Genomic DNA, 110,673 nt, shown 5'->3' with positions numbered 1-110,673 from the left:
GGTCGTCAACCCCGGCGGCCCGGGCGGGTCCGGTTACGACTACGCGGCGGCGGCCGACCAGATCGTCAGTGGCGCGGTGCGCAGCCAGTTCGACGTCGTCGGTTTCGACCCGCGCGGGGTGGGCCGCTCGGCGCCGATCACCTGCGTCGACGACACCAAGATGGATAACTGGCTCGGTGCAGACCCGACGCCTAACGGAACCGACGGCGCACAGGAATTGCTCACGCAGTCAAAGGAATTCGCAGATAGCTGTAAGGCCAAGGCGGGTCCGTTGCTCGCGCACGTCTCGACCATCGACGTGGCCAAGGACATGGACATCCTGCGGGCCGCACTGGGCGAGGAGAAGCTGGACTACCTGGGCAAGTCCTACGGCACGCTGATCGGTTCGGTCTATGCCGGGATGTTCCCCAGTAAGGTCGGTCGCTTCGTGCTGGACGGTGTCGTGCCACCGGACATCACCAGTGAGCAGATGAACCTGGGTCAGGCCAAGGGCTTCGAGCAGGCGACCCGCGCTTATGTGAGCAACTGCGTGGCCGGCGGCTCGTGCCCGTTGGGTTCGGACGTCGACTCCGGGATGGCCAAGATCCGCAGCTTCCTCAGTGGTCTGGACGCCAACCCTCTGCCGGTGTCCGGCAACGCTGACGTCACGCAGCTGACGGAGGGCTGGGCCACCTATGGCATCGCGGAGGCGATGTACTCCAAGGACCTGTGGCCCGTGCTGACCGACGCGTTCAAGTCCGCCTTCGAGGGCGACGGCAACCCGTTGATGGACCTGGCCAACCAGTATGCCCAGCGCAACGCGGACGGCAGCTACAGCGGCAACCTGATGCAGGTCATCAACCCGGTGTCCTGTCTGGACCGGGGTGGCTCGGCGGATCTGGCCGCCACGGAGAAGGAAGCCGCCGAGTTCGCCAAGCAGGCACCCACCTGGGGTCCGATGCTCGCCTGGGGCTCGCTGGTCTGCGGCGTGTGGCCCTACCAGCCGAGCAAGCCGCTGGGAAAGATCACCGCCGAAGGTTCGGGTCCGATCCTGGTGGTGGGTACGACGCGTGACCCGGCCACGCCGTACGCCTGGTCCCAGCAACTCGCTGCCGAGCTCGCCGACGGTCACTTGCTGACCTACGACGGAGACGGCCACACGGCGTACTTCTCCCAGGGGTCGTCGTGCGTGGACAACACGGTGGACGCCTACCTGATCAACGGCACGGTGCCGCCGGAGGGCAAGGCCTGCTGACGCTGCTTCCTCCGTCCCGGGTTTGGTCACCGTTGGCCGGTTCGAACGCTTCAGACTGGCCATCCATGACCGAACCCGTCGGTGGCACACCATCTCGATTCGGTCGCCCGGCGTGCGTCCGCTTATACTCGTCGGGCCCGTCCGGCTGTGATCCAGCAGGCGGGTATGCCGCCTTAGCTCAGTTGGCCAGAGCGATTCACTCGTAATGAATAGGTCATCGGTTCGATTCCGATAGGCGGCTCTGCAGAAGGGCGCTGACCAGCAGAAATGCCGGTCAGCGCTTCTTGCGTTATGAGCCCGATGTAGCCAGGTGCTGGCCGGTCGTCGACCTGCCACGGACTAGGGCAATCACCGACCCCACGACAGCGATGGATTCGGAGATGATCGAGACGACGCCCAGTGGTTCGAGCCAGTTACCCACGTCGTCGGAAAGCATCGGGAACGCGACGAGCCGGGTCGCGGCGTACCCGATGACTGCCAGCCCGCAAGTCAGCACCGTCAGGCCGTAGACCACCGGCCCGTCGTGCACGATCAGGGTGACGGCGAGCGCCGCACAGGCGAGCGTGAGGATGATGAAGAGCACGCCCATGTACGGCGCTTCGTCCAGGTGGGGTGCGATGACCGGGATGTGGGCCACGGCGGCGACGAGGGCGGCCACGATTACCACCCAGCGCCACGGCACGTTCAGCGATTGACCAAAGATCCGGTTCATCACGGCACCTTCCTGCCTGCAGCGCCAGCGGCGCTGATCGGGAAGTGGTTCGGCACCGGCACCGGATTCGGATGGCCGCACGGCAGATTGGTGTCGCGCGTTCCGGGCATCGCGCGCAGCGTGATGCGAAGCTGTGGGCTACGCCTTTGGCCCATCGGAAAGGGTCCCCCATGTCGTTGACTGATCAGGTCAGCACCCTCATGCGCAGGACGAGCCCGTGAGGAATGGCGGAAGTTGTTGAGTTCTGAAAGCCAGGGCGAGTTATGCGCGCTGGAAGATCAGATGGAGCCCGCCTTGGGGCCGTCTGCCGGCGCCGCGTTGGCGACGGTCCGCGAGCACTGGGATGCGACCGGGCTTGGGCCAGAGTTCCGAGCACTTGGTGATGACCTGGCCTACGACGAGTTCGCCAGACACGTCTTGGATATCGCCGCAGAAAGGGCCCGTTCGGTGCAGGTCGGAGATCTGCCGTACCAGCCGGATGCTGCCTTCACCGCCGACGAGGCGCGGGTTGTCCATCGAGCATTGGCAACCGGGTTATGGATGGACCGACCATGGGCTCATTCTGCGACGGTGGCTGGGTTGCTCGCGGATAGCGCAGTCGCACCAACGGCAGCCAAGACGGTCCCCTCGCAATCCATATGTTTCGCGATCTCCCGTGCAGTCCGGGACGCGCCTACTCCCGAGTCGATCGCCCTGTTACAGGAAGCCGTGCCTGCCATCCGCCACGCGGGGGTACGCAAGAAGCTGCAGAAGGACATCCAAACGGCGCGGCGCACTTTGTCGGCCAGGCCCGAGGTCGCATTGCGCACGCCGATCGACGGTGAGTTGAGCAAAACCCAACTGAATGCCTGGATCCGTGCACTGGAGGCCTGCTGGATGACCAGGCCTGAGTGGTCCGTGGCCACCTGGCAGAGGTTGATGTTCTCGACGGATCAGACAGCACGCGTGGCCTCGCGCCTGATCTGGATCCTCGACGACGGCAGGACCTTTATTGGCGCCCCGGACGCGTTCTCCGATGTCGATGGAACCTCCGTATTCCCTGGCGACGACGGGACGGTGCGGCTATGGCATCCCGTAACGGCAACCAGCGATGAGCGTGCCGCCTGGCGTGCGCACCTTTGGGCACACAAGATCGATCAGCCCTTTCGCCAGGCTTTTCGCGAACACTACTCGCCAGCCGACCACGGATTTGCTCCGATGATCGTCGAGGTCAAACAGTTCATGGGCGTGGCCCGGTCTCAGGGCTGGAGCACGGGTCCGGACGGTTTGGCCCGTGATGTGGAGGGCCTTCGCTGCGAAGTGCGCACGGACAACCCTTTGTATCCAGGGCTCTACGGGGACATCGGAGTCCGGGAGGTCGTCCTCGGTCGAGCGGAGCCGGTTCTCGGGGATCGCGATGCGGTCATCGACACGCGGCTGGTCGACTCTGACGAACTGCCTCCTGTGCCAGCGTCAGAGATGCTGCGCTCAGTGGATCTGATCCTCAGTACATCGGGCGTCGCGCTTGAATCGACGACGGATAGTCGGGCAAGTGTGACTATGACCGCACACGGCGTGCTCGCCCTACGAGCGGAGATCCTGAGTCACGTTGTGGGAGAGATCAATTCCGGGTCCGGGCCACAGCCACGAGTCGAGGGCCGGTTTATCGAGGTCGGTGATACCCGCGTGCACCTAGCCACAGCTCGAGTGACGCGCAACGGCGATCCGGTCGAGATCGAAGCCCGCCAGAGGACCCGGATGTGGATGCCCGTTGAGGACCCACTCATCGCGAGAATCGTTGGGTTGGTCGCGACTCTGACTAGCTCACAATGACCGCCGGTATCTCCCCGCTCGGCGGCTGGGACACTGAGGGCTGCGCTTCCGCCCGATCAGAAGGACCCCTTATGTCGTTACCCGAAATCCTCTCGTCCCCGTTGTCGGTGCCGGTGGTGGCCTCTCCCATGTTCATCGCATCCGGTCCTGACCTGGTGGTGGCCGAGTGCACGGCCGGGGTTATCGGGGCCTTTCCGGCGCTGAACGCCCGCCCGGCGAGCCTGTTGGGCGACTGGCTGGATGAGATCACCGAGCGCTGCGCGTCGTACGCCGATGCGCACCCTGGCGCGATCGTCGCCCCGTTCGCGGTGAACCAGATCGTTCATCGCTCCAACGACCGCCTGGAAGCCGATATGGCCACGATCGTGGAGCACAAGGTTCCGATCGTGATCACCTCGCTCGGGGCGCGGCCGGAGATCAACGAGGCGGTGCATTCCTACGGCGGCATCGTCCTGCACGACGTCATCAACAACACGTTCGCGCACAAGGCAATTGAGAAGGGCGCGGACGGTTTGATCGCCGTCGCAGCCGGTGCCGGTGGTCACGCGGGCACGTTGTCCCCGTTCGCCTTGTTGTCCGAGATCCGTGCCTGGTTCGACGGTCCGCTGCTGCTGTCGGGAGCGATCGCGCACGGCCGGTCGGTGCTGGCGGCCCAAGCAGCAGGTGCCGACTTCGCCTACGTCGGCTCGGCCTTCTTGTCGACGGTCGAGGCCAACGTCGCGGACGACTACCGGCAGATGGTGGTCAAGTCCGGGGCCAGCGACATCGTCTACAGCAACCTGTTCACCGGGGTGCACGGCAACTATCTGCGCGGCAGCATCGAGGCGGCCGGCCTGGACCCGGACAACCTGCCCACGTCGGACCCCTCGGCGATGAGCTTCGGATCGAGCAGTGGCGATGCGAAGGCCTGGCGGGACATCTGGGGTTCGGGTCAGGGAATCGGCGCGATCGAGGCAGCCGGCACTGTCGCGGAATTGGTCGCTCGCCTGCGCAGCGAATACCTCACAGCCCGAGAAGAACTCACCGCTCGCTGGTCCGAAGAACGCGTCGGCTGACCCGGTCTATCCCGCCGGATTGATGACGTCCAGCTGCGGGTAGCGGGCGGCGACCTTCGTATCGAGGGTCGCCAATGAATGGCCCCCGGCAAGAGCCACCGCTGCTAGGTAGTCATCTGTCCACAGATCGGGGCGCGCGGCGAAAGAAGCAAACCAGTCGTTGACACCGGAGTTCTCCTCGACCCACGCGAAGCGTGCATCGGTGAGCACAGCCGCGATGAAGTCCCACGCCTCTGCTCTGGTCATCGCATCCTCGCCAAGGACGGCCGGATTGCTCAGGTGGTGCAGCCACCCTAGGTGCACCACCCGGCACAGACCCAACGAATCGTTGGCTGCGCGCTCGATCCATTTGCGCGTCCGGGCATGCAACTCGTGCGCGGGCCAGAAGCCAACGAGGCAGGTGCTCACATCGAGCAAGGTCACGAAAGCGGTAGTTGGTCGACGTCGTCCTGCAGGAGGGAGTCGGAGAGTTGCTCCGGACTGATGGTCACAGTCGCCACGCGACGCGATCTGATCAACGGGAGTTCGCCCCGTTTTTTGCTAGGACCGCCGAGTTCCCGGGTCAAGACACGCGTGAACAGGTCTTTCAGCGTCTCGTCGCTCTCCGCGGCGCGCACGCGAGCGGCCCGCACAAGGTCGTCCGGAAGATCCACCGTGGTTCGCATAAACGCATATTGACATCGTGTTGCTGGGCTCACACTGACCCCGACGCCTTGGTGAGACCGATCGACCGACACGGTGAAAAACTGTCGCCATGCAGATCACGGCCGAGAAGGTCAGCGTCAACGGGCCGCACGGCGTACTCCTGGAGCCAACCAGTCTGACTCTGGAGTCCGGGGAGGTGACGGTGGTCGCGGGGCCGCCCGGCGCCGGGCACACGGCGCTCTCGCTGGTGCTGTCGGGCCGGATGGCCCCCGACCAGGGCAGGGTGCTCGTCAACGGCCAGTCGAACACCAAACGCCTGCGCCGGGTCACCGCACTGGTCGATGTCCCGGAGGTCTGCGACCCGGACGAGGTGCTTCCTCTCAAGACCGTCGTGGGGGAGGAGCTGGCCATCGCCCAGTTGCCCGCCGGACGCAACGGTGTGACGCATTGGCTGGAGGAACACGAGGCCGAGGACCTACGAAATACCCGCATCGAGAATCTGTCGGGAGAGTTCCGGATCGAGATGCTGACTGAGATGGCGGCCAGCCGACCGGGGATCGGGGCGTTGGTGGTGTGTTGCCCGGATCGGTACGGCACGACGTACGACCAAGCAGTGGCAGTGGCCCAGGCCGCTGCCGCTGAGGGGATGGCGGTCTGTTTGCAACTGATGAGTCCCACCGTTCGCTCCCATGAAGGCCTGACCTGGATCGGTGGGGTGTCGGCATGAAGGCTTTCCGTATGGCGATCAGCGAATGGCGCCGCCTCACCTCAGGTAAGTGGCCCACGTTGGCCGTGATCGCCATCATGCTGATCCCGACGCTGTACGCCGGGTTGTACCTGTGGGCCAACCGCGACCCCTATGGCGCCCTCAGCCAGGTCAAGGCCGCGATCGTCGTACAGGATCAGCCGGCAAAGTCACAGAACAGCGGCACGATCCACGTCGGTCCGCAGATCGCGCAGAACCTCAAGGATGACGGGTCCTTCGACTGGCAGGAGGTGGACGCCGACACCGCAGCGCGAGGGGTCAGCGACGGCTCCTACGTGTTCTCGCTGACCATTCCGAAGAACTTCTCCGCTGCCCTGGCCTCCACCGCGGACTTCAACCCGACCAGGGCGCCGTTGATCCTCACGACGAACGAAGCCAACAACTATCTGTCCTCGACGATCGCCGGCCAGGTGCTGAGCAAGGTCACCCGATCCATCGAGCAGAACGTCAGCGAGCAGGCGGCCAGCAGCTTCCTGCTCGGGTTCTCCACCATCCACCAGCAGGTCAAGAAGGCCGGCGAGGGTGCGGAGCAACTCCATACCGGCCTCGTCAAAGCCCAGGACGGCGCGGGGAAGCTCGCCTCCGGCGCCGATCAACTCAAGACCGGCGCCGACACCCTCGTCGACGGCACCGGCAAGCTTGTGACGGGCGCCGGCCAACTGGTCACCGGGACCGGCCAATTGGTCACGGGCAGCGGTGAACTGGCCGACGGCACCAGCAGCTTGTCCGCCGGTGCGACCCGACTGGCGACGGCAGAGGACCAGTTGCTCAGCGGTCAGAAGACGCTCAACGCCGGCATCGGCACCGCCCGGACCGGTGCTACGGATTTGCACACGGGCGCGGTGAAGCTGGCCGACGGAGCCGACCAGGTGGCAGCGGGCAACCAGAAGATCGCCGACCTGGGTGACAAGATCGCCGACGCATCCCAGACCGCCAACGGTCAGCTGGACACGATTCGCGCCGACCTCGTCGAGAAGCTGAAGCAGTCCGGTCTGCCGGCCGCGACGCAGCAGGAGATCCTGGCGAAACTGGACGAAGTACGCGCACCGCTGGATGACCTGAACACCAAGGTCCAGCAGGATCGCGGGCAACTGGACACCCTGGCCAGCGGCTCCAAGCAGGTGGCGACCGGTGCGCACCAACTGGTCGACGGCTCCCAGAAGCTGGCCGACGGGCTGGGGACTGCACAAAGCGGCAGCAACCAACTGGTCTCCGGTCAGCAACAGGCCCGGGACGGTGCCTATCAACTCAAAGACGGTGCCGCCAAGGCGAATGCCGGTGCGCAGCAACTGCATTCGGGCGCGCAGCAGGTCGACACCGGCGCTCGCCAGTTGCAGACCGGCATCGGTCAGGCCGACGCGGGCGCTCGCAAACTGGACACCGGGGCCGGGCAGCTGGCCAAGGGCGCCCATGATCTGAAGAACGGCCTCGGTTCGGCCGTGACCGGTTCGAAACAGCTGGCCGACGGACTGAAGGAGGGTCTGGGGTCGATCCCCGACCTGGACCAGGACGATCGCGATGCGACGGCGAGCACGATCGCCTCACCGATCAAGACCCAGGACGTGGCCGACGCCAAAGCCGGCTCGTACGGCGCTGGGCTGGCTCCGTTCTTCTGCTGCATCGGCGCCTGGGTGGGCGCCTATGTGATGTTCCTGCTGGTCCGGCCGCTCTCGCGGCGCGCGATCGCCGCCCGGCAGGGGCCGGGCCGCACCGCCCTGGCCGGGTGGCTGACCCCGGCCGCGATCGCCGTGGCGCAGGTGCTGATCATGCTGACCGTCGTCGTCTGGGTAGTGGGTATCACCGTGCTCGAAAGCATTCCGGTGCTGCTGTTCCTGGCGCTGATTGCGGTGACGTTCGTGGCCATCGTGCACACCCTGAACGCGTGGCTCGGACCCGTGGGTCAGTTGATCGGGCTGGTGTTGCTGGTGCTGCAACTGGCATCGGCCGGCGGCACCTTCCCGTGGCAGACGCTGCCGGGAGCATTGCAGGCGGTCCACCACGTGCTGCCGATGAGTTATGCCGTCGACGGGCTCCGGCACCTGATGTACGGCTCGCCCGTCAGTGACGTGTCGATGGATGCGCTGGTGCTGGGCGTCTATCTCATCGCCAGTCTGGCCCTCACCGCTGCCGCGGCGTATCGCCGCCGGATCTGGAAGGTCGCGGACATCAAGCCGGAGATCGCGCTGTAGCCGAGGCGGGCAGTTCCCCCGTAGGGACGTAGTCTGGCCCGGGCCGAGCGCATAGATTCACAATCCGGTACGGCTGTGCCGCTCACCGACAGAGGGGATCAGCACGTGTACGAAGCGGGTGACAGCGCAGCACAGGTGCTGCTGGGCCGCGAGGAAATCTTCGACGCCATCCTCGGTCTGGATGCGGAAACCATGCGCCAACTCATCCTGGGTTTCCAGGAGACCGGTGGCACCGATCTGGTCGTGGCCGACGTGCTGATCCCCGTGCTGCGCCGCGTCGGCGACATGTGGGCCAGCGGGCAGTTGAGCGTCCTGCACGAACACCACGCCTCGCGCATCATCCGCTCCGTCGCGGCAGAGTTCCGCCGTCCGGCGGCCCAGGTGCCGGTGCGGTTGTCCGTCGTGATGTCCTGCCCGCCCGGCGAACTGCACGACCTGCCCAGCCATCTGTTCTCCTTGATGCTCCTGGAGCGCGGGCTGACGCCGGTGGTCCTGGGTGCGGACACTTCGTGGAAGGCCACCGCCGCTGCGGTGCGGTCGTGCTCGGCGAAGGCGTGCGTCCTGTCCGGGATGAAACCGGCGGGGCTGCGGCACCGGTCGGCCGTCGTGAAACTGCTGGCCCAATCGGCGCCGGTGCTGGTGGCCGGCCCGCTCGGAGAACGTACGTCGATCCCGGGCGTGACGCCCCTGTCTCCCGATTGGCGGGTGGCCGCCGATCAGGTCTTGAGCGCAGCAACTCCGGTCACGACGCCCGTTGGCGCGGACGTGTCCTAACCCGCGAGGAAGCGGTCGGCGGTCCGCAGCGCCAGCGCCATGGTGATCAGTCCTGGATTGGCACTGAGCGCGCTGGGGAACACCGAGTTGTCGCAGATCCACAGGTTCGGCACGTCGTGGCTGCGTAGGTCGTCATCCACGACCCCGAGCGATGGGTCGGTGCTCATCCGGCAGGTGCCGAGCGTGTGCGCCGTGCGCGCAAGAACGCGCAGATGGGTGCCGCCGGCCGCCTGCATGATCCGCGTCAGCGTGGCGGTGGCGTGATCGTCGAGCGCCTTCTCGTTGGATCCGGCGGTGAACGTGATCCGGGCGCGAGGAATGCCGAACTCGTCTGTCTCGTCGGCTAGTTCGAGTTTGTTCTGGTCCGCTGGCAGACACTCGGCGTTGATCCCGATGCCGGCCGTGAACTGGCTCTGGTCCAACGCTGACATCAACTCCGTGCCCCACAGGCCGCCGCCGCGGACCAACGACGTCGCGTACGTCGCGGGCATGACTCCCAGCGACTGGATCAGATAGCCGCCGGCGAAGTCGGCGTCGTCGGGTCGCACGAAGTCCTCGGTGATCAGCGCCGACGGGTAGCCGCGGTGACTGCGGATGCGCGCGTCGAACTGCGCCCACACCTGCGTCCCGCCGTGCGCCATGAAGTTGCGGCCGACCATGCCGCTGTTGTTGGCCAGGCCGGTGTGCAGGAGCAGCCGCGGGGTTTCGATCCCACCGGCACACAGGAACAGGGCGCGGCAACGCTGCCGCTCGGTGCGGCCGTCGCGGCGGTAGATCACCGAGACCACCTGACCGCGTCCATCGACCTCAATGCCCGTAACCATCGAATCGGCCCGGATCTCAGCACCGTTCGCGACGGCGGCCGGTAGGTAGGTGGTGTCCATCGTGCCCTTGGCGGTGAACCGGCAGCCCTGGTGGCACTGGCCGCAGTTCACGCAGGCGCGTCGCTGCCCGAAACCGGGCTGGGCACGCGCGGCGGAGAGCACCGCCGCCGGTGCATCGGTCGCGGTGATCCCCAACGCCTCACAGCCGGCCGCGACCAACCGGGCCGGTGCATTGCGGGGCACGGGCGCCTGGTCATAGACGCGGTCCGGATCCCACGGGTAGGGGCTCGGGCCACTGACACCGATATCGCGTTCGGCCTGCCGCAGATAGCCGGTCAGCTCCTGCGGGTCCACCGGCCAGTCGAACCCTGCGCCGGTCGTCTCGTGCAGCCGTAGGTCGCGCGGATCGGGTCGCGGGGTGAAGGCACCCCAGTGCAACGTGGAGCCACCGACCCCGCGCCCGCTGTTGTTGGGTCCGAACGCCGTCGGGTCGTCGCCTCCCGACAGCCGCTCGGACATCCAGTTGATCTTCGCGGCGTCGGCCTCGTCCGCACTGAAGTCGGTGACCTCGAAGTTCGGACCTGCCTCCAGCGCAACGACATTCAGTCCCTTGGCGGCGAGGGTCGCCAGGATCGGAGCACCGCCCGCACCTGTCCCGACGACCACCGCGTCGACTTCGTCGCCCGGGGCGAAGAGTCGCATCCCGTCCAGGTTCACAGCGACATCCCCAATTCGTCGGGCTCCCACGCGTCACGTTCGCCGGGACCGAGCAGGTGGTAGCCACGACCGATCGTCGTGATCGAGCCGGCCGCGAATCCGTCGTAACCGATCCGGGCCATCGAGGCCGGGTGGCCGAGCCACTGGCGGACCAGGTCGACCTTTGCATCCTCGAACCATGGGTCGTCGACCAGTGCCTCGACGGTTCGCTCGTCAATATCCTTCTCGCCCAGCGCATCGAGCGCCGCGCGGTAAGCCGCTGGATCCGGCGGCTGACCGTCGGGTCGCCATCCGTCGCCCTCACCCCGCGACAGCTGGGCGTCGACCCGTGCCGCGAGGTCGATCTTCGAGTAACCCTGTGGCACAACGACATCCGCCAGCCCGCGCAGCGTGGTCAATTGCTGGGGTGACAGGACGGTCGGCGCGTACGCCGGGTCGTCCGGGATCGCACGCAACGCTAGCGATCGGCGTACGTCGGGGATGGTCCGCTCGGAGGCGATCAGCGCGCACCAGTCGTCCGGCACCAACGGCGCCGTCAGGATGTGCGCGTCCAGGAAGTCGGTGACAGCGGAAGCGAGGAAGGACGGTTGCTCCAGCGCGATTAGGTGCCCGCAGTCGGGGACGCTCACGTACGACGCCCGCGGGTAGGTGCCCGCGTGCAACTCCGGTTGGGCGCCAGCCCCGAGGTCGTCATCCTGGTCCCCGCCGAGGATCAGCGCCGGCAGCGGCAGCGCTCCGACCTGTTCGGAGACATCCTGTTTCGAGCCCGTGGTCAGCCATTGCCGCCAGACGGCAGGGGAGCAGCCGGTCACCGAGGAGAGGACGGTGACCTGATCATCGGCCGGCAGTGCAGAAGCGACATTCTGCTCGATGAACTCGGCCGCATCCGTGGCACTGATCGGGCCGGGCGTTGCCCAGCGCAGCATGGTGTCCCGGCGGTCCTCGTCCATCGGCTCCGGGGTCGGCGGCGATGGCGCCAACAGGATCACGCCCAGCAGCCCGAAGAGCCCGATGTCGCCGGAAAGAGTCCGCGCCGCAACGAAACTGGCGATCTTGCCACCCATGCTGTGGCCGAGGAGCAGCCACGGCCCCCAGACCTGCGCGGCGATGCGATGGATCACCGACGAGGCGAGTTCACCGACCATGTCCTCACCCAGCGCCTGCGTCGCGGCCAGCGAGCCGAAACCGGGCAGGTCCAACGCCAGCACCTCGATGTCCTGCTCGCGCAGCGCCTTCCTGAGGTGGTCGTAGTAGTGCGCGTCCAGTCCGAGGCCGTGCAGCGCCACGACCGTCAACCGGCTCAGGGCGTCACCATCCCGCCGTTGACGTTCAGCGTTTCGCCGGACACGTAGCTGGACTCGGCAGAGGCGAGGAAGACGAAGGCCGGAGCGATCTCTGCCGGCTGCCCGGCACGTTCGTAGGTGCTCTCGTCGTCGAAGTGGACCATCTGCTCGTCCGAGACCCCGTCGGATACCTGCAGCGCCGTCCACGTGGGCCCGGGCGCGACGACGTTGACCCGGATCCCCTGGGGCGCCAGTTGCTGCGCGAGTCCCTTGGCCAAGTTGTTGATGGCCGCCTTCGATGCTGCGTAGTCCAACCGGTCCGGTGCCGGTTTGTAAGCCTCGAGAGAGGCGGTGGCGATGATGCTGGCCCCTGCCGGCAGGTGCGGCAGCGCTGCTTTGACCAGCCGGAAGAAGGCGAACAGGTTGGTCTGGAAGGTCAGTTCGAACTGTTCGTCGGACAGGTCGAGCACCGAGGCGACCGCGGTCTGTTTACCGGCGTTGCTGACCAGGATGTCCAGGCCACCCAACGCCTCCAACGCCTCGGCGACGACCCGCTCGCAGTCCGCCGCCTGCGAGAGGTCCGCGACCACCGCGTGCCCGGCCCGGCCGGCCGCCGCGATCTGCGCCACCACGTGGTCGGCGTCGTCTTCCTCACCGGCCCGGTGCACGATGACGACATCGGCTCCCTCCCGCGCGAACGCGATCGCGGTCGCACCACCGATACCCGAGTCACCGCCGGTGATCAGGGCCTTGCGCCCGGTCAACCGGCCGGTGCCGCGGTAGCTGTCCTCGCCCAGATCCGGCACCGGGTCCATGGCGCCTTGGATCGCCGGCTCGTCCTGGTGCTGTAGCGGCGGCTCAACGCGGGCGTAGCGACGTACCGGGTCATCGAAAGTCAGCTGGTCCTCGGGCACGTCCCCACGCTAGAGCGCACAGACCCCCACACCCGTGCTGGTGTAGCCCATCGGGTGGGAGTTGTTACCGTCGAAGCATGGCCACTATCGAAAAGACGAACAACCGCAAGGCCCCCGGTGGGGTGGGCGCGAAGCGGACCAAGGAAGAGAACGCCGAGTCCGGTTTCACCGCGTCGGCATCCTTGACCAAGAACATGCAGAAGGTCCTGGTGGACCTGATCGAGTTGTCGCTGCAGGGCAAGCAGGCGCACTGGAACGTCGTCGGAACCAACTTCCGTGACACCCACCTCCAGCTCGACGAGATCATCGACGCCGCAAGGGAGTTCGGTGACACCGTCGCCGAGCGGATGCGCGCACTGCACGCGCTGCCCGACGGTCGCAGCGACGTGGTGGCCCAGTCCACGACGTTGCCCGAGTTCCCGCAGGGTGAGGTGCTGACCAAGGACGTCATCGACCTGATGACCGAGCGCATCGACGACGTGGTGCACACCTGCCGTGAGGTGCACGACGAGGTCGATGACGAGGACCCGACGACCGCGGACATCCTGCACTCCATCCTGGAGCGACTGGAGCAGCTGTCCTGGATGGTCTCGGCAGAGAACCGCATGCCCAAGAGCTGAACCAGCCCGCACGAAACGCCCGCCCGGTCCGTGGACCGGGCGGGCGTCGTACGTTGAGCAGGAAATCAGGGAGTCGGCATCCCACCGTTCACGTTCAGCGTCTCGCCGGCCACGTAGCTGGACTCGGGGGAGGCCAGGAACACGTACGCCGGCGCCAACTCCGCGGGCTGCCCGGCGCGGCCGATCGGCGACTCGTCGCCGAAGTCCTTCAGCTTCTCCTGCGGCTGGCCACCGGCCGGCTGCAACGGCGTCCACACCGGGCCCGGCGCGACCGCGTTCACCCGGATGCCCTTGGGCGCCAGCTGCTGGGCCAACGCCTTGGTGAAGGTGTTGATTGTCGCCTTTGTGGACGCGTAGTCGACCAGGATCGCGGCCGGCGAATAGGCCTGCACCGAGGTCGAATTGATGATCGTCGACCCGGGCTTGAGGTGCGGCAGCGCCGCCTTGGTGATGTAGAACAGCGCGTAGACGTTCGTCTTGAACGTGGCGTCGAACTGCTCGTCGGTCAGCGTGGTCAGGTCCTCGTTGAACTGCTGCTTGCCGGCATTGTTGACCAGAATGTCCAGCCCGCCCAGCGCCTCGACGGCGTCGGCGACCAACGACTTGCAGAACGCGGCGTCGGTCAGGTCGCCGGGGAAGGTGTACGCCGAGACGCCGGCGTCCGTGATGAGGCCGGCGATCCGCTGGGCGTCCTCCTCTTCCTCGGGTAGGTAGCTGATCGCGACGTCGGCGCCTTCGCGGGCGAAGGCGATGGCCGTGGCCGCGCCGATCCCGGAGTCACCACCGGTGATCAGCGCCTTGCGCCCCTTGAGCCGGCCGGTGCCGCGGTAGGTCTCCTCACCCAGGTCGGCCGCCGGGGTCATCTCGGCGTCGGTACCGGGACCATCCAGCTTCTGCGCCTCCGGCTCGTTGGCTTCGTAGAGGGTGGTCGGGTCGGTGAGGGTGTACTGATCGCGGGGCATGAGTTTCCTTCCGGGGTGAGTGGTTCAGCGGCTGCCGAGGATCTCGTCGGGGACGAGTTCGGCGATGGTGAGTACGGCGTTGATCAAGCCCAGATGACTGAGCGCCTGGGGCGTGTTCCCCCAGGCCGATCCGTCGTCGGGGTCGATCATCTCGGCGTAGATGCCCACGTCGTTCGCCGCCGTGACGAGCCGGTCGATCTGGTCGACGGCCTCCTGGTGGCGACCGACGCAGGCCAGTGCTTGTGCCCGCCAGAACGCGCAGGCCACGAAGGTCTTCTCCTCCTGTTGCATGCCGGAGTAGCGGTAGATCAACCCGTTAGAGCCGAGGTGCTTGGTCACGGCGTCGATGGTGCGCGACATCCGCTCACCACGGTCGAAGCCGGTCGGAGCGTGCAGAAGGACCGACGCGTCCAGATCGGTGCCATCGGCGAATGCCACGTATGACCCGAGTTCATCCGACCAGCAATGCTTTTCGACCCAGTCGCGGATACGATCCCGCTCGGTCTGCCAGCGCGCACCGTGCCCGGGGATGGCTCCGGCCGCGGACAACGCCGCAGCATCCTCCAACGCCTTCCAGCAGCTCATCTTCGAGCAGGTGTAGTGCCGCAGCTCCGGCAACTCCCAGATCCCCGAGTCCGGTCGCCGCCACAGGTCCGCCACGGTGTCGGCGATCTTGGCCAGCAGCCGACCGGTCTTCAGGTCCAACAGGTTTCCCGCCTCGACGTACGTGCGGCAGATCGCGAACAGGTCGCCGTACGCGCCCAGTTGCAGCTGGTCCTGCGCGGGGTTGCCGTGCACGACCGGGCCGATGCCCCGCCACCCGGGTACGTCGAACTCGCGTGGTTGCGGGACCGGTCCGCCGTCCAGGGTGTACATGACGTGCATCCGGTCACCGCCCTCCCGGATGGTGCGCAGCAGCCAGGACAACGCGGCGTGCGTCTCCTCGCGCAACCCGAACCGGGTCAGGGCGTGGGCGGTGTAGGCCAGGTCGCGCACCCAGGCGAACCGGTAGTCCCAGTTCTTCTCTCCTGCAGGGCTTTCCGGCAGCGACGAGGTCGCGGCGGCAGCGATCGCACCGGTCGGGCTGTAGATCAGCAGCTTCAGGGCGAGGGCACTGCGCTGCACCTGATCGGCCCACGGTCCGTCGTAGCTGAAGACCTTGGACCAATCCTGCCAGTTGGCGATGGTCCGATCGATCCCGTCGCTGATCAGCCTCGGGTCGGGCAGGTGCACCGGTTCGGCCTCGGTCGCGACCAGGGCGAGCCCATGGCGGCTGCCTGCCTCGGTGACGAATTCACCGTGCAGGATCGGCCCGTCAGGCGCGTCATAGATCGGGTCGGCCGGTCCGTGCTCGTCGCCGACCACCGCGAGGGTCACGTCGGCACACCGCATCACCTGATGACCGTCGGTGTGTTCGATCCAGGGGGAGGCGGTCCCCCACGACGTGCCGGGCTGCACCGTCCAGCGCATCGCCACCTGTCCCGTGTCACCCTCGATACGGCGCGACAACTGCGCCCACGGCAACCGCCCGGCGATCCCGGAGACCATGGCGTCGGTGACGCGCACGGAACCGGACGGCGTACGAAAGGTGGTCTCCAGGACGTTGGTGCCCTCCAGGTAGCGCCGGGTGCTCTCGAAGTCCTCCACCGGTCGTAACTCGAGGCAACCACCGGTGTCGGGATCGAGCAGCCGGGAGAAGATCGGCCGGGCGGCCAATCCCGGCAACGGGAGCCAGTCGATCTGGCCGTCAGTGCCGATGAGGGCGACTGTGCGTCCATCCCCGATGGGGGCGTAGGACTCGATCGGCCGGTAGGCGCTCAGCGGATCCTGCCGATCAGGTCGTCGCGGGAGAGGGTGTCGGCGTTGGCGAGCACCTCGCGGGCGGCATCGGTGGAGTCCCAGACGTTCCAGAGAAGGACGCCGACGGGTTTGCCGTCGTCCAGGTAGTACACGACGCCGGTGTCGAACGGTTCCTGCCAGTCCTCCACGACCTCCAGGGAACCATCGAGCCGGCCGACCGCTTCGTAGCTGGCGGTGAAGACATCGGAGTAGTAGGACGGCGTGTGCGCGTAGGGCTGACCGGCGCCGGCCAGGTTGCGACCGGCCGCTGTGCCCATCTGCTCGGCGTTGTCCACGTGCTCGACGCGTCGCTGTCCCAGGATCCGGTCCGGATAGTTGGCCACATCGCCGCAGGCCCATACGTCCTCGGCGGAGGTCCGCAGTTGTTCGTCGACCACGATCCCGTCATCGACGGTGATCCCGGCGGTCTCGACCAGCGCCACCACGGGGGTGATGCCCAGGCCGCTCACGACGGCGTCGACCGTCACCGGATCTCCGTCCGCCAGATCGAGGCGCACCCCGTCGTCGGTCACCTCACCACCGGCAACCCTTGTGCCGCTGACGATTTCGACCCCTGCGTCGATGAACAGCTGCTCGAAGTGCTTAGCGAGGTCGGGCGGGAAGACGTTGCCACCGACGACCGAACCGTCGTGGATGAGGACGGTCTCGACGCCGTTCTGCACCAGTGCCGCCGCCAGCTCCGTCCCGATGAATCCACCGCCGACCACGGCGATCCTGCCGTGCTCATCGGCCAGCGACCGCAGATCGCGGTAGTCCTGTGCCGATCGGAACGGCAACACCTTCGGCCCGGCGGCCACGGGCAGCAACCGGGGTGCGCCACCGGTCGCGATCAGCAACTTGCCATAGCCGATGGTCTCGCCGGTCGTCGTGTCGACCTCGTGCTCCGCGGGGCGGATGGCACTCACCGAGCACTGCAGCCGGATCTGTGCCCCGGTCGCGTCAGCGGTGCCGAGCGGCACCTGGTCCCAGGTGAATTCGGGGTCGGTCCACAGCTTCTTGCTCAGCGCGGGTCGGGTGTACGGCTCGTCGACGTCCTCGCTGAGGATGCCGATCGTCCCGTTCTCGTCGAGTTCGCGGATACCGCGGGCGGCGGTGTCTGCCGACATCCCGCCACCGATGATCAGATAGTCGAAGTGCGTCAGATCGGCCATGGTCCAACGCAAACACGTCGCCGCGCCCTCCACAACGGCTCTCGGAACGTATCCGAGGGGGTGTTGCTGTGACTAACCCAACAAGGCGCGCAGTACGCGTACGACGCCGTCGTCGGTGTTGGCGGGCGCCTGGTAACGCGCGACCGCCGTGATGTCCGGATGCGCGTTGGCCATCGCGAACGACATCCCCGCGGCCTCCAACAGTTCCTTGTCGTTGAGGTAGTCCCCGAAGGCGACCGTCTGCTCCCGGGTCACCCCCAGCGCCTGCTGCAGCCGCTGCAGTGCGGTGCCTTTATCGACCCCACGGTTCATCACGTCCACCCAGTGGTGCCCGGAGACGACCACCTGGTGGGTCTGCGCGAACCCTTCCAGCGCCGGCCCGGCGCCGGTCGCGGACGACTCGAAGTCGTAGACCGCGACCTTCAACACCTCGTCGTCGTAGTCCAGGACGTCCGGCAGCACCTGCAGGCGTGCGTAGTACTTGTCCGCTTCGGCGCGGAACACCGGATCGTCCCGCTCGACGTACGCCGATCGCTTGCCGCACACGACCACGCCCACGTCCAGGTCGGTGCGGGTTCGCATTGTTTCGACGATGGACGCGACGACGCCCGGCTCGAGCGTGTCGGAACTGATCTCGGCGCCGTCGCGCACGACGTACGTGCCGTTCTCGGCGATGAACACCATGCCCTGCGCGTGGTCGGCAAAGGTGCGTTCGAGCGTGGCGTACTGCCGGCCGCTCGCGGGAGCGAACACGATTCCGCGAGAGCGCATTTCGTCCAGGAGCGGCCACAACCCGGAGGGCACGGCGCCGTCACCGTCGAGCAGGGTGCCGTCCATGTCGGCGGCCACCAGCCGCACGTCGGCGTGCTCGGGCAGGTCAAGGGCGGTCACGAAGGCTCAGGCAGGTCGTTGTCGTAGAGGCAGAACGGGTGACCGGCCGGGTCGAGCATGACGCGCACGTTGTGCTGCGGCTGGAACTCTGCCTCGCGGGCACCCAGGGCAAGAGCGTCCTCGACCGCGCCGGCCAGGTCGTCCACCTCCAGATCCAGATGCAACTGCATCTGCTGGTGGGTGGCCTCCGACGGCCAGGTCGGCACGACGTACGCCTTCTCGGTCTGGAAGGCGAGGTTGACCGGCAGATCCGGCATCTGGATGGTGCACCAGTCCGGTTCGTCGTCAGCCAGTGGCCAGCCGAGCAGATCGGAGTAGAAGTGCGCCAGGGACCGGGCGTCGGGCGCATCGAGCACGACGCCCAGCCAGCCACGGGGAATACGACCACGAATAGCCATACCCTCAGCCTGTCATGGCGGTCACGGCAGCGTGACGTGGCCGCCCTTCATCTTCCACATGAAGTACTTCTCGAAGCCCAGCTTCATCAGGTGCGCCTGCGGACCGGGGATCAGGACACCATGTTCTCGCGGCGGCAGCATCTTGTCGGCGAGGATGATGACTCCGTTGTTTCCCGCGTCCATCACGCAGAGAGCCTTGATGTCGGCGAACTCCTTGGTGTCCGTGGGCTGCTCGCCCTTGATCTGTGAGGCGATGTTCTTCGCGGCGACGTGTGCCATCTGCTCGGTGGGGAAGCCCGTCTTGGGGATGCCGACCGGCGTCGGGGTGTGCCAGGGAACCGGCACCTGGGCGGCGATGCCGACGGCGTAGATGTCGTCATAGTCGCGGTGCTGATAGGTGTCCCGCACCGGGATGAAGCCCTTGTCGTCGGCAAAGCCGGGCAGTTCCTTCAAGAATTCCTGGCCGAGGAAGGGCGGCACGAACATCGAGAAGTTGTAGGTCAGCTTCTCCCCGTCGGTGAGGACCACCGCGCCGTCGTCGAAGTGGTCCACGCTGGCGTTGGTCCGGTGCTCGATGTGCTCCTTCTTCAGGAACATCCCGAGCAACTGGTCACCGTGCGGCAGCCCGCCGATCCCGAAGTGGCCGAGGAACGGCTCGGAGGTCACGTAGGTGATCTTCACCCGATCCTTCAGCCCTGCCTTCTTCACGTGGTACGACGCGTTGAAGAGGAACTCGTACGCCGCGCCGAAGCAGGCCGCGCCCTGCGTCGCCCCGACCACGATGTCGCCGGGGTTGTCCAGGAACTTGGTCCACGCGAGCGCCGTCTCCTCGGCGGCAGGCAACGCCGTGATGGTCTGGGTGTTCTCGCGGAAGCCGGGCACCACATCGAGGTTGTTGTGGTAGCCGGTGCCGATGACCAGGTAGTCGTAGCTCAGGGACCGTCCGTCATCCAGGGTTACTGTCCTGGCCTGCGGGTCGAGCCCGGTTGCGGCGTGGTGCTCGAACCCGACGCCGTGCTCGGTGAGCGTGGGTTCGACCTTGAAGCTGATGTCATCGCGGTCCCGCTTGCCGAAGGGCAACCAGATCAGGCTGGGGTTGAAGACGAAGAGCTCACCTGGTGAAACGACCGTGACATCGACGTCACCGTGCAGTTCGTGCTTCACCGCCAGGGCCGCAGTGAGTCCGGCGAAACTGGAACCGAGTACTACCACTGACTTACGCATGTCGATCATCTCCTGTGTCTTCATCGACACTTCAAGCGTACCCCGGGGGGTATATCTCAGGCAGTGGAATGCGCGAATTTCCAGGTGCGATATCCGCCGTCCAGATTTCGCACCTCGATGCCGTTCTGGCTCAGGAGCCTGCTGGCCACATGGCCGCGCTGCCCGACCGCGCAGAAGACGACAACCATTGTGCCCGTGGGGATTTCATCGATCAGGTCGCGCAGTGAGTCCAGCGGTAGGTTGATGGCGCCGTCGATCGAGCCCGCGGCGTACTCCTGTGGTGTCCGCACGTCGACCAGCACGGAACCGGTGCTGAGCGCGTCGGCCACCTCGTGCCACTGGATGGTGCGCGTGGTGCCCGCCCGCTGGTTGCGCGCGACGTACCCGAGCATGTTGACCGGGTCCTTCGCCGAGCCGAACTGCGGCGCATAGCTCAGGTCCAGATCCACCAGATCGCCGGCGGTCAGGCCGCCGCGGATCGCGGTGGCGATCACGTCGATCCGCTTGTCGACGCCCGACGCGCCGACCGCCTGCGCACCCAGGATCAGGTCGCTGTCGGGATCGACCAGGAGCTTCAGGGCGAGTTGGCGGGCGCCGGGGTAGTAGTCCGCGTGGCTCATCGGGTGGGTGTGGATCGCGCGGTACGGCGTGGCGGTGCGCCGCAGCGTCTTCTCGTTGAGCCCGGTGACGCCCACCTGCAGGTCGAAGACCTGCACGATGGCGGTCCCAAGCAATCCGGGGTCGCGGCCGGGAACTCCCGCGATCGTGTCGGCAACCAGCCGGCCCTGGCGGTTGGCCGGACCGGCCAGGGGCACCAGCGCCGCACCGGCGAGGGCGAGCTGCTTCTCCACCGCGTCGCCGACGGCGAAGATCGCCGGGTCGCTGGTCCGCAACTGGTCGTCCACCTCGATGCCGCCGAGTACGCCGAGGCGTAGCCCGGCCTTCTCGGCCAGGTCGGTGTCGGGGCGCACGCCGATCGCGGCCACCGTGACATCGGCGGGAACCGTTGTGCCGTCGGCAAGTTCGACGCTTGTGGCACTGATCCCTGCCGCGCTCGCTGAGAGATGAAGGTGGACGCCGTGTGTGCGCAACTCCTCGGCGACCATCGCGGCAAGCTCTGGATCCAGCGGTGCCATGACCTGGTCGGCGGCTTCGATCACGCTGACCTCCAGGCCGGCGCGGGTGAGGTTCTCGGCGAGTTCGAGCCCGATGAATCCACCACCGATGACCGCCGCGGTCCGGCGGCCCTGAATCGCGGCAACGAGAGTGTCGAGGTCCTCGATATCGCGCAGGGCCAGGGCCCGCTCGATGCCGGGGATCGTGGGACGGACCGGCCGGGCGCCCGGCGAGAGCACGAGGACGTCGTAGGGCAGTGGCAGGTCTTCTCCCCGGTCCAGGTCGCGCACCGTGAGCACGCGGCGCTCCGGGTCGACGTCGGTCGCCTCGTGGCGGACGCGGACGTCCAGCCGGAAGCGATCCCACAGGGCCGCAGGGCTCTGGAGCAACAGGGCATCGCGCTGCTCGATGACGCCCCCGACGTGGTAGGGCAGGCCGCAGTTGGCGAAGGAGACATAGCCGCTGCGCTCGAGGACGGTGATCTCGGCGTCCTCGCTCAAGCGGCGCAAGCGCGTCGCGGCCGACATCCCGCCGGCGACTCCGCCGACGATCACGATTCGTTGAGGGATCATATGTGTAATATACCCCCAGGGGTATCTACTGATGCCGACAAAGCCGATGAAAGGAACACGTCAATGTGCCGAGCGGTGACCTGTAAGACCTGTGGGAAGACGACCTGGGCCGGCTGCGGCCAGCACATCGACTCCGTGCGCCGCGACGTGCCCGCCGGGCAGTGGTGCAACGGTCAGCACACGCCGGCCGAGACCGCCGCCGCGGCCCAGAATTCGGGTGGCTTCCTGCGGAAGTTGATCGGCCGATGACCCAGCTGAACTCCGAGGACCTGGCCAGCGTGGTCCGCCGCTTGCGTCGCGCCCAAGGTCAGATCGGCGGGATCCTGGCGATGATCGAGGACGGTCGCGACTGCCGCGACATCGTCACCCAGGTGGCCGCGGTGTCGAAGGCGTTGGACCGGGCCGGCTTCGCGATCATCTCCAGTGGTCTGCGGCAGTGCCTGGCCGAGTCCGAGGACCCGCAGGAGCAGATTGCCGAGATGGAGAAACTCTTCCTCTCACTCGCCTGAGGTCACAGCCGGATCGGGGTCATCTCCAGTTCGGCGTCCGGTGTCACGATCCCGATGGTGCCGGCGGGGATCTCGTGCCAGGTGCGCTCGCTCCAGTGCAGTTCCAACGGTTCGGAGACGACCAGGTGGCTGTCGGCGGGCAGGTCGTCCGGTGTGCCGTCGACGGTCCGCAACGCCTGTGAACCGGCGGAGTGGAACAGCGACGGCGCTTGGTCGTCGGTCACCTCGGGACTGATCCAGCGCAGGATGATCAGCCGGGTGCCGTCGGAGGCGCACATGGTGGCCCGGAACGGTTCGGTGACGCCGTGATCGTGGCGGGCCTGCTCGACGCGGCCGATCATCCGGGTCAGTGCGGCTACCGGGTCGTCGGCCAGGCCGTAGGTCAGGGCCAGGTGGAAACACACCTCGGTGTCGCTGTTGCCCAGGATGAACGGGTACAGATCCGGGTCGACGTCCATGGTCAGATCGCGCTTGAGTTTGGTGAACCCGTTGATCTCACCGTTGTGCTGGAACATCCAGTTTCCGTGCACGAACGGATGGCAGTTCTGCTCGGCGATCGTGCCGCCGGGCGCTGCTCGCACGTGCGACAGGAAGCAGCCGGAGGTCAGCTGGGCCGCCAGGTGGCGCAGGTTCTGGCTGTCCCAGGCCGGCGTGGTCTGCCGGAACTGCCCGAGGCTGCCGTCGCGACCCCGCCACGCCAGGCCGAAACCGTCACCGTTGGTGGGGAAGGCGTGGTCGCGGAACTGCGAGCCGAGATAGGAGCCCGGCACGAAACGATCCCGGGCCAGCAGGCTCTGGTCCAGCAGCGAGTGGTCCGGTCGGATCAATACATCCTCGATCGGGATGTCCGAGCCGAGATAGGCCAGCCAGCGACACATGGGGGACTCCTTACGTCCAGATCTTCTTGCGGTAGAGCGGGATGCCGACTGCGGCGGCCACGATCAGCACCGCCAGCGCGACGGCCGGCAGCGCGGGGTAGCCCCACTTTTCGGCCAGGAACGACGGAGCAACGGCCCCGATGACCGCACCGGCGGCGATGATGCCGTTGAGCAACCCCATCGCCGATCCCTGGTCGCCGGGGGTGACGCGCACGATCATCATCGTGGCGGCCACGACCTCGAAGGCGTAGGCGATCGCTGAGGTCACCAGAGCGGCCCCGCCGATGGCGGCCTTGCCCGGCAGGTCGGCCGCGTGCGCGATCGCCATCGCGGCGAAGGATGCTGCCGTGATCGTCAACCCGATCAGCAGGACCAGGCCCGGCCCGACGCGGTTGGCGAGTTTGCCGCAGAACGGGTAGATCGCCGTACCCACAACGGCACCGACCAGGAAGAGCAGGGACGTGGTCGAGGCGGAGATGCCGAAGGCGTCGCGCATGATCAGCGGCACGACGTTGAAGTAGGTCTGCACCCCGGTCATCGTCAGCAGCCAGGTGAGGATGAAGACGGGGAAGACGTGACGGTGCGTGGAGGGGGCGCCCGCCGTGGCGTCCTTGCCGGGGTGGCTCGGTTTCAGATGCGGCAGGCCGATCTGGCCGAGCAGGAATCCCGCGGCCAGCAGGGCGGCGGTCACCAGCCAGCCGAGTTTGAGATGGGTCGCCGCGACGGCGGCGATGATCAACCCGACGACCTGCCCCGCGCCGTACGCCAATCGGAACCAACTGAGCCGGTCGTTCCACTCCGGTTGCGGGTGGGCTTCCACGACGAAGAGCCCGGCGACGGTGCCGCACAGCGATCCGGCGCCGCCGAAGACCAGGGCCAGCAGCGCCCAGAGCCAGACCTGCTGGGTGAACGCGAACCCGGCGACGGTCACCGCCATGATGGGGAACGTCGCGAGGAAGACCGCGCGCTGCCGCCCGGTCCGGTCGGCCAGGGAGCCAAGCAGCGGTGCGAAGAGGCCGCCGACGTAGAACGCGGCCACGACCAGACCGACGATGGTGGCGCCGTGCCCGGCCGCATCGACCGTCACGGGCATCAGGATGGGAGCGACCCCCAGCACCATGAGCCCGGTGATGGCATAGGCGGAGTACCAAGGTTCGAGCCAGCGCACGCCTAGAACCTAGTGCACCCCGGTGGCGGGCGCGGGTGCACAATGACAGGGTGAACGCGCAGTGGATACCCGTCACCGGATTGGACGAACCGACCGGTCACCCCATCGGTATCGCCATGGGGTTCTTCGGGCTCGCGCTGTTCTTCATCATCTGCTTCGTGGTGATGGCCTACATCGGTCACCGCCGCCGCCTGCGCAACGGCCCGCCCCCGCCGCCGGTCTACCCGATCCTGGGCAAACCGGGCGAACCGCGTCAGAAGGACTAGGGCGCGGGGACTCGCGTTATCGCGTCGACGACGTCCTGCGGGTTGGTCTCCGGCAGCCAGTGCTGCGCGTCGATCTCCCGGAACTCGTAGTCACCCGAGACGAACTCGGCGGTTCTCTCCGCCGCCGCCCGCCCCAGGAACGGATCGCGGCTGCCCCACAGGTAGGTGGTGGGGACCTGGCTCTTCGGGCCACGCGGCGTCTTCGCGGTCTTGCTGAGCATCGCGCGGTACCAGTTGAGTGGCCCGGTCAGCGACGCCGGATCCTTGAACCTCTCCGCGTAGTGCAACGCCTGCTCCTTGGCGACGCCGCCGGAGATGTAGAGGCCGGGCAGCGTGCGCTGCACCGCGCGCTCGGCGACCCAGGGGACCTGGAAGCCCAGCATGTACGCCGAGTGCGGCCACTGGCTGGGCGTCTTCAGCATCGCCGCGGTGTGGGGTGTCGAGAGCACCGTGACCGCCCAGAGCCGGTCGGCCAGTGCGCTGCGGGCGGCCCAGGCCACGCCACCGCCCCAGTCGTGCCCGACCAGGTGCACCCGCTCGGCGCCCGAGGCGTCGATGAGGGCTTCGACGTCCCTGACCAGTTCCGGGACGACGTACGCCGATCGGCCGCGGGGCGTGGCGCGCGGGGAGTAGCCGCGCTGGTCGGGTGCGAGCGTCCGCAGCCCGGCCTCGTTGAGAAGCGGCGTCACCTGGTCCCAGGCGGTGCGGTCCTGCGGGAAGCCGTGCAGCAGGATCACGACCGGTCCGTCGGCCGGCCCGGCGTCGGTCACGTCGAAGGTCATGCCGTTGCGGGTGAAGGAGTCCATAGCCATAGCCTGTCATTGCGATGACGACACCGGACCTGAAGTACCCACTCGGCGGTCGCCGGGCGTATCTGGTCTGGGGAACCGCGGTCAGCATCTACTTCCTCGCGGTGTTCCATCGCAGTTCGCTCGGCGTCGCCGGAATCATCGCGGCGCAGCGTTTCCACATCACCTCCGCCCAGTTGGGCACGTTCGTGATGCTGCAGCTGTTCGTCTACGCGGCGTTGCAGGTGCCGGTGGGGGCGCTGCTGGACCGGTTCGGTTCGAAGGTGCTGCTGATCACCGGGCTGGTGCTGATGACGGTGGCGCAGGCCGGATTCGCCTTCGCCGCAAGCTATCCCGCCGGTCTGATCGCGCGTGTCGTGATCGGTGCCGGCGACGCGATGATCTTCGTGTCGGTGTTGCGGATCGTGGCGTTGTGGTTCCCCTCGCGGCGGGCGGCCGTGATCACGCAGTTCACGGGGCTAATCGGGCAGATCGGCGCGCTCGTGGCCGCAGGCCCGCTCGCGGTCGCGTTGCACGACTGGGGCTGGACGAAGACCTTTCTGACCGCGTCACTGGCTGGAGTCCTCTTCGGGGTGGCGCTACTGGCGATCGTCAAGGACTCGCCGTACGTGAGTCATCGCGGGGAGGAGGTGCGGCTGCGCGCGGTCACCCAGGCGCTGCGGGCGGCCTGGGCGCACCCGGGCACCAAACTCGGCCTGTGGTGCCACTTCACCTCGCAGTTCGCGGCGACGATCTTCGCGCTGATCTGGGGGTTCCCGTTCCTGACCGCGGGGGAGGGGTTGTCGACGGCGATGGCCAGCACCTTGCTGTCGGTGATGGTGGTGAGCTCCTCGATCGCGGGACCGCTGATCGGGGTGTTCTCCGCGCGGTTCCCCTACCGGCGCTCGCAGTCGGTGCTGGGGATCGTCGCGGCGATGGCCATCGTCTGGACGGCCGTGCTGCTGTGGCCGGGGCGGGCGCCGCTGTGGTTGCTGCTCCTGCTGGTGGTCGTGATCGCGGTGGGCGGCCCGGGGTCGGTGGTGGGCTTCGATCTGGCCCGCACGTTCAATCCGCCGGCCCGGATCGGCTCCGCGACAGGGATCGTCAACGTCGGCGGCTTCACTGCCTCCCTGTCGACGATCTGGCTGATCGGCGTGGTGCTGGACAAGGTCAACCCGGGTGGGGCCTCGGCGTACACCCTGGACGGGTTCCGCGCGGCGATGAGCGTCCAGTACGTCGTGTGGGGCGTTGGCGTGGTGATGATCCTGCTGCTGCGGCGCAAGACCCGTGCTCTGGTGGACAGTGAGGACGAGTACGCGCACCTGCGACCCCTGGGGCGGTGACGCTTGTGGGCTACATGCTGGCTTCCCAGCCGTCGTAGTCGCCACCCGGCCATCGCCGGGCGACGTCCTCGAAGAACACCCGGGCATCGTGCACGGCCTCCGGACTGGTGATGGCTCCGTTGCGTTCGGCGATGACCACCCACTCCGGTCCTCCCGCGGCGGACTCGTCCACCCTCTGTAACTCCCAGCCCGCTGCTTGCACGACGGCGGCCGCTGCACGAGCGTCGGCTTCGTCGGCGAAATACAGGTAGTGGACCCAGTGCCGGGGCGCGCCCAGATCGCTTTCTTTCGACAACTGGGTTAGCAGCTGATCGTCGCCGGCATGGCCGGTGTCGAAGGTTGCGGTCTTGTGACGTCGGAATATCCCCATGGCAGAGCAGCGTAGGGCGAGGCGTAGCTGTGGATAGCTGTCCGGCGACTCACGTTGTCCACACCGGTCGTTTTGGTCCTGGGTTCTTGTCGGTGCCCCTGCCTAGGGTTGGGTTATCGGTTCGGGCTTCTCGTGGGGACGGGAAGGGGGTGGGGGTCATGAGTTCGGATGTCGCTGATTCTGTTGTGGTGCAGGGGGTTTCGTGGGCGGCGGGTGTTGCCGGGCTGCACACCGCGCTGGACGCATTGACCTCGCGCCGGACCGTTGACGGCGCGGCCACTGTCAACCCAGACACCGGCGAGCTCGTCACTGACGAGTCGGTCACCGACGCTGATCTGCGGGCGATGAGCTCCTCGCTGTCCCGAGCCAAAGCACGGATCGACGCCGTCCTGATGGTGCTCGCCCGTGGGTTGCACGAACGCGACACCGCCCGCGCGGTCGGGGCCGTCAGTACCGGGCAGTTGCTGGCCCAGGACTTCGGTGGGGACCGCACCGACGCGAACGCGTTCGTCCGCACCGCGATCCAGCTGTCCAACACCCCCATCGTGGAAGACGCGTTAGCCCAAGGCCGGGTCAACCGGGACCAGGCCGGGGTCATCGCCCGCGCCCTGAACCACCTGCCCATCGGTGTCGAGGCTAAGGACCGGGTCCGGGCCCAGGAATCACTGTTGGATGCCGCCCGGTTGTTGTCGATCCAGGACCTGGGGCGGGCCGCGACCCGCACCGCCGAGGCGTTCAAAACCCCCGCCGAAGCCGACCAGCACGAAGAGGGCCAGTTGCAGGCGCGGGAACGCCGCGCCGCCCGGGCGACCCGGTTCTGGATGCGCGACAACCGGGACGGCACCCACCGCGGCGGATTCACCCTGCCCGACACGGAAGCCGAGATGCTGCGCAGCGCCGTGGAAGCCCTCGCCGCACCCCGCCGCTACCACCTGGAATCAGCCGAGGCGGATGCGGACGGGGCGGATGCTGCCGGTGCGGATGCTGGGTTGCCGTCGGATCAGCGGCACCGGCAAGGGCGGGCGTTCGCGATCATCTGCTCCCACCTACCCGCTGATGCGTTACCCAACGCCGGCGGCATCAGTGCCGTGCTGAGTGTGAACGTGGACTACGACACCCTCACCGGGCAACTCGGCCCCGGCACCCTGCCCTCGGGGGCACGGATCTCCGCGGCCAAAGCCCGACAGATCGGCTGCGGCGCCGGGATCCTGCCCCAAGTGCTGGGCGGCACACCGTTACCGCTGGACCTGGGACAACTGCAACGGTTGTTCAACGCCACCCAACGCCGCGCCCTGGCCATGCGGGACCGGGGTTGTGCCTACCCCGGCTGTGACCGGCCCCCGCAATGGTGCGAAGGCCACCACTGGCGCAACCCCTGGACACCCCGCAACCCCCACGACCCGCATGGCGCCACTGATCTGGGCAACGGGTGCCTGCTATGCGCCCACCACCACCGCCTGGTGCACGACCGGCACGTCCAGATCCGCGAACGCAACGGCTACCTCGAATTCCTGGTCCCCCCGGTCATCGGGCAGAAAACCAACGCCGACTACGGCGGCGACCTATTCACCCCCGACAACCCGGCCGGCACCCTGCAATGGCAACGCAACTACCGCTGGACCGCCCGCTGGGGCACGGTGTCCAAGACCGCCGCAAGGAACGCGTCGGGTGCCTCTAGGTGAGGGCTGTGGCCAACACCGGGCAGCACGATCTCCTGGTATTGGCCGCCGCGGGAGGCGAATCGGTCCAGCACAGAACGCGTTTGGGCAACCATGGGCTGCGACGGGAACTCCTCTTCACCCGGCCAGCCGGGGATCACCCCCATCCGGCCCAGGGTGCCGAAGTCGAGTGCGGACTGGTCGGAGACGATCACGTCGACGTCGCCCCGGACCCAGGTGACGACCGGTTGCGGCTCGATGTCGGCGAAGGCCGAGACGTCGAACCAGCGGGGTGACATGGCGTTGGCCATCCCGCTGCGCCCGGGCGCTGTGTGTGGCCAGTGCTGCGACGTCGCAGCGTCGCCGGGGTAGTTGCCGTCGCCCGTGCGGGTCGTCAGGATCGAGTCGACCAGCGCGTCCTCGTCCGGGACTGCGAATCCCGCCGCGACGTAGGTGGTGCGCAGCACGGTGCGCGGGGACACCGGACCGTCACTCGTGTCGCCCGACTCGATGGCCGCGACGAAGGCCGGGTTGACCGCACCCGCGCCCGACCCGGCGAAGTCGGGCGTCGTGGGTGTGCCCTGGGCGTCCCGCGTCGCACCGAAACCGTACGGCGATAGCGGGGCTTCCAGCACGAGGCCGGCGAACAGTCCCGGACGATCCAGCGCGAGTTGCAGCACGACGCCGGCACCCGCCGAGTGGGCGACGGCGACCAGCGGGCCGGTCGGTGCGAGCGCGTTGAGCACGGCCGAGACGTCGTCGGCGAAGTCGCGCATCCCGCGGGTCGCATCGACCGGTCGGGTTTGCGAATCCCCGAAACCCCGCAAATCGATCGCCAGTCCGTCGAGATCGGCGGGCAACGACTTCAGGAACGACTGGAAGAAGTAGGACGACGAGCAGTTGCCGTGGATGCACACGACGGTCGCGCGTGGGCGGTCGGCGACCACTCGTCGTACGTGCTCCAGCCCGCGATCGGTCTGGACCGGCAGACCTGCCACGGCCCTCACCGGTGACCCACCGGCAGCCGCAGCAGGTCACCGAGGCTTTCGCAGACAGCTGCGACGCCCTGATCGGACATCACGATCGTGTAATGGTTCACCCCACCGACCCCCCGGACTGACAGACCGCGAAATCGCGACGACCATTGTGCGACAGTCGATTCCGGGTAGAGGCCGGGCTCCTCGTCGAGCAAACCGCGTGGGGCGGACAGGAACACGGTGCCCTCCGGGAGGGCCTGGAGGACGGCGCGGTAGTCCGGCCCGCCGTACAACTGGGCCGCGTCGGTCAGCATGGCCTGCGGCAGCGTGGCCGGTCGGTCGCCGTCCAGGTCGTAGTCGATGTAGCGCTCCAACCGTTCGGACCATTCGCCGACGAAGGCCGGGTGCGCTGCCCAGAACTCGCGGTACGCCGAGTGGTCGGGGAAGCTGCGGGTGAGCCGCTCGGCCGCGGGGCCGAGCAAGCGTGCTGCGGCCTCACCAGCCTCGTCCTGCCCGACACCGTCGGGTAGCGGCAACGGCAGACCACCGTCGACCAGCAGCAGACCCGCGACCAGGTCGGGCCGCTGGTGGGCGAGGGTCGCCGCAACGAAGCCGCCCATCGAGTGTCCGACCACGACAGCCGACGGCAGATCGAAGGCCTCGAGGACATCGACGAGGTCAGCCGCGTGCGCCGCTAACCCGAACGGTCCCGGAAGCGCGTTGCTGCGGCCACGCCCCCGCAGATCGGGCGCGAGGATACGCACCTGCGGCAGCGCATCGGCCAGCCAGGTCCAGGCCAGATGGGATGCGGTGATGCCGTGGACGGCCAGGACGGTCGCCACGGGAGGCTGCTCGGGTGCCCATTCCGCAACGCGCAGGTGGCCGCCGCGGACGGCGACGTCGTGGGTGCGATAGGCCGTCGTCATGGGGTCTCCTCAGCAGTGGGCTGGTCCGCCGGCACGGCGAGGGCGCGCTCGATGAAGCGCATCATCTGCTCGAAGACGTCGTCGGGCACCTCGCTGGTCGGGTCTTCCAGATCGCCCTGGCCTCCGGCGCCCCACAGCACCCATCGCATACCGATGATCTCGCCGATGCCCATCAGTGCCCAGGCGGCCACCGTGGGGTCGACGTCGCCGATCTCACCGTTGTCGCGCGCCTTCTGCAGGGCCGAGGTGTACCCGTCGACGATCCGCGAGTAGTGCATGTTCAGCGCTGCGGGCGAGACGAACTCGGCCTGCCGCACGAGGCGGTAGAGCGCCGGATGCTCAGCGGTGAACTTGAAGAAGGCTGCGAACCCGGCCCGCTCGGCCGCGGCGCGCGTGTGCTGGGTCGAGGACGCTTCGTACATCGCCCGACGTACCCGCCGGTTCAGGTCCTCCACGACTTGGTCGAAGACCTCGAGTTTGGTGTCGAAATAGAGGTAGAACGTGCCCATCCCGACACCGGCAACCTCGGTGATACGAGCGACCGACGCGTCGTGGTAGCCCTGCTCGGCGAACACCTGTTCTGCGGCAGCCAGGAGCTTCTGCCGGGTGCGCTCGCCTCGCGCGGTCCGGGGGGTGTTACTCATCGCACGGCCTCCTGGGAGTTGTCGGCGCGTTGGTCAGCCGGCTCGGGCATCCGGCCCGGTCCGGCGACGGCAGGATCCGTGCCCGTTCGCAGGCGTGCCGTCGCGCGCTCCATTGCACCGCTGATCCCGCCCGGAAGGAAGATCACGACCAGGATGAACAGGACGCCGAGCAGGAAGAGTGGCTCGGACAGCGGGACCCGCAGAACAGCGGGCAGCCCGGCCACGGTGTCGGACGACGCGATGACCGTGAGGCGTTGGTTGAGGAGGGTGTAGAGCACCGCCCCCACGACGGCGCCCCAGCGCGACCCGACGCCGCCGAGCACGACCATCACCAGCAACGACAGGGTGAAGTCGGAGGTGGTGATCCCCGGTGTCGCCCCCGATTGCAGCAGCAGGTAGACCATGCCGGCGATGGTGGCGAGCGTCCCGGCGATCGTGAAGACGATCAGCCGGACCAGATACGGCCGGCCGCCGAGAACCCTGACCCGCTGGTCGTTCTCGCGAGTTGCCGCCGCGAGGTGCCCGATGCGTGATGACTGCAGCCAGACGACGACTGCGTAGGTGACTATGAGGAGCAGCAGGGCGATCCAGTACAGGTTGCGGGTGTTGTCGACGCCGATCAGGGAGGCGGGCACCGCATCGGTGCGCATCGAGAGTCCGTCGTCACCTCCGGTCACGTGACCCGGGTCGCGGCGTACCAGCACGTTGCTGGCCTGGGCGAAGGCGAGTGTCACCATGGCGAAGGCGATCCCGGAGACGCGCAACGAGACCGAGCCCAGGACGTAGGCCAGGACGATCCCGCCGACCATTACGACGCAGGCCGCGGGGATCAATGGCCAGTCGGTCCGCTGCAGCACGATCCCGAGCCCGTAGGTGCCGGCGGCGAAGTAGAGCGCGTGACCGAAACTGAGCAGCCCGGCCACTCCGAAGAGCAGGTGGTACCCCAGAGCAAGGGAGGCGATCACCAGGCACAGTGCGAGCAGTTGGAGAGTGCCGGCCGAGTACGTGGGTCCCGGAAGTAACCCGGGGACGTCGAGGGCCAGCAGAGGCAACACGGCCAACATCACGACGACGACGGCCGCGATAGCAAGGCCCAGGAACCTGCCGCGGTTCATGCGGTCCTCCCCATCAGTCCGGAGGGCCGCACCAGCAGCACCACCGCGAGCAGCAGCACCACGATCAGGTCTCCGAATCCCCAGTAGTAATTGGCGAACTGCTGCAGTACGCCGACCAGCACCGCCGCGATCGCCGAACCCACCAGCGAGCCCAGGCCACCGATCACCGTCACGATGAAGGCGAAGATCAGCAGGGACGAGCCCAGTTCCGGTGAGACGTAGCCGAAGTAGAGCGACGCCAGCACGCCACCCAGGCCGGCCGAGGCGCCACCGATCGCGAACACGAGGGTGAAGGCACGCCGTACGTCGATGCCCAGGGCAGTCACCATCGCCCGGTTCTCGACCCCGGCGCGGATGACCAACCCGTAGCGGGTGAACTTCAGGAAGGCGAGGATGGCGGCCAGGACGAGCAGCGCGCCGGCGATCTCCACGAACCGGTCGTTGGGGACGCTGGCCCCCAGCACGTCGGTGGTCGCCGCCATCCACGGGGGTTTGTCGAAGTAATGCGGATCAGGACCCCAGATCCCCATGAAGAGCGCGACGCCGGCCAACGCGAGACCCACGGTGACCAGCACCTGCTCGATGTGGCGTTCGTAGAGCGGGCGGATCAGCACCAGTTCGGTGGCGACGGCCACGGCGGCTCCGGCGGCGGCGCCACAGACGAGGGCGACGATGACCGCGCCCCAGGTGGCGGTGCCGAGTCGCCGGGCGACCTCCCAGCCCGCGAACGCTCCCAGGGTCAGGAAGGCGCCGTGGGCGAAGTTCAGAACCCCCATCAACCCGTAGATGAGCGACAGGCCGGAGGCGACCAGAAAGTACAGCGCGCCGAGTCCGAGACCGGTGATCAGCAGCAGGACAACGGTGCTCATCGGGCAACCTCCTGGTCGTGGTGCACCCCGAGCAGGCGTTGCAGCCGCTGCGGGTCGCCGAGCAACTCCTGCGCCGGGCCGGTGTGGATCACCCGGCCCGCGTCGATGACAACCACCTGGTCGGCGAGTCGGCGGATCACCTCGAGGTTCTGCTCCACGAACAGGATCGGCACCTGGGCGGCCGCCGTCGCGAGAGCGTCGGCGGCCTCGGTGACCACCTTGGGCGCCAGACCCTTGGTGGGTTCGTCCACTACCAGGAGCACGTTGTCGTTCAGCAACGCGCGGGCGATCGACACCATCTGCTGCTACCCGCCGGACAGGGTTCCGGCCATCTGCCGGGCTCGGTCGGTCAGCTCCGGGAACAACTCCCGGACCAGGTCGTAGCGTGGATCAGCTTGGCGTACGGCGAGTTTCAGGTTGTCCGCGACGCTCAGGCCGGCGAAGACCTCCCGGTCCTCGGGCACGTAGCCGACGCCGCGGCGGACGATCTGCCAGGTCTGTTCCTTCTCGATCGCCTCGCCTGCCAGTCGGACCGAGCCCGAGCGCTCGATCAGACCCAGGATCGCGCGCAGGGTGCTGGTCTTACCCACCCCGTTGCGCCCCAGGACCGCTGTGACGCCACTGGCAGGGACGACGAAGCTGACGTCCTCCACGACCTGCTGCCCGGCGATCCGGGCGCTCAGGCCGCTCACTTCCAGGACCGGCGGGCGGGTGTGCGTGTCGGTCATGCCACATCTCCCAGGTACGCCGACTGGACCTCCGGGTCGGCCATCACGGCCGCTGGGGTGTCACACGCCAGGAGTTGACCACGGTGCATGACCGCGACCCGGTCGGCCAGGCCGAGCACCACGTCCATGTGGTGCTCGACCATCAGCACGGTGCGGCCGCCCGCGTGCAACCCCCCGATCACCTCCACGAGTCCGGGGACATCGGCGGAGGCCACCCCGGCCATCGGTTCGTCCAGCAGGACCATCGACGGATCCGCGGCCAACAGGACGGCGATCTCGAGCTTGCGCTTGTCGCCGTGCGACAGCTCACCGGCGCGGCCATCGCCGCGGTGGCCGAGGCCGACTTGGGTGAGGCAGTCATCGGCGATGGTGGTCGCCTCGTCGCCGGACCGCGGGAATCGCACCAGGCTCAGTGCCCGACCGAGGCGTTCCTGTGCGGCCAGCCGAACGTTCTCCCGCACGCTCAGGCCCGGGAACAGGCTGGAGGTCTGGAACGTCCGGCCCAGCCCGGCCCGGGCGCGCTGGGCCACCCGGTCGCGGGTGACATCCCGGCCGTCGAAGACGACCTGTCCGCCGGTCGGCCGCACCAACCCGGAGATGACGTTGAACAGGGTCGTCTTCCCGGCGCCGTTGGGCCCGATGACCCCGATCAGTTCGCCGCCGGCGACGTCCAGGTCGACTCCGCGCAGGATATGTGCGCCGCCGATCGTGAGCGTGATGGACCGCAGTTCCAGGCTGGCCTGGCTCACTTCGCCTCCGGAGGTGCCACAGACTCGGGAGAAACCGTGGTGACCACCGACGGCGTCCACGACGTGCCACTGCCGGTCAGCTTGACCTGGAACATCGGCTGGATCAGGGCGTGGTCGCCGGCGCGGATCGTCATCGGGCCCTTGGGTCCTTCGAAGCTCCAGCCCTGCAGGGCGGAGATCATCTTGGGCACGTCCGTGCCGCCGCCTTCGCCGATCGCCCGGACCAGCATCTGCCCGGCCACGAATCCGTCGGGGCTGAACAGGTCGGGTTTGGCGCCCGCTGCCTTGAGCTTGTCGGTCATGGCCTTCTCCACGGGGTTGTCACCGCCGGCACCCGGGAAGTAGTGGTTGAGGAAGTCGACCTTGCCCGAGGCAGCGCCGTAGGCGCCGTACGTGAGGGAATCGCCCAGACCGGTCACGACCGTCGTGCTGCCGAAGACGTTCTGCTGGGCGAGCGCCTGCCACATCGCAGCGGTGGTCGCACCGGCCCACGCGACGAAGACCATGGTCGGCTTCTGGGTGACGATCTGCCGGGCGAAGGAGGTGAAGTCCGTGGTGTCCGCAGGCACCAGGAGGTTGGTGACGGTGGCTCCCTTGGATCCCATGACCGCCTTCACCGCGGCGGCGTTGCCCTGGCCGAAAGCCGAATCTTGTGCGAAGACAAGGATTTTGGCGCCCTCGGGTTTGACGAAGGTGGCAGCGGTCGCGACGTCCTGGTAGGTCTGACGGCCGGAGCGGAAGGTGTACTCGTTGGCTCCGGTGATCTTGTCGCTGGCCGCGGGTCCGGACAGGAACAGCACCTTGTTCTGCTGCGCCTGGTCGGCCAGCTTGAGTGCGATACCGGAGTCGACACTGCCGCCCAGGATCTTGTAGCCCTTGCCGATGAGGTCCTTCGCGGCGCTCACTGCCTTGTCGGGGTCGCCACCGTCATCCCGCCAGGTGACCTCGATCTTGTGGCCGTCGACGGCGCCGGTGCCCTTGGTCGCGTAGTCGATGCCCGCCACCACACCGTTCTGATACTCCTTCTCGTAACCGGCCAGCGGGCCCGTCTGCGAGGAGATCATCCCCACCTTGACCACGTCGCCGCCGGCGCCGGATGTCCCGGCCCCCTGGCTGGGAGAGGGCGCACACGCACTGAGTGCGAGAGCGCTGCAAGAGAGTGCTGCCAAACCGAGTGACGCCGTTGTACCGCGCATGACCGGACCCTTCCAAGAAGTAACATGAGATGTGATTCAGGTAACAGGAAGTAGAACCTGACGAGGCATTCATGTCAAGAGGGGACGCGCCGGTCGGCGCGGCGAGGTCGTCCTCGGGTTACAGGTTGTCGATCTGGATCGGCGGCAGCGAATCCGCCGGAGAGAAGTCGAAGACCCTGCCGTAGAAGAAGAGTTCCGCCTCGGTGGCGGCGGTGATGGTCTCGGCCCGGCGGAACCCGTGACCTTCGCCGTCGAACACGATCAACGCGACCGGTAGACCCTTCGCGCGGACGGCCGCTGCCATCTCCTGCGCCTGGTTCGGCGGCACCACCTTGTCGTCGGCACCCTGCAGCAGGAGCATCGGCGCTGACAGTTGATCCAGGTGGTGGATCGGCGAGCGGTCCCGGTACGTCTGTACCGCAGCCGGATACGCACCGATCAGGCCATCCATGTACCGCGACTCGAACTTGTGCGTGTCGCGCGCCAACATCTCCAGGTCGCCGATGCCGAAGTAGCTCACGCCGGCGTTGAAGACGGTGGTCGATGCCAACGACTGCAACGTCGTGTAGCCACCCGCGCTGCCGCCGCGCACGATCAACCGCGCCGGGTCAGCCAACCCCTGCGCGGCCATCGCCAACGCACCAGACGCGCAGTCAGCCACGTCAAGAACGCCCCAATTACCCTGCAGCGCATCGCGATACGCCCGGCCGTAGCCGGAAGATCCGCGGTAGTCCACGTCCAGCACCGCGAAGCCCCGCGAGGTCCAGTACTGCGTTGACAACGAGAAGGCCGACGAGGCCGATGACGTCGGGCCGCCGTGCGATTCGACGATCAACGGCGGCAGCGACCCGGCAGGTGCATCCCAGGAGGGATTGGTCGGTGGATAGTAGAGACCGTGGACGTCGCCTGGGTGGGAGGTGACCGTGCTGGTCCACGTGACCTGCTGCGGCAGCGAAACCCATTGCTGCGGAAGCGATTCCGAGCTCGCAACCCGCACGTCGGTCCACTGCCCGGACTCCAGACCGATGGTCGCCAGTCGTGTCGAGCAGTCCGGTGCAGCGATCAGCGCCGCCGCAGTGCCGCCCCACGACGTCAGCGAGGCGGTGCCCCCGGCGGGCAGCACCGTCATCGACTCGCCGGTCCCTCGTTCGATGACCACGAGGGAGGTGGTGCCCGCCGAGGTCCGGGCCGCCAGGACGTGGGTCGTCGACAGCGCGACGAACGGCGACAGGCCGAAAACCCATTGCGGACCGGCGTATTCGGCCTCGTCCGGATGTAACGCGATGACCGAGGCGCCGCGCTGTGCGTAGAGATTCCACCAGCCAGTCCGGTCGGACACGAAGATGAGGTCACCGCCGGGCGCCCATCGGGGGTGAAGGGCCGACTCGCCCGGGCCGCCCGCCACCGGCACCACGTCGGAAACGGTGAGGTCATCGTGCAGCACGCCACGCTGGATCAGGGTCGCGTCCCACGGCATCGCCGGGTGGTCCCACTGCGTCCACGCCAACTCGCAGTCAGCGGACAGTTGCGGGTCGGAGTAGAAGTCGGCGCCGGACACCAGCACCGTGCCCGCGCCCTCTTGCCCCAGGCGCAGTGCCACGAGCGTGTTCACGGGCTCGCCGCCGCCGGAATGATCCTCCCGCACCGCCAGCACCAGTCCGCGTCCGGCGTGCACCCGCAGGTCGGCGTACCGGAAATCGGAGGAGCCAGGGGTCAACGGCACCGGGCCGTCGTCGGTCACCTGGTAGACGCGGCCGGACTCGAAGTCGGAGAAGACAACGACACCCATCCGCGCGGCGTACGCGCCGCCGCCGTACTCGTGCACGCGGGTGCGCACGTTGAACGGCGCCGCGACCACGAGTTCCGGCGCGCCCCCGGGAGCCTGCCGCCACAGCCCGACCCGGCCGCCCTCGGAGGGCCGGGACTCCAGCCAGAAGAGCGTCTCCCCGTCCAGGATCGGGCTGGACAGACCGACGCCCTGCGACGTCAGCATCGACGTGGTGACGATGGACTCCCAGGAGCCGTAGGGCGCGGTCGGCATCAGTGGCGCGTCAGTGAGAAGGGACGACCCAGCGGGCGGTCGAGAAGCCCTCGGCCTGCGCCCGCGCGATCGCCTCGCCGACGACCTTCTGTGCCTCGGCCGCACCGACCCAGTGCGAACCCTCCTCGACCGACTTGCCCGGCTCGAGCGCCTTGTAGGTCTCGAAGAAGTGCTGGATCTCCTTGAGCAGGAAGGGTTCCACGTCGTCGATGTCGTTGTAGGCGTCCCAGCGCGGGTCGCCCGCGGGCACGGTCAGGATCTTGTCGTCGCCACCAGCCTCGTCGACCATCTTGAAGACGCCGATCGCGCGCGCCTCGACGATGGCGCCCGGGATGACCGAGTCGGTCAGCAGGACCAACGCGTCCAGCGGGTCGCCGTCCTCGCCGAGCGTGTTCTCGATGTAGCCGTAGTCGGTCGGGTAGACCATCGAGGTGAACAGGCGCCGGTCCAGACGGATCCGCCCGGTCGCGTGGTCGATCTCGTACTTGTTGCGGGTCCCGCGCGGGATCTCCACGCTGACGTCGAATTCAAGCTGGGCGTTGCTGTCGGTGCTCATCGAAACTGCCTCGTTGACGTAGGGTCGCGACCGGTGGTCGCTGCGGGTTGCCCGACAGTCTGACGCACCGGGGCGGCCGCCCCCAAGCCAGGGCAGGAGAGGGATATGCGCAAGGCGCTGCTCAGCGTCGTCGCGATCCTTGTGCTGCTCGCGGGCTATCTGACCCTGGACATCTTCGACAAGGTGCCGGGTTTCCTGACGCTGGCCGACGCGCCGCGCGCGCCGCTCACCTCTCCTGGAGCCTCACGTACGCCGACCTCCAGCATCGCGCCTCCCTCACCTTCCCCGTCGTCCACTGCCGATCCTTCGAGCACAGCCGCGTCGATCACGCCCGCACAGGTCGCCGCTGCCGTTAAGAAGCCGCTGGCCAGCACCTGGCTCGGCAACAGGACCGGCGTCGTGATCCGGGATGCCAGAAGCGGCCAGATCCTGTTCGACCAGTCCGGCAGCACTCCGATGGAACCCGCCTCGACCACCAAGTTGCTGTCCGCGTGGGCGGTCTCGCACACGATGAGCCTGCAGCAGCGCCTCACCACCAAGGTCGTGGCCGGCACCGGCAACCAGATCGTGCTGGTCGCCGGGGGAGACACCGCGCTCAATCCGGGCAAGGGCGATCCGAACAGTGTCAACGGCTACGCCGGCCTCGCGGACCTGGCCCAGCAGGTCGCGACCGCACTGAAGCAGAAGGGCCAGAAGTCCGTCGTCCTGGCGGTCAACACCGCCTACGCACCCGGCCCGCTCACCGTCCCCTCGTGGGATCCGGCCTATCTGAGCATGGGCTACACCGCACGGATCGCGATGCTGGGCCTGTCGACCCAGCGGGCGAAGGCCGGCATCCCGGCGGTCGCCGACCCGGTGCAGGCGACGACGGCCGCCTTTGCCAAGAACCTCACCGCCCAAGGGATCAGCGTTACCGGTGTCGGTTCGAGCGGCCCGGCGACCGGGACCACGCTCGGCGCCGTCCAGTCCGCGCCGCTGATCGACGTACTGGGAATGGCGCTGCAGGACAGCGACAACGCGATGATCGAGTCGCTGGTGCGGCAAGCGGCGTTCAGCAAGGGGGTCGCCGGCGACGACGCGGCCCTGACGGCCTGGGTACGCGACACCGTCGCCCGGAGCGGCTTCGACATGACCGGGGTCAAACTCGCCGATGTCTGTGGACTGGCCGACGGCACGACGATTCCGCCACGGCTGTTGGCCGACCTGCTGGAGAAGGGTGCCAGCGGAGCGGACATCCGGTTCCAGGAGGTCATGAGCCGGCTTCCGGTCGGCGGGTGGAACGGCACGATGGACGACCGGTTCCTGCAATCCACCAACGCGGCCGGCGCGGGCGAGGTGCGGGCCAAGACCGGCAGCCTCACCGGGGTCAGCTCACTGGCGGGCACCGTCCGCACCACGAGTGGTCAGTTGCTGGTGTTCGCGATCATCACCAACGGGCCGCAGTCACAGGGCCCCTACGGCGCCCGCGCCGCCATCGACAACGTCGTGGCCGCCGTCGTGTCCCTGTGAGCCCATAGGGTGGCTCTGTGAGCTTCGTGGATTGGTCCGCCGCGGGCAAGGTCGCCCATCGGTTGATCGCCGATGGCCCCGCCGTCAGCCTGGGGGAGGCGCATGCCGCCGTGGAGGACCTGCGGGACGCCGCAGAGCGCGCCCGTGGCCCGGTGGCGGAGACGGCCCGGATGCCCTCGCCGTCCAGCGCCGAATCGCCCGTGCTGATCGTCGACCGCACCGTGTGGACCGACATCAACCTGGCTTCCACGTCCGCGTTGCTTGATCCGGTCATCGAGCAGGTCTTCGCCAAGAAGCAGCCCGGCCCGGTCAGCCGGGCGGTTTCGGCCAAGGTCGGGGCGGCCGAGGTCGGCGCCGTCTTCGGATTTGTGGCCAGCAAGGTGCTGGGTCAGTTCGACATCGCGCCCGGTGGCACGCCGAGTCTGTTGCTGGTCGCTCCCAACATCGTGGCCACCGAGCGGGAACTCCACGCCGACCCCACCGACTTCCGGCTCTGGGTGTGTCTGCACGAAGAGACCCACCGCGTGCAGTTGACCGGTGTCCCGTGGTTGCGCGAGCACATGATCGAGCGCACCCGGGCGCTGATGCTGGATCTGGTGCCTGATCCGGATCAGCTGGGCGAACGTGTCCAACAGGCCGCGCGCGCTCTGCCGGGACTGTTGCGCGAAGGCGGCGGCGGTCTGGCGGACCTCGTGACGACCGCCGAGCAGCGCGAGAAGATGGCCGATCTCACGGCCGTCATGTCGCTGATGGAGGGCCACGCCGATGTGGTGATGGACGACGTCGGGCCGCAGGTCGTGCCCAGCGTCGCCGAGATCCGTCGCAAGTTCACCGCGCGCCGCGGCGGCTCCGGTGGGGTCGACCGGTTGCTGCGCCGGCTGCTGGGGCTGGACGCGAAGATGCGCCAGTACCGCGACGGTGCGATCTTCGTGCGCGCCGTGACCGAGAAGGTCGGCATCGACGGTTTCAACGAGGTCTGGACCTCGCCGGAGACCCTGCCGACCGCGCGTGAGATCGAGAACCCCGCCGACTGGGTCGCGCGGGTGCATTCCTGACCCGATGCCCGGACCGGACCCCGCGGTCGCCGCCACCCGATCGGCCGTACGCCGCGTGCTGGACGGGGCAGCCGGACAGCGAGTGATCGTGGCGTGCTCCGGGGGAGCCGATTCGTTGGCGCTCGCGGCGGCGGTGGGTTTCGAGGCGCCCCGGCTGTCCGTGCCGGCCGCGGCGGTGGTGGTGGACCACGGTCTGCAGCCCGGCTCCGATGAGGTGGCCACCCGTGCCGCCCGGCAATGCGCCGAGTTGGGCCTGGAGCCGGCGCTGGTGGTCCGGGTGCAGGTGGCGGAGGAGGGGACCGGACCCGAGGATGCGGCCCGTAGTGCCCGGTACTCCGTCCTGGCCGATGCAGCAGGCGACCTGGGCGCGGGCGCGATCCTGCTGGCGCACACCCGCGACGACCAGGCCGAGACGGTGCTGCTCGGGCTGGCCCGGGGCTCGGGGCTGCGGTCGATCTCCGGGATGGCGACCTTTGATCCGCGACGCCGGCTGGTGCGGCCGTTCCTGGACATCACCCGCGCCCAGACCGAGGCTGCGTGCACCGCGCAGGGGCTGACCTGGTGGGACGATCCGCACAACGACGACCCGCGCTACACCCGGGTGCGGGCCCGTCAGGTCCTACCCGCGTTGGAGGAAGCGTTGGGTCCCGGGGTGGTCGCCGGACTGTCCCGTACGGCGGCCCTGGCCCGATCCGATGCCGATGGCCTGGATCAGTTGGCCGCTGCCGCAACTGCTGCCCTGGGCGCGCCGCCGTGGCCCGTGGGTGACCTGTCCGGGCTGGTCGAACCCGTGCGGCGGCGCGTGTGGCGAGCGCTGTTTCCGCAGACCGCCAAGGTGCACATCGACGGACTCGAGCGGCTCTTGGGTGACTGGCACGGCCAGGTGGGGATCGACGTACCGGGAGGTCTTCGGGTCAGCCGAAGGGCGGGGCAGATCGAGGTCGGCCCCGCACCGGGGCGGACCCGTCTAGTTGAATAGGCGCCATGGATGCCTCGGACATCTCCGGTGACCTCGACCATGTGCTCTACACCGAGCAGCAGATCCACGACCGGCTCAAGGAGCTCGCTGCCCAGATCGCCGTCGACTATGAAGGCAAGGACGTCCTGCTGGTCGGTGTCCTGAAGGGCGCGATCATGGTGATGGCCGACCTGATGCGGGCGTTGCCGAGCAGTGTGCCGATGGACTGGATGGCGGTGTCGTCCTACGGGTCGGGCACCAAGTCCTCGGGCGTCGTACGCATCCTGAAGGACCTGGATACCGACATCCACGACCGGCACGTCCTGATCGTCGAAGACATCATCGACTCGGGCCTCACGCTGAACTGGATCCGCAGCAACCTGCTCTCGCGGGGGCCGGCTTCGCTGGAGATCTGTACCCTGCTGCGCAAGCCGGATGCCGCCAAGGTTGCGATCGAGTGCAAGTACGTCGGATTCGACATTCCGAACGAATTCGTCGTGGGATACGGACTGGACTATGACGAGCGTTATCGCAACCTGCGCGACATCGGCACCTTGGCGCCACACGTTTATTCATAGAATTGGTACTTCGGGGAGCAGGCGGAACACCCACGGCGCCCCGGACGTTGGCGATGATGGACGTCATTCGCTGCTATTCACCGCGGCGTGTAGCGTCCTGAACAAGTTTTGATTTGGCAGTCGCGACCCCGGTCGCGCCGACCGGGAGGATCGGGCACAGCCCGGCAGGTACATGGATTTCAAGAAGCTCATCCGTAGTCCGGGGCTCTGGCTTGCGCTCGTGGTGGTCGCCGGGGTCATCTGGTTCAGCGTCGGCAGCGTCGGCGGGTACAGCCAGATCACCACGTCCCAGGCGATCGAGCAGATCAAGGACAAGAACGTCGAGTCCGCGAAACTGACGCCTGACTCGATGAGTCTGACGCTGACCAAGCCGGTCGAGATCGACGGTAACGCGAACCTGACGAAGGTCCAGGCCAACTACATCAGCGCTCGCGGCTCGAACATCGTCAACCTGCTCAACGAGAACCCGCCGTCCCAGGGCTTCGATGACGACACCCAGAAGCAGAACGTCTTCGTCAGCCTGCTGCTGAGCCTGTTGCCCTTCCTGCTGCTCCTGGGTCTGTTCTGGTTCCTGCTCTCGCAGATGCAGGGTGGCGGCTCCCGGGTCATGCAGTTCGGTAAGTCCCGCGCCAAGCTCGCGACCAAGGACATGCCGAAGGTGACCTTCGCCGATGTCGCCGGCGCCGATGAGGCGGTCGAGGAACTCCACGAGATCAAGGAGTTCCTGCAGTCGCCGAAGAAGTTCCTGGACGTCGGCGCCAAGATCCCCAAGGGTGTGCTGCTCTACGGCCCGCCCGGTACCGGTAAGACGCTGCTGGCGCGCGCGGTCGCCGGTGAAGCAGGAGTGCCGTTCTACTCGATCTCCGGTTCGGACTTCGTCGAGATGTTCGTCGGTGTCGGTGCCTCCCGCGTCCGCGACCTGTTCGACCAGGCCAAGGCCAACGCCCCCGCGATCATCTTCGTCGACGAGATCGACGCCGTCGGTCGGCACCGTGGTGCGGGCCTCGGCGGTGGACACGACGAGCGCGAGCAGACCCTGAACCAGTTGCTGGTCGAGATGGACGGCTTCGACGTCAAGACCAACGTCATCCTGATCGCGGCGACCAACCGGCCCGACATCCTGGACCCGGCGCTGCTGCGCCCGGGCCGTTTCGACCGGCAGATCGCGGTCGAGGCGCCGGATATGGCCGGGCGGCACCACATCCTGCAGGTGCACTCCAAGGGCAAGCCGATGGCGCCCGATGTCGACCTGCTGACCGTGGCCCGTCGTACCCCCGGATTCTCCGGTGCCGACCTGGCCAACGTGCTGAACGAGGCGGCGCTGCTGACCGCGCGTAGCAACGCGCAGATCATCGACAACCGCGCGTTGGACGAGGCGATCGACCGGGTGATGGCCGGACCGCAGAAGCGCACCCGGGTGATGAGCCTCAAGGAGCGCAAGATCACCGCCTACCACGAGGGTGGTCACGCCCTGGTCGCTGCGGCGATGAACCACACCGAACCGGTCAGCAAGATCACCATCCTGCCGCGCGGTCGTGCGCTGGGATACACGATGGTGCTGCCGGCTGATGACAAGTACTCCACGACCCGCAACGAGTTGCTCGACCAGTTGGCCTACGCCCTGGGCGGCCGGGTGGCGGAGGAGATCGTCTTCCACGACCCGAGCACCGGTGCCTCCAACGACATCGAGAAGGCCACGGGCCTGGCCCGCAAGATGGTGACCCAGTTCGGGATGAGCGAGCGGATCGGTGCGATCAAGCTCGGCTCCGGTAACGGCGAGGTCTTCCTCGGGCGCGATATGGGCCACGAGCGCGACTACTCCGAGGTGCTCGCCGGGACCGTCGATGAGGAGGTGCGCCGGCTGATCGAGGCCGCGCACGACGAGGCGTGGCACGCCCTCAACGACAACCGCGACATCCTGGACAACCTGGTCCTGGAGTTGCTGGAGAAGGAGACCCTGAACGCCGACGCGCTGGCCGTGTTGTTCAAGGACGTGCACAAGCGGCCGCGGCGTCAGGTGTGGTTGTCCAGCGACCGACGCCTGGTCTCCGACCGCCCGCCGGTCATGACGCCGGCGGAGAAGGAAGCCATCGCCCGCGGCGAGAAACCGGAAGAGGACAAGTTGCCGGCCGAGGTGATCGTTGAGGTCCCCGAGGGTGGTTTCGTCGACGGCTCCAGCAACGGGCATGTCAATCCCACCGAAGGTTGATCTGGATCGGGCGGCTGCGGCCGTCCGGGAGTTACTCGTGGCGCTGGGGGAGGATCCGGACCGCGAAGGTCTGCGGGATACCCCCGGTCGGGTCGCGCGGGCGTACGCCGAGCAGTTCGCCGGGATGTGGCAGGAGCCGCAGGACGTCCTGAACCGCACCTTCGATGTGTCCCACGACGAATTGATCATCGTGCGCGATATCGAGTTGTACTCCACCTGCGAGCATCACCTGGTGCCGTTCCACGGGGTCGCCCACGTCGGGTACATCCCGGCGAAGTCGGGTCGGGTGACCGGCCTGTCCAAGATCGCCCGACTGGTCGACGTCTACGCCAAACGCCCCCAGGTGCAGGAGCGCCTGACCAGCCAGATCGCGGACGCTTTGGTCGAGCACCTCGGTGCCCAGGGCGTTCTGGTGGTGCTGGAGTGCGAGCACCTGTGCATGTCGATGCGCGGGGTGAAGAAGCCCGGGGCGCTCACCATGACCTCGGCGGTCCGCGGTCAGTTGCGCAGTGCAGCGACCCGGGCTGAGGCGATGAGCCTGATCGCGACGCCGCGACGGTGACCAGCGCGCTGCCGGTCCGGCCGGTCGACCGGCCCCTGGTGATGGGTGTCGTGAACGTGACACCCGATTCGTTTTCCGACGGCGGCCGCTATCTGGCCGCCGACGATGCGATTGCTCGGGGTCATCAACTGATCGCCGACGGTGCGGATCTGCTCGACATCGGCGGCGAATCCACCCGGCCCGGCGCCGGTCGGCCCAGCGATGACGAGGAGTTGCGGCGCGTCGTACCCGTGGTGCGGGCACTGGCCGGCACGGGTGTCCCGATCTCCATCGACACGATGCGGGCCCGGGTCGCACAGGCAGCGCTGGATGCCGGCGCGCACATCGTCAACGACGTCAGCGGCGGATTGGCCGACCCCGACCTGGTCCGGGTCGTGGCCGAAGCACAGGCGCCGATGATCGCGATGCACTGGCGCGGCCATAGCGCCGATATGCAGCAGCGCGCGCAGTACGACGATGTCGTCGAGGACGTACTGCGGGAGTTGGGGCAGCGTCGAGACGAATTGCTGGAAGCGGGTGTGCTGCCGGACCGGTTGGTGCTTGATCCGGGGCTGGGCTTTGCCAAGACCGGACCGCAGAACTGGCGGCTGCTGCGCTCGATCGCCCGGTTTCACGACCTCGGGCAGCCGGTTCTTGTGGGTGCTTCGCGCAAGCGGTTCCTCGAGCGGGTCGGAGCCCGGGGCGTCGACCCGGTGCCGGCGCAGGACCGTGACCTGGCGACCGCGGCAGTCAGTGTGCTGTTGGCGCAGGCAGGCGTGTGGGGGGTCCGGGTGCACGATGCCCGATCCACGCTGGCCGCTGTCGAGGTCGTCGCGGCGGTGGCGTCCTCGTGACCGATCGGATCGCTCTGCACGGCATCGCCGTCACCGCCTGCCACGGTGTCCTCGACTTCGAGAAGACCCAGCCGCAGCGGTTCATCGCTGATGTGGTTCTCGAGACAGATCTCGCCACGGCAGGTGCAGGTGACGACCTCGTGGACACGGTCAGCTACGCGGAGGTGGCCCAGGAGACGGTGGCCATCCTGTCCGGCCCGCCGGTGGACCTCATCGAGACGCTGGCCGCCCGGATCTCAGACGCAGCCCTCGCCCACACCGGCGTCGAGGCCGTCGAGGTGACGATCCACAAACCGGATGCGCCCGCGGGGGTCCACTTCGTCGACGGCGGCGGACCGTCGGTGAGCATCCGCCGCGAGACTGACCGGCCGGCCGTGATCGCGCTCGGAGCGAATCTGGGGGACCGCCTCGGCACGCTGACAGCTGCGGTGCGAGCGGTTTCCGGCATCACCGGTCTGCGGATCGTGCGGGTCAGTCCGCTCGTCGAGACCGACCCGATCGGTCCGGAACAGCCGGACTATCTGAACGCCGTACTCCTGGCTCGCACCCGGCTGGCCCCTGCGTCCTTGCTGCGCGAACTCCATCGGATCGAGGCTGAGTTCGGTCGGGTCCGCGAGACCCGGTGGGGCGCTCGCAGTCTCGATCTCGACCTGATCCAGGTGGCCGACCTGATGGCGGACACCCCGGCGTTGACGTTGCCGCATCCCCGGGCGCACGAGCGCGCTTTCGTCCTCCAGCCGTGGCTGCTGGCCGATCCGGACGCCACCTTGCTGACCCCGGAGGGTGCGCGGCCGGTCGCGGCGCTGCTGGAAGCGCTGCCGGAGCAGGGCGTTCGCCCGGGCCCGGACTGGCCCGGAGGTGTCTGGTGATCGACCTGTCCGAGGGCGTCCGGATCCGCTATGCGCTGATCGGCGCCGGCGTCGTCCTGGTGCTGTCCTTCTTCGGACTTCGGTGGTGGACCTCGCACGGCAACTCGATGCCGACCAACTCGTGGATCACCGTCGTGGTGTTGTTGATGATCGGTGCTGCCGTGCTGGTGGCCGGGTGGGAGATCCGGCGCTACCTGCACGCACCGAAGGCCGTTGCGCCGCCGTCGCCGCAGCGATCACGAGCAACGCTGGTCGCCGCGCAGGCCTGCGCACTGGCTGGGTCGGTGTTCGCCGGCTGGTACCTCGCGCAGGTGCTGGTCCACATCGACCGGGTATCCAACGGAGCCGACCGCGCACCGCTGATCCTGGCGTTGGTCTCGACGGCCGCGGCCACGTTGGTCGCCGTCAGTGGATTCGTGGTGCAGGCCTGGTGCCGCCTGCCCCCGGAAGATGAGGACGCCGAACGGCAGGGAGACGATTTTCCGGCGATTCCCGCGTAGCTGCGTTGCGATCTACGTCACACTGACGTAGGTTTACTGCCTAGCCTTACTAAATAGTAGGTTTCGCGGAACTTCGCAGATACTGCACCAGTACTAGGAGAATCTTCAATGGCACAGACCACATCGCGCCGCACCTCGTCCGGTGGTATGCGTCGCTCCCTCGCGGCCGTCGGAATCGTTGGCGTTGCCAGTGGCACTGCCGTGCTCGGGCTGGGGGCAGTGCTTGCGCCATCGGCGTCTGCCGTGAACCCGATCCCCGGCATGTGGTTCACCTGCACCGGATATCCCTTCAACGTGGAAACGCCGCTGGGCACGTGGGGTGTGCAGGTCAAGACGACCGCGCCGACGCAGGTCGAGCCCGGAGCTGAGATCCCGGTTCCGACGGTGACGGCCACAGTGACAGCCACATCGGTTGCCTCGGACCAGTTGCGGAACCTCGAGCAGGTGAGTGTCGACGGCACTTCGGTGGCGCCGTACGACGTGTTCGGAAAGACCTACAACGCCAACCTCACGATCCCGCTCACGAAGGTGCCGCCGGCGCCACCGGCGGGTAATGCGCCCGCTGGTTGGCTGGTCACGGTCGCCACGGGTAAGGGCGAGGCTGCTACGGCGCCGACCAAGCCCGGGAACTACCCGATCACGGTCAACGAGTTCAGCGCGAGCCTGACCAGCTACAAGGCTGATGGATCGCCGTTCGGCATTCCCGTCAAGTGTGTGTACAGCACCGGTGGTGCCAGTAACGAGATCGGCAGCATTCAGGTGGGGGGTTCGACCAGCACCTCGACGTCGACCGGCACTGGTACTGCCACGTCGACCGGCACCGGTACTGCGACCTCCACCGGCTCTGGTACCGCAACGTCGACCGGCTCTGGTACCGCAACGTCGACCGGCTCCGGTAGCGCGACCTCGACGAACACCAGCACCTCGACGAACACCAGCACCTCGACGTCGACCGGCAGTTCCACGTCGACCGGTAGCTCGACGAGCACCGGCGGTTCGTCGTCCACGAGCACGAGCACTAGCACTGCGCCGCCCACCAGCCCCTCGAACCCCTCGGGCGCGACCGTGTCGCTGGACAAGCCCTCGTACGCCCCGGGTGACCCGTTCACTCTGAACGCGGCCGGATTCAAGCCGAACGAGTCGGGTATCAAGATCGTGGCCCACTCGACCCCGGTGACGCTGGCAAGCAACCTGACCGCGGACGCCAACGGCAAGCTGACCTACTCCGGCACGATCCCGACCAGCCTGCCCGCCGGCACGCACTCGATCGAGGTCGTCGGCTCGGTGTCCGGTTCGGCCACCTTCACGATGCTGGCTGCTCCGGTGATCACGCCTAGCACGGTGCAGACCGGTTCTGTCGGCAGCGCCGGTGGGAGCAACATGCTTACCGCCGCGGGCATTGGCCTGACCGCTATCGGAGTCGTTGCTGTTGGAGGTGCGGTCGTCGTCGGCCGGAAGCGTGAGCAGCAGTAACAAGACGAAGCGTTCTGTTCTCGCAGTAGCGGGAGCCACCCTGGCGGCGGCGGGCATCGTGTCCGTCGCCGCTGGGTGTGCGCAGTCCCAGAGCGCCAGCCCGGCGACCACTCTGGGCAGCGTGGCCGCTCCGTCGATTCCGCAGTACGTTCCGCCGACCACCGGCGCCGCAGCATCGTCGTCGGAGCCTGCGTCGTCTTCACCGTCCTCGGCTTCTTCGGCTTCGTCGTCGTCGGCCTCGGGTGGGTCAGCACCCTCTGCGAGCGCACCGACGTCGCACGGAAGCGGCGCCGCAGTGTCCGGACACAACACTGCTGCGCCCCAGGGATCGCCGACCCGGGTGTTCGTCTTCAATACGGCGGGCACGACCATCGTCAACGCGTCGCTGATACCGATCTTTGTGGATCCGCAAGGGATTCTCGCGCCCCCAGGCGGTGTCGCCGGCTACCTGAACGACCGCGGTTGGGCGCTGCCCGGCTATCGCGGCGCGTCGATCCTGGCCGGCCACGTCACGTACGGCGGGATCCCTGACTCGTTCTACAACCTGCCGCAGGTGGTCCCCGGGGACAAGATCATCGTGCGTTACAGCAGCGGCGACCAGGTCACCTTCGTGGCCACGAAATCAGCCGGGAAACCCAAGTCGACACTGAGCAAAGACGGCACCGTGTGGGACAGCGGTAGCGCGACGCCAGTACTGCGACTGATCACCTGTGATCCGAAGACACCGATCAAGAACGGCCACTTCGAGGGCAACTGGGTGGTGTGGGCAAACCTGGCCGGCTAGCGACTACTTATCGATATCTCCGACCACGAAGAACATCGAGCCCAGGATCGCGACCATGTCGGCGAGCAACTGGCCGGGCAGCATCTGCGCGAGGGCCGAGACGTTGTTGAACGACGCGGACCGCAGCTTCAATCGCCACGGCGTCTTCTCCCCACGCGAGACGAGGTAGTACCCGTTGAACCCCAGCGGGTTCTCCGTCGCGAGGTAGTCAGTGCCTTCCGGCACCTTCAGCACCTTGGGCAGCTTCAGATTCACCGGTCCTGCCGGCAGCGACCGCAACCGCTCGACACACGCGTCCGCGAGATCCAGGCTGACGTGGATCTGCTCCAGCAGCACCTCGAAGCGGGCCAAGCAGTCCCCTTCGGTCCGCGTCACGACCCGGCCCGGTCCGCTGGGACCGAACAACTCGGCGTACGCCAAATAGGGCTGATCACGGCGCAGGTCCACGTCCAGGCCCGAGGCGCGTGCGATGGGTCCGCTCACGCCGTACGCCGATATGGTGCCCTGGTCGAGCACCCCCACCCCGCGGGTGCGGGCGGTGAGGATCTCGTTGCCCAGCAGCATTCCTTCCAGGTCCGGTAGGCGTCGGCGCACGGCCGCGACAGCGGATGACACGTTGTCCAGCCAGCCCGCCGGCAGTTCGTCGCGCAGGCCCCCGACCCGGTTGAACATGTAGTGCATCCGGCCGCCGGAGATCTGCTCCATGACGGCCTGCAACTCCTCACGCTCACGGAAGGAGTAGAAGATCGGCGTCATCGCGCCGAGTTCGAGGGGATAGGACCCGGCGAACATCAGGTGGTTCAGCACCCGGTTGAGCTCAGCGAGCAGGGTGCGGGTCCAGGTGGCGCGCTCCGGGACCTCCATCCCCAGCATTCGCTCCACCAGCAGGGCAAGTCCTATCTCGCTACTGAACGCGGACAACCAGTCGTGCCGGTTGGCCAGCACCATGATCTGCCGGTAGTCGCGCACCTCGAAGAGTTTCTCCGCGCCCCGGTGCATGTAGCCGACGATCGGCTCGGCCGTGACGATCCGCTCCCCGTCCAGGGTGACCCGCAGCCGCAGCACACCATGCGTCGCGGGGTGTTGCGGGCCGATGTTGAGCACCATGTCCGCGGTGGCCAGTCCGGCGGCTCCGACGCCGACGGTGACTTCGCGGGTGGCCATGCTGGCTAGTCTGCCAGTCGCGTGTCCCGGGACTCGCCCAGCCGCACCAGGACCACGCCGCCGATCACGATGAATCCGCCGATCAGTTGGATGACCGCGGGGACCTCGCCGGCCAGCAACCAGGCGAACAACACCGCGAACAACACCTCGGACAGCGCCACGAACGATGCGACCCGGGCCCCCAGGTCGCGCGCTGCGACCACGCCGGTCACGTAGGCGAACGCCGCGGAGATGACGGCGATGCCGAGCAGGGGAACGACGAACGAGGTCGAGTGACCGGCTAGCTCAACCGGCGCGGTGCTCGCATGCACGTCGACGATGCCGGTCAGACCGGCCACGATCAGGGCCAGCGCCCCGAGCTGCATACTGATCCCGGCGAGCGCGAGGGATGGCAACCCGCCACCGGGATTGCTGGCGATGATGAAGTACGCTGCGGCGCAACCGGCCGCGACCAGTCCCCAGAGGACCCCGGCGCCCGACAACTGCGCACCGCCAAAGACGTTGAGCACCAACAGAAGTCCGACGATCGAGGCCGCGGCACCGAGCAGGACCAAGCGATGCGGCGTACGCCGAGTGGTCACCCAGGCGAGTAGCACCAGCCACAGCGGAGCGGTGTATTCGAGTAGCAGCGCGACCCCGATCGACAAGGTCTGGATAGCGCTGAAGTAGGCCAGTTGCGCACCCGCGACCCCGGCCAGCCCGTATCCAGCGATCGGGCGCCAGTTGGGCAGCACCAGGTGCCAGCGGCCGCGCATCTGCCACACGGTGATCGGCAGCAGGACGAGGGCGGCGATCACGATCCGGCCGGTCACGGCCGCTGCCGGGGTCCAGCCGGCGTGCAGCAGCGACTTCGCGAACGGGCCGGACATCCCGAAGGCCGCGGCCGAGGCGATCGCGAAGAGCAGGCCGGCGAACCGGTGGTGACCCTGTGCGGAGGTGTCCTTCGACAGGTCCGGGACGACGGCGTCGGGGGCGGTGGCGCTCATGACACCTCCTGTAATGGGCTAACGAGATCTATACTCGTGACGATTGGGTCAGCCTAGGCCGTGGTCTCGTTAGCGGTCAACGACCGGTTAGCCCCTTACGGAAGGAGACGGGCGTGGCCTTCGGCTACGACACCGACATGGCGCTGCGAGCGGCGGCGGCACTGGCCAATTCCGAGCATGCCGATCCCGATGCGTTGAGCACGGTCGATGACCTGGCCGACTTCGTGCGCACCTGGGGCTGGACCGGGACAGTTCTTGGCACACCAGCCGAAGTAGCTGCAGTTCGTGGGGTGCGAGCGCAGGTGCGGTCGCTCTGGGCGCCCGACGAAGACACAGCGGTCGCGCGGGTGAATGCCCTCCTGGAACAGGCCAACGCGGTGCCTCAACTGGTCAAACACGATGAGTACGACTGGCATCTGCACGCCACGCCCTCGGATGCGCCGCTGGCGACGCGGATGGTGGTCGAGGCGGCGATGGCCGTTGTCGATGTGATCCGGGACGGCGAATTCGACCGTTTACGCGTCTGTGCCGCTGACGACTGCGACGACGTCCTCATCGATCTGACCAAGAACCGTTCCCGGCGCTTCTGCGACGCCGGCTGCGGCAACCGGCTCAACGTGGCCGCCTTCAGGGCGCGTCAAGCGGGCAACTGAGCGCCCACCAGAAGCCGCCGAGTCCGGCGGGATCGCGGGCGGCCGCCAGTGCGGTACGCCGAGCCAAGCCTGCCAGGTAGCCGGCCGGATCCGTGCTGGCCAGGTCGAGCGACGGTTGGTCGGCACGAATTCCCAGACGCGAGAACGCTTCTCGCTGGGTGATCAGCTCGTCGGCGCCGAGTGAGTCCATCGCCACGTGGGCGGTGACGTCGGTGCTTCCGTCGAACAGCGGTTGGACCCCGACCCCATGGCGATAACCCATCAGGGTCCCGCTGTCGGGTCGGTCGTCGCGGAAGTGGCCGTAGTCGATGGCAACGACCGCGGCGCCATTCGCGCGCAGGTCGGCGAAGGCCCGGTCCCGGGTGAGGCCGATCTCGACGCGGTCACCGGGGATCGGATCTGCCACCGGCCACCAGCGCTGCTGCCACGCACGTTCGTCATCGCTCGGCTCATCGCCCAGCGAGTTGTCCTCGTGCACCACGCGCCACCGATCACCATCCCACTCGGCGACCGTGCACGGCACGACGTCGAGCCACTCGTTGGCAACGACCAGTGTGTCGGCGCCGACGGGCAACGCCGGAAGTCCATCGCCGCCGGGGGAGAGAACCCAATCGATGCCTGGCGGTAGGTCGGCCGGCCGGTCGACGACGTCGACTCCCGTCAGCCGCAACCGTGGTGCCTGCGCATGCAGCGAAGTGAGCAACTCCCCGCGGCCGGCACCAAGATCGACCAGATGGGTCGCGCCCAGGCGATCCGCCATCGCAAGGAGAGACTCGACGTACAGGTGCGACACCCCGGGGACGCCCTGGGCCGAAGTTGCGAAGTGCCCTGCCGGGCCGCGGGGCCGGCGGTAGAAACCGTGATCGCCGTAGAGAGCGTCCTGCCACGCGACGGACAGCGGACGCGGTGCCATGGCAACCCACTGTAGGCAGGGCACCCGGACAACCATTCAGAGAGCCCGCGAGTCCATGCGGATACCGCCGAATTCGCTTTGTTCAGTCCTGGTCGCTGTGGCCCCGGCCTTACGGAGGGGTGGGGTCATGTTGCGGCGTAGGATGTCACGACGAATGTCCCCGAAATTCGAGTCGGCTCGACTACAGCAATCCTTATCATCACCATGGCGAATGAGTGTGCTGGCATGAAAAACGGACAAAACGAACTGGTGGGGCCGATCATCCTCATCGGTACGGGTGGGATTGGTATCGCGTTTGTGATTGCGAGTTGGATCATCTTCGGGTTTGCGTGGATCCTTTGGGTCACGCTGGCCGTATCAGTCCTATCCGTGGTGTGTGGCCTGTTGGCAGTTCGTCAGGCACAGGCGGAGGACTAGTTCGTCTCCTCTTCGAGGGGGAGGTGAATCACCAAGTGACTGATCCACTCCGGTGACCTCCTCGAAGTCGGTGTTCGCACGTGGGGAGAAATTCATTCTTGGCGACGTGCAAGAGATTTTTATATGAGGACCGTATGGGTAGTTCTCTTGTTCATTCCCTTGGTTGTATTGGCAGTACCCAGGTATATCTCACTCGCGGCAATCGAAAGAGACGTCGCAAATAGCGTGGAAGTGACGTAACGTCAGGCAGCGTGAGCGAACTGTCCCGGCCCAATCTGCGCGTCGGTGTTGTAGGAGCCGGCCGGGCTGGCTCGGTCATCGGCGCCGCGCTGCGGGCAGCGGGCCACGAGATCGTGGCCGTCAGTGCGGTCAGCGACGCCTCTCGCGAGCGCGCAGCAGAACTCCTGCCCGGCGTCCCGATCCGCCCGGTCGAGCGGGTGGTGAGTGAGGCGGACGTGGTGATCCTCGGCGTACCGGATGATGCGATCGAGCCGCTGGCCAACGGTCTTGCCGCTGAAAAGCTCTGGGGGCCAGGCAAACTGGTGATCCACCTCAGCGGGTTCCACGGGGTCGAGGCACTGGCCGCGGTGACCACGGCACACGGGGACGCGATCGCGCTGCATCCGGTGATGACGTTCAGCGGCACCCCGGCCGATCTCGACCGGTTGCCCGGCACGCCGTTCGCGATCACTGCCTCCGCAGGTGTCGGTGTCGTCGCCGAAGCTCTCGTTCTGGACCTCGGTGGCCTGCCGGTCGCGATCGCCGAAGGTGACCGGGCGGCGTACCACGCGGCACTGGCGCACGCGGCCAACCATCTGGTCACGGTCATCGCGCAATCCGAGCAGGTGTTGCGTGAGATCGGCGTCGAGGATCCGGGCCGGTTCATCGCACCCCTGGTCGAGGCGGCCACCACGAACGCACTCGAACGTGGGGACCGGGCGCTCACCGGTCCCGTCTCCCGGGGAGACGTCGGCACGGTCCGCGCGCACCTCGACGCCCTGATCAAGCACAGCGCGGATATCGAACCTGCGTATCGGGCCCTCGCTCAAGCCACGCTGGAACGCGCCGCTCTGCGTCGGGCGATGCCGGCCGAAGCGGTGCTGCCCCTGCGCGAATTGCTGGCCGGCGACGACTGAGTACCGTGAGCGCCATGACGACGCAGTTGGTGCACACCCGCGAGGAGTTGCGAGACGCGCGGGCCGCGCTGCCGGGCCGGGTTGCCGTGGTCATGACCATGGGCGCGCTGCATCCCGGACACGCGCAGCTGATCGCGCAGGCCCGCCAGGAAGCCGACAGCGTCGTCGTCACGATCTTCCTCAATCCGCTGCAGTTCGCCGCCGGTGAGGATCTGTCGCGCTATCCGCGGACGCTGAACGCCGATCTGGAGATCTGCCGGGAGCAGGGCGTGGATCTGGTCTTCGCCCCGACGCCGGACGTGATGTACCCCGACGGAGAGCCCGGGATCCGGGTCAGCGCCGGCACGCTGGGTTCGGTTCTCGAAGGCGCTCTGCGACCCGGGCATTTCGACGGGGTCCTCACCGTCGTCGCTAAGTTGTTCCATCTGGTGCGACCGGATCTGGCCTACTTCGGGCAGAAGGACGCCCAGCAGTTGCTGCTCATCCGCCGGATGGCCACCGATCTCGATTTCCCGATCGAGGTCATCGCGGTGCCGACCGTCCGCGAGGCCGACGATCTGGCCATGTCCTCGCGCAACGTCTATCTGACCTTGACCGACCGGGAGGCCGCGCTGTCCTTGTCGCAGGCGCTGCGGGCGGGCGAGGCGCAGGCCGTGCGAGGTCCGGCGGCGATCCGGCGCGCGGCGCGGGACGTGCTCGTGCGCGAACCGCTGGCCCAGGTCGACTATCTGGTGCTGGTCGATCCGGTCCGGTTGGAAGAGGTACCCGAGTGGTACCACGGCACGGCGATTCTGGCCGTCGCGGCCAAGGTCGGCACCACCCGGTTGATCGACAATCTGCCCATCACCGTCGGGCCGACGGCGCCGGCCTAGCCCTACGAGCGTGATGTCGGATTCCTGCTAGCCGCAGCCGTCGGCAGGCCGCAGACTGAGGGTATGCACCTCGACACCGCGACCGCTCTGGCGGCCGTTCGCAGCCGCGATGCGCGGTTCGACGGCTGGTTCGTGACCGCGGTCCGCAGCACCAGGATCTATTGCCGGCCCAGTTGCCCGGCCACCCCGCCGCGGGCCGACCGCATCGACTTCCTGCCGTCGGCGGCCGCCGCGGTGGCTCGCGGCTACCGCGCCTGCAAACGGTGCCTGCCCGATGCCACGCCCGGTTCGCCGGAGTGGAATGTGCGCGATGATCTGGTCGCCCGGGCGATGCGATTGATCGCCGACGGGGTCGTCGAGCGTGAGGGCGTCGAGGGCCTGTCGCAGCGGCTGGGCTACAGCAGCCGGCAGATCGAACGCGTCGTCAGTGAGCAGCTCGGTGCCGGTCCGCTCGCGCTGGCCCGCTCCCAGCGAGCGCAGACCGCCCGGATCCTGATCGAGACGACCGCGATGCCGTTCGCCGACGTTGCTTTCGCCGCCGGGTTCGGCAGCATCCGCTCCATGAACGACGTCGTGCGCACCACCTTCGCGCTGACCCCCACGCAGTTGCGCGCCCGCCGATCACCGCTGCGCGCTGCCGATCCGCCTGCCTGGCACCGGATCGATCTGCGGCTGCCGATGCGCCTGCCGTTCCTGCCGGACAACGTCTTCGGGCATCTGGCCGCGACCGGTGTGCCGGGGGTGGAGGAGTGGCGTGATGGCGCCTATCGCCGGACCGTGCGATTGACGTACGGCGCGGGGATCGTCGCGCTGCGACCCGCCCCTGACCATGTGGCGACGACCGTCTGGTTGCAGGATGTGCGGGATCTGCAGACCGCAGTCAGCCGCTGCCGCTTCCTGCTCGATCTGGACGCTGATCCGCAGGCTGTCGATGCCGCGCTGAGCGCCGACCCGCGGTTGCGACCGTTGATCGCGCAGGCGCCCGGTCGCCGCGTCCCGCACACCACCGATCCGGTCGAGATGGCGTTGCGGATCGTGCTCGGTCAGCAGATCTCGACCCGGGCGGCTCGCACACACGCCGCCCGGTTGACGACCGCTCTGGGCGAACCGGTCAGCGATCCCGCGGGCGGTCTCACCGGGATCTTCCCGACCGCCGACGTTGTTGCGGAGGCGTCGGACGACGTCCTCGCGATGCCCGAGACCAGGAAGCGGACCCTGCGATCACTGGCCCGGGCGTTGGCTGAGGAGCAGATCGATGTGTCTCCCGGCGCGGACTGGACGGTTGCGCGGGAGCGGCTACTCGGCGTACCGGGAATAGGTCCCTGGTCCGTGGAGTCGATCGCGATGCGGGCCCTGGGCGATCCGGATGCCTTCCCCGGGACCGATCTGGCCGTACGGCGAACCCTCGAACGTATCGGCCCGCCCGCTGAGGCGTGGCGGCCCTGGCGTGCCTACGTCACCCAGCACCTGTGGGGCATGACCGACCACGAAACCAACCAGCTACCACCGATGGAGGCCATCGCATGACTCGCCGGCACCTGACCCTCGATCCGACTCCGATCGGCCCGCTGACCCTCGTCGCCGACGGCGACGAACTGGTCGCGGTCTACATGGAGGGGCATGCCCACCACCCGGGCAGCGACGCGCTCGGTGAACCCGGTGACGGCGGGGTCCTGGGCGACGCCGCCCAGCAGCTCACCGAGTACTTCGCGGGCGACCGCACGACCTTCGATCTGCCGATGCGTCCGATCGGCACCGACTTCCAGGTGCGCGTGTGGCAGGCCCTGCGCCAGATCCCGTACGGCGTGACCTGGAGTTACCGGGAACTGGCCACGGCCGTGGGCAATCCGTCCGCGAGCCGCGCCGTCGGCCTGGCCAACGGACGCAATCCGCTATCGATCGTGATCCCGTGCCACCGGGTCATCGGCGCGGACGGATCGCTGACCGGATACGGCGGCGGTGTGGAGCGCAAGCGCTGGCTGCTGGACCTGGAGCGTCAGGAGGCGCTGCTGCCCGGTCTATCCTGAGGGGGTGTGGCCCGCGATCCTGACCCTCCTGCCGACCATCGGGCTGGTCTATCTGTTCTACGTGATCATGAAGCACATCATGGAGGCCGACCGGCGCGAGCGGATCGCGCAGGCGCAGTGGGATGCCGCGCGGGACGCCGAACTTACGGCGTCGTCGCAGCCACCAGCCGCTGACCCACCTCCCGCACCGCGGACCTGACTTCCTCGCTGCCGACCACCTCAAAGGACCACGGCAGCGTGGCCAACTGTTCGGCGTAGAAATACGGACTGTCGGTCGTGCCGGTCAACCGGGTCATGTCTCCTTCCGCGGTCAGTCGTCCCCACGCCGGTGACACGCATCGGCGCACCCGTTCGATCGGTGCATGGATCAGGACCTCGGCCGCGTACTCCCAACCGGTCGCCAGATGTTCCTCCAGCATCTGTACCGGGTCGAGGTCGACGGGCGGTTCGAAAGTGTCGATCAGGGGCAGCGGTTCGGTGATCCGGTCGACGCGATAGGCGCGCATCGCGTCCCGGCCGCGGTCCCGGCACAGCAGATACCACCGCCCGTGCCGCACGACGATGGCCCACGGCTCGACCTCGGTGGTCCACGTCGTGCCCCGCTCGGAGCAGTAGGTGATGCGCACGACGCGCTGCTGCGACCAGGCCTGCACCAACTCGATGGTGATCGCCGGATCGGGCCGGGCCGCACCGCGATCCGGCGCCGGCGCGATCCACCGTCGGATCGTCTCCACCGGCCCGGCCACCGAGGCCGGCATGGCCCGCACCACCTTGGCCAGTGCTGCCCCGACCGGCGCGGTGTCGTCGCCGGCTGCGTGATGTCCGTCGAGCACCGCCATCACCAGGCCGAGTGCTTCGGCGGCGGTGAAGGTCACCGGCGGCAGCCGCACCCCGCTGCCCAGCCGGTACCCGCCGTACCTGCCGCGGATGGCAAAGACCGGGATCCCCGCCTCGCGCAGGATGCTCACGTACCGCCGGGCGGCCCGGTCCGAACAATCCAGACGCCGCGCCAACTCCTCTGCGCTGATTCCCGGCCGGTCCTGCAGCAGTTGCAGGGTGCGCAGCGAGCGCACGGTCGGATTCGACTCATCCATCCCCACAGCCTGCCAGGTAATCCGGCAACGATCCGTCCGCAATAAGTCCTAACGTCGCCCGTATGGCGACTACCGAACGCATCGACCCACCCTGGGAACCGCCGCTGGCCGGCACCGAGATCGAGCATCTGGCCGGGTTACTCAGACACCTCTCGCTGGTCGAACACCACGATTTCGATGCGGACCCGGACTGGGAGTTCCGCACCGCATTGACCGACGACGCCGACTACCTCTGTCGCCTGTACGACGAGTCCGTGGTCCACGCGCGCGCTCGCCTGGCCGCGGCCTGGGCGGTGGCGTCATGACCACAGTCGTCCTCTTCCATCACGTTCTCGGCCTGACCCCTGGTGTCATCGCGCTCGCGGATCGGCTGCGCGCGGCGGGTCACACCGTGCACACCCCGGACCTCTATGGCGGGGAGACGTTCGCGGCCATCCCGGAGGGTTTCGAGTTTTCCAAGGACCTGGACACCGACGCGCTGGCCGATGCCGCGGTCGCCGAACTGCCAGCCGACGTTGTCTACGCCGGGATCTCGATGGGCGGCGGACAGGCGCAACGCCTCGCGCAGACCCGGTCGGGCGCTCGGGGTGCGGTGCTGCTGGAGACCTGCTTCCCGATCACCGGCGAGTGGTCGTTCGGTCCATGGCCGGAGGGCTTACCCGCCCAGATCCACGGCATGGACGACGACGAGTTCTTCGCCCACGAGGGCGATCTGGATTCCGCCCGTGCACTGGTCGCCTCCGGTGCGGACGCCGAACTTTTCCTGTATCCCGGTGATGTGCACCTGTTCGAGGATTCCTCACTGCCGCAATATGATTCGGCAGCAACGGACCTGTTGGTCGAGCGGGTCCTTGGCTTTCTCGGCCGGGTCTAGTCCAGCGGCCAGAGGTCGCCGAGGTCCTCCAGCCGGTCGAGCACCTCGTCGAAGGTCAGGTGCTGCAGGGTCGGTCCGTCCTCGATCTCGTCCCACGTGCGCGGCGCGGCAACCGTCGGCCGGTCGCGACCACGCAGCGAGTACGGCGCGATCGTGGTCTTGGCCGCGGTGTTCTGTGACCAGTCCACGAAGACCTTTCCCGGGCGCAACGAGGTCGTCATCTTCCACACGACCGCGTCCGGTTGCTCCTTGGTGAGTCGCTGGGCCAGGGACTTGACCCAGTCGCGGACCTCCTCGCTGGTCCGTGATCCGTCGACCTCGGCGTACAGCTGCATCCCCTTGCTGCCGCTGGTCACCGGAACGACGTCACTGGTGGCGATCTCGGCCAACCGGTCCCGGATCGTCAGCGCGAGCGCCGCACACTCCGGCAGCCCGGCGCCCTTGCCCGGATCCAGATCGATGACCAGACGGTCGGGGTTCACCGGCTCCTCGTCGACGAATTTCCATTGCGGCACATGCAGTTCCAGCGCCGCCAGGTTGGCGAAGTAGGTCAGGCCAGCGACGTCGTCGATCAACGGATACGTCACGCCACCGCGCTCGACCCGCCGGATCCACGACGGTGTGCCGCCCGGCACGTTCTTCTCGAAGAACGACTGGTCACCCACCCCATGCGGCCAGCGCACCCGCGTCACCGGTCGCTGCGCGATCACTCGCAACAGGACCGGCGCGACTTGGGCGTAGTAGTGCAGGATCTCGCCCTTGGTGGTTTCTGTGCCCGGATAAAGGATCTTGTCCAGGTTGCTGACCTGCAGTCGCCGCCCGTCGACTTCGACGCTGATCTTCTCCTCGGGCATCACAGATCCTGCGGGGTCAGGTCGGCACGCACGCCGCGCCAACTGGGTTGGCGCAACCGGCCGTCCCTGGTGATCGTGTGGTACTCGATGTCGACCACCAGTTCCGGTCGCATCCAGTGCGCGCCGCGTGCTTCGGCCGGTGGCACGGGGGCGTTGAACGGGCTGGTCGGTGCCTCCAGCGCCCGCAGCTTCGGCAGGAGCGCCGCGCCGGCGGCGCCGGCCAGTCCTGAACCGATCCGGCCGACGTACTGCAGACCGTCCTCGGCCGGCGTGCCGATCAACAGACTGCCGAGCACGCCCGCCCGGTCGGTCTCGGGTCGCCACCCTCCGACGACGTACGACGAGGTGCGGCGATGCACGATCTTGCGCCAATCGGGGGAGCGGGTCCCAGGTCGATAAGGGGACGAAAGTCGTTTGGACACAATGCCTTCCACTCCCTGCTCGTCAGTCGCGGTCAGGAGTAGTTCACCGTCGTCGAAGACGGGCGGCACCTGCACCCAGGCGGAGGTGAGACCCGTCGCCTCCAGGAGTTCGCGGCGTACCCGCAAGGGTTGGGTCAGGATCTCGTGGCCGCCCACCCGCAGCAGGTCGAACGTCATCAGGGTCACCGGGGCGGTCGCGGCCAGCCGATCGGCGTCGGCGGGTTTGGTGACGTTGAATCGCTCGGCGATCCCGGCGAAGCTCGGCGTTCCGTTGTTCAGCACGACCACCTCGCCGTCGAGCAGGATGTCGTGGCCGGGCAATCCGCTACCGGCTGAGGAGAGTTCGGGGAAGGCAACGGTCACGTCCCGTTCGGTGCGGGAGGTCACCCGGACCCGGGGCCCGTCAACCTGGACCAGGACCCGCATCCCGTCCCACTTCACCTCGTGCTGCCAGTCGCCGCCCACCGGCACCGAATTGCCAGGGGTGGCAAGCATCGGGCGCATGGGGCACTCTTGCACAATGCGGGCGATCTGGAAGGGTGCCGTGTCGTTCGGTCTGGTCAACGTGCCGGTCCGGCTGTATTCGGCGACCGAGAATCACGACGTGCAGTTCCGCCAGGTCCATCGCGAGGACGGGGGCCGGATCCGCTATCGACGCGTCTGCGCGATCGATGGCGAAGAGGTCAGCTACAACGACATCGCCAAGGGCTATGAGACCGAGGACGGCCAGATGGTCGTCCTGACCGACGACGACCTGGCCAATCTGCCGATCTCGACCTCGAGGGAGATCGCCGTCGACAAGTTCGTGCCGGCCAGCGAGATCGATCCGCTCTATCTGGACAAGAGCTACTACCTGGAGCCCGACGCCAGCGCCGTGAAACCGTACGCACTGCTGCGGGATGCGTTGCTGCAGACCGACCGCGTCGCGCTGGTCACGATCACCATTCGCACCCGCATGACGATCGCGGTGCTGCGGGTGCGCGACGAGGTGATCGCCCTGCAGACGATGCTGTGGCCGGACGAGGTGCGCACTCCTGAGTTCGGGGTGCTGGACGACGCCGACCTCAGTGTGAAACCGGCCGAGACCGCGATGGCGCAGATGCTGGTCGAGTCTTTGGCGGGCGACTATGAACCTGACGAATACACCGACGACTACGAGGAAGCGATCCATCAAATCGTCGAGGCGAAACTGGCCGGCGGTGAAGTGACCGCGGCTGCCGAACCACAGGACGAAGGCGGTCAGGTCGTCGACCTGCTCGCAGCGCTACAACAGAGCGTCGACCGGGCCAAAGCCGCTCGCGGCGAGAAGCCCACCCCCGCGAAGAAGGCTCCTGCCAAGAAGGCTCCTGCCAAGAAGGCTCCCGCGAAGAAGACGGCCGCCAAAAAGGCTCCGGCTAAGAAGAAGTCCGCCTAGCCGGCGATGGACACCCCGTCGCTGGCGGTCTTCATCTGTACTGGGAACATCTGCCGGTCCGCCTTCGCGGAGCGGCTCGCCCAGGTTCGTGCCGAGGAGTTCGGGCTGACCGGATGGAGGTTCACCAGTGCGGGCGTCGGTGCCCTGGTCGGTTCACCGATGGACGAATCGATGGCGGCCCAGTTGCGCGCCCGGGGTGGTGACGCCGAGGGTTTCGTCTCCCGGCAGCTGAATCGGGCGATCGTCCAGGGCGCCAGCCTGGTCCTACCGATGGAGAAGTTCCACCGACAGGTGGTCCTCGGTGACTTCCCGGCCATGGTGCGCCGGGTGCACACCGTGGGGCAGTTGGCCGCCGTGAGCCAGTCGCTGCCGCAGGAGGTCGTCGGCGAGGCCTATCTCGCCGCGGTCCAGGCGGACCGACGCCCGACACGCTCGCAGTACGACGTGCAGGACCCGTACCGCAAGGGTCCGGAGAAGGCCGCCGAGGTGGCCGAACTGCTGGACCACCACGTGACGCAGATCATCGCCCGACTGGGCTGAGCGCTCCCACCGTGACGAGGTCGTCAACCGCTGAACGCACCAGATCCGGGGCCTGCGGATGCTCCCCGTGGGCGGTCCGGCAGACGTCGAGGAGCTCGGGGGTGCTCATGGGCTGCTCGGCAGCCAGCCAGATGGTCGCGCCCAGGCCGCTGAGCCGGAGCGGTACTGAACCGGCCAGCAGGAGCACTTCGTCGTCGCAGACGACGGCGTCGTCGAACGGCGCTCGCTGCAGGGACAGCTCCTCGTCGTCGGTGAGTGTGTGGCCGGTGTCCACCGGGTCGCTACTGCCGGGGACCGAGGTGAACCGGGGCGGGGTGCTCCCGCGATCGTTCAGGACCTGCTCGATGAGGTCGCTGGTCTGGTCGATCTCCCGGTAGTAGAGGGTCTGCACACCGCCCAGATCGACGATCAGCTGCGCCAGGGCCGTCAACGGCTGATCCAGAGCGGTCAGCGACGACGTCTGGGGGATCAACGTCATCATCGCGTCGATCAAGCCGACCGGCTCGAGGGTGGGCACCGTGGCGGGGTGCGGTGCGTCCTCGTCGCGCCCCCCGCGGTCAATCCGATCCAGCAGCAGTAACGCGCCTGCGCGCAGCGAATGCGGCGGGGTGCGCAACTGCAGTTCGTCGGGGCCGTGCTGTTGCTTGTGGTGCGGGTCGTCTGCCTCAAGAACCACCGACAGCGGCTTCGGATACGGCAGCACCGTCAGATCCGGCTGGATCAGCACGGTTTCGTCGGTGACGTAGCCGAACTCACGAGCACACAGCCGCGCCGCCGCCGTCGTTTTACCGGTACCCGAGGGCGCCACCAGGACCGCAACCTCACCCGTGTCGGTGGCGACGCCACAGGCGTGCAGCATGACTCCGGTACCAGCCGCCTGCCGGATCGCCGCAAAGGTGACGGCCGAGGACAAGGCGTAGTCACGGCGTACGGGATCCTCGATATCCGACAGCGGCACGTTCGTGGCGGGCGCAGTGTCGGCCCCGTCCGGCGCGCAACGGCTCCATTGCGCGCGTAACGCCGCCACTTGCTCGACCGGTAGCGCCTGGACCTCCACTTCCAAGCGATGCCCCAGGGCTTCGATGCGCAGCGGGTCGGGCATGCGCGGCATCGTATGGCATCCGCGGCGATGGAACATGCGCGCGCCGTGTTGCGTTGCACCCTCCAGAGTCCGGACACGACACAAGTGGGCGGGCTAGCATCCATAAGAACCGACGGCAGATCAAGGAGCCCTCATGTTCGAACGGTTCACCGACCGGGCGCGACGCGTTGTCGTGCTCGCTCAAGAAGAGGCGCGCCTTCTCAACCACAACTACATCGGCACCGAGCACATCCTGCTCGGCCTGATCCACGAGGGTGAGGGCGTCGCCGCCAAGGCGCTCGACAGCCTCGGGATCTCCCTGGAAGCGGTCCGCGAGCAGGTGCAGGAGATCATCGGCCCCTCGCAGCAGACCCAGTCCGGGCACATTCCGTTCACTCCGCGCGCCAAGAAGGTGCTGGAGTTCTCGTTGCGCGAGGGTCTACAACTCGGGCACAGCTACATCGGCACCGAGCACATCCTGCTCGGCCTGATCCGCGAGGGTGAGGGCGTTGCCGCCCAGGTCCTGGTGAAGATGGGTGCCGACCTGTCCCGCGTGCGTCAGCAGGTCATCCAGCTGGTCTCCGGCTACCAGGGTGGCCCGGAGAAGGCCGGCGCCGGCGTTGGCCAGGGCAACCCGCAGGAAGGCACTCCGGCCGGCTCGCTCGTGCTTGACCAGTTCGGCCGCAACCTGACCCAGGCCGCCCGCGAGGGCAAGCTGGATCCGGTGATCGGTAGATCGCAGGAGATCGAGCGGGTCATGCAGGTGCTGTCCAGGCGCACCAAGAACAACCCGGTCCTGATCGGTGAGCCCGGCGTCGGGAAGACCGCCGTCGTGGAGGGCCTGGCTGCGGACATCGTGCGCGGCGACGTGCCCGAGACGCTGAAGGACAAGCATCTCTACACCCTCGACCTCGGATCCCTGGTGGCGGGCAGCCGCTACCGCGGTGACTTCGAGGAGCGGTTGAAGAAGGTCCTCAAGGAGATCCGCACCCGCGGCGACATCATCCTGTTCATCGATGAGATCCACACCCTGGTGGGTGCGGGTGCCGCCGAGGGCGCCATCGATGCTGCCTCGATCCTGAAGCCGATGCTGGCCCGGGGCGAGCTGCAGACCATCGGAGCGACCACGCTGGATGAGTACCGCAAGCACATCGAGAAGGACGCGGCGCTGGAGCGCCGGTTCCAGCCGATCCAGGTGCAGGAGCCGACCATCCCGCACGCCATCGAGATCCTGAAGGGTCTGCGCGACCGGTACGAAGCCCACCACCGGGTGACGATCACCGATGCTGCGCTGGTGGGTGCGGTCAACATGGCCGACCGCTACATCAACGACCGGCACCTGCCGGACAAGGCGATCGACCTGATCGACGAGGCCGGTGCGCGGTTGCGCATCCGGCGGATGACGGCTCCGGCCGACCTGCGCGAGTTCGACGAGAAGATCTCCCACGTCCGTCGCGAGAAGGAGTCCGCGATCGACGGTCAGGACTTCGAGAAGGCCGCGGCCCTGCGCGACGACGAGAAGAAGCTGATCAACGCCAAGGCGCAGCGGGAGAAGGAGTGGAAGGCCGGCGACATCGACGTCGTGGCCGAGGTGGATGAGGAACTCATCGCCGAGGTCCTGGCTGCGTCCACCGGTATCCCGGTCTTCAAGCTGACCGAGGAGGAGTCGCAGCGGCTGCTCAAGATGGAAGACGAACTGCACAAGCGGGTCGTCGGCAACAACGACGCGATCAAGGCGCTGTCCCAGGCGATCCGGCGCACCCGCGCTGGTCTGAAGGACCCGCGGCGCCCCGGTGGCTCGTTCATCTTCGCCGGTCCGACCGGTGTCGGTAAGACCGAGTTGGCCAAGTCGCTCGCGGAGTTCCTCTTCGGCGACGAGGACGCGCTGATCACCCTGGACATGTCGGAGTTCTCCGAGAAGCACACGGTGTCGCGGCTGTTCGGCTCCCCGCCCGGGTACGTCGGCTACGAAGAGGGCGGCCAGCTCACCGAGAAGGTGCGCCGCAAGCCGTTCTCCGTGGTGCTGTTCGACGAGGTTGAGAAGGCCCACCCGGACATCTTCAACTCGCTGTTGCAGATCCTGGAGGACGGTCGCCTGACCGACAGCCAGGGCCGGATGGTCGACTTCAAGAACACCGTGATCATCATGACCACCAACCTCGGTACCCGGGACATCGCCAAGGGCGTCTCGCTGGGCTTCGCGTCCGGCAACGACACGGCGACCGGCTACGAGAAGATGAAGGCGAAGGTCAACGAAGAGCTCAAGCAGCACTTCCGGCCGGAGTTCCTCAACCGTGTCGATGACACGATCGTCTTCCCGCAGCTGACCCAGGACGAGATCGTCCAGATCGTCGACAACATGATCGCGCGCCTGGACGAGCGTCTGAAGGACAAGGACATGGCGATCGAACTCGCGCCGGCGGCCAAGAAGTTGTTGGCCATCCGCGGGTACGACCCCGCTCTGGGTGCTCGGCCGTTGCGCCGTGCGATCCAGCGTGAGGTGGAGGACGTGCTGTCCGAGAAGATCCTCTACGGCGAGGTCGGCCCGGGCGAGATCGTCCTGGTCGACGCGACCGGCGAGGGTCGTGAGGACACCTTCACCTTCACCGGTTCCCCGAAGCCGGAGGCGCCGGACAGCCTCGATGTCGAGGCAGCCACCATCGGCGAAGGTGGCGAAGGCGACGCGTGACCGACGCGCACACTGACGGCAGGCCCGGAGGGATTCCCTCCGGGCCTGCCGCCGCGTGGAGCGGGCCCTTCCCCGCGACCACCCGGCACGTGCGGGGAATCCGGGAACTGGTCAAGCCCTACGTGAGCTCGCGGGCCATCGTGGCCAAACCGGCAGTGTCCTATTTCGAGTCGCTGCAGGAATTCCTGGTCGTGCTGGACCCGGGCGACGACACCCGGGTCCTTGGCTGCGGGGCGCTGCACGTGATGTGGGAGGACGTCGCCGAAGTCCGGACGGTCGCCGTCCATCCCTCGCTCAAGGGGCAGGGCGTCGGCTCAGCGATCCTGAGCAACCTGCTGGACCGGGCACGTGGCCTCGGGGTGTCGCGTGTCTTCTGCCTGACCTTCGAGACCGCGTTCTTCGCCGCCCACGGCTTCCGCGAGATCGAGGGCGACCCTGTCAGCCCCGAGGTCTACGCGGAGATGCTGCAGTCCTACGACGAGGGTGTCGCCGAATTCCTCGACCTTGACCGGGTCAAACCCAACACCCTCGGCAACGAGCGAATGCTGTTGCAGCTGTAATCGGTTCAGACGCACGGGGTGGTGTCGAACCCCGCCTGCGGGCCATTGTCAGCCAGGGTCAGTAACGCCGCCCGAAAGACAGCCCGCTGCTCTGGCTCAAGGGTTTCCATCAGGCGGTCCTGGGTCTGCTGGACTGCTCGCGCCGCCTGCGTCATGGTGCGACGGCCCTTCGGAGTCAGTTGCAACGCACGCACCCGGCGATCATTCGGGTCCGGCGTGCGCTCGAGCAGACCACCCGCTTCCAGCCGGTCGACCGCCGTCACCATGAGGCTCTTGTCGACGGCCGCCGCGCGGGCGACGGCGAGTTGGCTGCGCCCAGGAGTCGCCGCGACCTCGGCCAGGATGACGTACTCACGCAGCGTGATCCCCAGGTGCGCGATGGCGGCTTCCTCCACGACACCGAGGCTGCGTGCGGTGCGCGCCATCAGCCAGTGCACGTCGTCCTGCAACACGCTGCCCGGATCACCCATACAAATAGGTTAGTCCAATCCAAATCATCTGAAATGAGATAATCTAGTTCCGTGATGATTGATCTGGCAGGGCGCACGGCTGCGGTGATCGGTGCGAGCGGCGGTGTGGGCGAAGGGATCAGCCGCGCGCTGCTGGCGGCGGGAGCAACGGTCGTGACAGTGGGTCGTTCGGCCGACCGGTTGCGAGAACTCGCCGGCCGACTGGACGGCGGTGACCGGGTCAAACCGTTGGTTGTCGATCTGGCGACTCAGGAACCCGCCGACATCAGCAGGCAGGTCACGGAGCAGTTCGGCCTCCTTGACCTGGTGGTCGTCTCCGTGGGTGCCGCCGCGACAGGACGACCACCAGCCGTGTTGGACATCACGGACCAGCAGTTCCTCGAAATCGTCACGGGGAACGAACTAGCAAGCCTGCGGGCGCTGCGTGCCTTCGTGCCGGTGACCGCACCACTTGGTGCTGTGGTCGGGCTCGTGGGACTCAGCGGCGAGGTGCCGTTCCCGCAGAATCCCCTGATCGGCGCCAGCAATGCGGGTATCCGCTCACTGTTGCTCTCGCTCGGTGCCCAGTTGGCCGACCGCGGCCCACGGATCCAGGCCCTGACCATCGGGGTGGTTCGCACCCGCGCGCGCCAGGCGGCCGGCATCGACCACCAGGATTGGCTCACCGGTGATGAGGTGGGCGAGCGCATCATCGAGTTGTACGAGCGCGCCGGATCGGGCACCGACCGCCTGCTCGATCCCGCCAGTCGCGGTGAGTGAGCTGCTCGCGGCGCTACCGCCGACGCTCGCCTCGTCCGCGGTGCTGCCGGGATCGCGGGCCTATGGTGCGGCGCAGCACTCCTACACGTATCGAGGTGCGCCCGCGGCGATCCTCTATCCCGGGTCGGCGGATGAGGTGGCGCAGGCGCTGACCGTGGCCACGACGTACGGCGAGCGGTTCAGTGTCCGCAGTGGCGGCCACGGGATCAGTGGCCGGTCCACCAACGACGGCGGTGTGGTGATCGACCTGACCCGGCTGAACGGGGTCGAGATCGAGGATGCCGCAGCAGGCACGGTCCGGATCGGCGCGGGCAACCGATGGGGTCCCGTAGCCCGTGCGCTCGCCCCGAGCGGGCTGGCCATCACCTCCGGCGACTCCGGGGACGTGGGGGTCGGTGGCCTGGCAACGGTCGGCGGCATCGGTTTACTCGCCCGTCGCGACGGTCTGACGATCGATCGGGTCACCGGTGCAGAGATCGTGGTCGCCGACGGACGCGTCGTGTGGACGGACGCGGACCACGAGCCGGAACTCTTCTGGGGGATCCGCGGTGCGGGTCCGAATCTGGGCGTCGTGACCTCGCTGCGCTTTCGCGCCGCCCACCTGCGTGGGGTCGGGCACGCGGATCTGGTCTACGACTGGCCCAGTCTCGAAGCCGGTCTGCCTGCGTGGGCCGAGGTGGTGCTGGCGTCGCCGCGAGAGGTGAATGCCTTCCTCTACGCCGTGCGCGGGCCGCGTGGCGTGCGCGCCATGGTCCAGGCGCTGGTCGCGACCGACGACGAGCAGGAGATTCAGACCATGCTGCAACCGTTCGTCGATGTGCCCGGTGCGGTCAATGCGCAGGCCCGCATCACGACGTACGACCAGGTGGTTCCCTATGGCGGACATCCGCACAGCGGTCAGGCTGGCGGGCCCGTGCGCTCCGCCCTGCTGAACGAGATCGATGCCGGTACGGGCCGTGACCTCGATGGAGTGCTGGCCGCGGGCGCCGACATGGTGCAGATCCGCCCCGTCGGTGGAGCCGTGAACGACATAGCCCCGGATGCGACCGCCTACGCACACCGGCACCAGCAGTTCGCGGTGATGGCTTCCGGCAGAGCGCCTTTCGACACGGCGTGGGCACCGGTGCTGGCGCGCGCCGACGGGCTCTACCTCAACTTCGACAACAGCGGCGATCCTGCGCTGGTGGAGTTGGCGTATCCCGGGCAGACCCGCACCCGGTTGCGTGCGCTCAAGGCCGTGTGGGATCCGGCCGATCTCTTCCGGGAGAACTTCCCGATCGTCTGATCAGTCAGCGCTGCGCCTCGTAGATCCGGCGTACCACGTCCTCGATGTCCGGCTCCTCGATGCTCAGATCGCGCAGGTTCGGCACCTGCGCGAGGACGGCGGCAATGGTGGTCTGGCCCGGGTCGAACCGCAGGCGTTGGCGCGCCCCGCCGACTTCACTGCCGACGTACGTCGTGCCCGGAATCCCCGTCAACGGCGCTGCCGCTTCGTCCAGGTCGAGCACCAGGACCCGGTGGCTCTCCACGGATGCCGCGAGCCCGGCGAGCGAACCGTCGTAGGCCAGGTGGCCGTGGTCGACGACCAGCACTCTGTCGCAAAGGCGTTCGACGTCGCCCATATCGTGCGTGGTCAGCAGCAGGGTGGTGCCGTGCTGTTGCCGCTCCGCGATCAGGAACTGCCGCAGCCGTTGTTTGGAGACGACATCCAGGCCGATGGTGGGTTCGTCCAGGATCACCAGTTGCGGCGAATGCAGCAGTGCCGCAGCAACTTCCGCGCGCATCCGTTGCCCCAGCGACAACTGTCGCACAGGGGTGTCGAGGAACTCGCCGAGTTCGAGCTGACTGACCAGCTCATCCAGTCGCTCGGTGTCGGTCACCCGGTGGATCGCGGCCAGGATCTTGAACGACTCACGGGTCGGCAGGTCCCACCACAACTGCGAACGTTGCCCGAAGACCACGCCGACCTGCCGCGCCAACTCGCGGCGTCGGCGTACCGGATCCAGACCACAGGTGCGCACCGACCCACTCGTCGGCACCAGGATCCCGACCAGCATCTTGATGGTGGTGGACTTCCCGGCACCGTTCGCGCCGATGTAGCCCACCGCCTCCCCGGCCTCGATGGAGATGCTCAGGTCGTCGACGGCGGTCGTGGAGGTGCGGCGCAGACCCTTGCCGCGGCGTACGAACGTCCGGGTCAGGTTCTCGGTCTGGACGATCACTCAGCCACCGCCTCCCTGGTAGTGCCGCACGCCGGCCCGCCACATGAACAGGGCCACTGCCCAGATCCAGAGCGCCGCCAGCGGCGCGCACCAGCCGATCCAGGAGTTGATCACCGGCCGACCCAGCAGCGTCATGGCTGGCACGAACGAGATGAACGCGACCGGGAAGATCGCACCGAAGACCACCTTGATCCCGATCGGCCACACGGTCGCGGGCTGGGTGCTGGCGTAGCGGCCACCGTAGACGAAGGAGTTGGTCAGTTCGGCGCCGTCGACCAGCCAGAACTGGCAGCCCGCGGCCAGTACGAACAGCGCTGAGGTGATGGCGATGCCGCTGGCCAGAGTGAGGACCAGCAGCGCGACATGCGCAGGTGACCAGTCGATCGGGTTGGCGTGCAGCCCGTACAGCGCCGCGGCCAGACCGACGCCGAGCCGGGTGATCCGGCGTAGGGAGATGTCGGAGAAGATCAGCTGGGCCAGCAGCGGCTGCGGGCGTAGGTAGAACACGTCCAACGTGCCGGCCCGGATGTAGCGCGGCAGCCGGTCGACGTGCCCGACGATCAGGTCCGCGATGGAATAGCACAGGTCGGCGAGCCCGAAGACCAGGATCATCTGGGTGAAAGTCAGGCCGCCGAGCACCGTCACGTTGTGGAAGAGGATCCACACCTCGGCCAGTTCGACCAGGCCGACGACCCCGGAGCTGACCAGGTCGATGGCGAAATTGGTCCGGTAGGAGCGTTGGGCGCGGGCCTGACCCCTCAGGACCGCGGCGTACGCCGAGACGTCAGCCACCCTGCACCTCCAGGTGGCGCCGCCCGAGCTGGGTGAGCAGCAGACACAGGGTGACCAGCCCCACGAGCCAGGCCAGTTGAACCGCCACGGCGCTCACCCCGGCCCAGCCGTCGATCCGGCCGGAGAGCAGGTCGATGGGGGTCATGAACATCGCCGGGAACGGAGTGGCGTGCGCCAGGGTCCGCAGCCAGTCCGGGAAGAGCCCGACAGGGATGAAAATACCCATCAGGAAGGTCGAGACGACCATGTAGAACATCTGCAGCCCGCGGGTCTCGACCAGCCACAGGCCGAGGATGTTGATCGCATACCGGCCGCAGAAGGACAGCATCATGCCGATCGCCACGGCCAGCAGCCCGAGCACCCAGCCGGTCACGTTATGCGCCAGCGCGATGCCGGTCGTGAGCGCGCCCACGACGATCGCCGGCAGACCGCGGGGCAGGAACGAGTAGGCGCCACCGCCCAGGTCGCTGGCCGCAAATGATGCGAAGACGCTGGTCGGGCGGGCGAAGTCGATCGCGATGTCACCGTTCTTGATCCGGTCGCCGATCTCGGACTGACCGTGCGCGTTGATGCAGCCCAGGAGCCCCTGGGACAACCAGACGTATCCGGACATGGTGGCCAGGTCGTAGCCCTTGAGCTCGCCGCCGGCCGCCTCGACTGTCGCGAAGAGGACCGCGGCCTTCAGGAAGCCGAAGGTGAGGTTGGCCACAAGGCCGCCGATCGTGGCCAGCCAGTACGTCGACTGCCGCCGCACCCCGGCGCGGAAAATCAGCCAATACGGCGTCAGGGCGGCAGACACAAAGACGAGACATTACCGGAATTGGCCGCTCGCTTCAGCCGCTTGGACCCCTCCGGGTCGTTAGCGTGATCTTCATGGACCTGGCCGACCCCATGTTCGTCATCGTGATGGGCGTGTCCGGGTCGGGCAAAACCTCTATTGCGCAACGGCTTTCGGCGGCCACCGGCTGGCCCTACGTGGAGGGTGACGACTTCCATCCTGCGGCCAATATCGCCAAGATGCATGCCGGCATCCCGTTGACCGATGACGACCGCTGGCCGTGGTTGGACGCGGTCGGTGCATGGATCAGCGCCCACGAGGTGCGCGGGGACAACGCGGTTATCACCTGTTCAGCCCTGAAGCGCAGCTACCGGGACCGTCTGCGGGACGGGCGTAGTGGAATCCGCTTCCTGATGCTGGACGTGCCGGTCGAGGAACTACGTCGCCGGGTCGCGAACCGACCGGGACACTTCATGCCGGCATCCCTGCTGGACTCGCAACTGGCCACCCTGGAACCGCTTGAGCCTGACGAGGACGGGGTGGTCGTCGACGCCACCGGTCATCCGGACGAGGTGCTCGCGGCGGCACTGACCGCTCTCGGCCTGACCGACGTCGCTCAGGCCGGCAGCGCGTAGCTGTCGCCGGGTAGCGGGTCTACCAGGCCGTCCTCGATCAGGCTGGCGACGCACCGCTGCCGCTGCGCGTCGTCCGGCCACACCCGGTCAACCTCGGCTGCGGGGACCGGGCCGTCGGAGTCCCGCAGCAACTGCAGCACCAGCCCGCGCACCTGGCGATCCGTCCCGTGCCAGCGCTGTGCCGCCTTGGTGGGACCGTCGTACGCCGGGTGGCCGGCAAGCCGCCACGCGCATTGCCCCGCGATGGGGCAGCTGTCGCAGTCCGGCCTGGCGGCCGTGCACACCAGCGCGCCCAGTTCCATCACGGCGACGTTCCAGACCTTGGCGTCGGCGGGGTCCTGGGGCAGAACCTCTGCGGCTAAACGGGTTTCGGCGGCGGTGAGGCTGGGTGCGCCCTGGGCTGATCCTGAGAACGCACGAGCCTGCACCCGGCGAACGTTCGTGTCGACGACGGGGATGCGCACGCCGTACGCGAAGGAAGCGACAGCGGCGGCGGTGTAGCTGCCGATGCCCGGCAGGGCTCGCAACGTGTCGGGGTCGGATGGCACCCGGCCGGCGTGCTCGGTGCTGATGGCGGTCGCGGCCGCGTGCAGACGCAGCGCGCGGCGCGGGTAGCCCAAACGTCCCCAGGCGCGTACGGCGTCCCCGGGCGCAGCCTGCGCCAGGGCAGCCGGGGTGGGCCATCGCTCGAGCCACTCCTGCCACACGGGAAGCACCCGGGCAACGGGAGTCTGTTGCAGCATGATCTCCGAGACGAGGATGCCCCACGGGCTGGCCTCCGGCCGGCGCCAGGGCAGATCACGCTGGTGGTCGCCGTACCAGCGGATGACCTCAAACGTAACGCTCAAGGATGCTGCTCTCCGCCAACCGCGACATGCCCTCCCGCACGGTGCGAGCGCGGGATTCACCGACACCTTCGATCGCCATCAGGTCATCGACACCGGCGGCCAGCAGTCGCTGCAGGGTGCCGAAGTGGTCGACCAGGCGCTCGACGATGGTCTGCGGCAGGCGGGGGACGTTGGACAGCATGCGGTAACCACGGGGGCTGACCGGCGCGTCCAGCGTGTCGGCGGCGCCGGCGAAACCGATGGCCCGGGCGGCCTCGCCAAGGTCCAACAGAGCGGTGGAGTCCACGTTGGCCAGGTTGCTCAACGCGCCATCCAGAGTCACCGAATCGCCTGCGGCCTCAATGTAATCGCGCACCACCAGCTCCCGGTCGTCGTGCAGCCCGCTGATCAACTCCTGCAACTGCAGGGACATCAACCGGCCGTCGGTGCCGAGTTCGATGACGTACTCGGAGATCTCGTCGCTGATCCGGCGGACCATCTCCAGACGCTGCAGGACGGCGGCCACATCGCGCACGGTGGCCAAATCCTCGATCTCCAGTGCGGACAGGGTCCCGGTGACCTCGTCGAGACGCTGTTTGTACCGCTCCAGGGTCTGCAGGGCTTGGTTCGCGCGCGACATCACCGCGGCACTGCCCTCGATGACGTAACGCAACTGGCCGACGTAGAGGGCGATGATCTGCATCGACTGGCTGACCGAAACCACCGGGAAGCCGGTCTGTTTGGCCACGCGCTCGGCGGTGCGGTGCCGGGTGCCGGATTCGACGGTCTCGATCGAGGGGTCCGGGACGAGTTGGGTGGCGGCGCGGATGATCCGCGTGACGTCGGCATCCACCACGATGGCCCCATCCATCTTCGCCAACTCGCGCAGGCGGGTCGCGGAGAACTCAATATCCATGGGGAAGCCGCCGGTACTGATCGACTCGACCACCCGGTCGTGGCCGATCACGATCAGGGCGCCGGTGCGACCACGCAGGATCCGTTCGAGCGCATCTCGTAGCTCCGTGCCGGGCGCGACGGCGGCCAGAACCGTGCGCAGAACGTCTTCGTCGGTCCGCTCCACAGCAGGGAGTCTACGTGTGTCGGTGGCTGCGATTACGGTCTCTCACATGGCGATCACCAAGAAGTCCGCAGCCTCCTACCGGTGCAGCGAATGTGGGTGGACCGCCATCAAGTGGGTGGGCCGGTGCGGTGAGTGCCAGGCATGGGGGACCGTCGGCGAGGTGGGTGCCGTGATTGCCCGTACGCCGCCCGCCACCGTGATCGAGCAGCCTGCGGTCCCGATCGGGTCGGTTGATCTGCTCGCCAGCGCGGCTGTTCCTACCGGAGTCGGCGAATTCGACCGGGTGCTGGGTGGCGGTCTGGTGCCCGGGTCGGTGGTGTTGGTCGCGGGTGAGCCGGGGATCGGCAAGTCGACGTTGTTATTGGACGTGTCCGCTCGGGTGGCTCGCAGCGGTCAGCGGGCGCTCTACGTGTCGGGGGAAGAGTCGGCCGGGCAGGTGCGCTCGCGGGCCGAACGCATCGACGCGGTGGCGCCGGAGTTGTACCTGGCCAGTGAGACGGATCTGTCGACCGTTCTCGCGCAGATCGACGCGGTGTCGCCGTCGCTGTTGGTCGTGGACTCGGTTCAGACAGTGGCGTCGTCGTCCATCGAGGGTGCGGCGGGCAATGTCTCTCAGGTGCGCGAGGTTGCGGCGTCGATCATCTCGGTGGCCAAGAAGCGTGGCATCGCGGTCCTGTTGATCGGGCACGTCACCAAGGACGGTTCCATCGCCGGGCCGCGGACGTTGGAGCACCTGGTCGACGTGGTGATCCAGTTTGAAGGGGAGCGGCACTCGCGGCTCCGGTTGGTGCGGGCGGTCAAGAACCGGTTCGGCGCGACCGATGAGGTGGGGTGCTTCGATCTGACCGACGAAGGGATTGTCGGTCTGCCGGATCCGAGCGGGCTCTTCCTGTCGCACGGCGATCGGGTCGCCGGCAGCTGCGTGACGGTCGCCTTGGAAGGTCGTCGGCCGCTGGTTACGGAGGTTCAGTCGTTGCTGGTGAAGGGCAACGGCGGATCACCCCGACGAACCGTCAGCGGGATCGAATCTGCCCGGGTGGCAATGATTCTCGCGGTGCTGACCAGTCGGGTGCGGCTGCCGTTGGGTGATCACGACAGTTACATCTCGACGGTGGGCGGCGCCCAGTTGCGTGAGCCGGCCGCTGACTTGGCCGTGGCGCTCGCGGTGGCATCGGCATCGTTGGACCGGCCGCTGGGCAAGGGAGTGGTTGCGTTCGGGGAGGTCGGGTTGTCCGGTGAAGTGCGCCCGGTCGGTGGTGTCGAGCGGCGGGTTGCTGAAGCGGCTCGGATCGGTTTCGACCACGCGATCGTGCCGGCCGGCAGCATCCGGCGGGACCGAATCCCCTCTGGTGTGAGGGTGACTGAGGCGGATCACCTGTTCCGGGCGCTGGCGGTGATCACCGGATGAAACCCCGGATCGCGGGCGTGACGATCGACTGTCGTGACCCGCACGCGCTCGCGGCATTCTGGTCGCAGCTTCTCGATCGCCCAGTCACCGCAGAACACTCGGACGAGAACTGGGCATCCGTTGGCTCAGTGGGTGATTCGATGCCCAGGCTGACCTTCCAGCGGGTGCCGGAACCGAAAGTCGGCAAGGTACGCATTCACCTCGACATCCAGGTTGATGACGTCACCGAGGCGCAAGACCGGGTCCTTGAACTCGGTGGCAGCCTGACCGGCGAGCGGCACGATTACGACGAGGGCGTGGTGGTCGTCGTACGCGATCCCGAGGGCCACGAGTTCTGCCTGGTCCAGTACTTTTAGCCGCCATCCTTGGCGACCCGATGCTCCAAACCCGCTCGTACCGAGGGCCATTCGTGCTGCAACACCGAATAGACGACCAGGTCTCCAAGAGTGCCGTTGCTCTCGCGGCGGTGGGCCCGAAGGACTCCGTCCCGCCGGGCACCCAGCCGCTCAATAGCGCCGCGCGACTGGTGGTTGGACCAACTGGTCTCGAATCGCACCGCTTGGACTTGCCACGTCTCGAACGCGTGGGTCATCAGTAGGAGCTTGGAGTCTGCGTTGGTTCCTGTGCGATGGGCAGACGCCCGGTTCCACGTCCAGCCGATCGAGATTCGTGGAAAAACGGAAGCATCGTGCCCGTCGCTGCGAGCTCGATCCGTCGATCGATGGCTTCCTGGACCTGGTCGGGACTCGGGATGCTGGTCCAGCATCGATCCCACAGGCCGCCGTCCTTCGCAGCGTCCACCAGGCCGTCGTAGTGGGCGCGACGGGTAGGGCTGCGCGGTCGGCGATGTTGTCGGTGGTCGGTTATACGGTCGTTTCATGGATGAGCGGGATGTCTTGGACGAGGTCGAAGTGGCCTGTCTCGACGTCGTGCGCTCCTGGCGCGATCAGGTGAACTCGACTGCGGGACAAGCTGGTCCGCCTCGCGTCCTGGAAGTGCTGATCCAGGAGTTCGAGCAGCTGAAGCATGCGATCAGTGCCCGCCAGATCGAGCTGACGGCGCAAGTCCGCGACCAGGCCCACGCCCGCCGCGAGGCGCAGGGCGTGTCCGCGTCGCTGGCTGACAGGTACGCCGGGGACGGGGTCGCGTTGGCCCGTCGCCGGCACCCGATGACCGGCTCGCGTCTGGTGCACCAGGCGCAGGTCCTGACCGAGGACATGCCGCAGGTGTTGGACGCGATGCGGGCCGGTGAACTGGGCGAAACCCAGGCCGCGATCCTGGTCCGCGAGACCGAAGGTCTGACCCGCACCCAGCGCAGTCGGATCACCGAGCAGTTGCGCGAGCGGTGGGCCGTCATCGGGGACCGCGGGCTGAGCGAGACGACGCGCGACCTGGTCGCCCGCGTCGCCCCCGACGTACTGGCGGAGCGGCATGCGAAGGCCGCTGCAAACCGGCACGTCTCCTATCGCTCGGCGCCCGACGCAATGCTCCGCTTGTCCGCCCTATTGCCGTTGCGGGAGGGATTGGCGTGCGTACAAGCGCTGCAAACCGCCGCTGACGACGAAGTCAAGGATGGAGCCAAGGACGAGCCGCGCTCGCGACGGTGGCGGCAGGCACAGGCCGATGCGTTGGTCGCCCGGATCACCGGAACTGCCCCCAAGGATCTGCCGGCGGTCGGGGTGAAGGTCAACCTGATGATCCCGATTGAAGCGCTCACTGAAGACGCCGGTGGATTCATCGACGGGTACGGCATGATCGGCGGCCACCTGGTCCGCGACCTGATCGCCCAGTGCCCCGAAACCCAAGGGCCGCAGATCCGCCGGCTGTTCAGTCAGGCTGGTGATCTGGTCGGCATGGAGTCCCGGGCCAGGCACTACCCCGGGCTGCTGAAGGAGTTCATCCGGCTACGCGACCAGCGCTGCCGGACCCCGTTCTGCGAGTCGCCGGTCAAGCAGATCGACCACATCGAGCCCGCCGCCGCCGGCGGCGCGACCAGCGAGTCCAACGGCCGCGGCGGCTGCGAACGGTGCAACTACGACAAGGAACACCCCGACTATCATGTCACCGGAGACGCCCGGTGCGCCACAACCCGGATCGGTGCCCTGTCGGTGGCCTCAATGCCGCCCGCACCTCCCGGCAAGCCGCTGCCGACAGCCTCTCGGCACGAGCGCCGCTTCATCGACATCATCTGGGGCGACGTGGCCTCGAGAGGCTTCAACACCCCACAACGCCAGTGAGATTGACGGTTCAGTAGCGCTTCCATCGCACGTACACCGCGTAATCCACGCCGGTGCCCTCGTGCGACGCCAGGATCTGCGCGGCGTGCCGGGTCGCGAACTCGATCCCCACCACGGCCTCGAAGTCTTCGCGGCTGTCGAACTGCCACCGCATGAGCACCGGGATCGAGGTCCAGCCCTGTCGTGCCCAGAATCGTTCGACACCGACCGGGTCGTAGGCGGGCAGCGACGCCGCGAACCACTCACCGAACGTCGAGCGGGAAGCATCGTTGTCGACCACGAACGCCACCCCACCCGGCGCCATGACGCGATCGAGTTCGGCCAGACCCGGTTCACAGCCGGCGCCGAAGAAGTACGCCCACCGGTTGTGCATCACGTCGATCGACGCATCCTCCACCGGCAACGACTCCGCACCACCCAGCCGCACATCGACCGAGGGCAGATCGGCGACCCGCGCCTGCGCCAGCCGCACCAATGGCTCGTGCGGTTCGACGCCGATAACTGACGCCGCCGTCGAGGCCAGCAACGGCAGGTGGAACCCGGTGCCGCACCCGACGTCCAGCACGCGCGCACCGTCCCACGGCTGCACCGACCGCATCGTCTCCCAGATCAACCCATCCGGATCGACCCCGCGGTTCTCTATCTCGTACAGCTCCGGGGTGTTCCAGATGTTCGGTGAGGGGATCGCTTCAAAGCTCACATTTCCTCCGCAGCAAGGGTCGCCGGGTGCACCAACAAGGGTAGAAGTGGACGGCCCGCCGGGCCTGCAGCGACCGTAGCCGCCACCTGCAAGAGGTGCGCTTCGCAATAACCCGCCAGCACGTCGTACGCCGATCGGCCCATCAACCGGACCAGCTCACCCTGGTTGCCGAGATAGACCGGCTCCGCGCCGACGTGCGCCTCGGGGTTGCCCGAGCAGTACCAGTCCAGGTCGTGCCCGCCCGGGCCCCACCCGCGCCGGTCGTATTCGCCGATGCTGATCTCGAGGTAGGACGTCTCGTCGGTCAGCTCAACCGTGCGGAACGAGCGCCGGATCGGCAACTGCCAACACACATCCGGTTTCGTCTCGTGCGGTTCCAGCCCGAGGTCGCCGGCCAGGTGATGCAGCGCGCAGCCGCCGCCACCGGCGAAGTCGGGGGAGTTCAGAAAGATGCAGGCACCGTCCACGACCCGGGTCTTCGTCGCGTCGTCCTCGGGCTCGGTCCAGCCCTTCTTGCCGTGCCCCTTGCGGTACTTCTCCCAGCGCGCAGGGGTCAGCTGCTCGACGAATCCGGCCGTGTGACGAAGGTCCTTCTTGCCACTGAAATGCGCTCCCAGAGTGCAGCATCCGGCATCCGGCGCCGTGGCGTAGATCCCCGCACAACCCCGGCCGAAGATGCACGTCCACGACGACGTCAACCAGGTCAGATCACAGCGGAACCGCTCGGCCGGGTCGTCGGGGTTGGTGAACTCGACCCAGGTGCGAGGGGTGTCCAGTGGGGTCTCGGTCACGCAGGGATTGTAGGTGTCGCTACCGTTGCACCATGCGCCTCGGGGTCATCGACGTCGGCTCCAACACCGTTCATCTGCTGGTCGTGGACGCTCACGAGGGTGCCCATCCCACGCCGGCTTCCTCGCACAAGCAGGAACTGCGGCTGTCCGAACACGTGCTGCCCGACGGTCAGATCGGGCCCGAGGGCATCCAGCGCCTGACCCAGTTCGTCGGGGAGTGCCTGGAGGTCGCCGAGGACAACGGGGTCGAGGAGATGCTCGCCTTCGCCACCAGCGCGGTCCGCGAGGCACCCAACGGAGACGCCGTCCTGAAGCACGTGGAGAACGAGACCGGCGTCCAACTCAAGGTGCTGTCCGGTTCGTCGGAGTCGCGACTGACCTTCCTGGCGGTACGCCGCTGGTTCGGCTGGTCGGCCGGCCGGGTGTTGATGATCGACATCGGCGGCGGGTCTCTCGAACTGGCCGCGGGGATCGATGAGGACCCGGACGTCGCGACCAGCCTGCCGCTGGGCGCGGGTCGCCTGACCCTCGAGCTGCCCGGGGATCCGCCGGACGCCCAGGTGATCCGCGACGTACGTCGACGGGTCCGCTCCCAGATAGCCAAGGTCGTGCGGGACGTGACCAAGGTCGGCACGCCCGACCAGGTGGTGGGCACCTCCAAGACGATCCGCTCACTGGCCCGGATCTGTGGTGCGGCTCCCAGAGCTGAGGGCCCGTACGTCGAGCGCACCCTTGCGTTGTCCGATCTGCGTGAGCTGGTGGGCCGGCTGGGGTCGATGACCATCGCAGAACGGGCCGAACTCCCCGGTGTCTCCAGCAGTCGTGCCCCGCAACTACTGGCCGGGGCCATCGCTGTCGAAGCGGCCATGGATCTGCTCGGCGTCGAACAACTCACGTTGTGCCCCTGGGCGCTACGCGAAGGGATCATCCTGCGGCGGCTGGACAGCCTGTGACCATCGCCTTGTCGACCGCGTCGGTCTATCCACTCGGAGTGGCGGCCGCGTTCGATCTGGCGGCCCGGCTCGGATACGACGGGGTCGAGGTCATGGTGACCAACGAACCGGTCAGCCAGGAGTCCGGCGCTCTGGCTGCGCTCGGCGACCACTACGGTCTGCCCGTCACGTCGATCCACGCACCGACGCTGTTGCTCACCCAGCGGGTCTGGGGTACCGAGCCGTGGGACAAGATCGACAACTCCATCCAGTTGGCCGCGGATCTGGGCGCGGGCACGGTCGTCGTGCATCCGCCGTTCCGCTGGCAGCGTGGCTACGCCGAGTCGTTCGTGGAGGGGGTCGCCGAGCGGGAGGAGGCCACCGGGGTCGCTGTCGCGGTGGAGAACATGTTCCCGTGGCGCGCGCGTAACCGGGAGTTGCAGGCGTATCTGCCGGACTGGGATCCCACCCCGCTGCCCTACGCGAACGTGACCCTTGACCTCTCGCACACGGCGACTGCCGGTTCGGATGCGCTGGCCATGGTCGCGGCGTTGGGGGACCGGTTGCGCCACCTGCACCTGGCCGACGGATCCGGATCCTTCAAAGACGAACACCTGGTGCCGGGCCGGGGTGCGCAGCCGTGTGCCGAGGTCCTGGAAACCCTGGCTCGCGCCGATTTCGGGGGCACGGTCGTCGCCGAGATCGCTACCCGCAAGGCCTCTGAGTCCGAGCGCGAGGCCCTCCTGGCCGAGACCCTGGCCTTCGCCAGGTTGAATTTTGCGGCACCGCGATAACTGGTGTTATAGCCAGGCAACCCGCAAGAAACACGAATTGGCTAAGTTCGACTCGTGAAGCAATCGTTCGAGGACTATCAGTGTCGTCCGGCGACGTTCGATGAGATGTTCGACGGCTCGGAAGTGCGTGAGGAGTACCGCGGAGTCCAGCGGCAGATTGCCCGGTTGACTCCGCAGGAGCTACGCCAGCGGGCCGACCACCTGTCCAAGTCCTACATCGATCAGGGTGTGACGTTCGACATCGGTGGTGAGGAGCGCCCGTTCCCACTCGATATCGTCCCTCGGCTGATCGACGGCGCCACCTGGGCGAAGGTGGAGGCCGGCGTCGCCCAGCGGGTACGGACGCTCGAAGCGTTCCTCGCGGACATCTACGGCGAGGGCCAGGTCTTCCTCGACGGTGTCATCCCGCGTCGCGTGGTCACCAGCAGCCCGCACTTCCTGCGCGTCGCCAAAGGCATCCAGCCGCCCGGCAAGGTCCGCGTGCACATCGGCGGGATCGACCTGATCCGGGACGCGGACGGTGAGTTCCGGGTGCTGGAGGACAACGTCCGCATCCCTTCCGGTGTCTCCTACGTCATGACCAACCGGCGGGCCATGTCCGCCGCACTGCCGGAGGTCTTCGCCCACCACCGGATCCGCCCCGTGTCGCAGTATCCGGCGAAACTTCTTGCCGCGCTTCGCAATTGCGCTCCCAGCGGGGTCACCGACCCGACGGTCGTCGTGCTGACCCCGGGGGCCTACAACTCGGCGTACTTCGAGCACGCCCTGCTCGCGCGCCTCATGGGCGTCCGGTTGGTGGAGGGCAGCGACCTGGTCGCCCAGAACGGCCGGGTCCATGTGCGTACGACGCACGGTCTGCACCCTGTCGATGTGATCTACCGGCGGGTGGACGACGAGTTCATCGACCCGGTTCATTTCAAACGGGACTCGGTCCTTGGTGTCCCCGGCCTGCTCAACGCGGCCCGGGCCGGCAACGTCACCATCGCCAACGCCGTCGGGAACGGAGTGGCCGACGACAAGTTGGTCTACACCTACGTCCCCGACCTGATCCGTTACTACCTCGGCCAGGAACCGATCCTCAAGAACGTCGACACCTGGCGGATGGAGGACCCTGCCCACCGCGCCGAGGTGCTGCCCCGCCTGAACGAGTTGGTCGTCAAGCCGGTCGACGGAGCCGGTGGCAAGGGAATCGTCATCGGCCCCAATGCGACTGCCGCCCAACTGGAGGAGTTGCGGGCCCGGTTGCTGGCCGACCCACGCGGCTGGATCGCGCAGCCGGTCGTCCAACTGTCGACCGTGCCGACCCTGATCGACAACGACATGGCCCCGCGGCACGTCGACCTGCGACCCTTCGCGATTAACGACGGCGAGAAGATCTGGGTCCTGCCGGGCGGCCTGACCCGCGTGGCGCTGCCGGAGGGTGAGTTGATCGTCAACTCCAGCCAGGGCGGCGGTTCCAAGGACACCTGGGTCCTGGCGGGCGACGGTGACGATGCACCCGAACCCGACACGGCCAGAAGCGGATCGGTGCTGCACCCAGCCCTGCGTGCTCGCGAGAAGCGGACCGGCATGACCCAGACCATGGGTTCCATGACCCAGACCATGGGAGGGCTGGACTGATGCTGAGCCGCATCGCGGAGTCCCTCTTCTGGATCGGCCGCTACATCGAGCGCATCGAATGCACCGCACGCATCCTGGACGTCTACCTGCAGACGTTGGTCGAGGATCCCACCATCGACCAGGAGGCCACCTGCCGCTCGGTCCTGGCCGCCATGGGCATCGAGTACGACGGACCCGTCGACCAGAACGTCATCCTGGACCAGTTGCTGAGCGATCAGAGCAGCCCGGCCTCGATCGCCTACGCGGTGGAGTCCACCCGGGAGAACGCCCGCCGCTCCCGTGAGGTCGTTTCGACCGAGGTGTGGGAGGCCATCAACACCACCTACAACGCGATGGCCGGAGGCGGTTGGGCCCGGATGCGTCCGGCCGATGCGTTCCGCACCGCCCGCGAGCGCGCCAACATGATCTCGGCGTTGATGGATCACACCCAGAGCCACGACGACGGATGGCAGTTCACCGTCCTGGGTCGTTACATCGAGCGCGTGGATATGACCTCCCGGTTGATCCTCACCACGACGTACTCCGCCGGTTCGGCCGCCTCCTGGCAGCTGACGTTGCGGGCCTGCGGAGCCCACCACGCGTTCACCCGCACCTACCGGGCCATCGAATCGCCCCGTGCCGCAGCGGAATTCCTGCTCCTCGACCGGGCGTTCCCGCGCTCCATCACCTATGGCCTCAACCAGGCCGCGGGTTGTCTGGAGATCCTCGACCCCCGCCAGCGAAGGATCGGCTTCGGAAGTGACGCCGCCCGGATCATCGGCCAGGCGCGAGCCCGATTGGAGTTCTTGTCGCTGACTGATCTGTTGTCGGATCTGCCCGGCGAGATCGACACCCTGAAACTGGTCTGCGCTGATGCCACCGATGCCGTGGCCAAGCGGTACTTCGAGGGTGCGGCAGCACCCGAATGGTTGGGAGGAGCGCTGTGAGCAGGACTCTCCGGCTGGTGCACCGCACCGGCTACACCTACAACGGTCCGGCCGTCGCGTCGTACAACGAGGCCAGGCTCGCCCCGCGTGCCAACTCGGCGCAGACGATCCTGCACACCCGCCTGGAGGTCACCCCGACCCCGTGGTCGGCGAGCTGGATCGACTACTGGGGCAGCGCGGTCACCTCCTTCGAGGTCCACGAACCCCACGAGGAACTCAAGGTGGTCTCGATCAGCACCGTCACCGTGGACCGCAAACCGGCCCAGGGTGGCGGCATGACGTGGGACGACTACGCCGACGTCGCGATCCGCGACGAGTTCGACGAACTGATGCAGGACACCGAACGCACGCACGTCGGCCCGGATTTCCTGGCTGCCGTCGCCGAGGTGCGAGCCGGTAGCGAGACTCCTGCCGAGTTCGTCGAGCGCGTCTTCACTCTGGTGACCGACCGGGTGAATTACGTCACCGGGCGCACGAGCGCGTTGCCGACGGCGGCGGAAGCCTGGCAGGTGGCGTCCGGCGGGTGCCAGGACATCGCGCACCTGGTGCTGGCGGCGCTGCGCTCGGAAGGCATCCCAGCGCGGTACGTGACCGGATATGTGCTGCCGGACGAGAACACCGAGATCGGCGAGACGATCATCGGCTCGTCCCATGCGTGGATCGAGTGGTACGACCGCGACTGGATCGCCTACGACCCTGCCCGTCGCCAGACTCCGGATGACTTCTTCATCGAGGTGGCCCACGGCCGCGACTACGACGACGTCGCCCCGCTGCGCGGCATCTTCACCGGCGCACCCGGCAGCAAAATGTACCTCACCGTGGAGATCAGCCGGATCAGCTAGCGTTCGACGGCATGGGTCGGTTAGCGGTCATCGGAGTCGGTGTGATGGGTGAGGCGTTGCTGGCCGGTGCCCGGCGAGCAGGTTTCGACGACGTGGTCGTGGCCGACGCCGCCCCCGGCCGCGCCGAGCAGGTAGCCCAGCAGTACGACGCAAAGGCTGCTGCGACCGACGACGCGGTGAACGGCGCCGACGTGGTGCTGCTCGCGGTCAAACCGCAGTACATGAGTGAGGCGCTGGAGCAGATCGCGCCCGGTCTGGGCGCGAACGCCGTCGTGGTGAGTGTGGCCGCGGGAGTCACCACCGCCACCTTGGAGGAGGGGCTGGGCGAGCAGGCCGTGGTCGTGCGGGCGATGCCGAACACCCCGGCCCTGATCGGTGAAGGGGTCACGGCGATCAGTGCCGGAGCCCGGGCGGGCGAGGCTGACCTCGCGGTTGCGGAGCAGCTGCTGCGCGGTGCCGGTGAAGTGGTCACCGTGCCTGAATCGCTACAGGATGCCGTCACCGCCATCAGTGGCAGCGGTCCGGCGTATCTCTTCTACCTCGCGGAGGCGATGGTCGACGCGGGGGTGGGACTCGGCGTACCGCGAGCCACGGCAACCCAACTGGTCGCCCAGACGCTGCGCGGCGCGGCGGGCCTGTTGGGCCAGGAGGATGCCCATCCCACGCTGTTGCGCGAACGCGTCACCTCACCCGGCGGCACCACCGCAGCGGCGATCGCCGCGCTCGATGCAGGAGCGGTGCGGGCCGATGTTGCAGAGGCGATGCGGGCGGCGGCCCGGCGCTCACAAGAGCTGTCCGGTCAGTGACCACAGTCGCACCGCGGCATGGGACAGTGGTCCCATGAGTGACATCGTCGTACGCCTCCTGCTCGAAGAGGACTGGCAGACGTACCGGCAGGCTCGCCTGGATGCGCTGCAGGACTCGCCCGATGCGTTCGCCGCGTCGTACGAGGACGAAGAGAAGTTGGACGAGGCCGAGTGGCGCGACCGGATGGTCCGATCCCGTCGTCTGCTCGCCGAGGAGGACGGGAAGACCGTCGGTGTGGTCTCGGTCGGCAGCCGACCGGACACCGACGAGCGCACCACCGAACTCTTCGGGTTGTGGGTCGTGCCCGAGCGACGCGGTAGCGGGGTGGCCTGGCAGTTGGTCAAGGCCGGTGCCCGGCAGGCCGGCGACGACGGCTTCGGCTTCCTGACCTATTGGGTCAGCACCGACAACGGCCGCGGCGTCGCCTTCGCCAGCAGTTTCGGCTTCCGGCCCACCGATGCCCGTCGGCCGATGCGCGTCGGTGGTGGCGACGACGACGACGAGATGCGGATGATCTACTCGTTGCACGACCCGGTCAACGAGTAGCCGCCATGACCAAGGTCGACGTCACCTGGAGCGACCGGTTGCTCGGGTACGACTTCGGCGCGCAGCACCCCATGAATCCGGTCCGGCTGGACCTGACGCGCCGCCTGTCCGATGCTCTTGGGGTCCTCGGCCGCGCCAACGTGGTGGAGCCCCAACTGCCCGGTGGCAGTGACGAATTCCTGACCTGGGTGCACGATCCTGCGTACGTCCAGGCGGTGCGTGAGGCCAGCGCCGATCCGGCCATGGCCGACGTACGCCGAGGCCTGGGCACCGAGGACGATCCCGCCTTCCGCGGCATGCACGAGATATCAACCCTCATCGCGGCCGGCACGGTGAACGCGTGCGAGCGGGTCTGGACCGGCGCCGCCGAGCATGCGGTGAATTTCTGCGGCGGGCTGCATCACGCGATGGCGGACCGGGCCTCGGGGTTCTGCATCTACAACGACGCGGCCCTGGGTATCCACTGGCTGCTGGAGCACGGGGCGGAGCGTGTCGCCTACGTCGATCTCGACGTACACCACGGCGATGGCGTCGAACGGATCTTCTGGAACGATCCGCGGGTCCTGACCGTGTCCATCCACGAAACCGGGCGGGTGCTGTTCCCCGGCACCGGCTTCGCGCTCGACATCGGCGGTCCCGAGGCGCTGGGTAGCGCGGTCAACATCTCCCTGCCGCCCGGAACCGGCGACTCGGCCTGGTTGCGGGCCATGCACGCGGTCATCCCGCAGGTGGTGGCCGCCTTCGAACCCGACGTGCTGGTCAGCCAGCAGGGGTGCGACTCGCACTACGCCGACCCACTGGCCCACTTCGCCCTCACCGTGGACGCCCAGCGCACGGCGTACGAGACCATCCATGATCTGGCCCACGAGGTCACCGGTGGGCGGTGGGTCGCCCTCGGCGGCGGCGGATACGAACTGGTCGACGTCGTGCCGCGCGCCTGGACCCACCTGACGGCTGTCGCCACCCACCGGCCGGTGCCGCTGGACACCCCGGTGCCGCAGAAGTGGCGCGACTACGTGCACCAGATCACCGATCGCCAGGGTCCGACCGTCATGGGCGACGGTGTCGCCGAGGGCGATCGGGTGTGGTGGCGCTCCTGGAACGTCGGAGTCAACCCCGAAGATCCGCTGGATCACGCGGTTCTGGCCACTCGCGAAGCGGTCTTCCCGCACCTGGGACTGGACGTCTGGTTCGACTAGTGGAGGGCGACACGGCGTGTCGGCTGGATTCCTGCTGGAGATTGTGTTCCCAGTTGGGGTGTCTCTCCACTATCGTGCTCCCCAGAGAGCACGTCCGTCACAGCAGTCACATCCGTCCGCCGTGTGCATGTTCTCGTGTTCATGGGTCGCGGCAGGATGTCGCGCTGGAAAGAGGAGTGAGCATGGCGCAGGAGCGGCATGACGACTTCATGACGGTCGCTGAAGTTGCCGCCATCATGCGCGTTTCCAAGATGACGGTCTACCGGTTGGTGCACTCCGGCGAATTGCCCGCCGTCCGGGTCGGGCGGTCGTTCCGGGTCCCGGCCCACGCAGTGGATGACTACCTGCGCCAGTCCTTCATGGGCACCGCCTGATTCTGCTCCACCGCGCCGATGCCGTAGACTCGGCCGAAGTTTCCCGCAGTATTTCCGTAGTCAGCCAAAGGACGTTGTTCGCACCATGGGTTCTGTCATCAAGAAGCGCCGCAAGCGCATGGCCAAGAAGAAGCACCGCAAATTGCTGCGCAAGACCCGCCACCAGCGTCGTAACAAGAAGTAACTGCGTCGCACCGCATTCATCAGGACCTCCCGAGCACATCGGGTGGTCCTGTTGTCTTTAGTCTGCCTGCATGGGCAACTTCGGCGACTACCAGTTCGGTGTCTATCTCTCCTCGTTCACCGGTGAGGCGCCCCCGGATCTGCCGTTCAGCTACGCCGCGATCGCCGAGCGCGCCCAGCAGGCGCTGAGTCCGGCGCTGTGGGATTACGTGGCCGGCGGAGCCGGTGACGAGTGGACCCAGGACGCGAACGTCGCCGCCTTCGGCCGCTACGGGCTGATGCCGCGGATGCTGACCGGCTCGGCGCAGCGGGATCTGTCGATCAACCTGTGGGGGATCGACCTTCCCTCGCCGTTGCTGATGGCTCCGGTCGGCGTGATTGGTATCTGCACCGACGACGGCCACGGGGACCAGGCCGCAGCCCGCGCCGCTGCCCAGACCGGTGTGCCGTTCATCGGTTCGACGCTGATGCAGGATCCGCTGGAGGAGGTCATCCCACACAGCGGTGACACCCCGGCGTTCTTCCAGCTCTATACGCCCAACAACCGCGACCTGGCCGAGAGCTTCGTGCACCGCGCGGAGGCGGCCGGTTACCGCGCCATCGTCGTCACCCTCGACACCTGGGTGCTGGGTTATCGCCCGCGGGATCTGGCGTACGGCACCTTCCCGCAACTGGGCGGTGCCTGCCTGGCCAACTACTCCAGTGATCCGGTGTTCCAGGCGCTGCTGCCCGAGGGCGCCGATGCCACCGCGATCGCCGCCACCTGGGCCGGCCTGTTCGGCAACCCGGCCCTCTCCTGGGACGACCTGTCCTGGTTGCGGGGGCTGACCAAACTGCCGTTGGTGCTCAAGGGGATCTGTGCACCTGAGGACGTACGCCGAGCGCTGGACTACGGCGTCGACGGCATCTATTGCTCCAATCACGGTGGGAGACAGGCTGGTTCAGCCCCGGCGCTGGATTTCCTACCCGGCGTCGTTGAGGCGGCCGGCGACCTTCCGGTCATCTTCGACTCCGGTGTCCGCTCCGGGGTCGACATCGTCAAAGCGCTCGCCCTGGGCGCGAGCGCCGTCGGCATCGGACGCCCGTACGCGCTCAGCGCCAGCCTCGGCGGCACCGAGGCCATCGTGCACACGTTGCGTTGTCTGCTGGCCGAAGCCGACCTCACGATGGGCCTCAACGGGTACGCCGATCTGGCAACTTTGCGAACCCGTGGCGCAATTCACATCCCGCACTAGACTGACGGCTCCGACGCACTGGACGGCAGGAGGTAGCAATGGAGCGGACATTGCTGGTGACCGGTGTTGCCCGCGTGGTCGGGGGCGCGATGTGTCGCCGCCTGAGCCTCGATCCCACCATCGATCGCATCCTCGCCGTCGACACGGTGGCACCCCCGCACGACCTGGGACGAGCGCAGTTCGTCCGCGCCGACATCCGCAACCCGGTGATCTCGCGGATCATCGACCAGGAGCAGGTCGACACCGTCCTGCACCTCGGGGTCATCACCACCTCGCGGCTGGCCGGGAACCGCAGTCGCCAGAAGGACATCAACGTCGTCGGAACCATGCAACTGCTGGCTGCGTGCCAGAACGCGGATTCGGTACGTCGGCTCGTCGTGAAGTCCTCCGGTGCCGTCTACGGCGCCTCCAAGCGCGATCCCGCCAGGTTCACTGAGCAGTCCACCGCCAGCCCGGCCAGCACCCGGGGTTTCGCCCGGGACTCGGTCGAGGTCGAGGGCTACGTGCGCGGCTTCGCCCGTCGTCGGCCGGGGGTCAGCGTCGTGACGTTGCGGATGGCCAACGTCATGGGCCCGGGTCTGCACACTGCCCTCACCGACTACTTCGACACCCCGGTCCTGCCGGTGCCGTTCGGGTACGACGGCCGCTTCCAGTTGCTGCACATGGACGATGCGCTGGAGGCGCTGCGACTGGCCGCCAAACCGGATGCTCCGACCGGGACCTTCAACGTCGCCGCCGACGGAATCCTCACGCTGCGCCAGGCGGCCCGGATCGCGCACCGGCCGGTGGTCCCCGCCTTGCGTGAATCGTTGGGCTTCCTGGGTCCGCTGATCCAACGCACCTGGATGCCCGGGTTCGACGCCAACGAGACCGACTTCCTGTCCTACGGACGCGCTCTGGACACGACCAGGATGCGCGAGGTGCTCGGCTTCGAACCGCGCTACACCACGCGGGCGACCTTCGAGCAGCGATACGCTCCGCTCCCGGCACTGGCCGGAGCGACCGCGAACTGGACGGACCAACGATGAGCGAACAACAGCCCACCCCGCGCGCCAAGCGCGATGGCAAGCGGCCCGCGCTACGCGTCGTACCCGAAGTCGATGTGCACCCCTCGCCCAAGCTGCCGTCCATCGGAGAACTGATCGGCGACGTGGAGAGCCGACTGGGTGAGTTGCGCGGATACGTCAGCCGACGGCTGCGCGGTCAGTACGACGTCGACGACTTCGGTTTCGATGCGGACTTCACGGAGAACGTCTGGCTGCCGATCCTGCGGCCGATCTTCCAGCACTGGTTCCGGGTGGAGGTGCGCGGTGCGCATCACCTGCCCACGGACGACGGCGCGTTGATCGTCGCCAACCACTCGGGCACCATCCCGATCGACGGGCTGATGACCCAGGTCGGCGTCTTCGAGACCACCGGGCGGCACTTGCGGCTACTCGCTGCGGATCTGGTGTTCGCCTCGCCGATGCTGGGTGTGGTCGCCCGGCAGTCGGGGGCAACGATGGCCAACCCGTACGACGCCGAGCACCTGCTCGGCGATGGTCACCTGGTCGCGGTCTATCCCGAGGGTTTCAAGGGTGTCGGCAAGCCCTTCGGGCAGCGTTACCAACTGCAACGGTTCGGCCGCGGCGGCTACGTCACGGCGGCGCTGCGGGCGGGCACCCCGATCGTGCCGTGCGCGATCATCGGCGCCGAGGAGATCTACCCCAAGATCGGCGACATCAAACTGTTGGCGCGACTGCTCGGCTTCCCCTACTTCCCGGTGACTCCGTTCTTCCCGTGGTTCGGGCTCTTCGGAGCCATCCCGCTGCCCACCAAGTGGATCATCGAATTCGGTGCGCCGATCGGCCTCGACGGTTACGAAGCCAGTGACGCCGACGATCCGGCGGTCGTCTTCGAGATCTCCGACCAGGTGCGCGAGACCATCCAGCAGTCGCTCTACTCGCTGCTCGCCGACCGCGGCAACATCTTCTGGTGAGCCACGAAATCCTGCTGCTGGGCAAACCCGGCTGCCACCTGTGCGATGACGCCCGTGCGGTGATCGCGCGCGTCGCGGACGATCTGGATGTGCCCTGGAGCGAGCGCTCGATCCTGGATGACCCGCAGCTGCTGGAGAAGTACGGCGAGTGGATCCCCGTGACGTTCGTCGACGGTGTGCAGCACGACTACTACCGCGTCGACGAGGCCCGACTGCGCCGCGCGCTTTTATAGCACTGTTCAGATCGTGAAGCGACTTTGTGCATGCGTTCACAAAGTTCTATTGTCAGGGGGTCCTGAACACCCCAGGATCCGCATTTGATATATGCACCACCCGTCACGGGAGGAGACATCGATCCGTGCAGTCTGCGCCCGCTACCCGCAGGGAAATCCCTGGCGCGACGGTTGCCCGGTTACCGGTGTATCTACGGGCCCTGCGCGCCGCTGCCGCTGCCGGGACCGATGTGATCAGTTCCGAGGAGCTCGCCCAGGCCGCCGGGGTGCGCTCCAGTGGGTTGCGTAAGGATCTGTCCTTCCTCGGCTCGTACGGCGTGCGCGGCGTCGGGTACGACGTCGAGCACCTCACCGAGGAGATCTCCCGCGAGCTGGGTCTGCACCGCGAATGGGCCGTCGCGATCATCGGGATGGGCAACCTGGGGCACGCCCTCGCGGCCTACAGCGGTTTCGCGACCCGCGGTTTCTCGGTGCGCTGGCTGGTGGACGCCGACCCGGCCATCATCGGGCAGACCATCGCCGGCAAAGAGGTCATCAGCTTCGCCCAGTTCGAACCGTTCGCTGACGACGGGGTGATCGCCGTACTAGCCACCCCGCCCGGCTCCGCCCAGGCGGTGACCGACCAGGTGGTCGCGCTCGGCATCCGCTCGATCCTGAACTTCGCACCGATCCCGGTGCACGTGCCCGACGGGGTCGAAGTGCGCAAGGTCGACCTGGCCACCGAACTGCAGATCCTGGCCTTCCACGGCCAGCGCGCGGGGGTGGAGGCGTGAGCTATCTCGTGCTCGGGCTGTCGCACCGCACTGCCAGCCTGAACCTGCTGGAGCAGGTCAGTCTGGATCCGAGCGGGGTCAGCGGCCTGCTCGATCGGCTTGCCGGCGCCGAGCACCTGCGCGAGGCGATGGTGCTGTCCACCTGCAACCGGATCGAGATCTACGCCGACGTCGACACCTTCCACGGTGCGGTGACCCTCATCGGCGATGCCCTCGCCGAGCAGTCCGGGGTGCCGGTCGCCCAACTGCGCGACCACCTCTACGTGCACTTCGAGGACCGGGCCGTCGCCCACACCCTCAGCGTCGCCGCCGGTCTGGACTCGGTCGCGGTCGGTGAGAGCCAGATCCTGGGCCAGTTGCGCGACGCGTTGCGCAGTGGCACCGAGAGCACCCAGACCGGCCCGGCCCTGTCGGCGCTGGTCCAGCGAGCGCTGCGGGTCGGCAAGCGGGTCCACTCCGAGACCGAAATCGACTCCGTCAGTAGGTCGCTCATCGAGCGTGCCCTCGAGGAGACGCAGCTGCGCCTAGGCGATCTGGCCGGGTTGCGCGGTGTCGTCGTCGGTGCCGGTGCGATGAGCGGACTGGCCGCCCACACCCTGGCGCGCGCGGGCCTGGAGGTCAGCATCGTCAACCGCACCCTGGAGCGGGGCGAGCGGCTCGCGACCGCCACCGGCGGCACGGCGTACGGCTGGGACGACCTGCCGCTGGCCATGTCCGCTGCGGACGTGATCGTCTCGTGCACCGGCGCGGTCGGGCACGTGATCTCTGAAGCCGACGTACGCCGCGTGCAGGCTGACCGTCAGCCGCGGGTCTGGATCGACCTGGCCCTGCCGCGGGACATCGACCCCCGGGCCGGTGAGATCACCACGCTGCTGTCGCTGGACGAGTTGTCCGGCCTCACCCTCAGCTCCCACGCGGAGAAAGAGCAGTTGCGGGTCGTGCGCGACCTGGTGACCGCCGAGACGGCCGAATTCCTCACGGCCCGTAAGGCAGCCGCTGTCGGCCCGACCGTCGCCGCGCTGCGCGAACGCGCCGAAGCGGTCATCGACGCCGAGATGACCCGGCTTCGGCAGCGCACCGAACTCGGCGATCATGACGATGCCGCGGTCCGGCAGACCCTGCACCGCGTGGTGGAGAAGATCCTGCACACACCGACGGTGCGGATGAAGGAACTGGCCGCCGACGAGTCCGGCCAGGACTACACCGCCCTGCTGCGCGCCCTGTTCGACCTCGACCCGCACGAGACCCGGGTGAGCGCGCTGCCGCCGCCCGGAGTGGTGGAGGGATCCTGATGCAACTTCGCCTGGGCACCCGCCGCTCCACCCTTGCCACCACCCAGTCGGGACTGGTCGCGGACGCACTGCGCGATCTCGGACATGAGGTCACGTTGGTCGAGGTTGTCACCGAGGGCGACGTCACCACTGCCGCGTTAACCGAGCTCGGTGGCACCGGAGTCTTCGCCGGAGCCTTGCGAAAAGCGCTGCTGGACGGCGAGATTGACCTTGCGGTGCACTCCCTGAAGGACCTCCCGGTTGCCGCGGCGGACGGTTTGACGATCGCCGCGATCCCGGCCCGTGCGGACGCCCGCGACGCCCTGATTGCCCGCGACGGCCTCACTCTCGGCGAGTTGCCGGTGGGTGCCCGGATCGGCACGGGGTCGCCGCGCCGGGTCGCCCAGCTCGCGGCCCTCGGCCTGGGTGTGCAGACCGTCGCCATCCGGGGCAACGTCGACACCCGGATCGGCAAAGTCACCAGCGGTGAACTCGACGCCGTCGTCCTCGCCCGGGCCGGCCTGCAGCGGCTGGGCCGCACGGACGAGATCACAGAGGCGATCGATCCGCTGCAGATGCTGCCCGCTCCCGGTCAGGGCGCCCTCGCGGTCGAAGTCCGCTCCGACAATGACGCCGTGCTGGCCGCTGTCGCCGTCCTGGATGACCCCGACACCCGAGCCGCCGTGACCGCCGAACGTGCCGTGCTCGGCACCCTCGAGGCCGGTTGTTCCGCACCCGTCGGTGCACTCGCCGAAGTGGTGGAGGAAACCGACGGATCCCTGCTGTTGTCGCTGCGCGCCTTCGTGGGCAGTGAGGACGGCACCGTCGAGTTGCGCCGCTCCACAACCGGTCCGATCGACGACCCGTCTGCCGTCGGTGCAGAACTGGCCCGCACCTTGCTCGAGGAACTTCCACCACCCGGGCCGTCGGACGCGAACTCCGACGGCGCCCCGAACCCCCAACTCGTCCCATCTGATGCAGTGGAGCAACGATCGTGAATAGCACCCCCGCCACCGTGGCATTCGTCGGATCCGGCCCCGGCGATCCGAGCCTGATCACCATGCGGGCAGCGCACCTGCTGCGCTCGGCCGACGTGGTCGTCATCGACCAGGTCGCTCGCGAAGGATTCCTAGAGCGATTCGTCGATGCGCAGGTCGAGATCATCGACGCCGGGCACGGCGAGGCCGGTCAGCAGCTGACCCACGCCTCCCGTGCGAAGTTGGTCGTCAAGGCCGCCAAGCAGGCGCAGCGACTCGTGGTGCGGTTGATGGACGGCGACCCGGCTACCTTCAACGGTCTGGCCGAGGAGGCCCGTGCCTGCGCCAAGGCGGGTATCCCCTTCGAGATCGTCCCGGGTGTCAGCTCCGTCAGCGCTGTCCCGGCCTATGCCGGAATCCCGTTGACCGACAACGCCTCCCGCGGTCTGCACGTCATTTCCGCGGCGGATGCCAAGGTCGACTGGAGCGCTTCGGTCGCTGATGACATCACCGTCGTCGTCCTGGGCTCACCACAGCGACTCGCGACCGGTCTGGCCGCGCTGCTCGCCGCCGGTCGGGACCCGCAGACGCCGGTCGCGTTGACCCAGCGCGGCACGACGATCGAGCAGAAGACGCTCACCTTGACCCTCGGCGACGTGGCCACGGCCCTGGCAACCGAGCCACTCGACGTACCTGCCATCGCCGTTGTCGGCCGCGCGGTCGCCTCCCGCGAGCAGTTGTCCTGGTGGGAGTCCAAGCCGCTGTTCGGCTGGAAGGTGCTGGTGCCGCGCACCAAGGACCAGGCGGGCTCCATGACCGACCGGTTGATGGAGTACGGCGCGGCGAGCGACATCGTGCCCACGATCAGTGTGGAGCCGCCGCGGACCCCGCAGCAGATGGAGCGGGCGATCAAGGGCGTCGTGACCGGGCGCTACGAGTGGATCGGTTTCACCTCGGCCAACGCGGTGCGTGCGGTGAAGGAGAAGTTCACCGAATTCGGCCTGGACGCAAGGGCGTTCGCCGGTCTGAAGATTGCTGCGGTCGGCGGGGTGACGGCGGAGGCGCTGCGCGAATGGGGTCTGCGGGCCGACCTGGTGCCCTCTGGCGAGCAGTCCGCGCGCGGTCTGCTGGAGGAGTGGCCGGACTACGACGAGCTGCTCGACCCGATCAACCGGGTCTTCCTGCCGCGGGCCGACATCGCGACCGACACCCTGGTCGCCGGCCTGCAGGAGATCGGCTGGGAGGTCGACGACGTGACGGCCTACCGCACGGTCCGTGCTGCCCCTCCGGCACCGGAGGTACGCGAGGCGATCAAGAGCGGCAAGTTCGACGCGGTGTGCTTCACCTCTTCCTCGACGGTGCGCAACCTGGTCGGTATCGCCGGCAAACCGCACGCCTCCACCGTGGTCGCGTGTATCGGCCCCGCCACCGCCAAGACCGCCGAGGAGCACGGTCTGCGGGTCGACGTGCTGGCCTCGGAAGCGTCGGCGACGGCGCTGGTGGACGCCCTGGCCGATTACGGGCGGGGGCTCGCCCTGGCGGCGCAGGAGGCCGGGGAGTCGGTGCGGCGTCCGAGCCAGAAGCGCGCGACCGGCCGCCGGAAGGTCAAGGCGTGACGTTTGACATGATCCACCGGCCACGGCGGCTGCGGCAGAACGCAGCCGTCCGCCGGTTGGTGGCGCAGACCCGGTTGCACCCGGCAGATCTGGTGCTGCCGCTCTTCGTGAAGGAAGGCGCGTCCGGGCCTATCGAACTCGGCTCGATGCCCGGTGTCGTGCAGCACAGCTTGGACTCGCTGGTGGTCGCGGCCAAGGAGGCCGTGGCGGCAGGGGTCGGGGGCGTGATGCTCTTCGGTGTCCCGACGAAACGGGATGCGACCGGCTCAGGGGCCACCGATCCGGACGGGATTCTCAACGTCGGCCTACGGGCGCTGCGCGATGCACTGGGTGACGAGACGGTCATCATGGCCGACCTGTGCCTGGATGAGTTCACCTCGCACGGACACTGCGGCGTGCTGACCGCCGACGGCCGCGTCGACAATGACGCCACGCTGGAGCGTTACGCCGAAATGGCTGTGGTGCAAGCCGATTCAGGCGCGCACGTCGTGGGGTTGTCCGGGATGATGGACGGTCAGGTTGCCTACTGCCGTGGCGCGTTGGACGCCGCCGGGCACACCGACACGCTGATCCTGGCGTACGCCGCGAAATACGCCTCGGCGGCCTACGGACCCTTCCGGGAGGCAGTCGAGTCGACGCTGGAAGGCGACCGATCGACGTACCAGCAGGATCCCGCCAACGGGATCGAGGCACTGCGTGAGGTGCGCCTGGACCTCGCCGAGGGCGCCGACATCGTCATGGTTAAGCCCGCGCTGCCCTATCTGGACGTGCTGTCCGAGGTCGCGGCGGAGTCGGATGTCCCCGTTGCCGCCTACCAGGTCAGCGGGGAACTGGCGATGATCGAGGCCGCCGGTGAGCGCGGCTGGATCGACCGGGACCGGATGGTCCGCGAGTCGCTGATCTCGATCAAGCGTGCCGGTGCGCAGATCATCCTGACCTACTACGCGACCGAGGTCGCCCGCTCCCTGTAGAACGCCTAGGCGGCCGGGCCCTTGGTGCGTACGTCGGCAACGGTCGCCATCGCCTCGCGCAGCTCCGAGAGCCAGTCGTCCTCGTGCTGCGCGACCAGCCGCACGCACCAGGCCAGTGCGTCGGAACGGCTACGCGCGACGCCGGCGTCGACGAGCGTGTCCAGGACCAGGCGTTCGGGCTGCCGCAACCGAGTCATTGTGGGTGCGGCGACGTGGGTGAAGAGTTGCTCGTGGTCGCCGATCCGCACCCCCCAGCTGACGGTGCGTTCGTAGCGATGCTGCGCCTCGCGGGCGATGGCCATCCGCTGAGCGCGGGTGTCCTCCCGGAAGGCGCTCGCGCGACCCGCCCGCGCCTCGGCGGTCTCGGCGTCGCTGGCGCCCGCCTCGACATCGGCGAGGTTCAGCAGCACCACGATCTCGTCGCGGTCGATGCGCAGGTCAGCGGGTGAGTGTTGCCAATCCTCGGGGAGGCGTCCGGAGAACCAGCCGCGTACCCGTTCGGTCTGTTCTGAAGTAATCATGATTACACGATTACATTGCAAGTTAACCGACGCAACAGCCCCCTGGGCGGGTAGCGCAACGGCCCCTCCCGCACGGTGCGGGAGGGGCCGTTGGAAGAGGTGGATCAGGCCTTGACCAGCTGCACGTCCAGGTTGATCTTGACCTTCTCGCTGACCAGCACGCCGCCGCCCTCGACAGCGACGTTCCAGGTCAGGCCGAAGTCCTTGCGGTTGATCTCGGTGGTGGCCTCGAAGCCGGCGCGGGTGCCGCCCCACGGGTCGGCGGAGACACCGTCGAACTCCAGGTCGAAGGTGACCGGCTTGGTGACGCCCTTGATGGTCAGGTCGCCCTCGAGGGTGTCCGGGGTGACCTTGGTGGAGGTGAACGTCATGGTGGGGTTGTTCTCGACGTCGAAGAAGTCGGGGGACTTCAGGTGGCCGTCGCGGTCGGCCGAGCCGGTCTCGACCGAGGCCAGCTGGACGGTGGCGGTGACGGTGGAGTCCTCGAGCTCTTCACCGATCTTGACGTCGGCGGTGAACTCGGTGAACGAGCCGCGCACCTTGCTCACCATCAGGTGACGGGCGACGAAGCCGATCGTGCTGTGGGACGGGTCGACGTTCCAGACGCCGGGGGTGAGGTCCTTCAGGGTGGTCATGATGGCTGCCTTTTCGTAGAGGGTGTTTCTGCAGGTACAACTTCACCTTATGGGCGACTGGTTGAAAAATCAACTAGTGTTAGAATGTTCTCATGATCGAGACGCAGGTGCAGTGGTTGACCGATGCAGAGCAGACCGCCTGGCGGGCGTATCTGCGCGGTAGCCGCCGCCTCGAGGTCGCGTTGGGGGAGGACCTCGAGGCCGTGGGTCTGTCCCTGGCGGAGTACGAGTTGATCTCGATGCTGTCCGAAGCGCCCGGTCAGGCGATGCGCATGAGCGCCCTGGCCGATCTGATCGTCCAGTCCCGTAGTCGCGTGACGCACACCGCCGCCCGGCTCGAGCGTCGCGGCCTGGTCCAGCGCACGACGTGTGAGAGCGACGGCCGGGGCGTCCTGCTGGTGTTGACCGACGAGGGGCGTACGGCTGTCAGCCGGGCCGCACAGGTCCACGTCGAGAGTGTGCGTCGGCACCTGGTCTCCCCACTGACCCCGCAGCAGTTCCAGGCGTTGGGTGAGGCAATGCAGATCGTGCGGGACGGTTTGCAAGACTGAGTAGGTGCTTACCTCTGGCTCCGATGATCTGATGCAGCGTGCCCGCCGGGTGATCCCCGGCGGTGTGAACTCGCCCGTGCGCGCGTTCCGCGGAGTGGGTGGCAGCCCCCGTTTCATCGCCTCGGCCAGCGGCCCCTACCTGCGCGACGTCGACGGCAATGAGTACGTCGATCTGATCTGTTCGTGGGGGCCGATGATCCTCGGCCACGCCCACCCGCAGGTCGAAGCAGCCGTGCGGGAGACCGCGGCGAAGGGCTTCTCCTTCGGCACCCCCAGTGAGAACGAGGTCGCCCTCGCCGAGGAGATCGTCGCTCGGGTTGAACCGCTGGAGCAGGTCCGGCTGGTCTCCTCCGGGACCGAAGCAACCATGTCGGCGTTGCGGTTGGCGCGCGGCTACACCGGCCGGTCGGCCGTCGTGAAATTCGCTGGCTGCTACCACGGGCACGTCGATGCCCTGCTCGCTGCTGCCGGCAGTGGCGTCGCGACGTTCGCGCTGCCGGACTCCGCGGGAGTGCCGGACAGTGCCGCCCACGAGACGATCGTGTTGCCCTACAACGACCTCGACGCCGTCCGCGCTGCCTTCGAGCAGCACGGCGATCGCATCGCCGCCGTCATCACCGAGGCCAGCCCCGGCAACATGGGCGTGGTCCCGCCGGCACCCGGGTTCACGCAGGGGTTGCGCGACATCACCCGTGAGTACGGCGCCCTGCTGATCAGCGACGAAGTCATGACCGGCTTCCGCTGCTCACGCGCCGGTTGGTTGGGACTGGAGGGCGTCGTACCCGACCTGTTCACCTTCGGCAAGGTGATGGGCGGCGGGTTCCCGGCCGCAGCGTTCGGCGGCCCGGCGCAGATCATGGACCGCCTCGCACCCGACGGGCCGGTCTACCAGGCCGGCACCCTCTCGGGAAACCCCGTGGCAACCGCTGCTGGCCTCGCCACGCTGCAGGGCTGCACCGACGAGGTCTACGCGCGTCTGGAGATCGTCAGCCACGCCATCGCCGACGGTGCCGCCAGCGCACTGTCCGCGGCCGGCGTACCGCACACCATCCAGTGGGCCGGTTCGATGTTCAGTGTCTTCTTCCGCGAGGACGAGGTGCGCAACTACGACGACGCCCGCGCCCAGGACACCGAGGCCTTCGGCCGGTTCTTCCACTCGATGCTCGAGCAGGGCGTGCATCTGCCGCCCAGCGCGTTCGAGGTGTGGTTCGTCAGCGCCGCCCACGACGACGCCGCCGTGGAGAAGATCCTGACCGCGCTGCCGGATGCCGCCCGCGCCGCCGCCCGCGGTGACCACGTCTCGCATGCCGTGACGGATTCGGGCGTCACAGATGAGGATGAGACACTGCCCGCGTGACCGAGCAGTACACCGTGGTGCATCTGGTGCGGCACGGCGAGGTCTACAACCCCGGCGGCGTGCTGTACGGCCGGATGCCCGGCTTCCACCTCAGCGACCTGGGTCGGGCGATGGCCGTGCAGACCAGCGACTGGCTGGCGCAACGCGACGTGACCTATCTGGTGTCCTCGCCGTTGGAGCGGGCCCAGGAGACGATCGAGCCGTTGGCCGAGGCCCTGCACCTGCCGGTCACCATCGATGAGCGGGTGATCGAGGCGGGCAACGACTTCGAGGGTCTGACCGTCGGTAAGAAGCCCGCGCAACTGCTCAAGCCGCGCTACTGGAGCAAGTTGGTCAACCCGACCAAACCGTCCTGGGGCGAGCCGTACGCCGAGATCGCCGCCCGGATGCAGGCTGCCGTGCACGACGCCCGCGAGGCGGCGCTCGGCCACGAGGCGGTCATCGTCAGTCATCAGTTGCCGGTGTGGATCGCCCGCGAGTCCTTCGAGGGCCATCGCCTGTGGCACGATCCGCGCAAACGCCAGTGCTCGCTGGCCTCGGTCACCTCGGTCACCTTCCGCGGTGACTTCCTGATCTCCGTCGGGTACGCCGAGCCGTCGGCTGATCTGCTGGCGTCGTCGACGGGTGGGATTGGCGCGTGATTTCCCGTCGCGCGGCGCTGGCCGCGGTGTTGCTGGCTGCGTTGCCCACCGGGTTGGCGGCGTGCAGCAGTGACACCAATTCGATTTCGGCGCAGGCCAATAAGGGTGACGACAAGAACTACGTATCGGGCGACGGCACCGTCTCCACGGTTGCGCCGGCGGACCGCGGCAAGCCGGTCTCCTTCTCCGGCACCCTCCTGAACGGTCAGAAGTGGAGCAGTTCGCAAGCGGACGGCAAGGTGCTGGTGGTCAACGTGTGGGGCGCCTGGTGCCCGCCGTGCCAGAAGGAACTGCCCGAGTTGCAGAAGGCGTGGGAGGGCTGGCAGAAGGCCGATGAACCCGTGCAGATGATCGGCATCGACCAGCGCGACTCGGTGACCAACGCCCAGGCCACGCTGACCGCCAAGGGCATCACCTACCCATCGCTGGCCGACGACGGGGGAGCGGTCCTGCTCAACCTGCAGAACTCGGTGACGGCCTATCCCACGACGCTCGTCCTGGATACCCAGCATCGGATCGCCGCGCGCGTGAGCGGCCCCACGACGTACCTGACCCTCACCGGTCTGGTCAGTGACGTGCTCAAGGAGAAGGCGTGACCCTGGCCGGTGACGCCGGCACAGTCGTCGCCAATGGGAGCATCTTCTTCGCGATCGGCCTGGCGCTGTTGGCGGGCGTGGTCTCTTTCGCCTCGCCGTGCGTCCTGCCGCTGGTGCCGGGTTTCCTCGGCTACGTCACTGGGCTGACCGATGAGCGTCGCCGGACCCGGTTGGTGCTGGGCGCGCTGCTCTTCGTGCTCGGCTTCACCGTCGTGCTCGTCGCGGTCGCGGCCGCCTACGGCTGGGCGCTGACGCTGGTCACCGAATACCGCTCTCTGGCAATGCGACTCGGCGGCGTGGTCGTGATCCTGCTGGCCCTTGTCTACCTCGGGTTCATCGGTCAGCGGGGGATCCCGGTGCGCTGGCGACCGCAGGCCGGTCTCATCGGTGCGCCGCTGCTGGGCGCCGTCTTCGCGATCGGCACCAGCCCGTGCGTCGGCCCTGTCTACGGCGCGATCCTGTCGATCGCCAACCCGATCGGCACGGCCAGCCCGGCACGCGGCGTACTCCTCGCCGTCTTCTACTCGCTCGGGATCGGCATCCCGTTCATCCTGATCGCGGCGGGCTACTCCCGCGCCGAGAAGGCGTCGCGCTGGCTGCGCGACCACCACCGCGGCATTCAACTCGTCGGCGGCGGCCTGATGCTGCTGGTCGGTGTGCTCATGGTCGCCGGCGTGTGGGAGCACTTCATCGTGTGGGTGCAGACGCAACTGGTCGGCACCGACGGATTCCGGCCGGTGATCTGACGTGGCGACCACGACGACGGCTTCGAAGAAGAATCCGATCCAGCAGCCCAAGCTCGGCTTCTGGGGCGGCCTGCGCTGGTTCTGGCGGCAACTGACCTCGATGCGCACGGCGCTCTTCCTGCTGCTGATCCTCGCGGTCGCCGCGGTGCCGGGCTCGATCTTCCCCCAGCGCGGGATCAACGCCAGCCGGACCGCCCAGTGGATCGCCGACCATCCGACCGCCGGCCCGTGGTTGGACCGCTTCGGTTTCTTCGACGTCTACTCCTCGGTCTGGTTCAGCGCGATCTACCTGCTGCTGATCGTCTCGCTGCTGGGTTGTGTGATTCCGCGGGTCAAGCAGCACGTGCAGATCCTGCGCTCGCCGCTGCCGAAGGTGCCCGCCCGGATCACCCGGCTGCCCGCCAGCAACACCGCCGAGATAGACGGCGACGTCGCGTCGATCAAGGACCGGGCGTACGGCGTGTTGCGGCGCAAGCGGTACCGCGTCCGCAGCGAGGACACGGCCCTGGCCGCCGAGGGTGGCCGGCTGCGGGAGACCGGCAACCTGCTCTTCCACCTGTGTCTGGTGATCATCATCATCGGCGTCGCTCTGGGGCATCTGCTGGGCTGGCGCGGTGACGTGATCGTGCCGGTCGGGACGTCCTTCTCCAACACGACAACCCGCTACGACACGTTGTCCGGTGGGCCGTGGGTGGATCTGGACGAGCTGACGCCGTGGACGCTGAAGGTCGACCAACTCGACGTCAGCTTCGAATCCGGCGTGCCGTCGACCTCCGCGCAGTGGGGTCAGCCGCGCGATTTCACCGCGCACGTGACGACCACGCTGCCGGGCGCCACCCCGAAGCAGCAAACGATCGCGGTCAACGAACCGCTGTCGATCGAGGGCAGCAACGTCTACCTGCTCGGCAACGGCTACGCACCGCACGTGACCGTGAAGGACGCCAAGGGCAAGGTCATCTACGACCAGGAGACCCCCTTCCTGCCGCAGGACAACATGTACAAATCGACAGGTGCGATCAAGGTCCCGGCGGCCAGCCCCAAGCAGCTTGGCTTCTTCGGGTTCTTCCTGCCGACGTACGCCTTCGACAACGCCGCGGGTCCGATCTCGACCTGGCCCGGGCTGGCCAAACCCGCCCTGGTGCTCGGGCTCTACGAGGGCGATCTGTTCCCGAACGGTCTGCCGCAGTCGGTCTACACCCTCGACACCTCCAAGATGACGCAGGTCAAGGACACCGACGGTCAGCCGCTGCGGATCCTGGTCCAGCCGGGCCAGACGGTGACCCTGCCCGGTGGCCGCGGTTCGATCACCCTGGATGACGTGCCGCGCTGGGCTGGTCTGTCCGTGCGGCACGACCCGGCCAGCAAGTGGGTGCTCGCCGGAGCGCTGCTCGGCCTGGCCGGTCTGATCATGTCGATGACGCTGCGCCGGCGCCGGATCTTCTTCACCTTCGAACCGGCACCGGGCTCCACCCCGGATGCGCCGCGTACCCTGGTGACCATTGGTGGCCTGGCCAAGGGCGATGACCCGCGGCTGCAGGTCGCACTGGATTCCCTGCTGGACACCGTCCGCGGGGAGCCCGCTGACACTTCGAAAGGTGCGAAAGCATGACGGCTCTGCTGCCGACACTGGTCACTGCCATCGGCAACGGTGAGACCAACGAGTCGTTCTCGAGCATCTCGACCAACCTGCTGTGGTCCTCCGCGCTGGTGCTGACCCTGGCGATGCTGGCGTTCGGGGTCGACCTGGCCGGTCACCCGGCGCGGGCCGAACGAGCCGCCACTCGGCGTACGTCAGGCTCGGTATCCGCTGCGGAAGGCTCCTCGGACACGGCAGTCCTCACCGAGGCGCCGGCCGATGAAGAGGTTGCCGAGAAGCGGCAGTGGGCCGGGATCGGCATGTCGCTGACCTACCTGGGCACCCTGCTGCTGGCCGGTTGCATCCTGTTCCGGTCGCTGTCGGTCCAGCGTCCCCCGTTGGGCAACATGTACGAGTTCGCCCTGGTGGCAACCCTGTTCATGCTGGTGGCCTTCAGCATCTGGAGCGTCAAGCGCGACATCCGGTGGCTCGGGATGTTCGTGACGCTGATCGCGATCCTGCTGGAGATGGTCTCCGCGCTGGTCTTCTACACCGCGGCGTCGCAGTTGATGCCCTCGCTGCAGAGCTACTGGCTGTCGATCCACGTCACCGTCGCCACCTTGTCGATCGGGCTGTTCACGCTGGCCTTCGTGGTGCAGTTGCTCTACCTGGTGCAGGCCCGCCGCGAGTCGCGCGAGCGCACCGGCGGCTTCCTGGATGCGCTACCCAATTCCACGACGCTGGACCGGTTGGCCTACGGCATCGTCATCATCGCCTTCCCGCTGTGGACGTTCACCCTCATCGCCGGTGCGATCTGGGCGCAGAAGGCCTGGGGCCACTACTGGAACTGGGACCCCAAGGAGGTCTGGACCCTGGTCATCTGGGTGATGTACGCCGCGTACCTGCACGCGCGCTACACCGCCGGTTGGTCGGGCAAGAAGGCCGCCTACCTGGCGCTCGCGGCGTACGCCTGCATCATCATCAACTACGGCATCGTCAACGTGTACTTCGTTGGCCAGCACTCCTACTCGGGGATGTGACCAATGGTCCGCTATTCACTGCTCCGCTTCGCGATCTTCGCGATCGTCCTGATCCTGCTGTGGTTCGCCGGCCTGCGGGGTTGGCCGCTGCTGATCCTGTCCGCGGTCGTGTCGGCGATCATCTCGCTGATCGCCCTACAGGTGCCCCGGGAGAAGTTCGCCCGGCAGATCGAGGACAAGGTCGAGGCGAAGCGGGTCAAGGCTGACGCGCACCGCACCGCCGAGGACGACGACTAAACCTCTGCAGTCACCGATCGGGCGAAGGCGGTCACCGTCTCGCGCAGGTGCTCCATCCGCTGCCATCGCGCCGCGTCAAGATCGAAACCGTTGTACGCCAACGGTGGTGGCTTGCGGACGTTGGCGTTGCACTCGAAGCCCGAGCAGATCAGCGTGCCGATCGTGTTGTGGTTGCGACCGGCTGCGCCGGCCCGCTTGGCGCTGAAGAACACGACCTCGTTAGGCAACGTGACGTCCTCGCACCAGGCGCACTGCGGCCGCCGCAGCGCCTTCTGCGCGGTCTCCCGCAGCTGGATCCCGATCAGGTCGTCGGCCGTCGGAATGACCACGTAACCGACCAACGGCAGTTTGGGATCGCGCCAGCCGAGGAAGTCGCGTTTGTCCCAGTCGACATCCTGCGGGACGGGGATGGCCTTGCGCTCGCGGACGGAGACGTTGACGAAGGATGCGAGCAGGTCAGAGTCAGAAATGGGTTGCATGACAAGGGCTTTCGGGAAGTGGCGTCGGGTGGGCACAGTGCTGCGCTCCGACCGGTGGGTCGGAGCGCGGAGCGCCTCAGATCAATCCGGCGAAGAGTGCGCCGGAGACCTCCCTCTTGATTGCCACGTTATGCAGAGTACGACGTGTGCTCGCCGAGAGCGAACGAGTTGACCACCTCGTAGCGAGGGCGACGTCCTTCGTGCAGGTGGGATGCGATCAGATCAATGTGAGTGGCGGCCCAGGTCGGCCCGTCATAGGAGTCCAGGATCCGCAGCCAGCGAGTGGCCTCGATCGGATGATGCAACCGGCTCAGAGTCAGGTGCGGCGTGAAGGCTTTACCGTCGACCGGCGCCCCCGCGGTGGTCGCGGCCGAGCGGACGTTGACGGCGAGCCTGCCCAACTCATCGGTGTCGCCGGCGACGCCGAGCCAGAGCACCTTGGCGCGAGTGGGGTCGGGGAAGGTGCCACCACCCTCGAACCGCAGCGTCAACGGGTTTCGTCGGGCGGCGGCATCGGAGAGCCGCTCTTGCAACTCGTCCACCGCGTAGTCGGGCACATCAGCCATGAAGGCGAGCGTGATGTGCCACTGGGCCGGATCGATGAACGGCAGACCCTGCTCGCGGCGCGGTTCAAGAAAGTACGAGAGGTCCTCGACGACCTCGATAGGTGGGGTGATGGCGACAAACATGCGTTGACCCATCCGTCCATTGTGGCCGCAGTGCCTGGATCACGTGGCCGGGTCGGAACGCCACCCAGCCTGGTGTAGCCGCTCGATTCCGTCGAGAAGCAGGTCGAGCGCGAAGGCGAACTCCGCGTCGTCGTCGCACCCGGCGCTCGCGTGCTGGGCGGTCGTCGCCATCCGCACGATCGCGGGATACGACTGCGCGAATTCGGCCATCGCCCGGGCCCGCTCGACGGGCTCATCCGGCACCTGCGGAGTGGGCAGCACATCGCGGGTGAACCCCCACATCCGCGTGCTCAGCGCATGCATCGCGTGATGGACGAGGTCGGCCGACAGCCCGCCGTCGAACATCGCGCCCATCAGCGCGTCCATGTGCGCGAGCACCCTGGGGGTCGCGAGGGGACGCGACTCGATGGCGTCCTGGGCCCACGGGTGGGCGATGAGTTGAGCACGGGCGGCGAGCACCCGGGCGCGGACCGCCGCGCGCCAATCGTCTTCTGCTTCTGGCGCGGCAATCCCTTCGAGGAGGCGGTCCAGCATCTCGTCGACCAGCTCGGACCGGTTCCCGACGTGTTTGTACAGCGCCATCGGGGTCACCTCGAGCCGCTCGGCGACGCCGCGCATGCTCGCGGCGTCAAGACCTTGGTCGTCGGCAAGTCCGATTGCGGCGGTGACGATCTGCGAGCGATCGAGCCGGTGACGCGGTCCCGCCGTTGACATGTATACACCGTACACCTAGCATCGGGGGACTACTGGTGTACGCCGTATACCAACTCCGAGAGGACTGCTCATGAACCCCGCTCGACGCCGGTACGCGCGCGCTGCCGGCATCCTGTACCTGGTCACCCACGTCACCTCGGTTGCTGCGGTTCTCGCATACGGCTCGGGCGCGCTCGCCGCCGGAGTCACGCTCGAGTTCGCCCTCGCGCTGGGCTGCGTCGGAACCGGCGTCTTGCTGTGGGCCCTCCTTCGGGAGTACGGCGTGGTGCGCGCCGCGACGTTCGCGCTGCTTCGGGCGGTCGAGGCAGCCACCATCGCCGCCGGGATGTTGCCGATGCTCGCTGTGATGTGGAGCAGCAGGACGGATCAGTTGCTCACGGACGCCGCCGCCGCAGTCCACACCGCGTCGTTCCTCGTCGGCCAGGGCCTGGTGATCAGCGTGAACACGATCGTGCTGGGTTGGCTGCTGTGGGACTCTCGCGCAGTGCCGAGGCCGCTGGCGCTGCTCGGCCTTGCCGGCGGTGTCCAGGTGCTGGGGAGCAACCTCGCGCAGCTGTGGGGCGCGATTCCCCTGAATGGCGCGATCGCCGCGGCCGCCGCCGTACCCGTCTTTGCCTTCGAGCTGTGGTTCGCCGTGTACCTGATCACGGTAGGACTGCGCTCGCCCGGGTCTAGCGCCGCCAGCTCAGGGGCAGGACAGGGCAACGATCGAGAACCGTTTCCCGGGGACGGAGTGCGTGACCGCGCAACGTGTGTCCGTCCGCACCACCGCGTCCAGGGCTGATCGCTCTTTGGTGGGCAGCACGACCAGGGAGGCGCCGGGGCGCAGGTCGGTGACCACCCGGCGTACGTCGATCGTCGGCCCCCACAGGCTCGCTGAGCTGGCGGCCCCGCCGGGGTCGGGGGTCTGCCGGTGGCCGGCGACGTCTGAGGGGTAGGCGATCCCCACGCTGACGGCGTTGCCTACGTAGAAGACCGGCGTCTCAGCCGGGGCAGCGTGGATCACGCGAGCCAGGCTCTGGAAGTCCTCACCCCATTTGCCGTCCGCCACGCGCTGCGCGACGAGGGCAGGCACACAGAGCGCCGTGATGGAGCCGATCGCGGCTACTCGCCGACCGTGGGTGTTCAGCTGGCGCAGCCCCACCGCCGCCAGGATGGCGACGGCCGGAAGGGAACTGGCGAAGTAGCGGGACAGATACTGCGAGGATCCGGTGACGGCGCCGATAGCAATCGCCATGAGTGCTGGCAGGTAGGCCCAGCGAACCAGGCGGCTGACGGTGGGGGTGCGCACGGCGTACGCCGCGGATGCGGTGAGCGCCAACACCACGAAAGCGAGCACGACGTTGGTGACCGTCGTCAGGTGCACGGCGACGGTCGTCGATTGTGGGCCGTCCGCCACCCGACCGATCAGAGCGGAGTACAACTGCGCGGGCAAAGATGACTTGATCCAGCCGACCTGCTGGACCTGACGGTGCCCGACGATCGCCAGGGGCACGACGGCCGCGACGGTGAGTCCAGCCGCACACCAGAACCGGCGTGTGCGAATGGTGCCGCGCTCCACCAGTGCGGTCAGTTGCAGCAGGGCCGTCAGTTGCACCCATCCGGCCGCCGCGATGAGCGCGAAGGTCGGCCACCGCGGGCGCTCGGGCGCCTTCAACCAGGTCCAGAGCGCCGCCGTGACGAGAAGAAGTGCGAATGCCGTTGGGCGAGCGTCCAACCCGGCCCATGCGTCGCCTGGTAGCAACACCATCAGGATCCCGGTCATCGTGGCGATCGCCCAGCCACCGACGACCCGCCCTGTCGCTGTCGCAACGACCGCCGCCCCCGCGGCAGCGAGTGCCGACGGCAGCCTCATCGAGAGCCACGAGTCGCCCACGACGCTCGTCCAACCGTGTATCGCCAGGTAGTAGGCGCCTGACACGGCGTCCTGGTGGTGGAGCAACTGCCACAAATCGGGCAGCGGCCTGGTCGCGGCCGAGCGGGTAGCTGCTTCGTCGAGCCACGCGCTGATGGTGCCCAGCCAGGGCAGATTGAGCGCCAGCGAGCCGACGGCAACTGCGACGTAGAGCCAGCGGTAGCGCGTCACCGACTCCACAGATCAGGCGAGGAAGAGACCAAGGCCCAGCAGCACGCCGTACGTGCCGGAGGTGATTCCCGTGCGGGCCAGGACGGGGATCAGATCCCGACCCACGGCGCCTTTCAGGGTGGTGATCACGGCAGGTACGGCGGGTGCCAGGCCCAGCAGGCCGAGCAGTGCCCACGGGTGGCGGGCCCCGCAGATCAGCACACAGATCGCCGCAATGACCAGGAGGGCCACGTAGAAGTACCGCGAGTTGCGGTCGCCGATCCGCACGGACAGCGTGTGTTTGCCGACCTCGAGGTCGGAGGGGATGTCCCGCAGATTGTTGGCGACCAGGATCGCGCAGGCGATGGCTCCGACACCGACGGCTCCCGCCCAGGTGACCAGGTCGACGCGGCCGGCCTGCGTATAGGTGGTGCCGAGGGTCGCGACCAGGCCGAAGAAGACGAAGACGAAGATCTCTCCGAGACCGAGGTAGCCGTAGGGATTGTTGCCGCCGGTGTATTTCCACGCGGCGATGATGCAGGCGACACCGATGAGCAGGAACCACCACGCGCCGGAGAGGGCGATGAGGGCGAGACCGGTGAGTGCAGCGGCGCCGAAGCTGGCGAACGCGGCGAATTTCACGTTGGCCGGGGTCGCGAGCCGTTGCCCGACCAGGCGCACCGGACCGACCCGCACCTCGTCGGTGCCGCGGATGCCGTCTGAGTAGTCGTTGGCGTAGTTGGTGCCGATCTGTAGGAACAGCGAAACCAAGAGCGCCAGAACGGCATACGCGGCATTGAAACCGCCGAGGACGTGCGCCGAACCGGAACCGACGGCGACCGGCGCGACCGCGACCGGCAGGGTGCGCGGGCGCGCGCCTTCGATCCATTCAGACAGGGTGGCCATGGTTCCTTCAGCGGTCGGTGGTGCTGGACGTCGGCACAGTTTCCCACCCGGGCCGGGCCGCGAGCGCGGCGCGGTCGGGCTTGCCGGAGCCGAGGACAGGCATGGTGTCGACGTGCAGGAACCGTCGGGGCAGGGCATAGGGCGGCAAGTCGTCGCGCAACAGGTCGCGAAGGGCCGGCCAGTGCCAGTCCTTCGAGGTGCGGATCGCGACACTCACCGCTTGGCCCCACTCGTCGTCGGGTAGCCCGAGGGCGACGACTTCGTCGATGTGCGGGATCCGCTCGACGGCTTCTTCGACGACGCGTGGCGCGACCTTCACCCCGCCGGTGTTGATCAGATCGTCGACCCGTCCCTCGACGCGAAGACGGCCGTCGGCGTCGATCGAGCCGAGGTCGCCGGTGCGGAACGTGCGTTGCG

The 110,673-nt window shown here is 67.7% G+C and carries 118 protein-coding genes, 1 tRNA gene and 2 pseudogenes (2 of these 121 only partly in view); 71 read left to right on the top strand and 50 right to left on the bottom strand.

The window, feature by feature from the left end:
* Both AZH51_RS03330 and AZH51_RS03325 read left to right on the top strand, forming a co-directional pair.
* Positions 1–1,234, top strand: the 3' portion of a protein-coding gene (locus AZH51_RS03330; RefSeq protein WP_291521246.1) for an alpha/beta hydrolase. Its footprint begins 344 nt before the window's first position; only the last 1,234 of its 1,578 coding nucleotides appear in the window; the start codon falls outside the window, past its left edge; the stop codon is at positions 1,232–1,234.
* 167 nt (positions 1,235–1,401) lie between these two features.
* Positions 1,402–1,475 (top strand) — tRNA-Thr (locus AZH51_RS03325).
* Positions 1,476–1,523: 48 nt separating this feature from the next.
* Here AZH51_RS03325 and AZH51_RS03320 read toward each other — a convergent pair.
* Entirely contained in the window at positions 1,524–1,946 is a 423-nt protein-coding gene (locus AZH51_RS03320) for a hypothetical protein (RefSeq protein ID WP_291521244.1), read from the bottom strand.
* 282 nt (positions 1,947–2,228) lie between these two features.
* Here AZH51_RS03320 and AZH51_RS03315 point away from each other — a divergent pair, with 282 nt between their 5' ends.
* Entirely contained in the window at positions 2,229–3,758 is a 1,530-nt protein-coding gene (locus AZH51_RS03315) for a DUF4132 domain-containing protein (RefSeq protein ID WP_291521243.1), read from the top strand.
* Between the two features lie 71 nt (positions 3,759–3,829).
* Positions 3,830–4,813, top strand: a complete 984-nt coding sequence (locus AZH51_RS03310; RefSeq protein WP_291521241.1) for a nitronate monooxygenase family protein — start codon at positions 3,830–3,832, stop codon at positions 4,811–4,813.
* A gap of 6 nt (positions 4,814–4,819) precedes the next feature.
* Here the strand turns inward: AZH51_RS03310 and AZH51_RS03305 are convergent, their stop codons facing one another.
* Positions 4,820–5,236, bottom strand: a complete 417-nt coding sequence (locus AZH51_RS03305) for a VapC toxin family PIN domain ribonuclease (protein ID WP_291521239.1) — start codon at positions 5,234–5,236, stop codon at positions 4,820–4,822.
* A gap of 331 nt (positions 5,237–5,567) precedes the next feature.
* On the opposite strand from AZH51_RS03305, the gene AZH51_RS03300 reads away from it, so the two are divergent.
* The 3 genes from AZH51_RS03300 to AZH51_RS03290 all read left to right on the top strand — a co-directional run bounded on the left by AZH51_RS03300 (position 5,568) and on the right by AZH51_RS03290 (position 9,187).
* Positions 5,568–6,185, top strand: a complete 618-nt coding sequence (locus tag AZH51_RS03300; RefSeq protein ID WP_291521237.1) for an ATP-binding cassette domain-containing protein — start codon at positions 5,568–5,570, stop codon at positions 6,183–6,185.
* Positions 6,182–8,413, top strand: coding sequence for a YhgE/Pip domain-containing protein (locus AZH51_RS03295; RefSeq protein ID WP_291521235.1), 2,232 nt, complete (start codon positions 6,182–6,184; stop codon positions 8,411–8,413). Before AZH51_RS03300 ends, AZH51_RS03295 begins: the two co-directional genes overlap by 4 nt.
* Positions 8,414–8,518: 105 nt before the next feature.
* Complete coding sequence (locus tag AZH51_RS03290) at positions 8,519–9,187, top strand: B12-binding domain-containing protein (protein ID WP_291521233.1); 669 nt, start codon at positions 8,519–8,521, stop codon at positions 9,185–9,187.
* Here AZH51_RS03290 and AZH51_RS03285 read toward each other — a convergent pair.
* The 3 genes from AZH51_RS03285 to AZH51_RS03275 are packed head-to-tail and all read right to left on the bottom strand — an operon-like array spanning position 9,184 to position 12,925.
* Positions 9,184–10,713 carry a GMC family oxidoreductase gene (locus AZH51_RS03285; protein WP_291521231.1) on the bottom strand — a complete coding sequence of 510 codons (1,530 nt, stop codon included), beginning with the start codon at positions 10,711–10,713 and terminating at the stop codon, positions 9,184–9,186. The two genes, AZH51_RS03290 and AZH51_RS03285, sit on opposite strands and share 4 nt — an antisense overlap.
* Before the next feature lie 11 nt (positions 10,714–10,724).
* On the bottom strand, positions 10,725–12,014 hold the full coding sequence (locus tag AZH51_RS03280; protein WP_291521348.1) for an alpha/beta hydrolase: 1,290 nt from the start codon (positions 12,012–12,014) through the stop codon (positions 10,725–10,727).
* Positions 12,015–12,028: 14 nt separating this feature from the next.
* Positions 12,029–12,925: an SDR family oxidoreductase gene (locus AZH51_RS03275; RefSeq protein ID WP_291521228.1), complete on the bottom strand. Its 897-nt coding sequence runs from the start codon at positions 12,923–12,925 to the stop codon at positions 12,029–12,031.
* Positions 12,926–13,002: 77 nt separating this feature from the next.
* Between AZH51_RS03275 and AZH51_RS03270 the strand changes: the two genes are divergently transcribed.
* The gene (locus AZH51_RS03270; RefSeq protein ID WP_291521227.1) at positions 13,003–13,545 is read left to right on the top strand and encodes a DNA starvation/stationary phase protection protein; all 543 of its coding nucleotides are present in this window, start codon (positions 13,003–13,005) and stop codon (positions 13,543–13,545) included.
* A gap of 65 nt (positions 13,546–13,610) precedes the next feature.
* Here AZH51_RS03270 and AZH51_RS03265 read toward each other — a convergent pair whose 3' ends face one another.
* From AZH51_RS03265 to AZH51_RS03235, 7 genes are all read right to left on the bottom strand, one after another.
* Positions 13,611–14,507: an SDR family oxidoreductase gene (locus AZH51_RS03265; protein ID WP_291521225.1), complete on the bottom strand. Its 897-nt coding sequence runs from the start codon at positions 14,505–14,507 to the stop codon at positions 13,611–13,613.
* Between the two features lie 24 nt (positions 14,508–14,531).
* Positions 14,532–16,328, bottom strand: a complete 1,797-nt coding sequence (locus AZH51_RS03260) for a glycoside hydrolase family 15 protein (protein WP_291521346.1) — start codon at positions 16,326–16,328, stop codon at positions 14,532–14,534.
* Positions 16,325–17,518, bottom strand: a complete 1,194-nt coding sequence (locus AZH51_RS03255; RefSeq protein WP_291521223.1) for an FAD/NAD(P)-binding oxidoreductase — start codon at positions 17,516–17,518, stop codon at positions 16,325–16,327. Before AZH51_RS03255 ends, AZH51_RS03260 begins: the two co-directional genes overlap by 4 nt.
* Positions 17,519–17,590: 72 nt before the next feature.
* Positions 17,591–18,409 carry a Cof-type HAD-IIB family hydrolase gene (locus tag AZH51_RS03250; protein ID WP_291521222.1) on the bottom strand — a complete coding sequence of 273 codons (819 nt, stop codon included), beginning with the start codon at positions 18,407–18,409 and terminating at the stop codon, positions 17,591–17,593.
* Positions 18,406–18,807, bottom strand: a complete 402-nt coding sequence (locus tag AZH51_RS03245; RefSeq protein ID WP_291521220.1) for a VOC family protein — start codon at positions 18,805–18,807, stop codon at positions 18,406–18,408. Before AZH51_RS03245 ends, AZH51_RS03250 begins: the two co-directional genes overlap by 4 nt.
* 21 nt (positions 18,808–18,828) lie before the next feature.
* Positions 18,829–20,055: an FAD-dependent oxidoreductase gene (locus AZH51_RS03240; RefSeq protein ID WP_291521218.1), complete on the bottom strand. Its 1,227-nt coding sequence runs from the start codon at positions 20,053–20,055 to the stop codon at positions 18,829–18,831.
* 32 nt (positions 20,056–20,087) lie between these two features.
* Positions 20,088–21,719: an FAD-dependent oxidoreductase gene (locus AZH51_RS03235; RefSeq protein WP_291521216.1), complete on the bottom strand. Its 1,632-nt coding sequence runs from the start codon at positions 21,717–21,719 to the stop codon at positions 20,088–20,090.
* A gap of 63 nt (positions 21,720–21,782) precedes the next feature.
* Between AZH51_RS03235 and AZH51_RS03230 the strand changes: the two genes are divergently transcribed.
* Positions 21,783–21,968 carry a hypothetical protein gene (locus tag AZH51_RS03230; protein ID WP_291521214.1) on the top strand — a complete coding sequence of 62 codons (186 nt, stop codon included), beginning with the start codon at positions 21,783–21,785 and terminating at the stop codon, positions 21,966–21,968.
* Entirely contained in the window at positions 21,965–22,228 is a 264-nt protein-coding gene (locus AZH51_RS03225; protein ID WP_291521212.1) for a metal-sensitive transcriptional regulator, read from the top strand. The genes AZH51_RS03230 and AZH51_RS03225 overlap by 4 nt, the downstream gene beginning before the upstream one ends.
* Before the next feature lie 2 nt (positions 22,229–22,230).
* On the opposite strand, the gene AZH51_RS03220 is transcribed toward AZH51_RS03225, so the two are convergent.
* The gene (locus AZH51_RS03220; RefSeq protein WP_291521210.1) at positions 22,231–23,106 is read right to left on the bottom strand and encodes a class II glutamine amidotransferase; all 876 of its coding nucleotides are present in this window, start codon (positions 23,104–23,106) and stop codon (positions 22,231–22,233) included.
* Between the two features lie 10 nt (positions 23,107–23,116).
* The gene (locus AZH51_RS03215; RefSeq protein WP_291521208.1) at positions 23,117–24,274 is read right to left on the bottom strand and encodes an MFS transporter; all 1,158 of its coding nucleotides are present in this window, start codon (positions 24,272–24,274) and stop codon (positions 23,117–23,119) included.
* A 50-nt stretch (positions 24,275–24,324) separates the two neighbouring features.
* Between AZH51_RS03215 and AZH51_RS03210 the strand changes: the two genes are divergently transcribed.
* Positions 24,325–24,540 (top strand): hypothetical protein, encoded by a 216-nt coding sequence (locus AZH51_RS03210; RefSeq protein ID WP_291521207.1) that lies wholly within the window; start codon positions 24,325–24,327, stop codon positions 24,538–24,540.
* Here the strand turns inward: AZH51_RS03210 and AZH51_RS03205 are convergent.
* A complete protein-coding gene (locus tag AZH51_RS03205) occupies positions 24,537–25,346 on the bottom strand; it encodes an alpha/beta fold hydrolase (protein WP_291521204.1) in 810 nt (269 codons plus the stop codon). The two genes, AZH51_RS03210 and AZH51_RS03205, sit on opposite strands and share 4 nt — an antisense overlap.
* Before the next feature lie 20 nt (positions 25,347–25,366).
* On the opposite strand from AZH51_RS03205, the gene AZH51_RS03200 reads away from it, so the two are divergent.
* Entirely contained in the window at positions 25,367–26,671 is a 1,305-nt protein-coding gene (locus tag AZH51_RS03200) for a nitrate/nitrite transporter (protein WP_291521202.1), read from the top strand.
* A 10-nt stretch (positions 26,672–26,681) separates the two neighbouring features.
* Here AZH51_RS03200 and AZH51_RS03195 read toward each other — a convergent pair whose 3' ends face one another.
* Entirely contained in the window at positions 26,682–27,041 is a 360-nt protein-coding gene (locus AZH51_RS03195) for a ribonuclease E inhibitor RraB (protein WP_291521200.1), read from the bottom strand.
* 158 nt (positions 27,042–27,199) lie between these two features.
* On the opposite strand from AZH51_RS03195, the gene AZH51_RS03190 reads away from it, so the two are divergent.
* Complete coding sequence (locus tag AZH51_RS03190) at positions 27,200–28,723, top strand: HNH endonuclease signature motif containing protein (protein ID WP_291521198.1); 1,524 nt, start codon at positions 27,200–27,202, stop codon at positions 28,721–28,723.
* Here the strand turns inward: AZH51_RS03190 and AZH51_RS03185 are convergent.
* The 10 genes and pseudogenes from AZH51_RS03185 to AZH51_RS03140 all read right to left on the bottom strand — a co-directional run bounded on the left by AZH51_RS03185 (position 28,651) and on the right by AZH51_RS03140 (position 38,500).
* Positions 28,651–29,697, bottom strand: coding sequence for an alpha/beta hydrolase (locus tag AZH51_RS03185; protein WP_291521196.1), 1,047 nt, complete (start codon positions 29,695–29,697; stop codon positions 28,651–28,653). The genes AZH51_RS03190 and AZH51_RS03185 overlap by 73 nt on opposite strands.
* A 5-nt stretch (positions 29,698–29,702) precedes the next feature.
* Positions 29,703–30,602 carry an alpha/beta hydrolase gene (locus AZH51_RS03180; RefSeq protein ID WP_291521194.1) on the bottom strand — a complete coding sequence of 300 codons (900 nt, stop codon included), beginning with the start codon at positions 30,600–30,602 and terminating at the stop codon, positions 29,703–29,705.
* Positions 30,599–31,246, bottom strand: coding sequence for a TetR/AcrR family transcriptional regulator (locus AZH51_RS03175; protein ID WP_291521192.1), 648 nt, complete (start codon positions 31,244–31,246; stop codon positions 30,599–30,601). Before AZH51_RS03175 ends, AZH51_RS03180 begins: the two co-directional genes overlap by 4 nt.
* A complete protein-coding gene (locus tag AZH51_RS03170; protein ID WP_291521190.1) occupies positions 31,243–32,361 on the bottom strand; it encodes a branched-chain amino acid ABC transporter permease in 1,119 nt (372 codons plus the stop codon). The genes AZH51_RS03175 and AZH51_RS03170 overlap by 4 nt, the downstream gene beginning before the upstream one ends.
* On the bottom strand, positions 32,358–33,230 hold the full coding sequence (locus AZH51_RS03165; protein ID WP_291521188.1) for a branched-chain amino acid ABC transporter permease: 873 nt from the start codon (positions 33,228–33,230) through the stop codon (positions 32,358–32,360). The genes AZH51_RS03170 and AZH51_RS03165 overlap by 4 nt, the downstream gene beginning before the upstream one ends.
* Positions 33,227–33,958: pseudogene (locus tag AZH51_RS03160) on the bottom strand (ABC transporter ATP-binding protein). The gene AZH51_RS03165 and the pseudogene AZH51_RS03160 overlap by 4 nt, the downstream one beginning before the upstream one ends.
* Positions 33,955–34,707 (bottom strand): ABC transporter ATP-binding protein, encoded by a 753-nt coding sequence (locus tag AZH51_RS03155; RefSeq protein WP_291521186.1) that lies wholly within the window; start codon positions 34,705–34,707, stop codon positions 33,955–33,957. The pseudogene AZH51_RS03160 and the gene AZH51_RS03155 overlap by 4 nt, the downstream one beginning before the upstream one ends.
* Positions 34,704–35,903 carry a substrate-binding domain-containing protein gene (locus AZH51_RS03150; RefSeq protein WP_291521184.1) on the bottom strand — a complete coding sequence of 400 codons (1,200 nt, stop codon included), beginning with the start codon at positions 35,901–35,903 and terminating at the stop codon, positions 34,704–34,706. The genes AZH51_RS03155 and AZH51_RS03150 overlap by 4 nt, the downstream gene beginning before the upstream one ends.
* A gap of 118 nt (positions 35,904–36,021) precedes the next feature.
* Entirely contained in the window at positions 36,022–37,944 is a 1,923-nt protein-coding gene (locus AZH51_RS03145) for a prolyl oligopeptidase family serine peptidase (protein WP_291521182.1), read from the bottom strand.
* Positions 37,945–37,954: 10 nt separating this feature from the next.
* Positions 37,955–38,500 carry an inorganic diphosphatase gene (locus AZH51_RS03140; protein WP_291521180.1) on the bottom strand — a complete coding sequence of 182 codons (546 nt, stop codon included), beginning with the start codon at positions 38,498–38,500 and terminating at the stop codon, positions 37,955–37,957.
* Positions 38,501–38,605: 105 nt separating this feature from the next.
* Between AZH51_RS03140 and dacB the strand changes: the two genes are divergently transcribed.
* The 11 genes from dacB to AZH51_RS03085 all read left to right on the top strand — a co-directional run bounded on the left by dacB (position 38,606) and on the right by AZH51_RS03085 (position 49,830).
* Positions 38,606–40,009, top strand: coding sequence for a D-alanyl-D-alanine carboxypeptidase/D-alanyl-D-alanine-endopeptidase (gene dacB, locus AZH51_RS03135; RefSeq protein WP_291521178.1), 1,404 nt, complete (start codon positions 38,606–38,608; stop codon positions 40,007–40,009).
* A gap of 17 nt (positions 40,010–40,026) precedes the next feature.
* Positions 40,027–41,064 (top strand): zinc-dependent metalloprotease, encoded by a 1,038-nt coding sequence (locus AZH51_RS03130; protein ID WP_291521176.1) that lies wholly within the window; start codon positions 40,027–40,029, stop codon positions 41,062–41,064.
* A gap of 4 nt (positions 41,065–41,068) precedes the next feature.
* Positions 41,069–42,043: a tRNA lysidine(34) synthetase TilS gene (tilS, locus tag AZH51_RS03125; protein WP_291521174.1), complete on the top strand. Its 975-nt coding sequence runs from the start codon at positions 41,069–41,071 to the stop codon at positions 42,041–42,043.
* Positions 42,044–42,048: 5 nt separating this feature from the next.
* Entirely contained in the window at positions 42,049–42,600 is a 552-nt protein-coding gene (hpt, locus tag AZH51_RS03120; RefSeq protein ID WP_291521172.1) for a hypoxanthine phosphoribosyltransferase, read from the top strand.
* A 172-nt stretch (positions 42,601–42,772) separates the two neighbouring features.
* The gene (gene ftsH, locus AZH51_RS03115) at positions 42,773–44,809 is read left to right on the top strand and encodes an ATP-dependent zinc metalloprotease FtsH (RefSeq protein WP_291521170.1); all 2,037 of its coding nucleotides are present in this window, start codon (positions 42,773–42,775) and stop codon (positions 44,807–44,809) included.
* Positions 44,787–45,371, top strand: coding sequence for a GTP cyclohydrolase I FolE (gene folE / locus AZH51_RS03110; protein WP_291521168.1), 585 nt, complete (start codon positions 44,787–44,789; stop codon positions 45,369–45,371). The genes ftsH and folE overlap by 23 nt, the downstream gene beginning before the upstream one ends.
* Positions 45,368–46,204, top strand: a complete 837-nt coding sequence (gene folP / locus AZH51_RS03105) for a dihydropteroate synthase (protein WP_367188022.1) — start codon at positions 45,368–45,370, stop codon at positions 46,202–46,204. The genes folE and folP overlap by 4 nt, the downstream gene beginning before the upstream one ends.
* Positions 46,201–47,073, top strand: coding sequence for a 2-amino-4-hydroxy-6-hydroxymethyldihydropteridine diphosphokinase (folK, locus tag AZH51_RS03100; protein WP_291521165.1), 873 nt, complete (start codon positions 46,201–46,203; stop codon positions 47,071–47,073). Before folP ends, folK begins: the two co-directional genes overlap by 4 nt.
* Positions 47,070–47,573 carry a DUF3180 domain-containing protein gene (locus AZH51_RS03095; RefSeq protein ID WP_291521163.1) on the top strand — a complete coding sequence of 168 codons (504 nt, stop codon included), beginning with the start codon at positions 47,070–47,072 and terminating at the stop codon, positions 47,571–47,573. Before folK ends, AZH51_RS03095 begins: the two co-directional genes overlap by 4 nt.
* A 108-nt stretch (positions 47,574–47,681) precedes the next feature.
* Complete coding sequence (locus AZH51_RS03090) at positions 47,682–49,046, top strand: DUF6801 domain-containing protein (protein ID WP_291521161.1); 1,365 nt, start codon at positions 47,682–47,684, stop codon at positions 49,044–49,046.
* Positions 49,033–49,830 (top strand): class F sortase, encoded by a 798-nt coding sequence (locus AZH51_RS03085; protein ID WP_291521160.1) that lies wholly within the window; start codon positions 49,033–49,035, stop codon positions 49,828–49,830. Before AZH51_RS03090 ends, AZH51_RS03085 begins: the two co-directional genes overlap by 14 nt.
* A gap of 3 nt (positions 49,831–49,833) precedes the next feature.
* Here AZH51_RS03085 and AZH51_RS03080 read toward each other — a convergent pair whose 3' ends face one another.
* Both AZH51_RS03080 and AZH51_RS03075 read right to left on the bottom strand, forming a co-directional pair.
* The gene (locus AZH51_RS03080) at positions 49,834–50,994 is read right to left on the bottom strand and encodes an NADH-quinone oxidoreductase subunit D (RefSeq protein WP_291521158.1); all 1,161 of its coding nucleotides are present in this window, start codon (positions 50,992–50,994) and stop codon (positions 49,834–49,836) included.
* 5 nt (positions 50,995–50,999) lie between these two features.
* Positions 51,000–51,980 (bottom strand): DMT family transporter, encoded by a 981-nt coding sequence (locus AZH51_RS03075; protein WP_291521156.1) that lies wholly within the window; start codon positions 51,978–51,980, stop codon positions 51,000–51,002.
* Between the two features lie 113 nt (positions 51,981–52,093).
* On the opposite strand from AZH51_RS03075, the gene AZH51_RS03070 reads away from it, so the two are divergent.
* Complete coding sequence (locus AZH51_RS03070; RefSeq protein WP_291521154.1) at positions 52,094–52,633, top strand: CGNR zinc finger domain-containing protein; 540 nt, start codon at positions 52,094–52,096, stop codon at positions 52,631–52,633.
* On the opposite strand, the gene AZH51_RS03065 is transcribed toward AZH51_RS03070, so the two are convergent.
* Complete coding sequence (locus tag AZH51_RS03065; protein WP_291521152.1) at positions 52,608–53,546, bottom strand: SAM-dependent methyltransferase; 939 nt, start codon at positions 53,544–53,546, stop codon at positions 52,608–52,610. The genes AZH51_RS03070 and AZH51_RS03065 overlap by 26 nt on opposite strands.
* Positions 53,547–53,771: 225 nt before the next feature.
* Between AZH51_RS03065 and AZH51_RS03060 the strand changes: the two genes are divergently transcribed.
* The 6 genes from AZH51_RS03060 to AZH51_RS03035 all read left to right on the top strand — a co-directional run bounded on the left by AZH51_RS03060 (position 53,772) and on the right by AZH51_RS03035 (position 58,197).
* Complete coding sequence (locus AZH51_RS03060; protein WP_291521150.1) at positions 53,772–53,963, top strand: hypothetical protein; 192 nt, start codon at positions 53,772–53,774, stop codon at positions 53,961–53,963.
* 251 nt (positions 53,964–54,214) lie between these two features.
* A complete protein-coding gene (locus tag AZH51_RS03055) occupies positions 54,215–55,099 on the top strand; it encodes a DUF2520 domain-containing protein (protein ID WP_291521148.1) in 885 nt (294 codons plus the stop codon).
* 14 nt (positions 55,100–55,113) lie between these two features.
* On the top strand, positions 55,114–55,971 hold the full coding sequence (gene panC / locus AZH51_RS03050) for a pantoate--beta-alanine ligase (protein WP_291521146.1): 858 nt from the start codon (positions 55,114–55,116) through the stop codon (positions 55,969–55,971).
* Between the two features lie 63 nt (positions 55,972–56,034).
* Positions 56,035–57,498, top strand: coding sequence for a DNA-3-methyladenine glycosylase 2 family protein (locus AZH51_RS03045; RefSeq protein WP_291521144.1), 1,464 nt, complete (start codon positions 56,035–56,037; stop codon positions 57,496–57,498).
* Complete coding sequence (locus AZH51_RS03040; RefSeq protein ID WP_291521142.1) at positions 57,495–57,998, top strand: methylated-DNA--[protein]-cysteine S-methyltransferase; 504 nt, start codon at positions 57,495–57,497, stop codon at positions 57,996–57,998. The genes AZH51_RS03045 and AZH51_RS03040 overlap by 4 nt, the downstream gene beginning before the upstream one ends.
* Positions 57,999–58,002: 4 nt before the next feature.
* A complete protein-coding gene (locus AZH51_RS03035) occupies positions 58,003–58,197 on the top strand; it encodes a hypothetical protein (protein WP_291521140.1) in 195 nt (64 codons plus the stop codon).
* Here the strand turns inward: AZH51_RS03035 and AZH51_RS03030 are convergent.
* Entirely contained in the window at positions 58,142–59,092 is a 951-nt protein-coding gene (locus AZH51_RS03030) for a YafY family protein (protein ID WP_291521138.1), read from the bottom strand. The two genes, AZH51_RS03035 and AZH51_RS03030, sit on opposite strands and share 56 nt — an antisense overlap.
* A gap of 62 nt (positions 59,093–59,154) precedes the next feature.
* Here AZH51_RS03030 and AZH51_RS03025 point away from each other — a divergent pair, with 62 nt between their 5' ends.
* Positions 59,155–59,397 (top strand): hypothetical protein, encoded by a 243-nt coding sequence (locus AZH51_RS03025; protein ID WP_291521136.1) that lies wholly within the window; start codon positions 59,155–59,157, stop codon positions 59,395–59,397.
* Complete coding sequence (locus AZH51_RS03020; RefSeq protein WP_291521134.1) at positions 59,394–59,966, top strand: alpha/beta fold hydrolase; 573 nt, start codon at positions 59,394–59,396, stop codon at positions 59,964–59,966. The genes AZH51_RS03025 and AZH51_RS03020 overlap by 4 nt, the downstream gene beginning before the upstream one ends.
* Here the strand turns inward: AZH51_RS03020 and ligD (AZH51_RS03015) are convergent.
* A complete protein-coding gene (gene ligD, locus AZH51_RS03015; protein ID WP_291521132.1) occupies positions 59,963–60,820 on the bottom strand; it encodes a non-homologous end-joining DNA ligase in 858 nt (285 codons plus the stop codon). The genes AZH51_RS03020 and ligD (AZH51_RS03015) overlap by 4 nt on opposite strands.
* Positions 60,820–61,746 carry a non-homologous end-joining DNA ligase gene (gene ligD, locus AZH51_RS03010; protein WP_291521130.1) on the bottom strand — a complete coding sequence of 309 codons (927 nt, stop codon included), beginning with the start codon at positions 61,744–61,746 and terminating at the stop codon, positions 60,820–60,822. The genes ligD (AZH51_RS03015) and ligD (AZH51_RS03010) overlap by 1 nt, the downstream gene beginning before the upstream one ends.
* A 16-nt stretch (positions 61,747–61,762) precedes the next feature.
* Between ligD (AZH51_RS03010) and AZH51_RS03005 the strand changes: the two genes are divergently transcribed.
* Both AZH51_RS03005 and AZH51_RS03000 read left to right on the top strand, forming a co-directional pair.
* Positions 61,763–62,656, top strand: coding sequence for a Ku protein (locus tag AZH51_RS03005; protein WP_291521128.1), 894 nt, complete (start codon positions 61,763–61,765; stop codon positions 62,654–62,656).
* Between the two features lie 6 nt (positions 62,657–62,662).
* Positions 62,663–63,196 carry a hypothetical protein gene (locus tag AZH51_RS03000; protein ID WP_291521126.1) on the top strand — a complete coding sequence of 178 codons (534 nt, stop codon included), beginning with the start codon at positions 62,663–62,665 and terminating at the stop codon, positions 63,194–63,196.
* On the opposite strand, the gene AZH51_RS02995 is transcribed toward AZH51_RS03000, so the two are convergent.
* On the bottom strand, positions 63,177–64,298 hold the full coding sequence (locus tag AZH51_RS02995) for a hypothetical protein (protein WP_291521124.1): 1,122 nt from the start codon (positions 64,296–64,298) through the stop codon (positions 63,177–63,179). The two genes, AZH51_RS03000 and AZH51_RS02995, sit on opposite strands and share 20 nt — an antisense overlap.
* Positions 64,299–64,431: 133 nt before the next feature.
* Here AZH51_RS02995 and AZH51_RS02990 point away from each other — a divergent pair, with 133 nt between their 5' ends.
* Together AZH51_RS02990 and AZH51_RS02985 are read left to right on the top strand one after the other, a co-directional pair.
* A complete protein-coding gene (locus tag AZH51_RS02990; protein ID WP_291521122.1) occupies positions 64,432–66,966 on the top strand; it encodes an ATP-dependent Clp protease ATP-binding subunit in 2,535 nt (844 codons plus the stop codon).
* A 32-nt stretch (positions 66,967–66,998) separates the two neighbouring features.
* Positions 66,999–67,526, top strand: coding sequence for an amino-acid N-acetyltransferase (locus AZH51_RS02985; protein WP_291521342.1), 528 nt, complete (start codon positions 66,999–67,001; stop codon positions 67,524–67,526).
* Positions 67,527–67,531: 5 nt separating this feature from the next.
* Here AZH51_RS02985 and AZH51_RS02980 read toward each other — a convergent pair whose 3' ends face one another.
* Positions 67,532–67,996 carry a MarR family winged helix-turn-helix transcriptional regulator gene (locus tag AZH51_RS02980; protein WP_291521120.1) on the bottom strand — a complete coding sequence of 155 codons (465 nt, stop codon included), beginning with the start codon at positions 67,994–67,996 and terminating at the stop codon, positions 67,532–67,534.
* A gap of 54 nt (positions 67,997–68,050) precedes the next feature.
* On the opposite strand from AZH51_RS02980, the gene AZH51_RS02975 reads away from it, so the two are divergent.
* Positions 68,051–68,755: an SDR family oxidoreductase gene (locus AZH51_RS02975; protein ID WP_291521340.1), complete on the top strand. Its 705-nt coding sequence runs from the start codon at positions 68,051–68,053 to the stop codon at positions 68,753–68,755.
* Positions 68,748–70,040, top strand: coding sequence for an FAD-binding oxidoreductase (locus AZH51_RS02970; RefSeq protein WP_291521118.1), 1,293 nt, complete (start codon positions 68,748–68,750; stop codon positions 70,038–70,040). Before AZH51_RS02975 ends, AZH51_RS02970 begins: the two co-directional genes overlap by 8 nt.
* A 4-nt stretch (positions 70,041–70,044) precedes the next feature.
* Here the strand turns inward: AZH51_RS02970 and AZH51_RS02965 are convergent, their stop codons facing one another.
* Genes AZH51_RS02965 through AZH51_RS02955 form a run of 3 tightly spaced genes read right to left on the bottom strand, consistent with a single transcriptional unit; the run spans position 70,045 to position 72,568 of the window.
* On the bottom strand, positions 70,045–70,977 hold the full coding sequence (locus AZH51_RS02965) for an ATP-binding cassette domain-containing protein (protein WP_291521116.1): 933 nt from the start codon (positions 70,975–70,977) through the stop codon (positions 70,045–70,047).
* Positions 70,978–71,769 (bottom strand): ABC-2 family transporter protein, encoded by a 792-nt coding sequence (locus AZH51_RS02960; protein WP_291521114.1) that lies wholly within the window; start codon positions 71,767–71,769, stop codon positions 70,978–70,980. It lies immediately after the preceding gene.
* Positions 71,762–72,568 carry an ABC-2 family transporter protein gene (locus AZH51_RS02955; RefSeq protein WP_291521112.1) on the bottom strand — a complete coding sequence of 269 codons (807 nt, stop codon included), beginning with the start codon at positions 72,566–72,568 and terminating at the stop codon, positions 71,762–71,764. The genes AZH51_RS02960 and AZH51_RS02955 overlap by 8 nt, the downstream gene beginning before the upstream one ends.
* Before the next feature lie 74 nt (positions 72,569–72,642).
* Between AZH51_RS02955 and AZH51_RS02950 the strand changes: the two genes are divergently transcribed.
* Positions 72,643–73,182 carry a gluconokinase gene (locus AZH51_RS02950; protein ID WP_291521110.1) on the top strand — a complete coding sequence of 180 codons (540 nt, stop codon included), beginning with the start codon at positions 72,643–72,645 and terminating at the stop codon, positions 73,180–73,182.
* On the opposite strand, the gene AZH51_RS02945 is transcribed toward AZH51_RS02950, so the two are convergent.
* Complete coding sequence (locus AZH51_RS02945) at positions 73,164–74,030, bottom strand: A/G-specific adenine glycosylase (protein ID WP_291521108.1); 867 nt, start codon at positions 74,028–74,030, stop codon at positions 73,164–73,166. The genes AZH51_RS02950 and AZH51_RS02945 overlap by 19 nt on opposite strands.
* Positions 74,014–75,090 carry a DNA integrity scanning diadenylate cyclase DisA gene (gene disA, locus AZH51_RS02940; protein WP_291521106.1) on the bottom strand — a complete coding sequence of 359 codons (1,077 nt, stop codon included), beginning with the start codon at positions 75,088–75,090 and terminating at the stop codon, positions 74,014–74,016. The genes AZH51_RS02945 and disA overlap by 17 nt, the downstream gene beginning before the upstream one ends.
* Before the next feature lie 46 nt (positions 75,091–75,136).
* Here disA and radA point away from each other — a divergent pair, with 46 nt between their 5' ends.
* Positions 75,137–76,498: a DNA repair protein RadA gene (gene radA / locus AZH51_RS02935; protein WP_291521104.1), complete on the top strand. Its 1,362-nt coding sequence runs from the start codon at positions 75,137–75,139 to the stop codon at positions 76,496–76,498.
* Positions 76,495–76,854 carry a VOC family protein gene (locus AZH51_RS02930; protein WP_291521102.1) on the top strand — a complete coding sequence of 120 codons (360 nt, stop codon included), beginning with the start codon at positions 76,495–76,497 and terminating at the stop codon, positions 76,852–76,854. The genes radA and AZH51_RS02930 overlap by 4 nt, the downstream gene beginning before the upstream one ends.
* Here the strand turns inward: AZH51_RS02930 and AZH51_RS02925 are convergent.
* Positions 76,851–77,365, bottom strand: a pseudogene (locus tag AZH51_RS02925) (GNAT family N-acetyltransferase). The gene AZH51_RS02930 and the pseudogene AZH51_RS02925 overlap by 4 nt on opposite strands.
* Positions 77,366–77,376: 11 nt before the next feature.
* Here AZH51_RS02925 and AZH51_RS02920 point away from each other — a divergent pair.
* The gene (locus AZH51_RS02920) at positions 77,377–78,735 is read left to right on the top strand and encodes an HNH endonuclease (RefSeq protein WP_291521101.1); all 1,359 of its coding nucleotides are present in this window, start codon (positions 77,377–77,379) and stop codon (positions 78,733–78,735) included.
* A gap of 10 nt (positions 78,736–78,745) precedes the next feature.
* Here the strand turns inward: AZH51_RS02920 and AZH51_RS02915 are convergent, their stop codons facing one another.
* Positions 78,746–79,435 (bottom strand): class I SAM-dependent methyltransferase, encoded by a 690-nt coding sequence (locus AZH51_RS02915; RefSeq protein ID WP_291521098.1) that lies wholly within the window; start codon positions 79,433–79,435, stop codon positions 78,746–78,748.
* Positions 79,432–80,226 (bottom strand): hypothetical protein, encoded by a 795-nt coding sequence (locus AZH51_RS02910; protein WP_291521096.1) that lies wholly within the window; start codon positions 80,224–80,226, stop codon positions 79,432–79,434. The genes AZH51_RS02915 and AZH51_RS02910 overlap by 4 nt, the downstream gene beginning before the upstream one ends.
* Positions 80,227–80,258: 32 nt before the next feature.
* Between AZH51_RS02910 and AZH51_RS02905 the strand changes: the two genes are divergently transcribed.
* From AZH51_RS02905 to hemB, 19 genes are all read left to right on the top strand, one after another.
* Positions 80,259–81,179: a Ppx/GppA phosphatase family protein gene (locus AZH51_RS02905; RefSeq protein WP_291521094.1), complete on the top strand. Its 921-nt coding sequence runs from the start codon at positions 80,259–80,261 to the stop codon at positions 81,177–81,179.
* Complete coding sequence (locus AZH51_RS02900; protein ID WP_291521092.1) at positions 81,176–81,952, top strand: sugar phosphate isomerase/epimerase; 777 nt, start codon at positions 81,176–81,178, stop codon at positions 81,950–81,952. The genes AZH51_RS02905 and AZH51_RS02900 overlap by 4 nt, the downstream gene beginning before the upstream one ends.
* 105 nt (positions 81,953–82,057) lie before the next feature.
* Positions 82,058–83,572, top strand: coding sequence for a circularly permuted type 2 ATP-grasp protein (locus AZH51_RS02895; protein ID WP_291521338.1), 1,515 nt, complete (start codon positions 82,058–82,060; stop codon positions 83,570–83,572).
* Positions 83,572–84,498 (top strand): alpha-E domain-containing protein, encoded by a 927-nt coding sequence (locus tag AZH51_RS02890; RefSeq protein WP_291521090.1) that lies wholly within the window; start codon positions 83,572–83,574, stop codon positions 84,496–84,498. Before AZH51_RS02895 ends, AZH51_RS02890 begins: the two co-directional genes overlap by 1 nt.
* Positions 84,495–85,340, top strand: coding sequence for a transglutaminase family protein (locus tag AZH51_RS02885; RefSeq protein WP_291521087.1), 846 nt, complete (start codon positions 84,495–84,497; stop codon positions 85,338–85,340). Before AZH51_RS02890 ends, AZH51_RS02885 begins: the two co-directional genes overlap by 4 nt.
* An 11-nt stretch (positions 85,341–85,351) precedes the next feature.
* The gene (gene proC, locus AZH51_RS02880; protein WP_291521085.1) at positions 85,352–86,146 is read left to right on the top strand and encodes a pyrroline-5-carboxylate reductase; all 795 of its coding nucleotides are present in this window, start codon (positions 85,352–85,354) and stop codon (positions 86,144–86,146) included.
* A 34-nt stretch (positions 86,147–86,180) separates the two neighbouring features.
* On the top strand, positions 86,181–86,693 hold the full coding sequence (locus AZH51_RS02875) for a GNAT family N-acetyltransferase (RefSeq protein ID WP_291521083.1): 513 nt from the start codon (positions 86,181–86,183) through the stop codon (positions 86,691–86,693).
* Positions 86,694–86,698: 5 nt separating this feature from the next.
* Positions 86,699–87,892 carry an acetoin utilization protein AcuC gene (locus AZH51_RS02870; protein WP_291521082.1) on the top strand — a complete coding sequence of 398 codons (1,194 nt, stop codon included), beginning with the start codon at positions 86,699–86,701 and terminating at the stop codon, positions 87,890–87,892.
* A 182-nt stretch (positions 87,893–88,074) separates the two neighbouring features.
* Positions 88,075–88,266 carry a helix-turn-helix domain-containing protein gene (locus tag AZH51_RS02865; RefSeq protein ID WP_291521080.1) on the top strand — a complete coding sequence of 64 codons (192 nt, stop codon included), beginning with the start codon at positions 88,075–88,077 and terminating at the stop codon, positions 88,264–88,266.
* Positions 88,267–88,351: 85 nt separating this feature from the next.
* Complete coding sequence (locus AZH51_RS02860) at positions 88,352–88,450, top strand: AURKAIP1/COX24 domain-containing protein (protein WP_003792170.1); 99 nt, start codon at positions 88,352–88,354, stop codon at positions 88,448–88,450.
* 70 nt (positions 88,451–88,520) lie between these two features.
* A complete protein-coding gene (locus AZH51_RS02855) occupies positions 88,521–89,684 on the top strand; it encodes an alpha-hydroxy-acid oxidizing protein (RefSeq protein ID WP_291521077.1) in 1,164 nt (387 codons plus the stop codon).
* 38 nt (positions 89,685–89,722) lie between these two features.
* Entirely contained in the window at positions 89,723–90,712 is a 990-nt protein-coding gene (locus AZH51_RS02850) for an NAD-dependent epimerase/dehydratase family protein (RefSeq protein WP_291521075.1), read from the top strand.
* Positions 90,709–91,662, top strand: a complete 954-nt coding sequence (locus AZH51_RS02845) for a lysophospholipid acyltransferase family protein (RefSeq protein ID WP_291521073.1) — start codon at positions 90,709–90,711, stop codon at positions 91,660–91,662. Before AZH51_RS02850 ends, AZH51_RS02845 begins: the two co-directional genes overlap by 4 nt.
* A complete protein-coding gene (locus AZH51_RS02840) occupies positions 91,659–91,895 on the top strand; it encodes a glutaredoxin family protein (protein WP_367188021.1) in 237 nt (78 codons plus the stop codon). The genes AZH51_RS02845 and AZH51_RS02840 overlap by 4 nt, the downstream gene beginning before the upstream one ends.
* A gap of 125 nt (positions 91,896–92,020) precedes the next feature.
* Positions 92,021–92,668, top strand: a complete 648-nt coding sequence (locus tag AZH51_RS02835; protein WP_291521071.1) for a redox-sensing transcriptional repressor Rex — start codon at positions 92,021–92,023, stop codon at positions 92,666–92,668.
* On the top strand, positions 92,665–93,960 hold the full coding sequence (locus AZH51_RS02830) for a glutamyl-tRNA reductase (RefSeq protein ID WP_291521069.1): 1,296 nt from the start codon (positions 92,665–92,667) through the stop codon (positions 93,958–93,960). The genes AZH51_RS02835 and AZH51_RS02830 overlap by 4 nt, the downstream gene beginning before the upstream one ends.
* Positions 93,960–94,937 (top strand): hydroxymethylbilane synthase, encoded by a 978-nt coding sequence (gene hemC / locus AZH51_RS02825; RefSeq protein ID WP_291521067.1) that lies wholly within the window; start codon positions 93,960–93,962, stop codon positions 94,935–94,937. Before AZH51_RS02830 ends, hemC begins: the two co-directional genes overlap by 1 nt.
* The gene (locus tag AZH51_RS02820) at positions 94,934–96,532 is read left to right on the top strand and encodes a bifunctional uroporphyrinogen-III C-methyltransferase/uroporphyrinogen-III synthase (protein ID WP_291521066.1); all 1,599 of its coding nucleotides are present in this window, start codon (positions 94,934–94,936) and stop codon (positions 96,530–96,532) included. The genes hemC and AZH51_RS02820 overlap by 4 nt, the downstream gene beginning before the upstream one ends.
* Before the next feature lie 8 nt (positions 96,533–96,540).
* A complete protein-coding gene (gene hemB / locus AZH51_RS02815) occupies positions 96,541–97,503 on the top strand; it encodes a porphobilinogen synthase (RefSeq protein ID WP_291521334.1) in 963 nt (320 codons plus the stop codon).
* 5 nt (positions 97,504–97,508) lie between these two features.
* On the opposite strand, the gene AZH51_RS02810 is transcribed toward hemB, so the two are convergent.
* Entirely contained in the window at positions 97,509–98,024 is a 516-nt protein-coding gene (locus tag AZH51_RS02810) for a hypothetical protein (RefSeq protein ID WP_291521064.1), read from the bottom strand.
* 104 nt (positions 98,025–98,128) lie between these two features.
* Complete coding sequence (locus AZH51_RS02805; RefSeq protein WP_291521062.1) at positions 98,129–98,659, bottom strand: YceI family protein; 531 nt, start codon at positions 98,657–98,659, stop codon at positions 98,129–98,131.
* Between the two features lie 92 nt (positions 98,660–98,751).
* Here AZH51_RS02805 and AZH51_RS02800 point away from each other — a divergent pair, with 92 nt between their 5' ends.
* The 8 genes from AZH51_RS02800 to AZH51_RS02765 are packed head-to-tail and all read left to right on the top strand — an operon-like array spanning position 98,752 to position 105,403.
* Positions 98,752–99,210, top strand: coding sequence for a MarR family transcriptional regulator (locus tag AZH51_RS02800; protein ID WP_291521060.1), 459 nt, complete (start codon positions 98,752–98,754; stop codon positions 99,208–99,210).
* A 4-nt stretch (positions 99,211–99,214) separates the two neighbouring features.
* Positions 99,215–100,567, top strand: coding sequence for a glutamate-1-semialdehyde 2,1-aminomutase (gene hemL / locus AZH51_RS02795; protein ID WP_291521058.1), 1,353 nt, complete (start codon positions 99,215–99,217; stop codon positions 100,565–100,567).
* Entirely contained in the window at positions 100,564–101,208 is a 645-nt protein-coding gene (locus AZH51_RS02790) for a histidine phosphatase family protein (RefSeq protein ID WP_291521056.1), read from the top strand. Before hemL ends, AZH51_RS02790 begins: the two co-directional genes overlap by 4 nt.
* On the top strand, positions 101,205–101,804 hold the full coding sequence (locus tag AZH51_RS02785) for a TlpA disulfide reductase family protein (protein WP_291521054.1): 600 nt from the start codon (positions 101,205–101,207) through the stop codon (positions 101,802–101,804). Before AZH51_RS02790 ends, AZH51_RS02785 begins: the two co-directional genes overlap by 4 nt.
* The gene (locus tag AZH51_RS02780) at positions 101,801–102,550 is read left to right on the top strand and encodes a cytochrome c biogenesis CcdA family protein (protein WP_367188020.1); all 750 of its coding nucleotides are present in this window, start codon (positions 101,801–101,803) and stop codon (positions 102,548–102,550) included. Before AZH51_RS02785 ends, AZH51_RS02780 begins: the two co-directional genes overlap by 4 nt.
* A gap of 1 nt (position 102,551) precedes the next feature.
* A complete protein-coding gene (locus tag AZH51_RS02775) occupies positions 102,552–104,159 on the top strand; it encodes a cytochrome c biogenesis protein ResB (protein ID WP_291521052.1) in 1,608 nt (535 codons plus the stop codon).
* Entirely contained in the window at positions 104,156–105,166 is a 1,011-nt protein-coding gene (gene ccsB / locus AZH51_RS02770) for a c-type cytochrome biogenesis protein CcsB (RefSeq protein WP_291521050.1), read from the top strand. The genes AZH51_RS02775 and ccsB overlap by 4 nt, the downstream gene beginning before the upstream one ends.
* A gap of 3 nt (positions 105,167–105,169) precedes the next feature.
* A complete protein-coding gene (locus AZH51_RS02765) occupies positions 105,170–105,403 on the top strand; it encodes a DUF4229 domain-containing protein (RefSeq protein WP_291521048.1) in 234 nt (77 codons plus the stop codon).
* Here AZH51_RS02765 and AZH51_RS02760 read toward each other — a convergent pair.
* From AZH51_RS02760 to AZH51_RS02750, 3 genes are all read right to left on the bottom strand, one after another.
* Positions 105,400–105,882, bottom strand: coding sequence for an FBP domain-containing protein (locus AZH51_RS02760; RefSeq protein ID WP_291521047.1), 483 nt, complete (start codon positions 105,880–105,882; stop codon positions 105,400–105,402). The two genes, AZH51_RS02765 and AZH51_RS02760, sit on opposite strands and share 4 nt — an antisense overlap.
* Before the next feature lie 128 nt (positions 105,883–106,010).
* On the bottom strand, positions 106,011–106,583 hold the full coding sequence (thpR, locus tag AZH51_RS02755; RefSeq protein ID WP_291521045.1) for an RNA 2',3'-cyclic phosphodiesterase: 573 nt from the start codon (positions 106,581–106,583) through the stop codon (positions 106,011–106,013).
* A gap of 27 nt (positions 106,584–106,610) precedes the next feature.
* On the bottom strand, positions 106,611–107,285 hold the full coding sequence (locus AZH51_RS02750; protein ID WP_291521043.1) for a TetR/AcrR family transcriptional regulator: 675 nt from the start codon (positions 107,283–107,285) through the stop codon (positions 106,611–106,613).
* 70 nt (positions 107,286–107,355) lie between these two features.
* Here AZH51_RS02750 and AZH51_RS02745 point away from each other — a divergent pair, with 70 nt between their 5' ends.
* Positions 107,356–108,069 (top strand): DUF4386 domain-containing protein, encoded by a 714-nt coding sequence (locus tag AZH51_RS02745; protein ID WP_291521041.1) that lies wholly within the window; start codon positions 107,356–107,358, stop codon positions 108,067–108,069.
* Here AZH51_RS02745 and AZH51_RS02740 read toward each other — a convergent pair.
* The 3 genes in view from AZH51_RS02740 to menE are tightly spaced (at most 12 nt apart) and all read right to left on the bottom strand, a layout consistent with a single transcriptional unit that may run on beyond the window.
* Positions 107,971–109,371, bottom strand: coding sequence for a hypothetical protein (locus tag AZH51_RS02740; RefSeq protein WP_291521039.1), 1,401 nt, complete (start codon positions 109,369–109,371; stop codon positions 107,971–107,973). The two genes, AZH51_RS02745 and AZH51_RS02740, sit on opposite strands and share 99 nt — an antisense overlap.
* Positions 109,372–109,383: 12 nt before the next feature.
* Positions 109,384–110,256 carry a 1,4-dihydroxy-2-naphthoate polyprenyltransferase gene (locus tag AZH51_RS02735; RefSeq protein ID WP_291521038.1) on the bottom strand — a complete coding sequence of 291 codons (873 nt, stop codon included), beginning with the start codon at positions 110,254–110,256 and terminating at the stop codon, positions 109,384–109,386.
* A gap of 7 nt (positions 110,257–110,263) precedes the next feature.
* On the bottom strand, positions 110,264–110,673 hold the 3' end of the coding sequence (menE, locus tag AZH51_RS02730) for an o-succinylbenzoate--CoA ligase (protein ID WP_291521036.1). Its footprint extends 733 nt past the window's final position; only the last 410 of its 1,143 coding nucleotides appear in the window; the start codon falls outside the window, past its right edge; its stop codon occupies positions 110,264–110,266.

Source organism: Branchiibius sp. NY16-3462-2, from assembly GCF_001594145.1.
In the GTDB taxonomy this organism is placed as follows: domain Bacteria; phylum Actinomycetota; class Actinomycetes; order Actinomycetales; family Dermatophilaceae; genus Branchiibius.
This window is presented reverse-complemented; position numbering and strand designations above follow the sequence as displayed.

Excerpts from the sequence above, each read along its gene's own strand:
- ccsB (WP_291521050.1), top strand. The coding sequence starts at position 104,156 with ATGACGGCTCTGCTGCCGACACTGGTCACTGCCATCGGCAACGGTGAG.
- AZH51_RS02765 (WP_291521048.1), top strand. The coding sequence starts at position 105,170 with ATGGTCCGCTATTCACTGCTCCGCTTCGCGATCTTCGCGATCGTCCTG.
- AZH51_RS03320 (WP_291521244.1), bottom strand. The coding sequence starts at position 1,946 with ATGAACCGGATCTTTGGTCAATCGCTGAACGTGCCGTGGCGCTGGGTG.
- AZH51_RS03310 (WP_291521241.1), top strand. The coding sequence starts at position 3,830 with ATGTCGTTACCCGAAATCCTCTCGTCCCCGTTGTCGGTGCCGGTGGTG.
- AZH51_RS03040 (WP_291521142.1), top strand. The coding sequence starts at position 57,495 with ATGACTCGCCGGCACCTGACCCTCGATCCGACTCCGATCGGCCCGCTG.
- AZH51_RS03025 (WP_291521136.1), top strand. The coding sequence starts at position 59,155 with ATGGCGACTACCGAACGCATCGACCCACCCTGGGAACCGCCGCTGGCC.
- AZH51_RS02735 (WP_291521038.1), bottom strand. The coding sequence starts at position 110,256 with ATGGCCACCCTGTCTGAATGGATCGAAGGCGCGCGCCCGCGCACCCTG.
- ligD (WP_291521132.1), bottom strand. The coding sequence starts at position 60,820 with ATGCCCGAGGAGAAGATCAGCGTCGAAGTCGACGGGCGGCGACTGCAG.
- AZH51_RS03295 (WP_291521235.1), top strand. The coding sequence starts at position 6,182 with ATGAAGGCTTTCCGTATGGCGATCAGCGAATGGCGCCGCCTCACCTCA.
- AZH51_RS03005 (WP_291521128.1), top strand. The coding sequence starts at position 61,763 with ATGCGGGCGATCTGGAAGGGTGCCGTGTCGTTCGGTCTGGTCAACGTG.
- AZH51_RS02865 (WP_291521080.1), top strand. The coding sequence starts at position 88,075 with ATGGCGCAGGAGCGGCATGACGACTTCATGACGGTCGCTGAAGTTGCC.
- AZH51_RS03255 (WP_291521223.1), bottom strand. The coding sequence starts at position 17,518 with ATGGCCGATCTGACGCACTTCGACTATCTGATCATCGGTGGCGGGATG.
- AZH51_RS03200 (WP_291521202.1), top strand. The coding sequence starts at position 25,367 with ATGACGACACCGGACCTGAAGTACCCACTCGGCGGTCGCCGGGCGTAT.
- thpR (WP_291521045.1), bottom strand. The coding sequence starts at position 106,583 with ATGGGTCAACGCATGTTTGTCGCCATCACCCCACCTATCGAGGTCGTC.
- AZH51_RS03195 (WP_291521200.1), bottom strand. The coding sequence starts at position 27,041 with ATGGGGATATTCCGACGTCACAAGACCGCAACCTTCGACACCGGCCAT.
- AZH51_RS03315 (WP_291521243.1), top strand. The coding sequence starts at position 2,229 with ATGGAGCCCGCCTTGGGGCCGTCTGCCGGCGCCGCGTTGGCGACGGTC.
- AZH51_RS03285 (WP_291521231.1), bottom strand. The coding sequence starts at position 10,713 with ATGCGACTCTTCGCCCCGGGCGACGAAGTCGACGCGGTGGTCGTCGGG.
- AZH51_RS03245 (WP_291521220.1), bottom strand. The coding sequence starts at position 18,807 with ATGGCTATTCGTGGTCGTATTCCCCGTGGCTGGCTGGGCGTCGTGCTC.
- AZH51_RS02845 (WP_291521073.1), top strand. The coding sequence starts at position 90,709 with ATGAGCGAACAACAGCCCACCCCGCGCGCCAAGCGCGATGGCAAGCGG.
- AZH51_RS02890 (WP_291521090.1), top strand. The coding sequence starts at position 83,572 with ATGCTGAGCCGCATCGCGGAGTCCCTCTTCTGGATCGGCCGCTACATC.
- AZH51_RS02750 (WP_291521043.1), bottom strand. The coding sequence starts at position 107,285 with ATGTCAACGGCGGGACCGCGTCACCGGCTCGATCGCTCGCAGATCGTC.
- AZH51_RS02930 (WP_291521102.1), top strand. The coding sequence starts at position 76,495 with ATGAAACCCCGGATCGCGGGCGTGACGATCGACTGTCGTGACCCGCAC.
- proC (WP_291521085.1), top strand. The coding sequence starts at position 85,352 with ATGGGTCGGTTAGCGGTCATCGGAGTCGGTGTGATGGGTGAGGCGTTG.
- AZH51_RS02905 (WP_291521094.1), top strand. The coding sequence starts at position 80,259 with ATGCGCCTCGGGGTCATCGACGTCGGCTCCAACACCGTTCATCTGCTG.
- AZH51_RS03080 (WP_291521158.1), bottom strand. The coding sequence starts at position 50,994 with ATGGCCACCCGCGAAGTCACCGTCGGCGTCGGAGCCGCCGGACTGGCC.
- hpt (WP_291521172.1), top strand. The coding sequence starts at position 42,049 with ATGGATGCCTCGGACATCTCCGGTGACCTCGACCATGTGCTCTACACC.
- AZH51_RS03190 (WP_291521198.1), top strand. The coding sequence starts at position 27,200 with ATGAGTTCGGATGTCGCTGATTCTGTTGTGGTGCAGGGGGTTTCGTGG.
- dacB (WP_291521178.1), top strand. The coding sequence starts at position 38,606 with ATGCGCAAGGCGCTGCTCAGCGTCGTCGCGATCCTTGTGCTGCTCGCG.
- AZH51_RS03205 (WP_291521204.1), bottom strand. The coding sequence starts at position 25,346 with ATGGACTCCTTCACCCGCAACGGCATGACCTTCGACGTGACCGACGCC.
- AZH51_RS02920 (WP_291521101.1), top strand. The coding sequence starts at position 77,377 with ATGGATGAGCGGGATGTCTTGGACGAGGTCGAAGTGGCCTGTCTCGAC.
- hemB (WP_291521334.1), top strand. The coding sequence starts at position 96,541 with ATGATCCACCGGCCACGGCGGCTGCGGCAGAACGCAGCCGTCCGCCGG.
- AZH51_RS02950 (WP_291521110.1), top strand. The coding sequence starts at position 72,643 with ATGGACCTGGCCGACCCCATGTTCGTCATCGTGATGGGCGTGTCCGGG.
- panC (WP_291521146.1), top strand. The coding sequence starts at position 55,114 with ATGACGACGCAGTTGGTGCACACCCGCGAGGAGTTGCGAGACGCGCGG.
- AZH51_RS03165 (WP_291521188.1), bottom strand. The coding sequence starts at position 33,230 with ATGAGCACCGTTGTCCTGCTGCTGATCACCGGTCTCGGACTCGGCGCG.
- AZH51_RS03270 (WP_291521227.1), top strand. The coding sequence starts at position 13,003 with ATGGCCACTATCGAAAAGACGAACAACCGCAAGGCCCCCGGTGGGGTG.
- radA (WP_291521104.1), top strand. The coding sequence starts at position 75,137 with ATGGCGATCACCAAGAAGTCCGCAGCCTCCTACCGGTGCAGCGAATGT.
- AZH51_RS03000 (WP_291521126.1), top strand. The coding sequence starts at position 62,663 with ATGGACACCCCGTCGCTGGCGGTCTTCATCTGTACTGGGAACATCTGC.
- AZH51_RS03265 (WP_291521225.1), bottom strand. The coding sequence starts at position 14,507 with ATGCCCCGCGATCAGTACACCCTCACCGACCCGACCACCCTCTACGAA.
- hemC (WP_291521067.1), top strand. The coding sequence starts at position 93,960 with ATGCAACTTCGCCTGGGCACCCGCCGCTCCACCCTTGCCACCACCCAG.
- AZH51_RS03230 (WP_291521214.1), top strand. The coding sequence starts at position 21,783 with ATGTGCCGAGCGGTGACCTGTAAGACCTGTGGGAAGACGACCTGGGCC.
- AZH51_RS03140 (WP_291521180.1), bottom strand. The coding sequence starts at position 38,500 with ATGAGCACCGACAGCAACGCCCAGCTTGAATTCGACGTCAGCGTGGAG.
- ligD (WP_291521130.1), bottom strand. The coding sequence starts at position 61,746 with ATGCGCCCGATGCTTGCCACCCCTGGCAATTCGGTGCCGGTGGGCGGC.
- AZH51_RS02990 (WP_291521122.1), top strand. The coding sequence starts at position 64,432 with ATGTTCGAACGGTTCACCGACCGGGCGCGACGCGTTGTCGTGCTCGCT.
- AZH51_RS03175 (WP_291521192.1), bottom strand. The coding sequence starts at position 31,246 with ATGAGTAACACCCCCCGGACCGCGCGAGGCGAGCGCACCCGGCAGAAG.
- AZH51_RS02805 (WP_291521062.1), bottom strand. The coding sequence starts at position 98,659 with ATGACCACCCTGAAGGACCTCACCCCCGGCGTCTGGAACGTCGACCCG.
- AZH51_RS02850 (WP_291521075.1), top strand. The coding sequence starts at position 89,723 with ATGGAGCGGACATTGCTGGTGACCGGTGTTGCCCGCGTGGTCGGGGGC.
- AZH51_RS03145 (WP_291521182.1), bottom strand. The coding sequence starts at position 37,944 with ATGCCGACCGCGCCCTACGGCTCCTGGGAGTCCATCGTCACCACGTCG.
- AZH51_RS02800 (WP_291521060.1), top strand. The coding sequence starts at position 98,752 with ATGATCGAGACGCAGGTGCAGTGGTTGACCGATGCAGAGCAGACCGCC.
- AZH51_RS02980 (WP_291521120.1), bottom strand. The coding sequence starts at position 67,996 with ATGGGTGATCCGGGCAGCGTGTTGCAGGACGACGTGCACTGGCTGATG.
- AZH51_RS03090 (WP_291521161.1), top strand. The coding sequence starts at position 47,682 with ATGGCACAGACCACATCGCGCCGCACCTCGTCCGGTGGTATGCGTCGC.
- AZH51_RS03020 (WP_291521134.1), top strand. The coding sequence starts at position 59,394 with ATGACCACAGTCGTCCTCTTCCATCACGTTCTCGGCCTGACCCCTGGT.
- AZH51_RS02855 (WP_291521077.1), top strand. The coding sequence starts at position 88,521 with ATGGGCAACTTCGGCGACTACCAGTTCGGTGTCTATCTCTCCTCGTTC.
- AZH51_RS02860 (WP_003792170.1), top strand. The coding sequence starts at position 88,352 with ATGGGTTCTGTCATCAAGAAGCGCCGCAAGCGCATGGCCAAGAAGAAG.
- AZH51_RS02810 (WP_291521064.1), bottom strand. The coding sequence starts at position 98,024 with ATGATTACTTCAGAACAGACCGAACGGGTACGCGGCTGGTTCTCCGGA.
- AZH51_RS02745 (WP_291521041.1), top strand. The coding sequence starts at position 107,356 with ATGAACCCCGCTCGACGCCGGTACGCGCGCGCTGCCGGCATCCTGTAC.
- AZH51_RS03030 (WP_291521138.1), bottom strand. The coding sequence starts at position 59,092 with ATGGATGAGTCGAATCCGACCGTGCGCTCGCTGCGCACCCTGCAACTG.
- AZH51_RS03075 (WP_291521156.1), bottom strand. The coding sequence starts at position 51,980 with ATGAGCGCCACCGCCCCCGACGCCGTCGTCCCGGACCTGTCGAAGGAC.
- AZH51_RS03240 (WP_291521218.1), bottom strand. The coding sequence starts at position 20,055 with ATGAAGACACAGGAGATGATCGACATGCGTAAGTCAGTGGTAGTACTC.
- AZH51_RS03220 (WP_291521210.1), bottom strand. The coding sequence starts at position 23,106 with ATGTGTCGCTGGCTGGCCTATCTCGGCTCGGACATCCCGATCGAGGAT.
- AZH51_RS03150 (WP_291521184.1), bottom strand. The coding sequence starts at position 35,903 with ATGCGCGGTACAACGGCGTCACTCGGTTTGGCAGCACTCTCTTGCAGC.
- AZH51_RS02895 (WP_291521338.1), top strand. The coding sequence starts at position 82,058 with ATGTTCGACGGCTCGGAAGTGCGTGAGGAGTACCGCGGAGTCCAGCGG.
- AZH51_RS03060 (WP_291521150.1), top strand. The coding sequence starts at position 53,772 with ATGAAAAACGGACAAAACGAACTGGTGGGGCCGATCATCCTCATCGGT.
- AZH51_RS03235 (WP_291521216.1), bottom strand. The coding sequence starts at position 21,719 with ATGATCCCTCAACGAATCGTGATCGTCGGCGGAGTCGCCGGCGGGATG.
- ftsH (WP_291521170.1), top strand. The coding sequence starts at position 42,773 with ATGGATTTCAAGAAGCTCATCCGTAGTCCGGGGCTCTGGCTTGCGCTC.
- AZH51_RS03065 (WP_291521152.1), bottom strand. The coding sequence starts at position 53,546 with ATGGCACCGCGTCCGCTGTCCGTCGCGTGGCAGGACGCTCTCTACGGC.
- AZH51_RS02870 (WP_291521082.1), top strand. The coding sequence starts at position 86,699 with ATGACCAAGGTCGACGTCACCTGGAGCGACCGGTTGCTCGGGTACGAC.
- AZH51_RS03045 (WP_291521144.1), top strand. The coding sequence starts at position 56,035 with ATGCACCTCGACACCGCGACCGCTCTGGCGGCCGTTCGCAGCCGCGAT.
- AZH51_RS02995 (WP_291521124.1), bottom strand. The coding sequence starts at position 64,298 with ATGCCCGACCCGCTGCGCATCGAAGCCCTGGGGCATCGCTTGGAAGTG.
- AZH51_RS03300 (WP_291521237.1), top strand. The coding sequence starts at position 5,568 with ATGCAGATCACGGCCGAGAAGGTCAGCGTCAACGGGCCGCACGGCGTA.
- folE (WP_291521168.1), top strand. The coding sequence starts at position 44,787 with ATGTCAATCCCACCGAAGGTTGATCTGGATCGGGCGGCTGCGGCCGTC.
- tilS (WP_291521174.1), top strand. The coding sequence starts at position 41,069 with ATGCCCGGACCGGACCCCGCGGTCGCCGCCACCCGATCGGCCGTACGC.
- AZH51_RS02875 (WP_291521083.1), top strand. The coding sequence starts at position 86,181 with ATGAGTGACATCGTCGTACGCCTCCTGCTCGAAGAGGACTGGCAGACG.
- AZH51_RS03225 (WP_291521212.1), top strand. The coding sequence starts at position 21,965 with ATGACCCAGCTGAACTCCGAGGACCTGGCCAGCGTGGTCCGCCGCTTG.
- AZH51_RS02975 (WP_291521340.1), top strand. The coding sequence starts at position 68,051 with ATGATTGATCTGGCAGGGCGCACGGCTGCGGTGATCGGTGCGAGCGGC.
- AZH51_RS03180 (WP_291521194.1), bottom strand. The coding sequence starts at position 30,602 with ATGACGACGGCCTATCGCACCCACGACGTCGCCGTCCGCGGCGGCCAC.
- AZH51_RS03170 (WP_291521190.1), bottom strand. The coding sequence starts at position 32,361 with ATGAACCGCGGCAGGTTCCTGGGCCTTGCTATCGCGGCCGTCGTCGTC.
- AZH51_RS02760 (WP_291521047.1), bottom strand. The coding sequence starts at position 105,882 with ATGCAACCCATTTCTGACTCTGACCTGCTCGCATCCTTCGTCAACGTC.